The organism is Streptomyces sp. BHT-5-2, assembly GCF_019774615.1.
In the GTDB taxonomy this organism is placed as follows: Bacteria; Actinomycetota; Actinomycetes; order Streptomycetales; family Streptomycetaceae; genus Streptomyces.
The window spans coordinates 2,116,221-2,230,859 of the sequence record NZ_CP081496.1 but is presented as its reverse complement, the minus strand read 5'-3'; the positions used below and the strand labels follow the sequence as shown (position 1 = coordinate 2,230,859).

The following is a 114,639-nucleotide window of genomic DNA, read 5'->3' as shown; positions in this document are numbered from 1 at the left end:
CGGGCCAGACCGGCGTTGGAACAGCCGGCCTCCTGGATGAGCGCCTGCAGCCGTTCATTGGGCTGGCGCGCGACGAGTGGCCTGGCGGCCATGGTGTGTACCCCCTGTACTGCTGCTGCGCGTTCACCGGCGAACGCCGTCCCCGCGATCAATTCCCCGTACATATCCGGGATATCCGAGACATCCGGGATATGCATCGGTACGAACCGGGCGACGCGCTTCACAGCGGATGCCCGGGATACGCGCGATGTGCGCGTTGCCCGTGCGTCGTCGTGCGAAGCGCGGCATCCCGACGTCCGTGCCGCGAAGGGCTGATCCACGAGGAGGGGGCGCCCGGTGCCCGTGCACCGGTCACGGCGGGCGATGCAGCTCTCCCCTGCTGCACCGGCCGTCCGCCGGGCGGCCTCTCCGCCCGTCACGCAGGTGGCTACCCGCTTCCCGGGCCCCATCCGCACACGCGCCCCCACTGGTGCATCCATGCGCCCCACGTGCGGGAACGATGCGCCGGTGCTGTCACCCATTCGGCCGTAACCCTTGGTGACACGTGCAGTTGTCATCTGCGTGGAAGAGACCATCGGAGTCACAGGAGCCCCGCAGATCCCCAAACAGCGCGGCGAGCAACTCATCGAAACTGCGGTGCGTTATGCGGAGGAACGCCATTGGGAGGTGTTCCCCGGCGCATGGCTGGAGCACGACGGCGACCGGCCGCGCTGCTCGTGCAGCGCCGTCAACTGCCCCTCCCCCGGGGCCCATCCGACCGCGCCGGGCTGGGCCGGCACGGCCACCGGCAGCGCCACCGCCGTCCGCCGGATGTGGAGCAAGCACCCGCGGGCGTCGATCCTGCTGCCGACGGGCCGGGCGTTCGAGGCTCTGGACGTGCCCGAGATGGCGGGCTGCCTGGCGCTGGCCCGGATGGAGCGGCTCGGACTGACCCTCGGCCCGGTGACCCGCACGCCGGACCGTCGGATGCTCTTCCTCGTCCTCCCCGGCGCCTCCGCGAAGGTCCCGGACCTGGTGCGGAACCTCGGCTGGGCGCCGGCCGCGCTCGACCTGATCTGCCGCGGCGAGGGCGAGTACATCGCCGCGCCGCCGACCCGGGTCGGCTCGCACGGCGCGGTGCAGTGGGCGCGCCGCCCCACCGCCAGCAACCGCTGGCTGCCGGATGCGGAAGAGCTGATCAGCCCGCTGGCGTACGCCTGCGCACGCGACGCGGCGGCGCTCCGCGCCCGCTGACGCGGGCGACGGTCGGGATGTCAGTGCCTGCCCGTATCGTGGGGTGCCTGGACGGGGGCCGTGACCAGGCCCCTGCGGGGACGTCGAAGGGCAGGCCGTGGCCAACGAACCGGGGAAGAAGCAAGCGCGGGACGGGTCGGTCACGACCCCGGGCGGCGCCGTGGACGGGCCGCCCGCGGTCCGCATCGAGGGCCTGTGGAAGCGGTTCGGCGAGCAGACCGCCGTCCACGGCATCGATCTGACGCTGCCGGCGGGCCACTTCATCGGCCTGGTGGGGCCCAACGGCGCCGGCAAGACCACCACGCTCTCCATGGTGACGGGCCTGCTGCGGCCCGACTCCGGACTGGTCGAGATCGGCGGCCACGACGTCTGGCGCGACCCGGTGGCGGTCAAGTCCAAGATCGGCGTGCTGCCGGAGGGCCTGCGCCTCTTCGAGCGCCTCTCCGGGCGCGAACTCCTCGCCTACATAGGCAGGTTGCGCGGCCTTCCGGGCGCCGAGGTCGACAAACGGGCCGGCCAGCTGCTGGACGTGCTCGACCTCTCCGGCTCCCAGCACAAGCTCGTCGTGGACTACTCCACCGGTATGCGCAAGAAGATCGGGCTCGCCGCGGCCCTGCTGCACAACCCCGAAATACTCTTCCTGGACGAGCCCTTCGAGGGCGTCGACCCGGTGTCCGCGCAGACCATCCGCGGCGTCCTGGAGCGCTACACCTCCTCCGGCGCCACCGTGATCTTCTCCAGCCACGTCATGGAGCTGGTCGAGTCGCTCTGCGACTGGGTCGCGGTGATGGCCGCCGGCAAGATCCGCGCACAGGGCCCGCTGGCCGAGGTGCGCGGCGCCGCGCCCTCCCTCCAGGACGCCTTCCTCGAACTGGTCGGCGCCCGCGGCCGCGGCGCCGGGCAGAACCTCGACTGGCTGGGCGGCGGCGCCCGATGAGCACCCAAGCCACCGCCCCCTCGCCCCTCCCGGTCTTCATACGCCTCAAGCTGACCCTGCTGCGCAACGGCCTGCGCCAGTCGACCGGGCGAGCCGTCGCCTTCGCCTTCTCAGCCCTGGCCGGGCTGCTCCTCGCCGCCGTGGTCGTGCTCGGCCTGGTGGCGCTGCGCGGCAATCCGTACGCCGGGGTGCTCGCCGTCATCCTCACCGGGCTCCTCACCCTGGGGTGGGCGGTGATGCCGCTGTTCTTCCCCACCGGCGACGAGACCCTCGACCCGACCCGCCTGGTGATGCTGCCGCTGCGGCCCCGCCCGCTGATCGGCGCCCTGCTGGCGGCATCCCTGGTCGGCGTCGGCCCGCTCGTCACCCTCGCCCTGGCGACCGCCGCCGTGATCGCGGTCGCGGACGGGGCGCTCTCCGCGCTCGTCGGCGTCCTGGCCGTCGTCCTGGTGGTGCTGGTCTGCGTCACCCTGGCACGGGCCATCGCCACCGCCTCGACGCGGCTGCTGACCAGCCGCCGCGGCCGCGACCTCGCGGTGCTGGGCGGCCTGTTCGTCGCCTTCGGCGCCCAGGGCATCAACCTCGCCGTCCAGCGCCTGGGCCGCCCCGACGGCCTGGCCTTCCTGGAACCGCTGGGCGAAGTGCTGCGCTGGGTGCCGCCGGCCTCCGCCCTGAGCGCCGTCGACGACACGGCGCACGGTGCCTACGGCCGCGCCGCGGCCGGCCTGGCACTGACGGTGCTCGCCCTGGCCCTCCTCCTGTGGTGGTGGCAGCGCACCCTGACCACCCTGCTGACGTCGCCCGACGCCTCCACCCTCCAGGCCGTGGAGAAAGACAGCGCACGCCGGCCCGTCGGCGCCGAACGCGGGCTCGCGCGACTGCTGCCCGGCGGACGCACGGGCACCGTCATGCTGCGCACACTGCGCTACGCCTGGCGCGACCCGAAGTCCAAGATGTCCTGGGCCATGTCGCTCGGCTTCGGTCTGCTGATGCCGGTCGTCTACTCCACCCAGGGCAACCGCAGCGTCTACATCGCCTTGTGGGCTGCCGGGATGCTCGGGATGCAGATGTTCAACCAGTTCGGGCAGGACACCTCGGCGTTCTGGATGGTGGCCCAGACGGTAGCCACCGCGCGCGACGCCTACACGGAGCTGAAGGCACGCGCGCTGGCCGTGGCGCTGGTGGCCGTCCCGTACACCATGCTGGTCGGCGTCCTCGCCGCAGCCCTCATCGGCCCGTGGTCGGCCTTCCCGGAGGTCTACGGCCTCTCGTTGGCCCTGCTGGGCGCCCTGATGGCCACCGGCGCGATGGCCTCGGCGCTGGCCCCGTACTCCATCCCCTCGGAAGGCAACAAGAACGTCGCCGCCGGCCAGGGCTCGCTCGTATGGTCCAGCTTCCTGGCCGGAGTACTGGCCTCCGGCGCGCTGATCTCGCCCCTCCTCGGCCTGACCATCTGGCTCCATGTGGCGGACCTGCACGCCCTGTTGTGGATCCTGCTGCCGGCCGGCGCGCTGTACGGCCTGGGCGTCGCGGCACTGGGCCTCCGGATGGCGGCCCCGCGCGTGGTGTCACGACTGCCGGAGATTCTGGCGGCCGTGAGCAAGGGGTGACCTTCGCCCCCCATTACCTTCTTGGTGGCCCCGCAATGGGGCGCCCGGCCTTCGGAGTTGGCATGACTTTCTCCCCCTGTCGAACGTATGGCCTGGGGGGTGGTGTCACCGGCTCCGGAGGCATCGACAGACCGCTGATTAGGGGCATGACCACCGGCTTGTCCGCAGGTCGGGAGGCTCTTCGTAATGTGGATGTGGCGATCGGTGCCGTGGGACGGCCGGGCGGGAACGACCAGAGGACGCACGTGATCGACGTCAGTGAGATCGGCGCCTTCCTCGGCCTGGACGTCGGCAAGAGCGAACACCACGCCACCGCCGTCACTCCGGCCGGAAGGAAGGCCTTCGACAAGCGGCTGCCCAACAGCGAACCCAAGCTCCGCGACGTGTTCGCCAAGCTGAAAGCCAAGCACGGCACCGTGCTCGTGGTCGTCGACCAGCCCGCCTCCATCGGCGCCCTGCCGCTGGCCGTGGCCCGCGACATGGACTGCCCCGTGGCTTACCTGCCGGGCCTGACGATGCGGCGGATCGCCGACCTCTACCCCGGTGAAGCCAAAACCGACGCCCGCGACGCCTTCATCATCGCGGACGCGGCCCGGTCGATGCCGCACACTCTGCGGGCCGTCGAGCTTGCCGACGAGGCAGTAGCCGAGCTGGAAATGATCGTGGGTTTCGACGACGACCTGGCCGGCGAAGCCACCCGCATCAGCAACAGACTGCGGGGACTGCTGACACAGATCCACCCGTCGCTGGAACGGGTACTGGGACCGCGAATGCAGCACCCAGCCGTGCTCAAGCTGCTCGACCAGTGCGGTTCGCCGGCCCAGGTCCGCAAGGCCGGACGGCGTCGGCTGGTGAACCTGATCCGCCCAAAGGCACCACGGATGGCGGAACGGCTCGTCGATGACATCTTCACCGCCCTGGACGAGCAGACAGTGGTCGTGCCAGGCACGGCCGCGGCCGCATTGATCGTCCCCAGCCTCGCCAGCTCGCTCCAGTCGGTACTTGACCAGCGCAAACTCCTCGCCACAAGGATCGAGGAACTGCTGGAGGCTCACCCTCTTTCCAAGGTCCTGACGTCCATGCCGGGGATCGGCGTCAGGACCGGAGCACGCATCCTCATCGACATCGGCGACGCCAGCAGCTTCCCCAGCGCCGCCCACCTCGCCGCCTACGCCGGCCTCGCCCCGGCAACCCGCAGTTCCGGGTCCTCCATCCGCGGCGAACAGCCATCGCGCAGAGGAAACAAACAGCTCAAACGCGCCTTCTTCCTCTCCGCGTTCGCCGCCCTGGCCGACCCCGTCTCCAGGGCCTACTACGACAAGAAGATCGCCCAGGGAAAACACCACACCCAAGCCCTCCTCTGCCTCGCCAGACGACGAGCCGACGTGCTCTTCGCCATGCTCCGCGACGGCACCTTCTACCAACCCCAACCAGCCCCCACGGGTTGACGAAACCCATAGGGGCACCCCATTACCTTCTTGGTGGCCCCGCAATGGGGCGCCCGGCCTTCGGAGTTGGCATGACTTTCTCCCCCTGTCGAACGTATGGCCTGGGGGGTGGTGTCACCGGCTCCGGAGGCATCGACAGACCGCTGATTAGGGGCATGACCACCGGCTTGTCCGCAGGTCGGGAGGCTCTTCGTAATGTGGATGTGGCGATCGGTGCCGTGGGACGGCCGGGCGGGAACGACCAGAGGACGCACGTGATCGACGTCAGTGAGATCGGCGCCTTCCTCGGCCTGGACGTCGGCAAGAGCGAACACCACGCCACCGCCGTCACTCCGGCCGGAAGGAAGGCCTTCGACAAGCGGCTGCCCAACAGCGAACCCAAGCTCCGCGACGTGTTCGCCAAGCTGAAAGCCAAGCACGGCACCGTGCTCGTGGTCGTCGACCAGCCCGCCTCCATCGGCGCCCTGCCGCTGGCCGTGGCCCGCGACATGGACTGCCCCGTGGCTTACCTGCCGGGCCTGACGATGCGGCGGATCGCCGACCTCTACCCCGGTGAAGCCAAACCCGACGCCCGCGACGCCTTCATCATCGCGGACGCGGCCCGGTCGATGCCGCACACTCTGCGGGCCGTCGAGCTTGCCGACGAGGCAGTAGCCGAGCTGGAAATGATCGTGGGTTTCGACGACGACCTGGCCGGCGAAGCCACCCGCATCAGCAACAGACTGCGGGGACTGCTGACACAGATCCACCCGTCGCTGGAACGGGTACTGGGACCGCGAATGCAGCACCCAGCCGTGCTCAAGCTGCTCGACCAGTGCGGTTCGCCGGCCCAGGTCCGCAAGGCCGGACGGCGTCGGCTGGTGAACCTGATCCGCCCAAAGGCACCACGGATGGCGGAACGGCTCGTCGATGACATCTTCACCGCCCTGGACGAGCAGACAGTGGTCGTGCCAGGCACGGCCGCGGCCGCATTGATCGTCCCCAGCCTCGCCAGCTCGCTCCAGTCGGTACTTGACCAGCGCAAACTCCTCGCCACAAGGATCGAGGAACTGCTGGAGGCTCACCCTCTTTCCAAGGTCCTGACGTCCATGCCGGGGATCGGCGTCAGGACCGGAGCACGCATCCTCATCGACATCGGCGACGCCAGCAGCTTCCCCAGCGCCGCCCACCTCGCCGCCTACGCCGGCCTCGCCCCGGCAACCCGCAGTTCCGGGTCCTCCATCCGCGGCGAACAGCCATCGCGCAGAGGAAACAAACAGCTCAAACGCGCCTTCTTCCTCTCCGCGTTCGCCGCCCTGGCCGACCCCGTCTCCAGGGCCTACTACGACAAGAAGATCGCCCAGGGAAAACACCACACCCAAGCCCTCCTCTGCCTCGCCAGACGACGAGCCGACGTGCTCTTCGCCATGCTCCGCGACGGCACCTTCTACCAACCCCAACCAGCCCCCACGGGTTGACGAAACCCATAGGGGCACCCCCCCGCGTTCTGGCCCCTTTGGGGCCGTTGCCCCCACGTCGTCGGCTTTCCCGCCGTGGTGGTCTTCCGCCGACGGCGGAGGGGGGCGTGGGGCGGGGCCCGCCTCTGTGGGTGGTGGGTGGCGGGTGTGGGGCCGCAGGGGTGGGTGTTCGGACTGCTGCGCTTTACGTCCGAACACCCACCCCTGCGGCCCCACACCCTCCCGTCCGACGGCGGCGATCCCCGCCCCGGTGAGTGAAGGGGAGGTCAGGGGGGCTCGCGCATGAGCAGAGCTTCTGGTCTCGGGGCCACCACAACGGCCCCGTCTTTCCCCCACTCCCACCGGCCCACGCCACAGCCCCACCCCGCCACCCACGAACACAAACAGCGGCCCCGCCCAAGTTATCCACAGCCTTTCCCGCCGCACAGCCCACCGCTGTAGCGTCATCGCAACGACACGAACCAGGGGGGCGGTGGAAGCCGTGCAACGCACCGTAACGTCGCGGGCGACACGATGGTTGGCAGCACTGTTCGCCGCCGCCACCGCATTCCTCTCCGCCAGCGTGGCGCACGCCGCACCGACAGCACCGGCACCGGCCCCCGCCGCGGCGCGGCCAACCGCGGCCGCCGACGCCCAGGGCCAGTTCGCGTACCTCGCCGCACAACTCCGGCACAGCCCGGTCTACATCAGCGACGAACTGCCGCGCGCCGTGCCACGCTCCACCGCCCCCTTCTTCGCCGCGCAAGCCCGGCGGCTGCACGTTCCGGTGTACGTCGTCGTGCTGCCGTTCACCACCTCCGGTGGCCTGGATTCCGGGCTGCTCGCGGGGATCCACGACCACCTGGGGCGCAAGGGACTGTATGTCGCACTGTCCGAGATGGGCCTGTCGGACGTCCAGACATTCGGCGTGAGCGTGCCGGGGGCGGCGGACGCGAAGACCGCGACGACGTACGAGATGCCCCTGGACGCCACGCCCCGCGAAACCTTCCGGCACTTCGCCGACGTGCTCCTCTCCGGGCATGCGGATCAGCGCGCCGACCAGGCCCGCGCCCGTTACGGCGGTGCGTACAACTCCAATGAACCGCCCGCTCTGCACACCACGCAGACGGATCGGGAGGACCAGAGCTTTCTGACCGGTGTCACGGTCGTCGGAGTGCCGCTGACGGCGCTGCTGATCGCGAAGTACGCGGGAGCCAGGCGTCGTTCCCGACGCGGCCCGAGCGCCATGGGCACCGTGACCATCGGGGACGCCGGGAGCGTCGGCGGCGCCGCCCCCGCGTCCCCGGCCGGGCGCACGGCGGTGAGGAAGGGCACGTCGAAGAACGGCCGCACGAAGGCCGGCACGGCAAGGGCCGGCACGGCGAAGTCCGGCACTGCAAGAAGTCGCACCGGGAAGAACGACGGGCTCCGCCGGACCGTGACGTCGGCCAAGCCCGGCGGCGCAGCCGCCCCCGCTCGGCCGCGGCGGCAGTGGCCGCTGCTGGAGCTCGGTGCGCTGGCGCTCGCTGCGCTGCTCGCCCTCACCGCGTCGCGGGTCTTCGACGACACCACCACCGGCGACGGCTCGGTGCCGACGGCCGCCGATATGCGGGCCCGGGTCGATCGCGTCGCCGAGGGGCTCCGCCACGATCCGATCTACGTCGATCCGGAGATCGCGTCCCCTCTGGACGCCGCCCGGCACGCCGCGTTGCGCAAGCGGATCGGCACACTGTCCGTCCCGGTGCTGGTCGCCGCCGTGCCCACGTCGAGGGACGACGAGTCGCGGGGCGACGAGGACCTGCTGGCCGAGCAGTTGCACGACCGACTGCGCCGGGACGCCCTGTTCGTGCTCGCCGACCCGACGGGCGGCCGCATCGAGATCGTCAACTACGGCGCCCATGTGGACGCCTCCTACCTCTACGACCGCCCCAAGGACCTCTCCTACGCGGATCCCGCCACGGCCCCGCTCGGCCCCCGTCTGGACAGGCTGCTCAGCTATCTCTCCAAGGCGCCCGGGTCCGCGCAGGCCGGCCGGCCGTACGATCCGCCGCCCGCGCCGGACCCGGTGGCGCAGCAGAAGCTTCCCGGCCTGTTCTCCGGGGACTTCCGGGCCGGGCTGTTCATCGGCGGGCTGGCCGCCGTGCTGCTCTTCGGGCTGGTGGTGGCGGTCTGGGCGCTCGTCCGGTGGCTGGGTCGGGGGCGCGCCCGGGCCGTGGCCGCGGCGGCGGCGCCCGTGGAGCCCCGCCGCACGTGGCTGCGACGCACGGCGTGGGAGGAAGTGGACGCGCTCACCGCCGAGTTGGAGTCGGTGGCCGAACTGCCGGAGGAGGCCCGGCGCCGGGCGTGGGAGTGCCTGGACGCCGCCGCACTGCTGGTCGACGGCGACAGCGACGGCCGCATCGACGGCGACGCCACCGCCGCCGGCTTGGCCTGCGCGATCGTGCTGGCCCGGGCCGGCCGGGCCGCAGTCCGGGAGCCGTCCGCCGCGGCGTATGTCTGCCACCGCAATCCGCTGCACGGCACGGCCGACGGGCAGCGGTCGAAGCCGACCGCAGGCCGCCGCAAGGTGCCGATACGCCCGGTCTGCGCGGCCTGCCGGGAGAAGCCCGGCGAGGTGCTGCGGCTCTACGGTGCGGACGGTTCCGGGCGCCCGGGCAACCGCCCCTACCCGCTGCATCCCGGCCCCCTGGCGGCCCTCGCCAACGGCGCCGGTATAGATCAACTCACCCGCGAGGTACGGGAGTCCTTCGGTGTCAACTGACCTTCGCCACCGCCGTCCGCTGCGGTCCGCCCTCGCCGTCGGCGCGGCCTCCGCCGCACTGCTCTGCGCCGTCGCAGGGCCCGCCGCGGCCGCCGAGAGCCCGGGGCAGAAGATCGCGGACGCCCTGCGCAGCTCGCCGGTGTACGTCGATCCGTCCCTCTCCTCGGCGGTCGACGCGGACGACCAGCGCGCACTGGTGAGGCAGATCGCCCAGACGCGGCTGCCGATCCGGGTGGTGCTGGTCCCGCTGGTCGAGGGCGACAACTGGGGGGGGAAGCCGGAGCAGCTCGCCGAAGTGGTGCACGAGCGGACGGGCGGCGGCCCGGCCATCCTTATCACCCCCGGGGACCTCGCCGACGACATCGAGGCCAAGGAATGGCCCGCCCACGCCCACCAGGCCGAACACGCCGCCGCCTCGGTGTACTTCGACGACGCGCTGAAGGGCGCCGGGCTGACCAAGCGCATATCCCGGGCGATCGACATCATCAAGGCCGGCGACGGCGACCAGGTGTACGAGCGGCTCACCGCCCACCTCGACCCGTCGGGCGGCAGCAGCGCCCCCAGGAAGCCCGCGTCGGGGGCGTCCCCGGTCTCCCCGGTCGTCCGGGTCGTGGCGCTGGCCGCCGGGCCGGTGCTGTTGCTCGCCGCGGCCTGGCTGCTACTGCGGCGCCGCTCCCGGTTGCGCGACTTCGGAACGCCGTTCGCCATGCCCCGGTCCGTCTTCGCCGCCGCGCACCAGGCCGACGAGGAGGGGCTGCGCGAGCGGGCCGGCGAGGCGGTGGTGCGGCTCGGCGAGGAGGCCCGCGCCGCCGGCGGCGACCCGGCGGCCATCGAGCGCGCGCTGGACGCCTATGCCGCGGCCGGCACGGTGCTGGACCGCGCCCGCGGCATACCGGACCTGGCGGGCGTGTTCGCGCTGGTGGCCGAGGGGCGCGCGGCGCTCTCGCCGGCCCCCGGCACGCTGCCGCTGTGCTTCTTCCACCCGCTGCACGGCCCGGCCGGCCGCCGCATACCCTGGCGGCCGCTGGGCCGCCGGGAGCAGCTCCGGGTCGCCGCCTGCGACGCCTGCCTCCGTGCCGTCCGCACCCGCCGTGCGCCCGAGGTCCTCACCGACCGTCTGGAGGGCCGCCCGGTCCCGTACTTCGAGGTGCCGGCCGAGCGGAGCCTCTGGGCCGCCACCGGTTACGGCTCCCTGCTGGCCGGCGACTCGCTCGCCGCCCGGGTCCAACGCGGCGATTTCACCCGCACGTTGGCGTGAGCGCACAGCCCGGAGGACGCGTGGCACGGCGGGCCGCGCCGACGCGGGCACGGCACCCCGGCCGGCCCGCCCCGGTTATGCGAAAACCGGGTACAAGTTTTGTTCGGGGATTACCCTCGACTCCCAGCCGGAGCGCAATGCCGTTGAATTCACCCGCAATTGGACGCCGGGGGCGAGGGAATCCGCGAGCCTTTTTGCTGGAATTGCGGTGAATCGGCCGAGACGCTCCCGGACCGGCCCAACGGAAGGTGACCGGCACCTGCATTCCGCGTTTCGACACGGTGGAAAGCGCGCTCTTATGCTCCGCTCTCACGACCGTTCGCGCGCACGGGGCAACGGTGCCGTGCAACGGGGGAGAGCAAGGACCGGGAGAACGTTTTGCTGCACACCAAGGCCGCATGGCTGCGCGCCGCCGCGCCGGTCGCCGTCCTGGCGCTGGCGCTGACCGCCTGCGACGGGAGGAACCTGCCGGCTTCCGCCACCGGTTCCCGGGCGGACGTCGGGGAGAACTCCGCGCACACCGGGGCACCGGTGGGCGGAAAGCCGGCCGATGCGGCCGGCGACGGCGTGCTGAGGTCCGGCCAGAGCGGCACCGTGCAGTACAAGGAGGACTCCGGGAAGATCGCCTACGAGGTCCTCGCGCAGCAGGTCCATGTGGGCACCGAGGCCGACGCGCAGAAGATGGTCCAGGATCCCAAGGACGCCAACGGCCTGGTCGCGGCGACCGCCTATGTGAAGTTCACGAACAAGGGCCCCGTCGTCGTCAAGGGCCTGTCGAAGGTGGTCAACGGCACCGAGGTCTACGCCGACGGCCAGCGCGGCGGCCTGCTCACCGGCGCGCCGGAGGACCTCCCCGGCTGCGAGGACCCGGTCGACATCGACAACTGGCAGGTCGGCGAGAGCCATGTCATCTGCCGGACGTACATGATCCCCAAGGGCGCCCGGTCCCTGGAGATCCACTGGGCCGACGCGGGCACCACGAAGCCGCTGGTGTGGAAGTTCGACGGGACCGGGTGAGGTGGCGTCAACCCTCATAGGGGACGGCGCCGTTGCGGTGGCCGCGGCCCGTGCGCCGCGGCCGCTCACCTCCCGCCGCGGAGGCCGCGAAGGCTGTGGGCCGGCAGGGCGGCGGGCCCGACGGGCAAGCGGCCGACACCTCGTCGGGCCGCACGTCGGACCACAGGCCGGCGGGCCCCGGGTCGACGGCCGGTGAGCGGTGCGCAGGAGGCGGTGCGCCGTTGCGCGGACGCAGCGCCCCACGCCGCACGCGGCCCCGCCCCTGCCCTCCCCGCCCTTCAGGAACGCGCCGCCACCGCGCCGAGGAAGGACTCGATGACGCGGCACCAGGCGTCGGGCTGCTCCCAGGGCAGGAGATGGCCGGCGTCGGGGATCTCGGCGTAGCTGCCGCGGGGCAGGACGCGGACCATCTCCTGGGCCTCGGCGCGGCCGAGTTGGGCGTCCAGGCCGCGGACGACGAGGGTGGGGCAGGCGACCTGGGCGAGCTCCTCCCAGTGGGCGTCGTGCACCCAGGTCTCGCGGGCGCTGAGCATCTGGCGGCGGGAGAAGACCGGGCGCCAGCCGTCGGCGCGCTCGGCCATCACCTCGGCGAAGAACTCACCACGGGCCGGCCGGGGGCGCTCCAGCGTCGGATCCTCCTCGCCGAACCACTTGCGGACGTCGGCGAGGGTGGCGAACGGCACCGGCCAGGAGCGGAACCACTCCGCCCACTCGCGCTGCGAGGCCGCGCCCAGCGCCGAGGCGCGCATGTCGCAGATCACCAGCGCGCTGACCAGATCCGGGCGGCGGGCCGCCACCTGCCAGGCCGTCAGGGCGCCCATGGCATGGCCGACCAGGGCCGCCGGGGCCAGCTCCAGCTGCTCGACGGCGGCGATGGCGTCCTCGACGTACGCGGTGCGGTCGAGCGGGCCGTCGGCGGGCTTCTCGCTGCGGCCGTGGCCGCGCTGGTCGAGGGCGACCGGGCGGTGTGCGGCGCTCAACCGGCGGGCGGTGTCCGCCCAGTGGGAGGCGCGGCCCATCAGGCCGTGGAGCAGCAGCACACCGGGCCGCCGCCCGCTCTCCCCCAGGCCGCCACCGCTCTTGGGCGGGTCGGTGAATTCCCAGGCCGCGAGCCGCACGCCGCCGGACCCCGTCACATCGATACGCCGCACCATGTGCCCTGGCACCCCCAATCGTCCCCTGACCTGCCCCGCACACCCCAGACTATCGAACCTATATTCGAGTAGATCGCTGCCGCGCCCAACACCCCACTTTCGAGTGACCTTGCTGCGGGATTGGCCACGCCCACCACGGGGAGACATCTGCCGGGAGGCGGGCCCTACCGGGAAGGGGGCCCGTGGGGAACGACCCTGAGAGCTCGGGGCTCCGGGTCACGGTGGGGGGACATGGGGAGGCAGGGCCCCGGCAGCTCGCAGCGCCGGGGCCCTGACCGTCCTCGACCGCACTCAATGGACACATCCGGGCCCCCTCGGCCGTCAGCACAGCACGCCGGAGTGACGACGCATGGCCATGCGTCAGCGCCAGAGTGACACGAGCGCGGCCGATCCGCACGGACTCGCACAAGACCGTTCATCGCCGCGGAAGTTGACGAGCCCGCCGGCGTGCGCATCGGCGCAGCTCAGCGGGCTCATGGGCGGCAGCGGCGGGGAGGAGTGAGGGGCGTGCCCGGCGGCCGCCGCCGCGCGGGGCCTCCGGGCCGTGGGACGCTCAGCGCGCCGTGGTGCCGGGCTCAGCGCTTGGCGACGAAGACATGACTGGCGATCTCGGCGTCCAGCTCGGCGGCCTCGCCGCTGCTGCCGACCAGCACCCCTGCCGGGGACTCCGTCACGCTGACCACCGCGCCCGGCTGCACCCCGGCCCGCCGCAGCGTGTACATCAGCTGGGGGTCGGCCTGGATGGGCTCGCCGATCCGGCGCACCACGGCCGTCTTGCCGTCGGCGCCCGGGTCCAGATCCATCAGGCTCACCATGCCGGCGTCCAGGAACGGATCGACCTCGGCCTTCTCGCCCAGCTCCGCCAGGCCCGGGATGGGGTTGCCGTACGGGGACTCGGTGGGGTGGCGCAGCAGCTCCACGACGCGGCGCTCGACCGCCTCGCTCATCACGTGCTCCCAGCGGCACGCCTCGGCGTGCACCTGCTCCCACTCCAGACCGATGACGTCGACCAGCAGGCACTCGGCGAGGCGGTGCTTGCGCATCACCCGCGTCGCCAGCCGGCGGCCCTCCTCCGTCAGCTCCAGGTGCCGGTCGCCCGCGACCGTGAGCAGACCGTCCCGCTCCATGCGGGCCACGGTCTGGCTGACCGTCGGGCCGCTCTGTTCCAGCCGCTCCGCGATGCGGGCCCGCATGGGGACCACACCCTCCTCTTCCAGTTCGAGGATGGTGCGGAGATACATCTCCGTGGTGTCGATCAATCCGGACATGTGTGCCCCTCGATATGTCGTGCGGTGGCCCTGGATTCAATTCTGACGCATCCCACTGACAACGGTGCCTCCTCGTCCGCGCAGCGAAGGCTCCCCGACCGGTGCAACGGTGCGTTGTCCGGCGTATTGACAGCGCACTGGTCCAGACCGCAACGTGATCCGGGCCACTGATCCACGAGGCGACGACGGGGCGCCGACGCGCCGGTTCCGTCCGCCCCGGATCCCATCCAGACGCGACGAGAGGGGCCCGCGGCAATGGCTGAGAGCGACCGGAGCGAGGGGCTGGCCGGGCGGTACTTCGACGCCGCCATCGACCTGCTGCGCCAGGTCCGCGACGCGGAGGCGGACCGGATCGCGGCGGCCGGGCGGATGATCGCGGACACCGTGGAGGCGGGCGGCCGGGTCTTCTCCTTCGGGGCCGGGCACTCCTCGCTGCCCGCCCAGGACACCGTCTACCGCGCCGGCGGACTGGCGGTCATGAACCTCCTCGCCGTCCCCGGGGTCGTCGGTGTGGACGTCCGCCCGGCGACGCTCGGCAGCGCACTGGAGCGGGTCGACGGGCTGGCCGGGGCGGTGCTGGACACCAGTCCGCTGGAGCGCGGCGACGTCCTGGTGATCATCTCGCTCTCGGGGCGGAACGCGCTGCCGGTCGAGATGGCGATCAACGCTCGGGCCCTCGGCATCAAGGTCATCGGCCTGACGTCGGTGGCCTACGCGGACGCCACCAAGTCCCGGCACTCCTCGGGCAGCCACCTCAGGGACCACTGCGACATCGTCCTGGACAGCCGGATCCCGGTCGGCGACGCGGAGCTGACGCTGCCCGGCATCGAGGCGCCGTTCGCCCCCGCCTCCACGGTCGTCACCAGCGCGATCATGCAGGCCGTGGTGGCGACCGCGGCCGGTGCGCTCGCCGAGCGCGGGGTGCAGCCGCCGCTGCTGCGCTCGGGCAACGTGGACGGCGGCCACGAGTGGAACGACCGGGTGATGCGGGAGTACGCGGACCGGATCTTCTACCGGCACTGAGCGACCGGGGCGGCCCCCGGGCGCAGGCGGGCGGGGCGCCGGCCCGCCGGGCACCGGCGCCCCCGGCACGCTCACGCCTCCGCCGCCCCCGCGAGGTCGAGGGCGGCCGCGATCCGGGCGGCGACCTCCTCGGCGTAGTCGGCGTCCGCGCGGTCGAAGGGGCGGCGGGCGGGCGCCCGCAGGAAGGTGGCGACCCCGAGGGTGCGGCCCCGGCTGCGGAGCACCACGCACAGCCCGTGGACCGTGCCGTCCGGCCAGTTGCGGGCGGCCGCCCAGCCCTCGGCCGGGGCCGGGCCGGCGGTGGCCCGCACCGAGCCGCACCGCACATACGCCTGGAGCGCCGGATGGCCCTGGACGTAGGCCACCGGGATGCCGGTCGGCGGGACGGCCTCCGAGGGGCCGGGCGCGCCCGCCGGGGAGGCCAGCGCCCGCACCAGCCGCGGCGCCGCGGCACCGGGACCGCCTCCCTCGGCGGGCGGCGGCTCCGCGTCCCACGCCGCGTCCGCGTCCACCGCGCCGTACGGGGCCGGGGCCGGGGTGCGGGCGAGGTCCACCAGGGCGTGGTCGGCGAAGCCCGCCAGCGCGAAGTCCAGGTGGACGGCGGCGGCTTCGGCCGGGTCGGGGCACTCGGCGGCGGCCCGGCCCGCACGGTGCAGCTGGTGGGCGCGGAAACGCAGCAGGGAGCCGTCCTGTTCGGCCCGTTTGAGGTCGGTGACGTCCTGGAAGAGCCAGGCCACACCGAGCGGAACGGGCTCCTCCGCCAACGGCGAGGCCAGCCGGACGAACCCGCTGCGCCAGCACCGGCGCGGGAGTTCGGCCTCGCCGTCCCGCAGCGTCACCCACACCTCCGCGACGGCCGGCGGCGTGCCCTCGGCCAGGACGTGCTGGAAGGCGTTCTCCAGCTCCTCGACGCCCTGGGCCAGCACATCGCCCAGCGGCCGACCCAGCAGCGCCGTACGGCCCCTGCCGATGACACGGGCGGCATGCGCGTTGACGACCGCGGGGCGCAGGTCGGCGTCGATCAGCACCACGCCCCAGGTGGCGTCCTCGAAGAGCGCCTCGCTGAGCGCCACCGCCCGCTCCAGGTCGAGCTGGGTGTGCGACTCGCCGAAGGCGCAGTAGACCCCGGCGACCCGCCCGTCCGGGGCGCGCACGGCGGAGGACTGGGTGCGCACGAGGACGCGGTGGCCGTCCTTGGCCAGCAGGGCGAAGTCGTGCACCTGACGGCCCGGGGCGCGCATGGCGGCCGTCAGCGCGGACTGCACGCCGTCGGCGTCCTCCGCGCGGACCGCCCACCCCTTCAGGCCGGGGCGGCCGACCGCCTCCTCGGCGGTCCACCCGAGGATGCGCGCGGCCTCGTGGTTCCAGTGGGTGACCGTGCCGTCCGCGGCGAAGGCCATCAGCGCGGCGTCCATGCCGTCCAGGAGGGCGGCGAGCAGTCCGGAGTCGTCGGCGTCCGGGGGCCGGTCGGGCTCAGCGCCGGCGCCGGTCCGCAAGGACCCGGGGGCCGCCGGTCCGGACCCGTCCGCCGGGCCGGGCGGGCCGGCGGACGACGGCCGTTGCGACGACGAGGCCGACGAGGCAGAAGAAGCTGACGAGGCAGTCACTGGCACCCCTTACGAACGCGGCCGCACATGCTCCACGTGGGGTCATTCAACTGGAACGTGACGTGGGACACACCCCATTCGCGGAAATCGCCACCAGGGATTCCGGCCCCGGAAAAAACCGGTTGTGCGGCGCCGGGACAGTTCCTAACGTGTGGGGTACACGAGAAGGGAGGTGGTTCGGCAGATGATTTCGCACCGGACGCGTGAGGTGGCTGCGGGCTAGCAGCCCGACGCTTCACCGAAGTGCAGCGCCGGATCCGCGCATACTGCAGATGCGCAGCCGGCCCAATCCCAAGCAGTCACCCGACCCGCGGGCTGCCGGTTCGTCCGACCGGCCCTTCGCGCCACCGGCGCGGAGGAGAGAGCCCGCGGGTCGTCTGCGTCCAGGGCCGGGAACGGCCCCGCAGGCATCCCCCGTTACGGCGCGAGGCGCTCCACCCGCCACTGGCCGGCCTCCGGCGCACCCTCGCGGACGTACCGCAGCCGGTCGTGGAGGCGGTTCAGGCGGCCCTGCCAGAACTCGATGCTCTCGGGGGTGACGCGGTAGCCGCCCCAGTGCGGCGGCGCCGGAACCTGCTCGCCCTCCGGGTAGCGGGCCGCCAACTCCTCGTAGGCGCGCTCCAGTTCGTCGCGCGAGGCGATCGGCGCGGACTGCTCGCTGGCCCATGCCCCCAGTTGGGAGCCGTGCGGACGGGTGCGGAAGTAGGCGGCGGTCTCGTCCCGGCCGATGCGCTCGGCGGTGCCGATCACGACGATCTGGCGGGCCAGCGGATACCAGGGGAACAGCAGCGAGAGGTGCGGGTTCCCGGCCAGGTCGCGGCCCTTGCGGCTGGTGTAGTTGGTGAAGAAGACGAAGCCGCGCTCGTCGAATGCCTTCAGCAGCACGGTTCTTGAACTGGGCCGGCCGGCGGCGTCCGCCGTCGAGACGACCATGGCGTTCGGCTCGTGCAGACCGGCTGCCGCCGCGTCCTTGAACCAGCGTCCGAACTGGTCGTAGGGGCTCGCGGCGAGGTCGGACTCGGCGATTCCCTCGGCGCGGTAGTGCGCGCGCATGGACGAGGGGTCGGGGGTGTCGGCGGAGGGCATGTCGGCGGGATGCACGGCCTCATCTTGCAGCATCGGGCCCGCGCCGGGCAGCCCGATGGGTCGGAAGTCTGCCCCCGGTCGCCGGGCCGTAACCCTCCCGTTGGCAAATCGCCCAGTGTGCCGGATGTCACGCTTCCCCGCTGCTGATGAACCCGCCAAAATCATGGCCCGGCCCACTGTGGCCCTCGGACACCGGAAGCTATCGTGTCCGTCTTCAGGCCGCCGCGGGCAGCACACGTGGCGGCCCGCGCCCGTGGATCGACCACCCGTGGGCGGAACCGTCGCGTGGCCCCTGCCACGGCGGGGCATCACCGGGGTGACCGGTACGGACCGCGAGCTGCCCGGCGCAGCCGCGTAGCCGCACCGGCGCCGCAACTGACTCGACCGCACGGCAGCCGGTCACCGGCCGGCTGCCGTCCCCATCTTGAGGAGCCGCCTGATGTCCGACTTCGTTCCCGGGCTTGAGGGAGTCGTCGCGTTCGAGACGGAGATCGCCGAACCCGACAAGGAAGGCGGCGCGCTCCGCTACCGCGGGGTGGACATCGAGGATCTCGTCGGGCACGTCTCGTTCGAGAACGTCTGGGGGCTGCTGGTCGACGGGGCGTTCAAGCCGGGGCTGCCGCCCGCCGAGCCGTTCCCGATCCCCGTGCACTCGGGTGACATCCGCGTGGACGTGCAGTCCGCGCTGGCCATGCTGGCGCCCGTATGGGGCCTGAAACCGCTGCTCGACATCGACGAGCGGACCGCCCGCGACAACCTCGCCCGGGCCGCGGTGATGGCGCTGTCCTACGTCGCCCAGTCGGCGCGCGGGCAGGGCCTGCCGATGGTGCCGCAGAAGGAGATCGACAAGGCGGAGACGGTCGTGGAGCGCTTCATGAAGCGCTGGCGCGGGGAGCCCGACCCCAAGCACGTCAAGGCCGTCGACGCCTACTGGACCTCGGCCGCCGAGCACGGCATGAACGCCTCCACGTTCACCGCCCGGGTCGTCGCCTCGACCGGCGCGGACGTCGCCGCGGCGCTCTCCGGGGCGGTCGGCGCCATGTCCGGCCCGCTGCACGGCGGCGCACCGTCCCGCGTCCTCGGCATGATCGAGGAGATCGAGCGGACCGGCGACGCGTCCGCCTACGTCCGCCGGGCGCTGGACAACGGCGAGCGGCTGATGGGCTTCGGCCACCGCGTCTACCGCGCGGAGGACCCGCGGGCGCGGGTCCTGCGGCGCACCGCCAAGGAACTGGGCGCCCCGCGCTTCGAGGTCGCCGAGGCCCTGGAGAAGGCGGCCCTGGAGGAGCTCCACAACCGCCGCCCGGACCGCGTGCTGGCCACCAACGTGGAGTTCTGGGCGGCGATCGTCCTGGACTTCGCGGAGGTCCCGGCGCACATGTTCACGTCCATGTTCACCTGCGCCCGCACGGCGGGGTGGAGCGCGCACATCCTCGAACAGAAGCGGACCGGCCGCCTTGTGCGGCCGTCTGCGCGGTATGTCGGCCCCGGCGCGCGCAGCCCTCGGGATATTGCCGGCTACGACGGCATGGTTCGTCTGTAGGGCCCGGCCTACGTAGCCGGCGTGTCCGCTTGCAGGTTCGCCGCTTGCCTGTCGTGCCTGCGGCGCGGTGCCCGCCTGACGGCGGGATTGTGGTCCGCTGCGCGGGGCTGTTGGGTGCGGTGACGGGCCTGCGGGGGTGGTGTGTCGGACTGCTGCGCTTTACGTCCGACACACCACCCCCTCCGGCCCGTCCCCTCCCGTTGAGGGTCATAAAGACGGTGGGTGGGGGCCGGCCTCAGTGGTCCACCAACGGTCGCTTGTCGAGGGCTGACGGTCACTCGTTGAGGGACGGCCGCCCGTCAGTCCAGAGCCCGCAGGAGCCCAGCAACCGGAGCCCCGTCTACGGGTTTTCATGACCACCCACGGGAGGGGACGGGCCGGAGGGGCAGGGGGTGTGTCCGGACGTAAAGCGCAGCAGTCCGGACACACCCCCTGCCCCGGAGGCCCGTCACCGCACCCAACAGCCCCGCGCAGCGGACACGCAATGCGCCGCAGGCGCAAACGGCAAGCGGCGAACCCCGGCGGAAACGCCGGCAACGCACCCTACGGGCGCGAGCCCGCCAGCACGGTGTCGATGATCGCAGCCCATTGCGTGACAACCCCGACCCGTCGCGCCGAATCGTCCGTCAGGAGGTTCGCCAGGCCCAGGCCGCGGGCCATGTCCAGGAGGCCCTGGACCGTCTCCCGGACGCCGGGGACGGACTCGTCGGCGGCGAGCAGCGCGACGGCCGTGCGGTGCGCCTCACGGCCCACCCGGGCCTCCAGGGCGGTGACGCGTTCGCGGAGCTGCTCCTCGTCGGAGGCCGCCACCCACAGGTGGAGCGCGGCGCGGAAGAGGGGGCCGGTGTAGAGGCCGACCAGTTCCTCGACGATCCGCCGGGTGCGGGCCTGGGAGCCGGCCGGCGGCAGGTCGTGTGCCAGGGCGTCCCTCAGGGCGCCCTGGCGTTTCTCCGCTACGTGCTCGACGGCCGCGGTGAACAGGTCCTCGCGGGTGCGGAAGTGGTGCTGGGCGGCGCCCCGGGAGACGCCCGCCCGCTCGGCGACGACGGAGACCGTGCTGCCGGTCCAGCCGCGCTCCGCGAGGCAGGCGACGGCGGCCTCCAGCAGCCCGAGCCGGGTGGCCCGGCTGCGTTCCTGCTGGGGCTCCTTGGCTCCGCGGGCCGGGGTCAGCGCACCCATGCCGGGTCCCGTCGCTCCAGGAAGGCGGTCATGCCCTCGCGGGCCTCGGGGGAGGCGAAGAGCCGTGCGGACTGTTCGGCGAGCGCGTCGGTGTCGCGGTCGAAGGCGGCCAGCACGTCGGCGGTGACCAGTTTCTTGGACTCGGCGAGGCCCTGCGGGGAGCCCTTGCGGACCCCGTCGAGCAGCGGGGCGAGGCCGGTGTCGACGTCGTCGGCGGCGAGGGTGACGAGGCCGATCCGGGCCGCCTCGGCCGGGCCGAACCGCTCGCCGGTGAGGTAGTAGCGGGCGGCGGCCCGGGCGTCCAACCGGGGCAGCAGGGGTAGCGAGATCACTGCGGGGGCGAGGCCGAGCCGTGCCTCGGTGAAGGCGAAGGTGGCGTCCGGGCCCGCGACGGAGAGGTCGCAGGCGCCGAGCAGGCCGAGCCCGCCGGCGCGGACGTGGCCGGTGACCCGGGCGACGACCGGTTTGGGCAGCTCGACGAGGGCGCGCAGCAGCCGGGCGAGCCCCAGGGGGCCGTCCTTGGCGTCGCCCGCGGTGGCCTCGGAGAGGTCCGCGCCGGCGCAGAACGTGGTGCCGGTGTGGGCGAGCACCACGGCCCGGACGGTGTCGTCGGCGGCCGCGTCCGCGAGTGCCCGGTGCAGTGCGGCGACCAGGCGGGTGGAGAGCGCGTTGCGGTTGTGGGGGGAGTTGAGGGTGAGGGTGGTGATTCCGCGCTCGTGGGCGCGCTCCACGTCCGTCATGGGGCCGTCGAACTCCTTTCCGTTGCTGAAAGCGTCAGCAGCTATCGGCACTCCCGACCTTTCGGACGGGAAGGTCCGTGACATCACCGAAGCGAGCGGGCTTCGGCTTGACGACGGTCTCGCGGTCGTCGAACGCCGTCGCAGCGTCAGCCGGGCCGGTGTTCCCAGGTAACAGCCCAGTCGGATGCTGCGCGGGCAGCGCCGCAGTGCGACCACATGCGCGCCTCGACGACAGCGTTCGGATCGAGCGCGAACCGATACGCCTGGACGACGAAACCGGGCCGCGCACAGAACTTCTTCACCGCGCACTCCCTTCTCGCCGCCTTGGTGAACTGAGGTGAATCTACCGCCCGTTACTGAAACTCCGCTCCCACCGCCAGTGTGCTGCACGACTGCGAACAGGCCCCACCGGTACACGACCAGGAAGGTTGAGGCTCGTTGAGATACGCAGCAGTCGACGCCCCCTTCAGTACGACTTGGGCAGCCCCAGGGACTGGTGGGAGACGTAGTTGAGGATCATCTCCCGGCTGACGGGGGCGATCCGGGCCACCCGGGCGGCGGTGATCAGCGACGCCAGCCCGTATTCCCGGGTGAGGCCGTTGCCGCCCAGGGTGTGCACGGCCTGGTCGACGGTGTGCACCGCGGCCTCGGCCGCCGCGTACTTGGCCATGTTGGCGGCCTCGCCGGCGGCCACGTCGTCGCCGGCGTCGTAGAGCAGCGCGGCCTTGCGCATCATCAGGGCGGCCAGCTCCAGTTCGATGTGGCACTGGGCCAGCGGATGGGCGAGGGCCTGGTGGGCGCCGATCGGCTCCTTCCAGACCTGGCGGGTGCGGGCGTAGTCGACGGCCCTGGCCAGTGCGTAGCGGCCCATGCCGAGGGCGAACGCGGCGGTCATGATGCGTTCGGGGTTGAGGCCGGCGAAGAGCTGGAGCAGTCCGGCGTCCTCTTCGCCCACGAGCGCGTCGGCCGGCAGCCGCACCTCGTCCAGGGTCAGCTCGAACTGCTTCTCCGGGGCGGCCAGTTCCATCTGCACGGGGCTGCGGCCGAAGCCGGGGGTCTCGCGCGGGACGATGAACAGGCAGGGCTTGAGCTTGCCGGTACGCGCGTCCTCGGTGCGGCCGACGATCAGTGTCGCGTCGGCGATGTCCACTCCGGAGACGAAGATCTTCCGCCCGTTGAGGATCCAGTCCCCGCCCTCCCTGCGGGCGGTGGTGGTGATCCGGTGGGAGTTGGAGCCGGCGTCCGGTTCGGTGATGCCGAAGGCCATCTTGCGGCTGCCGTCGGCCAGTCCGGGCAGCCAGGCGCGCTTCTGCTGCTCGGTGCCGAAGCGGGCGACGACCGTGCCGCAGATCGCCGGCGAGACCACCAGCATCAACAGGGGGCAGCCGGCGGCGCCCAACTCCTCGAGGACGATGGCGAGTTCGGTGATGCCGGCGCCCCCGCCGCCGTACTCCTCGGGGAGGTTGACACCGAGGTAGCCGGCCTTGGCGGCCTCCTGCCACAGCGCGTCGGTGTGGGCGCCCTCGGCGACGACGGTGGTGAAGTACTCCCGGCCGTAGCGGCCGCCGAGCGCGGCGACGGCCGCACGCAGGGCGCGGTGCTCCTCGGACTCGATCACGGGGTTGCTCAGGGCGTTGCTCATGACGGCTCCCGGGGCGGTGAGTGAGTGCCTGCGGATGACGGATGGCGAGGACGGTCCGGTGCGGACGCCCGTGGTGCGGCCGGGCTCAGTCGGCGACGACGGCGAGCAGGGTGCCCACCTCGACCTGCCGGCCGGTCCGGACGGGGAGGGCGGTCAGGGTGCCGGCCGCCGGTGCGGTGATCCTGTGCTCCATCTTCATGGCCTCCAGCCACATCAGCGGCTGGCCGGCCGCCACGCGGTCGCCCTCGGCCAGCCCGTCCGCGATCCGGACGACCGTGCCGGGCATCGGGGCGAGCAGCGAACCGGGCTCGGTACGGGCGGTGGGGTCGGGAAACCGGGGCAGCGCGGTGAAGGTGCGGGCGCCCAGCGGCGAGTCGACGTGGACCCGGTCGCCGTGGCGGGCGACCGCGAACGTCCGCCGCAGCCCGTCGACGTCCAGCACCACCTCGTCGGCGGCCAGGGCGACCAGCCGGACGCCGGGGTAGTCCTCGGCCGTCAGGCCCTCCCGCCCGAGCCGGTAGCGGATCTCGTGGATGGTGTCCGCGCGGGCGTAGCGCTTGACCTGCGGGCCGGCCGGGACGTTGCGGAAGCCCCCGAAGCGGGAGCGGCCGGATGCGTCGGCGAGTGCGGCGGCCAGTGCGGACAGGGCGTCGCCGGCGGTCTCCGGCGCGGTGAGGGCGGCGAGGTTGCGGTCGTAGAAGCCGGTGTCGAGCCCGGTGGCGGTGGCGAACTCGGGGTGCCGCAGGGAGCGGACCAGCAGCTCGCGGTTGGTGACCAGGCCGTGGATCCGGGCCCGTTCCAGGGCGCCCGCCAGCTTGCGGACGGCCTCGGCGCGGGTCGGCGCCCAGGCGATCACCTTGGCCAGCATCGGGTCGTAGTGGACGGTGACGGTGTCGCCGTCGGTCACCCCGGAGTCCAGCCGGACGCCGTCCGGTACGGCGATGCGGTGCACGGTGCCGGTCTGCGGCTGCCAGCCGGCCGCCGGGTCCTCGGCGTAGAGCCGGGCCTCGATGGCGTGGCCGTGCGGTTCGGGCAGCGCGGCGGGCAGCGGGCGGCCCTCGGCGACGGCGATCTGGAGGGCCACCAGGTCGAGCCGGTAGATCTCCTCGGTGACCGGGTGCTCCACCTGGAGGCGGGTGTTCATCTCCAGGAAGTACCCGCGGCCGTCGGCCGACACCAGGAACTCGACGGTGCCCGCGCCCCGGTAGCCGATGGCCCGTGCGGCCTGGGCGGCGGCCCGGAGCAGGGTGTCCCGGAGCGCGTCGGGCAGCCCGGGTGCCGGGGCCTCCTCGACGACCTTCTGGTGGCGCCGCTGGAGCGAGCAGTCGCGGGTGCCGAGCGTCCAGACGTCGCCGTGGGCGTCGGCGAGGACCTGCACCTCGACATGGCGCCCGCCCTCCACATAGGGCTCGACGAACACCTCGCCGTCCCCGAACGCAGCCGCGGCCTCCGCCTGTGCCGCCACCAACTCTCCGTCCAGCAAGGCCAGTTCGCGAACGATCCGCATACCGCGCCCGCCGCCGCCGGCCGCCGCCTTCACCAGCAGCGGCAGGTCCCCGGCGGCGACCGCGGCCGGGTCGACCGGGGCCAGCAGCGGCACCCCGGCCGCCGCCATCAGTTCCTTGGCGCGGGTCTTGGAGGCCATCGCCTCGATGGCGGCCGGCGGCGGCCCGATCCACACGAGCCCCGCGTCCACCACCGCCGCGGCGAACGCCCCGCTCTCGGAGAGGAAGCCGTACCCCGGGTGGACCGCGTCCGCCCCGGCCGCCAGCGCCGCCTTCACCAGCAGCTCACCGCGCAGATAGGTGTCCGCGGGCGCCTCCCCCGGCAGCCGGACCGCGACGTCCGCCTCCCGTACGTGCGCGGCGCCGGCGTCCGCGTCGGAGTACACCGCGACGGTGGCGATGCCCAGTTCACGGCAGGTGCGGAAGATGCGGCGGGCGATCTCGCCGCGGTTGGCGACCAGCACCGAACGGATCTCCACGGGGCCCGCCGCCCCGGACGCGGCCGCGGCCGCGGAATCGCTGGTTGTCACAGGAATCCCCTCCCTCACATCCGGAAGACGCCGAAGCCGCCCCGCGCGCCCTCGACCGGCGCGGAGTGCACGGCGGACAGGCACAGCCCGAGGACGGTACGGGTGTCCCGCGGGTCGATGACGCCGTCGTCGTACAGCCGCCCGGACAGGAACATCGGCAGCGACTCGGCCTCGATCTGCCGCTCCACCATGGCGCGCAGCGCCGCGTCGCCGTCCTCGTCGTAGGGCCGGCCCTTCGCCTCGGCCGAGGCGCGGGCCACGATCGAGAGGACGCCGGCGAGCTGCTGCGGGCCCATCACCGCCGACTTGGCGCTCGGCCAGGCGAACAGGAACCGCGGGTCGTAGGCCCGTCCGCACATCCCGTAGTGCCCGGCCCCGTACGAGGCGCCCATCAGGACCGACAGATGCGGGACCCGCGAGTTGGACACCGCGTTGATCATCATCGCGCCGTGCTTGATGATGCCGCCCTGCTCGTACTCCCGGCCGACCATGTAGCCGGTGGTGTTGTGCAGGAAGAGCAGCGGGATGTCCCGCTGGTTGGCCAACTGGACGAACTGCGCGGCCTTCTGGGACTCCGCGCTGAACAGCACGCCCTGGGCGTTGGCGAGGATCCCGACCGGATAGCCGTGCAGCTCCGCCCACCCCGTCACCAGACTCGCCCCGTACAGCGGCTTGAACTCGTCGAAGTCCGAGCCGTCGACGATCCGGGCGATCACCTCGCGCGGGTCGAAGGGGGCCCGCAGGTCGCCGGGGACGATGCCGAGCAGCTCCTCCTCGTCGTACTCCGGCGGCGCGGCCGGGCCCGGATCGGCGTGCGCCTTGCGCCAGTTGAGGCGCGCCACCACCCGCCGCGCCTGCCGCAGCGCGTCCGGCTCGTCCACCGCGAAGTAGTCGGCCAGCCCCGACGTCCGGGCGTGCATCTCCGCCCCGCCCAGCGACTCGTCGTCGCTCTCCTCGCCGGTCGCCATCTTCACCAGCGGCGGCCCGCCGAGGAAGACCTTGGCCCGCTCCTTCACCATGATCACGTGGTCCGACATCCCGGGGACGTACGCGCCGCCGGCCGTGGAGTTGCCGAAGACCACCGCGACCGTCGGGATCCCGGCCGCCGAGAGCCGCGTCAGGTCCTTGAAGAGCGCCCCGCCGGGGATGAAGATCTCCTTCTGGCTCGGCAGGTCGGCGCCGCCGGACTCCACCAGGCTGACCACCGGCAGCCGGTTGGCGAGGGCGATCTCATCGGCCCGCAGCGCCTTCTTCAGCGTCCAGGGATTGCTCGCCCCGCCGCGCACCGTCGGGTCGTTGGCGGTGATCAGGCACTCCACGCCCTCGACCACCCCGATGCCGGTGACCAGCGACGCCCCCACCGCGTAGTCGCTGCCCCAGCCGGCGAGCGGCGACAGCTCCAGGAACGGCGTATCGGGGTCCAGCAGCAGCTCGATCCGCTCCCGGGCCGGCAGCTTGCCCCGCCCGCGGTGCCGGGCCACGTACTTCTCGCCCCCGCCGGCGAGCGCCCTGGCATGCTCGGCCGCCACCTCCCCGAGCTTCTCCAGCATCACCGCCCGCCGCTCGGCGTACTCGGCACCGGCCACGTCCAGCCCGCTCCGCAGGACGGTCATAGCAGCACCTCCGGTATCTCCATGTGACGGGAGCGCAGCCACTCCCCCAGTGCCTTGGCCTGCGGGTCGAACCGGGCCTGCGAGGCGACGCCCGCCCCTAACAGCCCCTCGACGGTGAAGTTCAGCGCCCGCAGATTCGGCAGCACCTCCCGCCGCACCGCCAATCCGGCTGTCTCCGGCAGGAGTTCGCGCAGCCGCTCGACGGTGAGGGCGTGCGCCAGCCAGCGCCAGCCGTCGGCCGTCCGGGCCCACACCCCGATGTTGGCCGAGCCGCCCTTGTCGCCGCTGCGCGCCCCGGCGACGCGTCCCAGCGGGGCCCACCGGACCGGCCCGTCCGGCAGCGGCTCCGGCAGCTCCCCCGCCACGGCGTCCGGCCCGTCCGCCGAGGCGGGCCCGGGCGCGACCGCCACCCGCGCCCCGTCCGGCAGCACCGCCACCTGCCGGACGTCCGCCGCCGGCACATACGCCGCCTCGAACACCCCGTACGGGGCGCCCTTGCCCGGCGGCGCCGTCACATGGAAGCCCGGGTAACTGGCCAGCGCCAGCTCGACCGCCGCCCCGCTCACCGCCCGCCCCACAGCCTCCGCTTCCGGGTCCCGCACCACCAGCCGCAGCAGCGCGCTCGCCTCCTCCTGCGCGCCCGCATCGGCGTGATCGGTGCGCGCCAGCGTCCAGGTCACCTCCCTCGGGCGGCACCCGGCCCGCTCCAGCGCCTCCGTCAACTGCCCGCGCACCAGCTCGGCCTTGGCCTCGATGTCGAGGCCGGTGAGCACGAACACCACCTCGTTGCGCCAGCCGCCCATCCGGGTCAGCCCGACCTTCAACGTCGCCGGCGGCGCCTCGCCCCGCACCCCCTCGATCCGCACCCGGTCCGGCCCGTCCGCCGCGAGCCGTACGGTGTCCAGCCGCGCCGTGACGTCCGGCCCCGGATAGCGCGCCCCGGCCGTCTCGTAGAGCAGCTGGGCCGTCACCGTCCCCACCGTCACCGCTCCCCCGGTCCCCGGATGCTTGGTGATCACCGCGCTGCCGTCCGCACGGACCTCGGCCAGCGGGAACCCCGGCCGCCGCACGTCGCCCAGCTCCTCGAAGAACGCGTAGTTCCCGCCCGTCGCCTGCGCCCCGCACTCCAGCACATGCCCCGCGACCACCGCCCCCGCCAGCCGGTCGTGGTCGTCCGCCGCCCAGCCGAAGTGCGCCGCGGCCGGCCCGCTGACCAGCGCCGCGTCCGTCACCCGCCCGGTGACCACGACATCCGCCCCCGCCCGCAGGCACGCCGCGATCCCCGCGCCCCCCAGATAGGCATTGGCGGTGAGCACGCCCTCGCCCCACCCCCGCCCCACCAGGTCGTCCCCCTCGACGTGCGCGACCCGCACCGGCACCCCGACCCGCTCGCTCAACTCCCTGACGGCGTCCGCGAGTCCGGCCGGATTCAGCCCGCCCGCATTAGTCACGATCTTCACGCCCCGCTCGACGGCGAGCCCGAGCCCCTCCTCCAACTGCCGCAGAAACGTCCTGGCGTACCCCAGCCGCGGGTCCTTCAGCCGGTCCCGCCCGAGGATCAGCATCGTCAGCTCGGCCAGGTAGTCCCCGGTCAGCACGTCCAGCGGCCCGCCGGTCAGCATCTCCCGCACGGCCTCGAACCGGTCGCCGTAGAAGCCGGACGCGTTCCCGATCCGTAACGGCGCCACGCTCCCCGGCCCCGTCACCGCCGCACCACCTCGCCCGGCGCCCGGCCCGGCCCCGCCGGCCCCGCGAAGGACTGCGCGATGCCCAACCACCGCTCGGCGTCCGCCCCCACCGCCACCAGCGAGACGTCGTCCCGGTGCGCCCGCTGCGTCACCAGCAGGCAGAAGTCCAGCGCCGGCCCGCTGACCCGCTGCGCCGCGTCCTCCGGCCCGAACACCCACGCCTCGCCGCCCGGCCCCGTCAACTCGACCCGGAACTCCTCCGCCGGCGGCGTCAGTCCGTGCACCGCATACGCGTAGCCCCTGGCCCGCACCCCGATCCGGGCCACATGCCGCAACCGGGCCGTCGGCACCCGCCGCACCCCCAGCGCGTCCGCCACGTCCTGCCCGTGCGCCCAGGTCTCCATCAGCCGCCCGGTGGCCATCGACGCCACGCTCATCGGCGGCCCGTACCACGGCAGTTTCTCCCCCCGGGGCCGTCCCGCCAGCACCTCCAGCAGCTCGGCCCGACCGGCCCGCCACCGCGCCAGCAGCTCGGCGGGGGCCAGCCGCGCGCCGCGCTCGGCCCCCTCGTCCACGAACGTCTCCGGCGCGGTGAGCGCCGCCTGCGCCTCCCGCGCGAACCCCTCGGGATCGACCGCGGACCGCACGGCCCGCTCGTCGGTCCACAACAGGTGCGCGATCTGGTGCGCGATGCTCCATCCGGCGGCCGGGGTCGCCCGCCCCCACTCCGCTTCGGGCAGCCCCGCCACCAGCCCGTCCACTTCCTCACCCTCGGCCCGCAGGTCCGCCAGGACCTCCCGAACCTCCCGCGGATCGGCCATCGCGCGCTCTCCTCATCCACGCCGGTGCGCTCATGTCCCTCACGGACAGGGCGCGTTGACATCTGCTGCGGTGATGCGAGAACCGAGGGTGGCAGCACCCCCGGAAACAATCAAGCATGCCTGCATGATTTTCTGCCATGGCGCGCCGCCGCATACACGACGCGCGAGTACCCCGCGTTACGGCCGCACAGGCCCCGACGCGGCGTAACGGACGAACGCGGCCCAGGCGGCGGGGGCGAGGGTGAGGCGGGGGCCGGGCTTGTCCTTGGAGTCGCGTATGAGGACGCGAGCGGTGGTCGGGCTGGTGGCGATCTCGACGCATTCGCCGCCGGCGGAACCGCTGTAGCTCGACTTGCGCCAGACCAGTTCGGTGCTCATAACTACCCCGCCAACTTCTCGATGAATTGCAGGGATTCCCTGGTGGACAGGGCCTGCGTACGGATCATGGCATAGCGCTGCACAAGTTCGGCGACCTTCTTCCGGTCGGAGACGAGCTGACTCCTGGCATGCCCTTCTACATAGCCCAGCGTGCGCGGGTCAGGCATGTCCAGCAAGACCAGCGCACCGTCGAGGCACGGATGCTCCTCGATGTTCGTCGGCATGACCTGGAGGGTTACGTTGCGCAGGTGTAGCCGCTCCAAGACCTCCGCCATCTGTTCCCGGTGGATTTCCCGGCCACCGATCGGGCGCTCCAAGGCACACTGCTCAACGACGAAATGGAGCGGCGGCCGATCTTCGCGGGTGAGCAACCCTTGACGCTCAAGCCTGCCGGAAACCAAGCGCTCCACCTCTTCGTCGGCATGGACAGGGACGTGCGATTCGATCACCGCACGCGCGTAGTCCTTCGTCTGCAACAGCCCCGGCACGACCAGCGTCTCGTACGAGCATCGACGTACGCACTTCCGCTCCAGCTTCGCGACATCGCGGAAGAACATCGGATACTGCGCCTCCTCCAGCAGCGGAATCGCCGCTTTCAGCACACCCCTCGCGCCCAGCAGTTCGTCCGCCCGCTCCACCGTGGCCGGTTCCGGGATGCGCTGGGCCAGCTCGTACGACTTGATCGTGTGGGACGCGTAACCGAGCTTCCTGCCAAGCTCCTCTCGGCTCAGCTCGGCGAGTTCCCGGAAGAGCTTGAGCTGCCCCCCGAAGACGCGCAGCGCCTTCGACGTCCCCTCCGCGCTACCGCCTGAATTCATCATGCTGCCGACCTCCTCGGATACCGCCGTCACCGCACGCCACTACGAACACTCTCCGTATGCGCGCCACTACTGGTCAGGCTAGGCAGGCCGCTCGACCATCGGAGTCATGAATCAGAAAAACCCCTCATCCGGGGACAGTGCTTTGGCCCAAGGGCAGCGGGCGGCAGAGGAGTTGGCGTCCGCACTGACCACCGCCGGATTCACCCTTCCCTCGCTCCGGGGCGACTATCCCGTCATGGATCGGGGCCGCGTCGAACTGGGCGGGATTTCCGCGTCCGAGGCGTCCCGGCTGGCGGCCTGGGTTCGCGAACGTACGGAGAATCAGCGGGGGCGGGAGCACGGCCGGTGAAGATCAGCCCGCGGCGCATGACGCTGTCCGTGTACCGGGTCTCGGCGGCCGGGGTGCGTACCCCGCTCCGTAGGGTCGTCGTGCGGACCGACGACCCACCGCGGTTCGTCGACGAGACGCCGGGGCGTTACCCGCCCTGCGAATGCCCCAGTTGCGCGCCCAAGACCTGACCCAAGACGTGACCCAAGACGTGAATCGGGACCAAAGTCCCTATGTGCCGGGGAAGATCGCCGATTGCATGGCTTCCCAAGGCATTTCCGCTCTTCCAACCCCCAACGGATTGGGTCCCCCATGAGCCATGTCTCCAGACGGCGTCTCCTCGCCGCCGTCCCCGTCGCCGGCCTCGCGGCGGCCGTCCCCGTTTCCCTCGCGACCGCGGGTGCCGCGGTCGCGGCACCCAGCCGTCCGAACGCCCCGCAGGCCGCCACTCCCCGCAAGGCGGCCGCCCGCTCGCTCCAGGAGATCACGGACGAGTGGGGGAAGTGGATGGCCCGGGAACGGTTCCCCGGTTCCAACGGCTGCCGCTTCACCGCCTCCACGGACTACGGGCAGCGCGGTGAGCTGGGCAGTTACCACAAGTACCAGGTGAGCACGGCGTACACCGGCATCACCTACGACCCCAAGGCCCCCTCGCCCATACCGGGCCAGGTCAGCTCCGTGACGACCAACTACCGCAACGGGTCGTCCGTCGAACAGACCGTCACGTACAAGCAGAGCAAGACGACCGAGCAGGACCTGCGGATCTCGGTGACCGAGTCGCTGAAGATCGGCGTATCGATGGAGGTCTCGGCCGAGATCCCGGCCGTGGCCAAGGTGTCGGAGACCACCTCCATCGAGACGAACCTCTCCTCTACGCAGGAGTACTCCCACAAGGAGACGCAGAACTGGAGCGTCGACCTCCCCCTGAAGATCCCGGCCAAGTCGGCGATCGAGGCGTCCCTCGTGATCGGCACCCAGAAGTACGACATCGACTGGACGGCCACGGTCGGCATGTCGGGAGCGGTGGCGATCTGGTTCAACGACAAGGTCGATCTCAACCACGACGGCGACTACCACTGGCTCTGGTTCGTCCCCATCGAGGAGGTGTTCCGCGACTGCCGCGCGCACTCGATCATCGACACCTCCGGCTACGAGATCACCGGTAGCGGCGTGGACGCCTTCGCCAGCGGGAAGTTCGGCGGCGGCCAGGGCGTGTCCGTCAACGTGAACGTGGTGCAGAAGGATCTCGACGGCCGCACGAAGCGGAGCGCCCCGCTGTCGATGCCCGTGCCGCTCACCCCGGACGGCAAGAAGGTCATCCGCTCCGGCCGCTGATCCCTCCCCGCACCGCCCCACTCGCGTCAGCCCCCACCCACCGTCTCCATGACCACCCACGGGAGGGGACGGGTCGGAGGGGCAGGGGGTGTGTCCGGACGTAAAGCGCAGCAGTCCGGACACACCCCCTGCCCCGGAGGCCCGTCACCGCACCCAACAGCCCCGCGCAGCGGACCGACAACGCGCAGCGGACCAACAACGCCCGCGAAGCGGGCCGGAAACGCCCCGCGCAGCGGACCGGCGCCGCCAGGCGCAAAAAGGCGAACCCCTACGGCGGGAGAGCCGACAACGTGGGAAGCGCCGACCAATCCTCACCGGCGAGAGCCACTGAGCACCGCCCCCGCGCTGGCCACCACCACCAGCCCGATCGCCAGCACCTCGACCCACCCCAACGCCTGCCCCAGCACCAGGAACCCGGCCGTGGCCGCCGCGGCCGGTTCCAGGCTCATCATCACCGCGAACCCCGAGGCCGGCAGCTTCCGCAGCGCCAGCAGCTCCAGCGTGTACGGCAGGACCGACGACATCAGCGCCACGGCGGCGCCCAGCCCCAGCGTCACCGGGTCCAGCAGCGCGGTGCCCGCGCTGAGCGCGCCCAGCGGCAGGCTCAGCACCGCCGCGACCGCCATCGCCAGCGCCAGCCCGTCCGCCTGTGGGAAGCGCTGCCCGGTGCGCGCCGACAGCAGGATGTACGCCGCCCACAACCCACCGGCGGCCAGCGCGCACCCGGCGCCGACGAGGTTCAGCCCGTCGAGCCCCTCGCGGCCCAGCAGCACCACACCTCCCAGGGCCAGCACTGCCCACAGCACGCTCAGCAGCCGCCGCGACGTCACCACGGAGAGGATCAGCGGTCCGAGGAATTCCAGGGTGACCGCGGCCCCGAGCGGAATCCGGTCGATCGCCTGGTAGAAGAGCGAGTTCATGCCGACGAGCGCGACGCCGAAGGCGACGACCGTGGCCCAGTCGCCCCGCGAGTGGCCCCGCACCTTCGGCCGGCAGGCGACGAGCAGCACCAGCGCCGCGACGACCAGCCGCAGCGTGACCACACCCAGCGCCCCGGCCCGCGGGAACAGCAGCACCGCCACCGACGCCCCGAACTGCAGCGAGACGACCCCGCCGACGACCAGCCCCACCGACACCAGCCGGCCCCGTGCCCGCGCCGCCGCCGTATCGCCCAGCCCGCGGGCCGCGGCCCACTCCTCCGCCGACAGCACCTCGCGCGAGGGCGGCACGGGCCCGGGTATCCCGGGCGCGACGGACGCGACGGACGGTGAAACAGGCCCGGCGGACGACGACGCGGACCCTACGGAAGAAGGAGACAGGGAAGGAGCAGAAGCAGACTCGGCGGACGACCCGGACGGCGCGGAGGAAGCATTCACGTCCCCACGCTACGACCCACGTTCGCGCACGTGAAATGCCATTTCGCCGGTTGTTATGCTCCGCACGCATGAGCCTCGAGCTGCGTCATCTCCGCTGCTTTCTCGCCATCGCCGACACCCTCAGCGTGACCCGCGCCGCCGAACGCCTCCACCTCACCCAGCCCGCCGTCTCCCGCACCCTCCGCCAGCTGGAGGCGGCGTTGGGCGTCCGCCTCGTCGAGCGCACCACCCACCACCTCGCCCTCACCCCGGACGGCCTCGCCTTCCGCGACCGGGCGGCACTGGCCGTCTCCGCCTTCGACCGCGCCCTGGCCTACGGCCGCCGCACCGGCTGGCCGCTCCGCCTGGGCCACGCCTGGTCGGCGGCCGGCGCGGAGACCACCACGCTGCTGCGCCGCTGGCACGAGGAACACCCTCAGACGCCGCTGGAACTCCTCCGGATCGACGACCGCACCGCCGGTCTCGCCCGCGGCGACGTGGACGCGGCCCTGCTCCGGGGCGAGGTCACCGCCCCCGGCCTGATCACCGAGGAGCTGACGACCGAGCCCCGGGTGGCCGGCCTCCCCTCCGACGACCCGCTGGCCGGCCGCACCGCCCTCTCCCTCGCCGACCTCGCCTCCCGCACCATCGCCCTGAACACGGTCTCCGGCACGACCGCCCTCGACCTCTGGCCGCCGGACGCCCGCCCCACGTCCACGATCACCATCGGCAACACCGACGACTGGATCGCCGCCATCACGGGCGGCCGCGCGGTGGGCGTCACCACCTCCGCCACCGCCGGCATGCACCCGCACCCCGCGATGGCCTACGTCCCGCTGACCGACGCCCCGGCCGTCCCCGTCGTCATCGCCTGGCGCGACGGCCCCGGCCACCCCCGCATCCCGGCCCTGGTGGCACTGGCCCGCGAGGTCCTGGCCTGAGCCACTCCCGACGGACCTCCGCGGCTCCCGGCGTCCGTCTTCCGGACGCCGACGTCTCCGTCGGCACCGGCGTCGGCACCCGAACACGGGAGACGACGAACGCGCCCCGTCAGTGCCCTCCCCCGGCGCCCTCCCTTCCCGGTGCCGTCCCCTCCGGCAGTGCCTCTGCCAGCACCTCCGCCAGGTGGCGGCCGCGGCGGCCGCCGAGTTGGGCGAGTTGGGTGCGGCAGGAGAAGCCGTCGGCGAGGATTTCGGCGTGCGGGGCGGCCCCGCGGACGGCGGGGAGGAGCTGGTCCTCGGCGCAGGCCGCCGAGACGTCGTAGTGGCCGCGTTCGAAGCCGAAGTTGCCGGCCAGACCGCAGCAGCCGCCGCTCAACGCCCCGGTGAGGCCGGCGCGTTCGCGAAGGCGGCGGTCGGCGGCGTCGCCGAGGACGGCGTGCTGGTGGCAGTGGGTCTGGCCGGCGACCGGGCGGTCGATCCGGGGCGGGGTCCAGTCGGGGGCCAGCTCCTCCAGTACCTCGGCGAAGGTGCGGACGGCGGCGGCGAGCCGGGCGGCCCGGGGATCGTCGGCGAGCAGCTCCGGCAGGTCCGTGCGGAGCGCCGCGGCGCAGCTCGGTTCGAGGACGACCAGGGGGCGGCCGGGGCGCACCAGGGGGCCGAGCACCTCCACGGTCCGGCGCATGACGGCCCGGGCCCGGGTGAGTTGGCCGGTGGAGACGTAGGTCAGGCCGCAGCAGAGGCCGGGGCGGTGGAGCCGGGGCAGCGGGAGCGAGGGGCGCGTCGCCAGGGGGGCGGTGGGTGGGAGCAGGGGCCGCAGCCCGGCGGCTTCCAGGACGCGGACGGCGGCGCGGCCCACCTCCGGGGAGAGGTGGTCGGTGAAGGTGTCGGGCCACAGGACGACCGTCCTGCCGCCGGTGGGGGCACCCGCCGTGGCGTGCCGGCGCCACCACCACCGGCGGAAGGTCACCCCCGCGAGCGCCGGGATCTCCCGCTCCGGGGCGATGCCGGCGAGCCGCTTGGCGGCCGCGGCCAGCGGGGTGCGGGCGAGGGCGTTGAGCACCGGTGCGGCGGGGGCCGCGGCGCGCAGCCACTGCGGCAGGCGGCCCATGGCGTAGTGGGCGGCGGGGCGGATCCGGCCCTCGTAGTGGTGGTGCAGGAACTCCGCCTTGTAGGTGGCCATGTCGACGCCCACGGGGCAGTCGCTGCGGCAGCCCTTGCAGGACAGGCAGAGGTCGAGGGCGTCGCGCACCTCCGGGGAGCGCCAGCCGTCGGTGACCACCTCGCCGGCCAGCATCTCGTGCAGCAGCCGGGCGCGGCCGCGGGTGGAGTGCTGCTCGTCGCCGGTGGCCCGGAAGGACGGGCACATGACGTCGGTCGACCCCGGACCGAGCTGCTCCGTACGGCACTTGGCGACGCCGACGCAGCGGCGGACGGCGGCGGAGAAGTCGCCGTCGTCGTGCGGATAGCCGAACTCCACCGGGACCGGGCCCTTGGGCAGCGGGGCGAAGCGGAGGTTGTCGTCGAGGCGGTCGGGGCGGACGAGGATGCCGGGGTTGAGGCCGGCGGCCGGATCCCAGAGGTCCTTGAACCGGCCGAAGAGGCCGACCAGTTCGTCGCCGTACATCGCGGGGAGGAGTTCGGCGCGGGCCTGGCCGTCACCGTGCTCGCCGGAGAGCGAGCCGCCGTGTGCCACCACCAGGGCGGCGAGGTCGGTGGAGAACTCCCGGAAGCGGCGGATGCCGGGCGGGGTGAGCAGGTCGAAGTCGATCCGGACGTGGATACAGCCGTCGCCGAAGTGGCCGTAGGGGGTGCCGCGCAGGCCGTGCTGGGCGAGCAGGGCGCGGAAGTCCCGCAGATACGGGCCGAGTCGGGCGGGCGGGACGGCGCAGTCCTCCCAGCCGGGCCATGCCTCACTGCCGTCGGGCAGGCGCGTCGCGGTGCCGGAGGCGTCCTCGCGGATCCGCCACAGGGCGCGCTGGCCGGCCGGGTCGGTGACGAGGGTGTGGCCGGTGGCACCGTCGGCCCGCGCCGCGCGGCACAGCTCCTCGGCCCGGGCGGCGGCCTCGGCGCGGCTCGCCCCGCCGGCCTCGACGAACAGCCAGGCGCCGCCGTCCGGCAGCCCGGTGGCGTCCTTGCCGACGAGGTCGGCGGCCATTCCCTCGACGGTCAGCGGGCGATACGGGAGAAGGGTGTGCGCGGCCTCGGCGGCGGCGCTCTCGTCGGGGTAGCCGAGGACGGCCAGCGCGCGGGCCGCGGGGGCCTCGACGAGCCGGACGGCGGCCTCGGTGACGACGCCGAGGGTGCCCTCGCTGCCGGTCAGGGCGCGGGCCAGGTCGGTGCCGACCTCGGGGAGCAGGGCATCCAGGGCGTAGCCGGAGATGCGGCGCGGGAGGCCGGCCGGATAGCCGGTGCGCAGCAGCGCCAACTCGCCGTCCACCAGGGCCTTGACGCCGTCGCGCAGGCGCGGTGGGAGGCCGGTGGGGCGGCCTTCGGGGTCGGTGCCGCGGCCGGCCCGGACCGCCTCGCCGCCGTAGGTGAGCACGTCCAGGGTGCGGACGTTGTCGGCGGTGGTGCCCCAGGCGACGGAGTGCGAGCCGCAGGAGTTGTTGCCGATCATGCCGCCGAGGGTGCAGCGGCTGTGGGTGGAGGGGTCGGGGCCGAAGGTCAGGCCGTGCGGGGCGGCGGCGGCCCGGAGGTCGTCGAGGACGACGCCGGGCTGGACGACGGCGGTGCGGGCCTCGGGGTCCAGTGCGACGATCCGGCGCATATGGCGGGTGAAGTCCAGGACGGCGCCGATGCCGGTGGACTGCCCGGCGATACTGGTGCCCCCGCCGCGCGGCACCACCGGGACGCCGCGGGCGCGGCAGATCCGCAGCGCCGCGGCGACGTCCTCGGCGTCCCAGGGCGCGACCACCACCTCCGGGACCCGCCGGTAGTTGGACGCGTCCATCGTCATCAGGGCGCGGTCCGCGGCGGCGGCCGAGACCTCGCCCCGTATGGCCGCGGCGAGTTCGCGGGCCAGGTCCCGGCGGGCGGTCGCCGCCCGGTCCGCCGCCCGACCGCTCGTGCCCGATCCGTCGCCGTTGTGCTTGTCCGTCTCCGTGCGATCAGCCATGCCCCCAGCCTGCCCCTGGAGGGAGGGGGCACGGCAAGGGCTGTGGACAACGGTGTGGCGGGAGTCCCGGGGCCCGACGACGGGGTCGGGCGCGGCGGCGGACGCCGCGGGTCTCACACCGCGTACGGATGGAAGCGGAAGACGTTCTCCGGGTCGTGGGCGGCCTTGAGGCCCGCCAGCCGGGACCGGACCGCCGCGCCGTGGGTGCTGCGGGCCACCTCGGCCGCGTCCGCCCGCCCCCGCTGCTCGCCGAGGAGGAAGTTGACGCTGCGGCCGAGCCGCCAGGGCGCAACGGCCGCCAGCACCTCGGCGTGTACGGCCCGTACGGTCGCCAGTTGGCCCTCGGGGTCGGTGTCGCCCAGTGGGGACAGCACCCGCAGTGCGAAGCGGGCCTCCCGGTGGCCCACCGCACCGGCCTCGCCGCCCACCGGGCCGGTCGCCAGCGCGCCGCCCAGGTGGTTCAGCTGCGCCACCACCATCACCGGGGCGGCCGGCCCGGCCAGCTTCGCCACCCGGTGCAGCGCCGCCGCGTCCAGGTCGCCGAGCAGCACGTTGTCGCCGTTGTACGCGTGCGGGTCGCTGGGGTCGCGGTGGATGGTGTGGGACTCCTCGTAGGGCATCTCGCGCAGGTCGTCGGAGACCGCCGGACCGACCGCGCGCAGTGGCGCCACCAGGCGCTCGCCGTCCTCGGCGCTGCCGGTGAACGCGATCCGGATCTGGAGGAGGTGGCGGCCGCGCAGCGGGGCCGGCAGCTGCGGCAGGTCCGGGTAGACGATCAGGCCGAGCGAGGAGGTCAGGGTGTCCGGGACGGTCCCGGTCCAGCGCAGGTAGGCGGCGAGCGCGTCGTCGATCTGCTCGGCGCCGAAGACCAGTTGGCCGCCGTAGAGCCGCGCGACCGGCACCAGCCCGAACTCCATGCCGGTGACCACCCCGAGGCCGTGTCCGCCGCCGAGCAGCCCCCAGAAGAGGTCGGGTTCGGTGTCGGCGGTGACCCGGACCCGGCGCGCGTCGGCGGTGACCAGGTCGATCGACCGGACGTGGTCGGCGGCGAAGCCGTAGGTGCGGGCCAGCACCCCGACGCCGCCGCCGAGGGTGTACGAGACCACGCCGACGCCCGGCGAGGAGCCGTTGAGCGGGGCGAGCCCGTGCGGCGCGGCGGCCGCGACGACCTGGGCCCAGACGGCGCCCGCGGCGACCCGGGCGGTGCCGGTCACCGGGTCCACGGCGACGTCCGTCATCCGCCGGGTGCTGATGAGCAGCCCGCCGTCGGTGGCGGTGGACAGCCCGTGCCCGGTGGCCTGGACGGCGACCGGCAGCCGCCGGGCGCGGGCGAAGCCGACCGCGGCGGCCACGTCGGCGGCGTCCACCGCGCCGACGATGACGGCGGGGCGGTGCCGGTGGCCGGCCTGGTATCCGGAGCGCTCGGCGTCGTACCCCTCGTCGCCGGGGCGGAAAACGGGGCCGCGGACCTGCCGTTCGAGGTCGGCGAGGGCGTCCGGGGCGGGCCGGGCGGGCACAGTGGCCGGGCGGTGCGAGGCAGTGGCGAGGGCGTCGGTCGTCGTCATGCAGCGCACTCTCCGGCAATAACCTGACACCGGCCGTCATATTTAGAACGCGGCCCGGGGGCGGGATATAAACCGGGGGGTGAAGGCCGACCGACTGCTCTCGATCCTGCTGCTGCTCCAGACCCGCGGCCGGGTCCCCGCGAGCGAACTGGCCGCCCGTCTGGAGGTCTCCACCCGCACCGTCTACCGCGACATCGAGGCGCTGTCGGCCTCCGGGGTGCCGGTGTACGCCGAGCGCGGCCGGCACGGCGGGATCGCGCTGCTGCCCGGTTACCGCACCGACGTCACCGGGCTGACCACCGACGAGGCCCGGGCGCTGTTCGTCCTGGCGGCGCAGGGCGCACACCGCGCGCTCGGCCTCGACGAGGCGCTGGGCTCGGCGCTGCGCAAGGTGATGGCGGCGCTGCCGGCCCCGCACCGCCCGCCTGCCGAACTCGTCGGCCGCCGCGTGCTGGTGGACCCCGACCGCTGGCTGAGCGGGCCCCGCCCGGCCGTCGACCTGGACGACCTGCAGACCGCCGTCTTCACCGACCGGCGGCTGCGCATCAGCTACCGGCACAGCGGCGAGCCCCGTCCGCGCACCTACACCGTCGACCCGTACGGGCTGGTCGCCAAGGCCGGCACCTGGTACCTGGTCGCCGACCGGCGCGGCCGGCCGCAGCTCTTCCGGGCCGACCGGGTGGCCTCGGCGACCGTCACCGACGCCCCGGTACGGCGGCGGCCGGACACGGAACTGGCGGACGTCTGGGCGCACTTGCGACAGCAGGTGGAGGAGCGGCCGGCGCCGGTGCGGGTGACCGCCCGGATCCGCCGGGAGCGGCTGGACATGGCGGTACGGATCCTGGGCACCGCGCTGACCGCACCGCCTCGTACGGAGGGCGGCGGGGAGCGCCGGGCGGACGGGACGGCCGCCGCCGGAGGCCCCTGCGACGGCCCCGGCGAAGACCCCGGCGACGGCTGGGCGTTGCTGGAGCTCGGGTACCCGGTGCTCTCCGCCGTCCGCCAGCTGCTCCAGTTCGGCGACTCCCTGGAGGTCCTGGACCCGCCCGAGGCGCGCCGCGTCCTGGCCGGCGCCGCGGCCGCGCTCACGGACCTCTACGCGGCGGACCGCCCCTGAGCCGGGTCCGCCGGGCCGGCCGCCCCCGTGACACCCCGCGTCCACACTCCGACCGGCCGTCATCTCACCGGCTGGACGCTCCGCCCGGCCCCCGCGCGACCCCTTAGGCTGCCCCCGTGGCTGATATCGAGATCCCCGCTGACATCAAGCCCGCCGACGGACGCTTCGGCGCGGGCCCCTCCAAGGTGCGGACGGAGGCGCTCGACGCGCTGGCCGCCACCGGTTCCTCGCTGCTCGGCACCTCGCACCGCCAGGCCCCGGTCAAGAACCTGGTCGGCAGGGTGCGGCAGGGCGTGCGCGACCTCTTCCAGCTCCCCGAGGGCTACGAGGTCGTCCTGGGCAACGGCGGTTCCACCGCGTTCTGGGACGTGGCGACGCACGGCCTGATCGAGAACAAGTCGCAGCACCTCTCCTTCGGCGAGTTCTCCTCGAAGTTCGCCAAGGCCGCCAAGCTGGCCCCCTGGCTGGCCGAGCCCACCGTCGTCGCCGCCGACCCGGGCACCCACCCCGAGCCGGTCGCCGAGGCGGGCGTGGACGTCTACGCCTTCACCCACAACGAGACCTCGACCGGTGTCATGGCCCCGATCCGGCGGGTGGCCGGCGCCGACGAGGGCGCGCTGGTGCTGGTCGACGCCACCTCCGGCGCCGGCGGCCTCCCGGTGGACATCACCGAGACCGATGTCTACTACTTCGCGCCGCAGAAGTCCTTCGCCTCGGACGGCGGCCTCTGGCTCGGCGTCTTCTCCCCGGCCGCCCTGGAGCGCGCCCGCAGGATCCACGCCTCCGGCCGGCACGTCCCGGAGTTCTTCTCGCTGCCCACCGCGATCGACAACTCCCTGAAGAACCAGACGTACAACACCCCCTCCCTCGCCACCCTCTTCCTGCTGAACGAGCAGCTGGAGTGGATCAACGGCCAGGGCGGCCTGGACTGGGCGGTCGGCCGCACCGCCACCTCCTCGCGCACCCTCTACGGCTGGGCCGAGGACTCCAAGCACGCCACCCCGTTCGTCACCGACCCCGCGAAGCGCTCGCAGGTCATCGGCACGATCGACTTCAACGACGACATCGACGCGGCGGCCATCGCCAGGACGCTGCGCGCCAACGGCATCGTCGACACCGAGCCCTACCGCAAGCTCGGCCGCAACCAGCTGCGGATCGCGATGTTCCCGGCCATCGACCCGGCGGACGTCGAGGCCCTGACGGCCTGCATCGACTACGTCGTCGAGCGCCTCTGACGGCGCCCCGCACCGGCCCGGGCGGGCCCCGGCGGACACGGCGCACGGCGCCCCCGCCGGGGCCCGCCCGCATGACGAATCGGGCGGGGTGTGCCTCCATGGAGGCATGAGGACCACCCCCAGCCCCGGTCTCGCCCCCTTCGAGAAGCAGACGACGATCCTGCTGACCACGTACAAGAGGGACGGCACCGGGGTCGGCACCCCGGTCAACGTCGCGGTGGACGGCGACCGCGCCTACTTCCGCACCGTCGGCAGCGCCGGCAAGGTCAAACGGATCCGGAACTTCCCCGAGGTGGAGTTCCGCGCCTCGACGTGGCGCGGGCGGCCCGTCGGACCGCCCGTCCGGGCCCGGGCCCGGCTGCTCGATGCGGACACCCGTGAATTCCGGCGCGCCGAGCGGTCGTTGACCCGCAAGTACCCGCTGATCCACGGACTGGTGGCGCCGCTCGTCCACCGGCTGCGCCGGGAGCGGACGCTCCACTACGAGCTGCGGCTCGTCGAGGACGCGCCCCCGCCGTAGCCGGGCGGCGTGGCCAGCGTCACGTACCCGTCGGTAGCGTTCTCGGACATCATGGCCGGATGAGGATCATGTGCGTCGGGGACTCGATGACGATCGGCAGCTCCGGCGACTTCACGTGGCGCTACCGGATGTGGCGGCACCTCACTGCCACCTACCCCGGCCCGTTCGCCCTCGTCGGCCCGCGCACCACCCTCCACGACCCGGCCACCGGCGCCGCGGACTCCTTCGCCTACGCCGATGCGGCCTTCCCCGAGAAGGCCCGCCACCACCTGGCCGGCTGGGGCGAGGGCTGGCTGCACATGGCGCCGCTGATAGAGGACGCGGTCCGCACGCACCGGGCCGACACCCTGCTGGTCTCCCTGGGCCTGATCGACCTCGGCTTCTACACCGACCCCGAGCAGACGGCGGAGAACGTCCGGCGCTTCGTGGCCGGCGCGCGGGCCGCCCGGCCGCGCGTCCGGGCGGTGCTGATGCCCGTGATAGCCAACATACGGGCCCTGGGCGACCCGGAGTTCGACGCCCAGTGCACCCGCTTCAACGAGCTGCTGGCCAAGGCGGTGGCCGACCTCTCCACGCCCGCCTCGCCGCTGCTGCTGGCCTCCGAGCCGGCCGGCTGGGACCTCGACCGGGCGACCTACGACGGCACCCACCCCTCGCCGCTCGGCGAGCACCTTCTGGCCGGGGCGTTCGCCGACGCACTGCACCAGGCGTGGGACGTCGGTGACCGCTACGCCCCCTGACCCCTTGCTTCGCGCCCGCTCCAAGGGCTTGGCTGGACGACCATGGAGTACACGCAGCTGGGACGCACCGGACTAAAGGTCAGCCGCCTCGTCCTCGGGACGATGAACTTCGGGCCGCAGACCGACGAGGCCGGCAGCCACCACATCATGGACGCCGCGCTGGACGCGGGCATCAACTTCTTCGACACCGCCAACGTCTACGGCTGGGGCGAGAACAAGGGCCGCACCGAGGAGATCATCGGCTCGTGGTTCGCCAAGGGCGGCGGCCGGCGGGAGAAGACCGTGCTGGCCACCAAGGTGTACGGGAACATGGCTCCGGACGGCACCCCGGCCTGGCCCAACCACGACCGGCTCTCCGCGCTCAGCATCCGCCGGGCGGTGGACGCCAGCCTCCGGCGGCTGGGCGCCGACCACATCGACCTCTACCAGTTCCACCACGTCGACCGGGCCACCCCCTGGGACGAGATCTGGCAGGCCGTCGACGTCCTCGTCCAGCAGGGGAAGATCCTCTACGTGGGGTCGTCGAACCACGCCGGCTGGCACCTCGCGCAGGCCAACGAGGCGGCCGCGCGCCGCGGTTCGTACGGCCTGGTCAGCGAGCAGTGCCTCTACAACCTCGCCGAGCGGCGGGCCGAGATGGAGGTCGTCCCGGCCGCCCGGGCCTACGGGCTGGGTGTCATCCCCTGGTCGCCGCTGCACGGCGGGCTGCTGGGCGGGGCGCTCCGCAAGGAGCGGGAGGGCGGCGGGGCGGGCCGCTCGACCTCCGGCCGGTCCGCGGCCGCCCTGGCCGACCCGGCGATCCGGGCGCAGATCCAGACCTACGAGGACCTGGTCGGCAAGCACGGCCTGGAGCCGGGCGAGGTGGCGCTGGCCTGGCTGCTCACCCGGCCCGGGGTGACCGGCCCGATCGTGGGCCCGCGCACCGCCGACCAGCTCGCCTCCGCACTGCGCGCGGTGGAGCTGGCGCTGCCGGCGGAGCTGCTGGCGGGCCTGGAGGAGGTCTTCCCGGGGCCGGGGCCGTCGCCGGAGGCGTTCGCCTGGTGAGACGCGGGGTCAGCGCAGCGCCGCCGCCACGACGACGACGATCAGCAGCACGGCGAGCAGCCCGGACATGATCCGGTTACGGGTCTTGGGATCCACCCTTTGAGCGTAACCGGGGCGGAACCGGGCGCCGCACCGGCCCGGCCCGCCACCGCGCCCGGGGCCGGGCTCAGCCGCCCAGCGGCCACCGCGCGACGGGCGCGTAGTGCGGCTGGGCGCCCGGGACGCCGGGCGCCGGCGGGTGGCTGCGCATCAGCGCCATCTCCTCGACCGTCCAGGGGCTGCCGGCGAAGTCGGCGAGGGCCGCCGCGTACGGCACGAGGTCGAGATGGCCGGTGCGGCTCCGGGCGAGGGTGAGGTGCGGGGTGTACGGGCGGTGCTCGCCCATCTTCAGGCCCATCCGGCGGCCGGCCGCCTCGGCGGCGTCCGCGAGGTGCCGCATCGCCGGCCGGTCGCCGTCCGCGCCGGCCCACACCACCCGGTCGCCGAACCGCCCGCCGCCGGCGATCCGCAGCTCGTAGGGGGCGTGCCGGCCGGCGGCGCGGGCCAATCGCTCGCGGAGTTCGGGCAGGTCCTCGTCGGGCACCTCGCCGTAGAAGGCGAGGGTGAAGTGCCAGCCGTCGTGGCCGGTCCAGCGCAGCCGGTCGGCGTCCGGCAGCTGCTTCAAGTGGCCCACCACCGAGGCGAGTTGACCGAGGGAGGAGTCCGGGGGCAGCACGGCGGCGAAGAGTCTCATGGGGCCAGTGTTGCCCCCGCCTCGCCGCCGTGCCCGGCGGACCGCGCGGTGTGCCTTACGCCGCGGCCGTCAGCTTCTGCCCCGGGGCCTCGTCGCCCACCCCGGCGGCGCGCATGCGCGGCACGAACGCCACATGCTGGTGGCCGCGCCGCAGGTCGATCTTGAGGCGGAGTCCGCCGGACCGGGCCAGGAACAGGCCGACCAGGGCCGCGGCCGCCATGGAGACCACCCCGCCGGCGAGGAAGCCGATCCGCGGGCCGTAGGTGTCGGTGACCCAGCCGACCAGCGGCGCGCCCAGTGGCGTCCCGCCCATGAAGACCATCATGAACAGGCTCATCACCCGGCCGCGCATGGCCGGGTCGGTGGCCATCTGGACGCTGGAGTTGGCGGTGACGTTGATCGTCAGGCCGACCAGGCCGATCGGGGCGAGCAGCGCCGCGAAGACCCAGAAGCCGGGCGCCAGCGCCGCGACGCACTCCAGCAGGCCGAAGACCAGCGCGGCGCCGACCAGCGCCCGCAGCCGGGAGCCGGAGCGGCGGGCCGCGAGCAGCGCGCCGATCAGCGAACCGGCCGCCATCAGCCCGTTGAACAGCGCGTAGGTGCCGGCGCCGGCGTGGAAGACCTTGTAGGTGAAGGCGGTCAGCCAGATCGGGAAGTTGAAGCCGAAGGTGCCGATGAAGCCGACCAGGACGATGGGCCAGATCAGTTCGGGGTGTTGGCGGACGTAGGCCAGGCCCTCCCGCAGCTGCCCCTTGCTGCGCGGGACGCGGTCCGCCTTGTGGAGCTCGGCGGTGCGCATCATCAGCAGGCCGGTGAGCGGGGCGAGGAACGACAGGCCGTTGAAGAGGAAGGCCCAGCCGCTGCCGAAGGCGGTGATCAGCACGCCGGCGACGGCCGGACCGATCAGCCGGGCGGACTGGAAGTTGGCGGAGTTCAGGCTGACGGCGTTGCGCAGGTCGCGCTGCCCGACCATCTCGGAGACGAACGCCTGCCGTGCCGGGTTGTCGACGACGGTGACCAGGCCGAGCAGGAAGGCACCGGCGTAGACGTGCCAGACCTGGACCTGGCCGCTGAGGGTGAGCCCGGCCAGCGCCAGGCCGGTCAGGCCCATCGCGGACTGGGTGCACAGCAGCAGCTTGCGCTTGGCGAAGCGGTCGGTGAGCACGCCGCCGTAGAGGCCGAAGAGGAGCATCGGCAGGAACTGCAGCGCGGTGGTGATGCCGACCGCGCCGGACGAGCCGGTGAGGCTGAGCACCAGCCAGTCCTGGGCGATGCGCTGCATCCAGGTGCCGGTGTTGGAGACCACCTGACCGCTGGCGAAGAGGCGGTAGTTGCGTATCCGGAGCGAGCTGAACATGCCCGTGCGGGCGGGCACGTCCGGTCCGGTGTCGCGGGTGGGGGTGTCGTCGGGGTTCGGTGCGGGGGCGGAGGGTGCTCCGGATCCCGTACTCAAAGTGGGTTCGCCTCCTTCAAGGCCGTGCGGCTACAGCTGTGCGAGTTTCTCCAGTACGGGCGCGGCGTCCCGCAGCTTGGCCCACTCGTCCGCGTCCAGCCCGGAGGCCAGCTCGGCGAGCCAGGCGTTGCGCCGGCGGCGGCTCTCCTCGAGCATCGCCTCGGCCTGTTCGGTCTGGGTGACCACCTTCTGGCGGCGGTCGTCGGGGTGCGCCTCCAGCCGGACCAGTCCCTTGGCCTCCAGCATCGCCACGATCCGGGTCATGGACGGCGGCTGGACGTGCTCCTTGCGGGCCAGCTCGCCGGGCGTGGCGCGGCCGCACCGGGCGAGGGTGCCGAGCACCGACATCTCGGTGGGGCTGAGCGACTCGTCGACCCGCTGGTGCTTCAGTCGGCGCGAGAGCCGCATCACGGCGGACCGCAGGGAATTCACGGCGTCAGCGTCGGCGCCGTTGGACAGTTCCGGCATGGTCTTTAGCATAGCTCATTAGCCTCTCTAAGGAAAGCGCCGGTCCGACCCCTCGCGAGCAGGAACCGGGTATCACCCATATGAGTGAGGACGTCGCGAAAAGCGACACACCTGACCATGCAGTGCGGGGACCGTGTCCGTATGGGATCGGGAGTGCTCAGCCTGCGCATGGACGGGGAGCTGCTGGAGCGCCTTCGGCAGCATGCCGCAAAACGCGGAATGAGCGTCCAGGACTATGTCGTCCGGACGCTCATCCGCGAGGACTTCGATGAACGGCTGTCGAGCTCGGTCGACGCGACCGAGCGGCTGCACGGCTGGGGCCCGGCGCCCAGGCCCTCGTGACGGGTCCCGCCCGTCACCCGACCTCCGCCCCCGGAAGACGGCGCTGCGCGCCGGCCCCCCTGTCGCCTACCTGACCCCGAGCAGCTGCTCGATCGGGTTGAGCAGGAAGTAGACGAGGAAGCAGACCCCGACCGCGTCCAGCAGCCAGGGGATCTCCTTGAAGCGGCCGGTCGCCGTCCGCAGCAGGATGAAGGCGAGCACGCCGATGCCGATGCCGTTGGTGATGCTGTAGGTGAACGGCATCGAGGCGATGGTCAGGAACGCCGGGACGGCGACGGTGAAGTCGCTCCAGTCGATGCCCCTGACGTTCGAGGCCATGATCAGGAAGCCGACGACCAGCAGCGCGGGCGTGGCGGCCTGCGACGGCACGACGGTGGCCAGCGGCGTGAAGATCAGGGCGAGCAGGAACAGCCCGCCGGTGACGAGGTTCGCCAGGCCCGTGCGGGCGCCCTCGCCGACGCCGGCGGTGGACTCCACGAAGCAGGTGTTGGCCGACGCCGAGCCGAAGCCGCCGCCGGCCACCGCGATGCCGTCCACCATCAGGATCCGGCCCATGTTCGGCAGGTTGCCGGTCTCGTTGTCCAGCAGCCCGGCCTCCTCGCCGACGCCGATGATGGTGCCCATCGCGTCGAAGAAGCCGGACAGCAGGACGGTGAAGACGAACAGGCAGCCGGTCAGCACGCCGACTTCCTTGAAGCCGCCGAAGAGGCTGATGTGCCCGATGAGTCCGAAGTCGGGTGCGCCGACGATCCGGTCCGGGACGTTGGGGACGGCCAGCCCCCAGGACGCGTCCGGGATGTGCGCCACCGCGTTGATGACGATCGCGACCACGGCCATGGTGACCATGCCGATCAGGATCGCGCCCTTGGTCTTCCGCACGGTCAGCACGAACATCAGCGCCAGGCCGAGCACGAACACCAGCACCGGCCAGCCCTTGAGCTGACCGCCCTGGCCCAGGCTCAGCGGGACGGTGGTGTGCGCGGCGTCCGGGTTGCGGCTGACGAATCCGGCGTCCACCAGGCCGACCAGCGAGATGAACAGGCCGATGCCGATCGCGATGGCCCGCCGCAGCCCGCCCGGGATGGCGTCCATCACCCGCTGCCGGAGCCCGGAGGCCACCAGGATCATCAGCACCAGACCGGCGAGCACCACCATGCCCATCGCGTCCGGCCAGCTCATCTTGGGTGCGAGCTGGAGCGAGACCACGGCGTTGATGCCGAGGCCGGCCGCGATGGCGATCGGGACGTTGCCCATCACGCCCATCAGGACGGTGCCCAGACCGGCCATCAGGGCGGTGGCGGTGACCAACTGGCCGTTGTCGAGATGGTGGCCGTATTTGTCGACGCCGGCACCGAGGATGATCGGGTTCAGCACGATGATGTAGGCCATCGCGAAGAACGTGGCCAGCCCGCCGCGCAGTTCACGACCGACCGTCGACCCCCGCTCGGAGATCTTGAAGAAACGGTCCAGACCGTTCCTGGGCGGCTGGGGGCCGGGACTCTTCACGGCGTCGGCCGTGGGGGTCGAGGGCGGCATGCAAGACCTCAGTCGTACGGGCCGGGGCAGGCGCGAGCCCGGGGGCCGGGGCGCGCACAGGCGGCGGGAGAGCAACCAATGAACCGGAACAGTCTGGAGGGATCAGATTGGAGGAAGCAACGATCTGAACCAGCCAGTTCCGGAAAGGTTCAGTATGAATAAACAATTCGTTGATCGCTATCTCCGCGCGTAGACCCGCTGTCCGGAGCCCGTGCGCACGCTCCCGGACCGGCCCGGGCCGGCGCCGCCCCCGGCCCCGTAAGCTGACCCCCATGTGGAAGAAGTCCGAACTGCGCGAGGCCCCGGCGCCCCTCGAAGGTCCCGTCGTCGGCACGATCACCGGCGGCACCGTCATCTGGTTCGTGCTCTTCCTCGCCCAGCTGCCCTTCTACGGCTGGTACGCCGACCACCGCCACACCTGGTTCCTGTGGACGTGCCTGGCCGGCGGCGGGCTCGGCCTCGTGGGCATCTGGTACGTGCGCAGGCGGGACGCCGCGATCAAGCGGGCCGCGGCCGCCGCGGACGCCGCCTGATCCACCGCGCCCCACCGACCCTCGGTCGGACGCCGTCCGCACGCCCAGGGTTGCCGCGAAACCGGACAGAAGACCCGGACCACTCCTGTCGACCGCCAGCGGGTGAAGCGGGCAATCCGCCCGTAACGTCTAGGGCATGACGGACCCGGCGCAGACCGAAGTCGAGCAACCGGAGCCCGGCGGCCGCCGGCCCGCCGTCCGCAGCGGCCGGGAGCCGGCACCGCGCGGACTGACCACCGCCGAGGTCGCCGAACGGGTGGCCAGGGGCGAGGTCAACGACGTCCCGGTGCGGTCCTCCCGCTCGACCGCGGACATCGTCCGCGGCAACGTCTTCACCCGCTTCAACGCCATCATCGGCGTCCTCTTCGTGATCATCCTGATCGTCGGGCCGCTCCAGGACGGCCTGTTCGGCTTCGTCATCATCGCCAACACCGGCATCGGCATCCTCCAGGAGCTGCGCGCCAAGAAGACCCTGGACGGCCTGGCCCTGATCGGCGAGGCCCGGCCGACGGTCCGCCGCGACGGGGCCGCCGTGGAGATCCCCACCTCCGAGGTGGTCCTCGACGACGTCATCGAACTCGGCCCGGGCGGCAAGGTGATCGTCGACGGCGAGGTGCTGGAGAGCGACGGTCTGGAGATCGACGAGTCGCTGCTGACCGGCGAGGCGGACCCGGTGGTGAAGAAGCCGGGCGATCCGGTGATGTCCGGCAGCTTCGTCGTCGCCGGCGGCGGCGCGTTCACCGCGACCAAGGTGGGGCGGGCGGCGTACGCGGCACAGCTCGCCGAGGAGGCCAGCCGGTTCACCCTGGTCCACTCCGAACTGCGCACCGGCATCAGCCGGATCCTCAAGTACGTGACGTGGATGATGATCCCGACCGCGCTCGGCCTGATCCTCAGCCACCTGCTGACGCTGGGGCTGCCGGCCGACGCCGCGGTCCGCCGGATGGTCGCCGGGATCGTGCCGATGATCCCCGAGGGGCTGGTGCTGCTGACCTCGGTCGCCTTCGCCATCGGCGTGGTGCGGCTCGGCCGCAGGCAGTGCCTGGTGCAGGAGTTGCCGGCCATCGAGGGCCTGGCCCGGGTGGACGTGGTCTGCCTGGACAAGACCGGCACCCTCACCGAGGGCGGCATGGACGTCGGCGAGGTGCGGCCGCTGGACGGCCAGGACCCCGACCGCGTCCGGCGGGTGCTCGGCGCCTTCGGCGCGTCCGACCCGCGCCCCAACGCCTCCCTCCAGGCCGTCGTCGACGCCTGCCCGGCGCCCGACTCCTGGCGGTGCACCGGCACCCTCCCGTTCTCCTCGGCCCGGAAGTACAGCGGCGCCGCCTTCGAGGAGCCCGGCGGGGAGCGCTCGTCCTGGCTGCTCGGCGCGCCGGACGTGCTGCTGCCCGGCGGTGACCCGCTGCTGCCGGAGATCGACCGGCTCAACGCCCAGGGCCTGCGCGTCCTGCTGCTGGCCCGCGCCGCCCGCCCGCTGGACCACCCCGACGTCGCCCGCGAGGGGCGGCCGACCGCCCTGGTCGTCCTGGAGCAGCGGCTGCGCCCGGACGCCCCCGACACCCTGCGCTACTTCGCCGAGCAGGGCGTCCAGGCCAAGGTGATCTCCGGTGACAACGCGGTGTCGGTGGGGGCGGTCGCCGGCAAACTGGGGCTGCCCGGCGCCGACGCGCCGGTGGACGCCCGGCAGCTGCCGCACGACGACCCGGAGGCGCTGGCGACGGCCCTGGAGGAGGGCGCCGTCTTCGGCCGGGTCACGCCGCAGCAGAAGCGGGACATGGTCGGCGCGCTACAGTCCCGCGGCCACCATGTGGCGATGACCGGCGACGGCGTCAACGACGTGCTGGCCCTCAAGGACGCCGACATCGGCGTGGCCATGGGCTCCGGCTCCGAGGCGACCCGGGCGGTGGCCCAGATCGTGCTGCTGAACAACAGCTTCGCCACCCTGCCGTCGGTGGTCGCCGAGGGCCGCCGCGTGATCGGCAACATCACCCGGGTCGCCACCCTCTTCCTCACCAAGACCGTCTACTCGGTGCTGCTGGCCATCCTGGTGGCCTGCTGCCAGATCCCGTACCCGTATCTGCCCCGGCATCTGACGCTGCTGTCGACGCTGACCATCGGCGTGCCCGCCTTCTTCCTGGCGCTGGCGCCCAACAAGGAGCGCGCCCGTCCGCACTTCGTCCGCCGGGTGATGCGCTACGCCGTCCCCTCCGGCCTGATCACCGGCCTCGCGGCCTTCGCCACCTACCTGTTGGCCCGCATCCACTACACCGGCCCGGACTCCCTCGCGGCCCAGACCAGCGCCGCCACCCTGACCCTCTTCCTCACCGCCCTGTACGTGCTGGCGATCATCGCCCGCCCGTACACCTGGTGGCGGATCGGGCTGGTGCTGCTGATGGGGCTGGGGTTCCTGATCGTGCTGGTGACGCCGTGGCTCCAGACCTTCTTCGAACTGCGGCTGGTGGGGACGACGATGCCGTGGGCGGCGGTGGCGATCGCCGCGGTGGCGGCGCTGCTGCTGGAGGTCGCCTGGCGGTGGGTGGGGCGGCGCTTCCCGGCATGAGCCCGGGGCACCGCCCGCACACGGCGGCGGCCGCCGGACACCACCGTCCGACGGCCGCCGCGCCGCTCCCGTCACACCCCTACGGGCCCCGGGCTCAGTCGAACCAGCGCGCCCGGGCCAGCTCGTCGCGCCGCTCCGGGTCCTCCAGCAGCGCCGCGACCTCGAAGCGGCGGGGCCACTGGCCGGCCGCCCAGGCCAGGCCGGCCGCCACGCCCTCCAGCGTCGCGGCGTGCAGGGTGCCGTCCGGCGTCCACCGCCAGTCGAGTTCGACGCCGTCCTCGGTGCCCTCGGGGCCGTCCACGAGCAGTTCCTCGTGCTCGACGTACGTGTCCGGGGTGTCCGGGCCGAGCAGGGCGCGGACCGCGTCCGGGACGTCGTGGGCGGTGCCGTCCGAGCGGACCTCCGCGGCGACCGCCTCGCTCAGCCGCCGCACCTGGAACAGCTCGGCCAGCTCCGCGGCGCGGGCCGGCCGCACCGGCAGCAGCGCCCGGCCGCCCGCCAGCGGCATCAGATCCGGTGCGTCCGCGACCAGCGCGTCCGCCGCGTCCACCACCCGGATCATGCCCACCCGTCGCCCGCCACCACCCTCCATCGGAAGCCCTTCGGGCCCCACAACGACCGCCCGCAGCTCGTCGGGCAGCGTCACCCGGTCCGGGTCGAGGTCCGTCAGCAGGCCGTAGAGCGCGTGGAGTTGGGCGATCCCGACGTGGTGGTCGGGGTCGGCGAGGCGGGCCAGCAGCTCGGCCGCGCCGCCCGGCTCCTCCAGCAGTGCGTCCACCGAGGTGCGGACGCCGAGGGCGCGCAGCACCTGGGCGTCGACCCGGCCCGCGTCCGCCGCCTCGTACAGCCCGGCCAGCAGCGGGTCGCCGCCCGCGGCGCGCAGCCCGGCGGGGCGGCGCCCGTCCAGCACCGGGTGGCCGCGCAGCCACCACGCGGTGTACGGCCGCACCGACTCGGTGGTGCCGTCCGGCAGCAGCACCCGCACCGGCGCGGTCAGGGCGTCCCGCAGCGGCGGCTCGGAGAGCATCTCCAGCACCCTCGGCCAGGCACCGTCGGCCACCAGGTCGAGGTCGCGGACGGCGACGAGTTCGGTGACGACCGGGGGGACCGGGGTGTCGGGGAGGGTGTCGAGGATGTCCTCGCACCAGACGTCGACGGCGTCCAGCAGCCCGGCGTCGTCCGGCTCGGGGAAGTCGCCGTCCCGCGGCTCCAGTTCGTCCGGGTCGAGCACCACGTCGTTGGCCCGGACCAGGGCGAAGGTGGCCAGCACCCCCACCGCGGTGAGCGGCTGCTCACCCCACCGATCGGCCAACTCGGCGTCGCAGGCGGCGAGTTCGCCCTCCCGGATCACCTGCTCGAAGTCGCTGCCGGGGAATACCAGTTCGCCCGCCGGCGCGAGTTCGCCGTCCTCGTCGGGCAGCGCCAGTGCGGCCAGCCAGGGTTCGTCGCCGGGTGCCAGCTCGGCGTCCCGGACCAGCCCGAGGACCGCCTCGGCCAGCTCCTCGGCGCCCAGCGGCACCCCGGCGCCCGGCGCCAGCTCGTCCTCGAAGACGTCGTAGGCGTCCTCGTCGGCGTCCAGCGAGTGGGCGACCGCAGCGCGTACCTGAGGGGTCGTCAGTACGGCGCGGGGTGCGGCCGGGGTGGCCCCGAGCTTCTCCAGGAGCGGGTGCACCGCGTCCGGGTGGGCGACCTTGAGCCCGAGCCGGGTGAGGGTGCGGTGCCGGTCGGCGGACTCGCCGTCGGCGTCCGCGCCGCCGGGCAGCGGCAGCAGTACCTGGCGCGGCCCGATGGCGGTCCGCCCGCCGTCCGCCAGCGGCACCGGAAGGCCGCTGAGCCGGTCCGGGTCGGTGCCGGCCAGCGCGTCGTAGAGCCGCCGCCACCACTCCGGCGCGCGCTCCACGCCCGCCAGCCGGTCGATCATCTCGGTGAGCGGCACCCGCGCCACGCCCAACGCCCGCAGTTCCGGGCGCCGTTCGAGGCCGGCCGGCAGCAGGCTGGGGAACAGCTCGGCCAGTACGCCGACGGTCGCCGCGCCGGCGCCCTCCAGCAACTCGGCGTCCACCGGTCGCAGGACGTACCGCTCACGGCCCTCGCCGTCGTCCCACGTCTCGTCCTCCGCCGCCCGGCCGTCCTCCGCACCGCCGTCCGCGCCGTCGCCGGACGCGGCCCGCGCCGCGCTCGGCAGGAACCGCACCCGTGGCAGCAACTCCACCACCTGGCGCCGGAGTTCACCGTCCAGCCAGCCCTTGCCAAGCGGCCCCGGGACGAGGTCCAGAGTGCCGGTCGCCACCGGCTGCCAGTCGCCGAGCAGCCCCGCGTACGCGGCGGCCGCCCGGCCCACCAGGAAGTCCGCGAGCGGGCCGGGCGCGACATGGCGCCGGGTCGGCTCCAGCGGGAACGAGGCGATCAGCAGCGCGGGCAGCCCCAGCGGTTCGTCGGTCGGGGTCGGCGCGTGCAGCGCCGGTACGGTGCCCGGCCGCGCCGGCGCACCGGCCTCGTCCACCGGCACCGCCCAGGTCACCGACCAGAACGGCCGCAGCCGCTCCTCGACCGGCCGGTCCGCCAGCAGCGCCCGGTCCAGCGGACCGCCGTCGGTCACCACCCGCCACCGGGTGGCCCCCCGCTCGCTGTCCTCGATCAGGACGTACGCGTCGCCCGCACCGTCCTGACGACGCGTCAGTACCCGGCGGCCCTCCGGTGTCTCCACCACGACCTCGGCCAGCCCCGGCAGGGTCAGCAGCAGCGCCGCGTCGATCCCGGCCAGCAGCCGCTCGGCGAGGTCCTGTGCGGCGCCGTCGCGCAGCGGCAGCATCACCGCGGTGTCGTAGCCGTCCGGCGCGGTGCCCTCCGCGGGCAACGGCAGCCGCAGCAGCGGGACGTGGCCCTCGCGGCGGCGCAGCTCACCGCCCAGGCCGGGGCTGTGCGCGGCCACCGCCTCGGTCAGCTCCCGGGCCTCGGCCAGCGACCAGCGGACGCCGCCGGTGCGGCCCACCAGCGCCGGTTCGTCGCTGACCGCCAGCACCGCGGCGAACCCGACGCCGAACCGGCCGACCGCGCCGGCCGCCACGCTCGGTTCCCGTTTGGCGGAGGCACGGAGGGTCGACAGCGACTCCACGCCGGTGGCGTCCACCGGGGCACCGGTGTTGGAGGCGACGAGCACCGCGGGCGCGCCGCCGTCGGCGGCGTGCAGGGTCAGCCGCAGCCGGCCCGGGACGCCGGCGCGGGCCGCCGCGTCCGCCGCGTTCTGCGCCAGTTCCACGGCGAGCCGGTCGCGGTAGCCGCCGAGCGCGAGGTCCTCCTCGGCGTTGGCGTCCTCCCGAAACCGGGCCGGCGAGGCGGCCCAGGCGTCGAGCACACCGCGCCGCAACCGGGCCGTACCGAACGGGTCGGCGCCCTCGTCCGCGCCCCGCACCCACGGCATTCCTGCCACGTTTCTCGTCTCCCTCGTCAGAACGTTCTGTCCCGACGGTACCCCCACGTTGGCGGCTTTCCCGCCGTGGTGGATTTCCGCCTGCGGCGGAGGGGTCCGTGTGGGGCGGGGCCCGCCTCTGTTGTGTGGTGGGTGACGGGTGCGGGGCCTCCGGGGTGGGTGTTCGGACTGCTGCGCTTTACGTCCGAACACCCACCCCTGCGGCCACACACCCTCCCGTCCGACGGCGGCGATCCCCGCCCCTGGAGGGTGAAGGAGAGGTCAGGGGTGCTCGCGCATGAGCAGAGCTTCTGGTCTCGGGGCCACCACGACGGCCCCGTCTTTCCCCCCACCCCACCGGGCGGGAGCCCCTTACCTACGGGAGGGTGCCTGTGGGGTGGGCCGTAGGGGGTGGGTTGTCGGACGTAAAGCGCAGCAGTCCGACAACCCACCCCCGGAGGACCACCCCACAGGCACCCGCACCCACCACCAAACGGGGGCACCCCGCCCGACCAGAACCCCTAGCTGTGACCCAGCTCCTCGGCAGGGCCGCCGTCCTCGACGGAGCCCCCGTCCGCCGCGGGACGGATCGAGACCGCCTCGACCACGGTCTCGTCGAGTACCGGCTCGGGCGGCCGAGGAGGCTTCGGCATGACGGCGGCCTCCGAGTGGGCCCCACAGCCGTAGGAGAGCGAGACGACGCGGCCGTCGGCCGGCGAGAACTCGTTGGCGCAGACACCGAACGCCTGCCGCAGGGAACCGGCGATCGGCGTGAGGAAGCCGCAGCTCACACAAGTGGCGGGGGCCGCCTGGGCCATCGGGGTCTTGGGGCCGAAGGCGTCTTCCCAGCGGTCGGCGGCGGCGTGCAGGCCGTAGCGGGACAGGACCCGGGCGCGGGCCATGCCCAGCTCCTCGGCGACCGCGGCGAGGCCGCCGCGGGCGGGCGCCGGCTGGGCCGCGGGCGAGCCGGGGACGACGACCGCCTCCTCGGTGTCGGCGACGTCGGCGGCCATGCCCTCGGCCACCGGGGAGTTCGGCAGCGGGGTGTCCTCACCGCTGAAGCCGGGCTCCAGCCGCAGGTCGTCGGCCTCGGTGGGCAGCAGGTCGCCGGGGCCCATGTCGCCGGGGCGCAACCGCTCGCTCCAGGGCACCCACTCGGGGGCCATCAGGGCGTCGGGGCCGGGCAGCAGGACCGACTCGTCGAGGGTGACGACCTTGGCGCGGGAGGCGCGGGCGACGGTGACGGCCCAGCGCCAGCCGCGGTAGCCCGGTTCCCTGCAGTCGAAGAGGTGGGTGACGACGCGGTCCGCCTCGGCGACGGCATCGATGTGCTCGCCGACCATGCCGGGCGTGGCGACCTCTTCGGCCGCCGCGCGGGCGAGGTCGATGGCCTCGGCGCACAGGCGGTCGGGGGTACGGCTTCGCATCGCAGCACTCACAAGAATCGATTCTCTCTTCCACGCCGTCTCACGAGCGCGCCAGCCGGGGCTGTCCTGGTCCTGTCCGGACGACCGGCGGGGGCCGGGGCGGGCGGAGCGGACCTGGGGACCGCGTCGACGTCCGCGCCCGGCTGGTTCGTTCGGTCGAGCGCACCTCTTACGTCCTATTCTGCGCGATCGCAGGGAAATGAGGTACGCGGCCGAAACAGACCGCCGGTGGCGCTCTGGACACGCTACCCCTTCAACGCTGCACGACCCCTCGGCGGGAGCAGCAAATCTCCCCGACCGTGACCGGGTGGGTATGCCGCGGTGCCCGCCGGGCGGCCGATGCGCCCCGCCCGGAGCCGGGGAGAAAACACCCTCTTCGGGGCGAGTTGGGGCAGTATGACCGGGTGGGTGGCGTCAGCAAGTCGAAGGCTCGCCGGGCGGGCCGGGCGGCCGGGCGCGCGTTGCACCGGCCGCTGGCCGGCGCGGCCCGGGGGCTGCGGCGCGCCACCCATGCGCAGGGCGCGGGCGAATCGGGACTGGCGCAGCTGATCGAGCTGCACGCGGTGAACTCCGCGGGCGACATGATGATCACGGTCGCGCTGGCCTCGACGGTGTTCTTCTCGGTGCCCACGCACGAGGCACGGGGCCGGGTGGCGCTGTATCTGGCGGTCACCATGGCGCCGTTCGCGTTGCTGGCGCCGGTGGTGGGGCCGCTGCTGGACCGGTTGCCGCACGGCCGCCGGGCGGCGATGGCCGGCTCGATGCTGGCCCGCGCCGTGCTGGCGCTGACGATGTCCGAGGCGGTGGCCGGCGGCGGACTGGAGCTGTATCCGGCCGCGCTCGGCGTGCTGGTGTCCTCGAAGGCGTACGGGGTGGTGCGCAGCGCCGTGGTGCCGCGGCTGCTGCCACCGCGCATCTCGCTGGTGAAGGCCAACTCCCGGGTGACGCTGGCCGGGCTGCTGGCCACCGGGGTGGCGGCACCGTTGGGCGCCGGGCTGCATCTGATCGGGCCGGCCTGGCCGCTGTACGGGGCCTGCGGGGTGTTCGGGGCCGGAACATTCCTGTCGTTCTCGCTGCCGCACGCGGTGGATTCGGGCAAGGGCGAGGCCCGGGCGCGGCTGGCGTCCCGGGACGGCACGGTGCACGGCGCGGCGCCGGGGCGGCGGCCGGGACTGCGGACGGTGGGCCCGTCCGTGCTGCACGGCCTCCAGGCCAACGCCGCGCTGCGCTCGCTCTCCGGTTTCCTCACCCTCTTCCTGGCGTTCCTGCTGCGCGAGCACCCGTTGGGCGGGCTGGGGCCGGCGGTGTCGCTGGGGCTGGTCGCGGTGGCGGCCGGGGCCGGGAACGCGCTGGGCACGGCGACCGGCGCCTGGCTGAAGGCGCGCGGCCCGGAGCAGATCGTCGCGGCGGTGCTGGGGCTGGCGCTGGGCGCCACGGTGCTGGCGGCGCTGTTCTACGAGGTGCTGGCGGTCGTGGTGGTGACCGCGGCGGCGGCCACCGCCGGACTGTGCCAGGCGCTGGGGAAGCTGTCGCTGGACGCGATGATCCAGCGGGACGTGCCGGAGGCGGTGCGGACCTCGGCGTTCGCCCGCTCCGAGACGGTGCTCCAGCTGGCCTGGGTGGTGGGCGGGGCGCTCGGGATCGCACTGCCGCTGATCGGCACGCTGGGCATGGCGGTGGCCGCCGGCCTGGTGGCGGTGGGTGTCGCGGTGACCGTGCGGGGGCTGCTCGGCGCGGCCCGGCGGGGCGGCCGGCCGGCGCCGCGGGTGGTGTGAGGCGCCCCGACGCGGCCCCCGACGCGGCCCGGCACAGCCCCTGATGCGGCCCCGTGCGGCACTCCCCCGAGCGGCGCGCCGCACCCGGGCGTGGCGTGCGCCGGAGCGCCCGATAGCCTGCCCCGTATGACCGCTGCGTTGATCTCCCGGGGCAAGGGCCGCCGCGCCGCCGCTGCCCTCGGTGCCGTGACCCTGGGCCTGCTCACCCTCTCCGCCTGCCAGCAGCCGACCTCGCTGGCGACCGTGACCGTCGGCTCGGACACGGTGACGGCCGAGGTGACCCCCGGATGCGACGGCAACGGCAAGTCCCTCGACAAGAAGACCGTGCAGGAGTGCATCTCCAAGAAGGGCGGCAAGACGATCACCGTCCGCCCTGGCGAGCGGATCCGCGTGGGCGTCGACCCGAAGGTGGCCAAGGCCGGCTGGTTCGCCGTCGGCGGCGGCCCGGTGATGGCCGCCCCCAGCACCGACACCTACCGCACCTTCAGCACCGACGAGCTGTTCAAGGCCGTGAACCCGGCGACCGGGCAGAGCGAGTCGCTGCGCGACGTCACCCTGATGATCGCCGAGGCCGGCAGCTCCGAGGGCGCCGGCCCGACGGCCCTGTGGCACTTCGACCTCAAGCTGAAGGACTGAGCGCGCTGAGCGCGGCGGCCCGGGACCGGCGGCGCGCGGCGGACGGCCTCTGATGCGGACGCTGGTCGTCACCGCGGTGGCCGCCGAGCGCGACGCGGTGTGCGCGGCCGCCGGCGGCCACACCGCCCGGCCGCTGCCCGGCGGCTACACGCTGCCCGGCGGCTACGCGCTGCACCGCGCGCCCGACGGGTCGCCGGCCCCGGACGTGCTGGCCGCCGGCGTCGGCCCGGCCGCCGCGGCCGCCGGCACCGCCACCGCGCTCACCGCCGCCGACCTGACCGGCGCCCCCTACGACCTGGTGGTCTCGGCCGGCATCGGCGGCGGGTTTTCCCCTTCCGCGCCGCTGGGTTCGGTGGTCGTCGCGGACGCGATCGTCGCCGCCGACCTGGGGGCGGAGACCCCCGACGGCTTCGTCCCGGTCACCGAACTCGGCTTCGGGACCACGGCGCACCTTCCCGACCCGGCGCTGGTCGCGGCCCTCGTACGGGCCACCGGCGGGGCGGCCGGGCCGGTCGTCACGGTCTCCACGGTGACCGGCAGCGCGGCCCGCGCCGCCGAGCTGGCGCGCCGTCACCCCGGCGTGCTGGCCGAGGCGATGGAGGGTTTCGGCGTCGCCGAGGCGGCCGCCGCGCACCGCCTGCCCGTCCTGGAGATCCGCACGATCTCCAACGCGGTGGGCCCCCGGGACCGCGCCGCCTGGCGGATCGGCCCCGCCCTCGCCGCGCTGACCGACGCCTTCCGCATGTTCCCCGGAGCCCTGGCGGACCTCCCCGTGGCGACGACGCTCCCCGGGGCTCCGACCACACCGCCCGACATTCCCCGGAGGACCCCGTGACCCGGCCGCTGTCCATCGCCTACTCCCCGTGCCCGAACGACACCTTCGTCTTCGACGCCCTGGTGCACGGCCGGGTCCCGGACGCGCCGGAGCTGGCGGTCACCCTCGCCGACATCGACGTCACCAACGGCCTGGCCGAACGCGGCGAGCTGGACGTGCTGAAGGTGTCGTACGCGGTGCTGCCGTGGGTGCTGGAGGAGTACACGCTGCTGCCCTGCGGCGGGGCGCTCGGGCGCGGCTGCGGCCCGCTGGTGCTGACCCGCGGACCGGGTGCGGCGGCGGACCTGGCGGGGAAGACGGTCGCGGTGCCCAGCGAGCGGTCCACCGCGTACCTGCTGTTCCGGCTGTGGGTGGCGGACCAGGTGCCGGGCGGCGTCGGCGAGGTCGTGGTGCTGCCGTTCCACGAGATCATGCCGGCGGTGCGGGACGGCAAGGTCGACGCGGGCCTGGTCATCCACGAGGCCCGCTTCACGTACCAGGACTACGGGCTGCACTCCCTGGCGGACATGGGCGAGCACTGGGAGCTGACCACCGGGCTGCCGATCCCGCTGGGGGCGATCATCGCCAAGCGGTCGCTGGGCGAGCCGGTGCTGCGCCGCCTGGCGGAGTCGATCCGCACCTCGGTCCGGATGGCCTGGGACGACCCGGAGGCGTCCCGGCCGTACGTCCTGGAGCATGCCCAGGAGTTGGACCCGAAGGTGACCGACCAGCACATCGGGCTGTACGTCACGGAGTTCACCGCCGACCTCGGCGAGGACGGCTACGCCGCGGTGCGCGGGCTGCTCACCCGCGCCGCGGCCGAGGGGCTGGTGCCGCCCCTCGGCCGCGATGCGCTGGCGTTCCTCTGACGGATCCGGTGCGACCGCCCGCCGCTCCCGAGGGGGCGCGGGCGGGGCCGGCTTCAGACGTCGAGCTGGTCGGCGACCGCCCGCAGCATGCCGGCGATCTTGGCGCCGTGCGCCTTGTCGGGGTAGCGTCCGCGCTCCAGCTGCTGGGTGACGTTCTCCAGCAGGGTGGTGAGGTCCTGGACGATCGAGGCGAGTTCGTCGGGCTTGCGGCGCTGGGCCGCGGCAACCGAGGGGGCCGGATCGAGGAGGATGACGCTCAGTGCCTGGTCACCGCGCTGGCCTGCGACGACACCGAACTCGACGCGCTGGCCGGGCTTGAGCGCGTCCACGTCGTCGGGCAGTACCGACGAATGTACGAAGACGTCACCGCCGTCGTCGCGGGAGAGAAAGCCGAAGCCCTTCTCGCTGTTGAACCACTTGACCTTGCCGGTAGGCACGTCTGTCCTCGTCCTCGTACTCGTCGGGAATGCTGACTGGTCGGCCGCGGGTACGTGGGGAGCCGCGGCGCTCGGTGAAAAGGGGTCTGGATAACAGTGCAGCGGGCCACCGAGCCCGCCTCCCCCAAGGCTAATGGTCCGGGGCCCGGTGACAAGACGTCGCCGGGGGGATCCTCTGCGCTTCCGGCCCGGACTTACCCTGGTCAGGTGTCTGATGAAACGCCCCAGGCCGGGGATCTGCTGGTCCGAATCGGCGCGATCGTGTTCCTAGTTGGCGCACTGGCCACTCTCGTCACGGTGCTACCGCTGTTCCTCGGTACGAAGCCGCTGCCGTGGGAGTTCTACTGGGTGTCCATGCTGATGGGCGCCGGTTTCCTGATCGCGGGCGGCGGAGTGCTGCGTTCCGTGGCGGCCCAGCGCCGTCAGGCGGAGGCGGCGTCCCCGTCCGGGCCGCCCGGCGTGTAACGATCCGGATTCGCTGCGTAACGATCCAGCCACGCCGGGAAGGCCGTCAGGTCGTCGAGCACCACCTGGGCGCCGGCGGCCCGCAGTTCGTCGGCGTCGCACGGGCCGGTGGCGACCGCGACGGACAGCGCCGCCGCCGTCCGGGCGCCGCGCACGTCGCCGGTGTGGTCGCCGACGTAGACCCGTGCGCCGTGCTCGCGCAGCGCCACGGCCTTGGCCTCCGCCCACAGCGAGCCGACCACCGCGTCCGCGGCGATGCCCAGGTGGGTCAGGTGCAGCTTGGCGTTGGGCTCGAACTTGGCGGTGACGACGACCGCCCGGCCGCCGGCCGCGTGCACCGCCTCGATCGCCTCCCGGGCGCCCGGCATCGCCGGGGTGCCGGCGACGGCGTGCGCGGGGTACAGCTCCCGGTAGAGGGCGCTGACCTCCGCCACCCGCTCCGCGGGGAACCACCGGCGGATCTCCTCCTCCAGCGGCGGCCCGAGCCGCGTCACCGCGGCGTCGGCGTCGACGTACGTCCCGGTGCGGGCGGCGAGCGCCTCGTAGGCGGCCTTGATGCCGGGACGGGAGTCGATCAGCGTCATGTCGAGGTCGAACCCGACGGTCAGGGGGTGCGCAGCCATGCCTGCCATTGTGCCTGCGGCTGCCGCGCACGCTGATCGGGCTGCCGGTGGGTGTGCTGACCGCCGCGGTCGGCGCCCCGTATCCGATCTGGCTGATCATCAGGGGCCACCGGTCCGGTGGCCGGACCACAGGAGGAAACGCGTGACCGGTACCGGCACCCCGCGGCCCGCGGCCGAGACGGAAACCGCCGCCGCCCAGGAGACCGCCGCCCGTCTGGCGGCCCGCGATCTGACCCTCTCCTACGAGGAGCGCACGGTCGTCGAGGGCCTGGACCTGGACGTGCCCGACGGCGCCGTCACCGTCGTCGTCGGCCCCAACGCGTGCGGCAAGTCGACGCTGCTGCGCGCCCTGGGACGGCTGCTGCGGCCGCGGCGGGGCGTCGTCCTGCTGGACGGGACGGACCTGGCCCGGATCCCCACCCGGAAGATCGCCCGGTCGCTCGGTCTGCTGCCGCAGACGCCGGTCGCACCGGAGGCGATCACCGTCGCCGACCTGGTGGCCCGCGGCCGCCAGCCGCACCAGCGCTGGTGGCAGCAGTGGTCGGCGGAGGACGAGCGGGCGGTCGCCGAGGCGATGGCGCGCACGGACGTGACGGCACTGGCGGACCGCCCGGTCGACGAGCTCTCCGGCGGCCAGCGCCAGCGGGTCTGGATCGCCATGGCACTGGCCCAGGAGACCGACCTGCTGCTCCTGGACGAGCCGACCACCTATCTGGACATCGCCCACCAGGTGGAGGTGCTGGACCTGGTGCGGCAGCTCAACCACGAGCGCGGCCGGACCGTCGTCGCCGTCCTGCACGACCTCAACCAGGCCGCCCGCTACGCCGACCACCTGGTGGCCATGAAGGCCGGCCGGATCGTCGCCCAGGGCCGGCCGGGGGAGGTCGTCACCGCCGACCTGGTCCGGGAGGTCTTCGGGCTGAACGCGGTGGTCGTACCGGACCCGGTGACCGGCTCGCCCCTGGTGGTGCCGGGCCGTCCCTGGGAAAGGGAACCTCGGCACTGACGTCCGCCCCCGGGGCCCCGGCCCCGCCGAACACCCAGCCGCCGAGCCGAAAGGGCGGTCCCCTCTCACCCCATCGTCCGCTCCCGCCCCACCGTCCGCCGCATCCGCCACAGCAGGAACAGTGCCGAGGCGACCGCCGCCACGCGCACCACGCCCGGGAGGCCGGCGAGCAGTTCCGTACCGAGGTGGCCCGGCGGGACCGGGGCGCCCCAGCGGCCGTCGTTGCGGCCCCAGACCCAGACCAGCAGGCCGCCCACGACGATGCCGGGCACGCCGAGCGCCGCGAACTTGGCCTCGGTGCGGCTGAGCCGGCGCGAGACGTAGGCCAGCCCCCAGCCGCCGGCCAGCGCCAGCCAGGAGCCGGCCGCCGCACCCGCCACCAGCAGCAGCACCGCCAGCGTCGGCACCGGGCTGAGCCACGCCCGCAGCGGCACCGCCGCCGGGGCGGCAGCGGTCTCCTGAGCGCCCTCCCCGTCGACCACGGGCCCGGACCCGGCCGTCGCCTCGGGCCGCCGCCCGAGCGTCCGCCGTACGAGGGCCGGCAGCACCCGCCGCCCCTTCCGCGACGACGCGGCGCCCGCCCCGCCGGGCTCGTCACCCGCGCCGTTCCCGGTCTTCCCGGTCTTCTCCGCCCGCTCGGCGTCCTCTTCCGGGTGGTGCCAGACCTCGGGGATCTCGATGCCGCCGACGAAGCCGGGGACGTCGTCCTCCGCCCCCGTGGGGCCGGCCTGGATCCGCCACCAGTCCGGCGGTTCCTCCCCGTCCCCCAGTTCGTCGGCGCCGGCCAGATGGGGCGGTGCGGCGGCGGGCGAGGGATCCGGGGCGGGCGGGCGGCCGCCGCGCTTCTTGAGGAGGCCCGGCCGGCGGCCGTCCTCCTCCGCCGCGTCCCGGTCGCGCGGCGGCGGCACCTTCCCGATCAGCCCGCCGAACCTCTCCCGCGCGCCGGGCCACTGCGCGGGCCGGGCCGGCTCCGCGGGCGCGGCCACCGGCCGGGCCGGCCCCGCCGCCGGCCCGCCGGGCACGCCCTCCGCGTCGGCCGCGGCCTTCACCACCGCCTCCGGCGTCCCCAGCCGGGCCAGCATCCGCTTCACCCCGGGCACCGAATCGGCCTTCTGGTCCGCCTTGCGCGCGTCGATCTCGGCCCGCAGCGAGGCCACCAGCCGCATCCGGGCGCCGGACGGCAGCCCGCGCTGCTGCGCCAGGTCGCCCACCCGGCTCAGATAGTCAAAGACGAGCTGCTCGCTCTCGATCCCCACGAAATCCCCTGCGGCATGCGCTGGTTGCTGCCCCGACGGTACCGCGCGGGTCCGCCGCGCCACCGCTGCCGCCCGCGACGGGGCGCGCGCACGCCCGCCCGGACACCCCCGGGGCCGCGGTCACCTCCTCCCGCCGCCTCCGCCGCCCGGCTAACGTAGGACGAATGACCACCGCTACTCCCCGCACCCTCGCCGAGGAGCTCAGGAACCGTTCCGACCGCGGGCTCACCGGCCTGCTGCGGACCCGGCCCGACCTGCTCAACCCGGTGCCGGGCGACCTGACGCAGCTGGCCACCCGGGCCGGGACCCGGGCGTCGGTGGTCCGCGCGGTGGAGCGGCTGGACACCTTCGCCCTGCAGACCGCCGAGGCGCTGGCGGTCGCCCCCGACCCCTGCCCGTACGGGATGCTGGCGGCGCTGATGACCGGGGACGCCGGGAACGCAGCGGTCGCCGCCGCGCTGCCCGGGGCGGTCGCCGTACTGCGCGCCCAGGCCCTGGTGTGGGGCCCGGACGACCGGCTGCGGCTGGTGCGCACCGCCCGGGAACTCCTCACCCCGAGCGCCGCCCGCCCCTCCCCGACCGGTCTGGGCCCGACCGTCGCCGAGGCCACCGCCGGGATGTCGCCGGGCCGGCTCCAGGAGATCCTGGCCGCGGCCGGGCTGCCCGCCACCCATGACCCGGTGTCCGCGGTCGCCGCCCTGACCGCGCTGTTCGCCGACCGCTCCCGGATGGCCGCGCTGCTGGAGAGCGCGCCCGCCGAGGCCGCCGCCGTCCTGGACAAGCTGCTGTGGGGCCCGCCGTACGGGGCGGTCACCGACCGTCCGGCCGCGCATCTGCGCTGGCTGCTGGACCGCGGGCTGCTGCTCCCGGCGGGCGCCCGCAATGTCGTACTGCCCCGGGAGGCCGCGCTGCATCTGCGCGCCGGCCGTGCGCACCGCGCCCCCGAGCCGGCGCCGCCCGCCCTGGCTCCGACCACCGCCCGCGATCCCCAGCTTGTGGACAAAGCCGCCGCGGGCCAGGCGTTCACCGCGCTGGCCACCGTCGAGGAACTGCTCAAGGAGTGGGACCTCGGCGGCCCGCCCGTCCTGCGCGCCGGCGGCCTCAGCATCCGCGACCTCAAGCGGACCGCGGTCGCCCTGGACACCACCGAACCGCTCGCCGCCTTCTGGCTCGAACTCGCCTACGCCGCCGGCCTGATCGCCTCCGACGGCGAGGCCGACGAGCGCTACGCCGCCACCCCGGCCGCCGAGGACTGGCTCCAGCTCCCCGACCACGAGCGCTGGGCGGCCCTGGTCGCCGCCTGGCTGCCCGCCACCCGCACCCCCGGAGTGGTCGGCACCGCCGACCCCAAGGGCCGTGCGCTGGCCGCCCTCGGCCCGCACCTGGACCGTTCCCCGGCCCCCGAGGTCCGCCACCGCGTCCTGACCCTGCTGGCCACGCTCCCGCCCGGCACCTCCGTCCCGGAGCCGGCCCTGCTCGCCCGGCTGCGCTGGGAACGCCCCCTACGGGCCGCCGCCCCGGCCGGCCGGTCCCCGGCGTCCCCCTCCCCCGTCCCCTCCTCTTCCCCGGCCGATGACCCGGACGCCCCCACGGCGACCGACGACCTCCGCTCCCGGCTCGCCCAATGGACCCTCGCCGAGGCCGAGTTGCTGGGCGTGACCGGCCGCGCCGCCCTCGCCGCCCACGGCCGCGCCCTGATCGGCACGGACCCGAACGCCGCCCCTCCGAGCACGGCCCCCGCCCCGGAAGCCCCCGGCCCCACTCCCCTCACCCCGGCCGAGGCCACCGCCTCCGCCGCCCGGGCCGCCGCCCTGCTCGCCCCGCTGCTGCCCGAACCCCTCGACCACGTCCTGCTCCAGGCCGACCTGACCGCCGTCGCCCCCGGCCCGCTGCGCCGCCCGCTCGCCGAGGCGCTCGACGTGCTGGCCGACGTCGAGTCCAAGGGCGGCGCCACCGTCTACCGCTTCACCCCCGCCTCGGTGCGCCGCGCCCTGGACGCCGGCCGGTCCGCCGCCGAGCTCCAGGAGTTCCTGACCACCCACTCCCGCACCCCGGTGCCGCAGCCGCTGGCCTACCTCGTCGACGACGTGGCCCGTAAACACGGCCGGTTGCGGATCGGCGCGGCCACCGCCTACGTCCGCTGCGACGACGACGCGCTGCTCTCCGAGATCCTCGCCGACCGCCGCGCCGCCGCCCTGCGACTGCGCCGGCTGGCCCCGACGGTGCTCGCCGCCCAGTCCTCCCCGGACCAACTCCTCGACGGGCTGCGGGCGATGGGCTACGCCCCGGCCGCCGAGTCCGCCGCCGGCGACGTCCTGGTGGCCCGCGCCGACTCCTACCGCACCGCGCCCCGCACCGCCCCGACCCCGGTGCCGGACGGCCCGCCGCCGCCCGACCGCACCCTCCTGGAGGCGGCGGTCCGCGCCATCCGCGCCGGCGACCTCGCCGCCACCGCCGAACGCAAACCGGCCGCCACGCCCGCCCGCCCCTCGACGCCGGCACTGCGTGCCGACAGCCCGGCCCCGGGCGCGCTGCCCCGGACCACCTCCGCCGAGACCCTGGCCACCATGCAGGCCGCGGTCCTCACCGGCTCCCCCGTCTGGATCGGCTACGTCAACGCGGACGGCGCCGCCAGCCAGCGCGTGATCGCCCCCGTACGCGTCGAGGGCGGCTACGTCACCGCCTACGACCACACCTCCGACGAGGTCCGCACCTACCCCCTGCACCGCATCACCGGCGTCGCCGAACTCGCCGACGACGCGGTCTGACCCGCCCTCGCGGACGGCCCCGGATCCCGCCCCCACCGGCGACCGGACCGGCCCACCGGCGCGATGCGGCACACCGGACGTTTGGCACATCCGGCCGTCACGACGGCCCACGGCCCACCGGTTCGGCACCGCAGAGCGACAGGCGAGGCCCGTGAACGGACCCCTTGTACCGCGGTGGTCGCCTCCTGACCCCGGCGCCAGGACCGCGTCAGGGAGCCGGTCTCCCCCTGGTCACCCGGGCTTCCCCGCCGGGGTGTTCACCTCGCGGAAGGCGTGCCAGGCCGCGTCCGCGAGGTGGGAGGCCAGTGGGTGGGTGCCGTGCACGGGGAAGGCCAGGTGGGTGCGGACCAGTGGGGCATCCCGCAGCGGGACGAGGCGGACACCCGGGTGGGTGTAGCGACGCGCGGCCGAGGCGGGGGCGGTTCCGAACCCGGCCCCGGCCGCGACCTTCTCCAGCCACTCGTCGAAGTTCCGGCACTCGGCGCCGACTTCCGGACGGGTGCCGTCGGGCCACATCCAGGGGAAGGTCGTGCCGCTCACGACGTTCACCACCAGCGGCCACCGCGCCAACTCCGCCCACCGCACCTCCGGCCGCCGGGCCAGCGGCGAGGCCGTGGGCACCGCGGCGATGCGTTCCTCCTCATACAGCTGTACGCAGCGCACGCCCCTGGCCTGTATCTCGCCGCGCAGCAGCGCGACATCGACGTCCCCGGTGTCCAGCCCGGCCATCGCGGTGTCCCGGCGCACCAGCTCCACCTCCGAGGCGTTCTCCTTGCCGAAGCGGACGGCGAGCGTCGAGAGGAGCTCGGGCAGCCCCCAGGCGAATCCGATGCGCAGGGCCTGGCCCCCGCGGATGTCGGCGAGGGTCGAGTCGAGTTGCCGAATGATCGGCATGAGCGACTCGCGCAGGCGGCTGCCCTTGGGGGTGAGTGCGATATGGCGGGTGGTGCGGTCGAAGAGGCGCACCCCGAGGGACTCCTCCAAGGCGCGGATGCTGCGGGTGAGTGTCGGCTGAGCGAGGTGAAGCCGTTTGCTGGCGGCGGTGAAACTGCGTGCCTCCGCCACGGCAAGGAAGTTGCGGAGATGACGAAGATCGACGTTCATACGGCCAGAGCATAGGCGAGACGGAAAAGCTATTTCCTTGATCCAGATCACCCTGCATAGGCTCGAGGAGTGCCGCCCGCCGGGTGTGCCCGCGGCTCGCGGCGCCGACGGGATGCCGTCGTAATTCGCTTGCGCGTAACGGGGGTTGAAAGTGCCGAGCTCGCCATGCTCGCTTCACGTGTTCTTGACGGGGTGATTCCGCACAGGGCGGCCCGTATGCCCGCCCGGGGCTGATCGGCAGGAGCCGGGCTTCGTTCTCACCACATCCGCCGCCGGAATTCCGGCCTGGCCCTGGGTGTTGCGGCCTGGCATGAACTACCAATTTTTTACTGATCGTTGAGTTTAAGAGAGGTATTGACGTGCCCGAAGTCGAGACACGGAATGGCCCCATCGAGTACACCTTCCTCGACGGTGATCCGGAGGCGGCTCCGCTGGTCTTTGTGCACGGCGGCACCGGTGCCATCGCCACCTGGAACCGGTTTCCCCGGCTCCTCGCCGCGCGGACCGGGCGTCGCGCGCTGCTCTTCTCCCGCCACGGCAACGGTTTCTCCGGGCCGGCGAAGCTGCCGCGCACCCCCCGCTACATGCACGAGGAGGGGCAGGAGAAGCTGCCCGAGCTGCTGGACCTGCTCGGAGTGGAACGGCCCGTGCTCGTCGGGCACAGCGACGGCGGCTCGATGTCCCTGCTGTACGCCTCCGTCCGGCCGGTCGAGGCGGTGGTCGCGCTCGGCCCGCACCTGTACTGCGAGGAGTCCACCCTGCGGGGCGTCCGGGCAGCCCGTGAATCCTTCGACTCCGGCGGGGCGTTCGCCAAGCGGGTGGCGATGATGCACGCCGACCCGAAGACGGTCGTGGAGGGGTGGAGCGATGTCTGGCTGTCACCCGCGTTCCGCACCTGGAGCATCGAGGGCGACCTCGACGTCACCGCGCCCGTTCTGCTGATCCAGGGCGACCAGGACGAGTACGGCACGCTCGGGCAGCTCGATGCCGCCGAGCGGGCGCTGTCCGGACCGGTCCGGCGCGAGGTGATCGAAGGCGGCGGCCACTACCAGCACATGGCCGACGATCCGGAGCGCGTCGTGGCGGCCATCAGTTCCTTCCTCACCGAGTTCGTGCCCGGCCACCGCGCCCCGGAGGCACACGTATGAGCCCGGCGGAACCCCTGCGCCCGCACCCCGCAGGCCCCCTCACCGCCCCGGACGGCGGACGGTTCCCGGGCTCCGCGGACGACGTCAGACTGGACGGCCTCCTGGCCCGGGCCGCCGCGCTGCACCCCGAACGGCCGGCCCTGGCCGCCGCGGGCGAGAGCTGGACCTACGCCGAAGTGGAGCGCGGCGTCGGGACGCTGGCCGGGCAGCTCACCGCGGCGGGGGTGGTCCCGGGCGATCGGGTCGGCGTGTACGCCCCCAAGTCAGCCGCTGCCGTACTGGCCATCTACGCCGCGCTGCGGGCCGGGGCGGTGGTGGCCCCCCTCGATCCCGCGGACCCCCCGGCCCGCACGGCACGGATGGCCCGCGCCGCCGGGCTCTCGGTGCTCCTGACCCCGGACCGCAGCCTGCCCGCCGGCCGAAGCGCCGCCGCCGAGGCCGCCGAAGGGGCCGAGACCACAGAGGGCACCCTCGACCACGGGCTCAACTGGCTCCGCCTGAGGGGCGGGGCGGACCGCCCGGCTCCGCTGCCCGCGCCCACGGACCGGGGCGGCTACATCCTGTTCACCTCCGGCAGCACCGGCTGGCCCAAGGGAGTCCTGCTCTCGCACGCCAACGTCGCCCACTTCGCGTTGTGGGCCGCGGCGGAGCTGGGGCTCCGTGAGACCGACCGGGTGGGCTCGCAGGCATCCCTCACCTTCGACCTCACCACCTTCGACCTGTTCAGCACCGCCTCGGCCGGTGCCTGTGCGGTCCTGATGCCGGACCTGCTGCGCGCCTTCCCGCGCGATGTGGTCGGCTGGCTGCGGGAGCACCGGATCACCGTCTTCTACGCCGTGCCCTCCCTCTATCACGGGATGCTCCAGCGGGGCGGAATGGCCGAGGAGGGCCTGCCGCCCTCCCTGCGCGCGGCCGCCTTCGCCGGCGAGCCGTTCGTCCCCCAACTCCTGGAGAGATACCTGGCTTTGGCGGGGGAGCGGATACCCTTCTACAACCTCTACGGGCCCACTGAGACCAACGTGTGCACGTATCTGCGGGTGCCCCCCGACTGGCGGGCCGGCCAGGAGCTGAGCGTCGGCCGCGCCATCGCGGGCGACGTGGTCGAGGTGCTGGACGAGGACGGCCGGCCGACCGACGGCGAGGGCGAGATCCACGTCGCCGGGCCCACCGTCTTCCAGGGCTATCTGCAGCAGGGCGAACTGCGTGACCCCACCCGCACCGTTCCCTTCCGCGACGGCACGGTGCGCCGTGCCTACGCCACCGGGGATCTGGGCCGCATCGACGACCAGGGCCGCGTACTGCTGCGGGGGCGGCGCGACTCCCAGGTCAAGCGGCGCGGTCACCGCATCGACCTGCTCGACGTGGAAAGCGCCGTCCTGGACCTGCCCCAGGTCGCGACCGCCGCGGTCGTTGCCAAGGAGGGCGCCCACCGCGGCGAGATCTGGGCGTACGTCCAGAGCAGAGGAGCGGCCCTCACGGCCAGGGCACTGCTGACCGAGCTGCGCGCGGCGCTGCCCCAGCGGATGCTCCCGGACCGGGTGATCCCCGTGGCCGCGCTGCCGCTCACCGCCCGCGGCAAGGTCGACCGTCTCGCGCTGAGCACCCAGGCGCCGGACCTGCCGCACACCGACCGGACCATCGACCAGCAGGCCGGTCGGACCACCGACCGGACCACCGACCGGACCACTGACACCGAGGAGATATCCGCGTGAACAGCGTCGAAGACCTCTGCACCCTGATCAGCAGCAAGATCACCTGGGGGCGCGGCGAGGACCCGCAGCAGCTGACCGCCGACACCCCGCTGCTGGAGATGGGCCTGCTCGACTCGCTGGCCATCATGGAGATCGTCAGCGCGCTGGACAAGGAACACGGCCTCGCCCTGCCCGACGGCGAGGTCGTGGCCGCCAACTTCCGCACCCCCAAGGCACTGTGGACGCTCATCGAGAACCTCCCCGCCGGAGCCGCGAAGTGACCTCACCCGTCGACCGCCTGCTGCGCGGCGGCGAACAGGAGGCCGAGGCGCTCGTCGACGCCTGTCGGGAGCAGGCCGAGCCGCTCGCCGAACAGCTGCGGGGGAAGGACTTCCGCACGCAGTGGGAGGCGATGGCCGACCTCGGCGTGCTGCGGCTGGCCGAGGACGGCGGTGCGCGCCCCGGACCGGTGACCCGCTCCCTGGCCATGATCGAGGGCATCGGGCTGGCCGGCGTCGACCCGGGCGTGTGCTACGCCCTGGCATCCCAGGTGTTCGGCATGGAGTTCCCGCTCCGTGCCGCACTGCCCGGGCCCGCCTGGGAGGCGATCGCGCACATCCAGGACGGGCGGGCGCTGCTGTGCCACGCGCTGACCGAGCGCGGCGGCGGAAGCGACCCACTGTCGATGGAGACCCGCGCCCGGCGGGAGGGCGACGGCCATGTGCTGGACGGCGCCAAGACGTTCATCACCGCCGCGCCGGTCGCCGACCACGCGATCGTCTTCGCCCGTACCGCCGAGGGCCGCCACCCCTTCGCCCTCTCCGCCTTCCTGTTCCCGCTCGACCTGCCGGGAGTCACCCGCAGCGAGCCGTTCGCCAAGACCGCCCTGCCCCAAGTTCCCATGGGGGAGCTGGTCTTCGAGGCCGCACGGCTGCCGGCCGGCTCGCTGATCGGCGAGGAGGGCTCGGGGCTGGCCCTGATGGCCTCCACCACCGCCTGGGAGCGCGCCGTGCTGCTCGGCTACGCCCTCGGCCCGATGCGCCGCACCCTGCGCCGCATCGTGGCGTGGGCCGGCGAGCGCGAGCACTTCGGCCGCCGTATGGGAGCCAGTCACCAGGTCGCCTCCCGCGTCAGCGAGATGGCGCTGGCGCTGCACCGCTCCCGGGTGCAGGTGTACGCGCTGGCCGCCCGCCTGGACGCCGGCACACCCGCCCGGCAGCTGGCGGCCGAGGCGGCCCTCACCAAGATCTCGGTATCCGAGGACTACGTCCGGTTCACCGAGCACGCCACCGCGCTCTCCGGCGTGAGGGCCTTCATCGCCGACTCCGACCTCCCGGCCGACCTGCACAGCCCGATGGCCGCGCTGACCTACGCGGGCACCAACGACCTGCTGCGCGTGGGCGTGGCCCGCCAGTTCGGCCTCCCGGTCGAGAACTGACCCCGAAGGACACCGATGACGCTGCCAACACACGTGGACGATCTCCTCAAGCTCGCCGTGGAGACCGGCGAGACCCTCGCGCCGCTGGCCGCCGAGGTGGACGCCGGCCGCTCGAACGGCCACGAGGCGTACCGCATCGTGCGCGAGGCCGGCCTGCTCGGCCTGCTCATCCCCCGCGAGGCCGGCGGCGCCGGCCTCAGCTTCGGCACCTACACACGCGTCCTGGAGCAGCTGGGCATCCGCAACGGTGCCGCGGCCCTGGGCTTCAACATGCACAACGTGGTCATCGGCGCCCTCGCCGACACCGCGGGGACGCCGCTGTCCCCGGCCGCGGAGTCCTTCCGCTCCTGGGTCTTCGACGAGGTCGTCAGCCACCGCAGGATGTTCGCCTCCGCCGTCTCGGAGGCCGGCAACGGCGCCAAGCTGCGCGGCATGAGTACCACCTACCGGCTCAGCGAGGACCGCGAGCACTACGTCCTGAACGGCGAGAAGTCCTTCGTCTCGCTCGCCGGGGCCGCCGACTACTACGTCGTGGCGGCCCGCGCCGAGGGCGGCGAGAGCAGCGAGGTCTCGCACTTCGTCGTCGCCGCCGACGACCCGGGCGTCAGCTTCGGCCAGGTCCACCGCATGGCCGCGATGAACGGCACCAGTACCGCCGGGATGACGCTGGACGCGGTGACCGTCCCCCGCTCCCGCCTCTACCTCAGCGTCGAGGGCATGTCGCTGTTCAAGCTCGTCCGCGAACCACACTGGATGACCGCCGGGTACACCGGCGCCTACCTGGGCATCGCCGAGGCCATCTACCGCTTCACCGTGGACCACGTCACCTCCTCGCCGCGGCGCGCCGAGGACCCCGTCATCCAGCACGACCTGGGGCGGATGTCGGCCCGGCTGCGGGCGGCCCGCGCGCTGGTGCACGAGGCCGGCGACCTCATCGACGGCGAGCGCGGCAGTGTGGAGGCCAACGCCATGGTGCACGCCGCGAAGTACGTGGTCAGCGAGGTGGGACCCGAGCTGGGACGGGATGCGGTGCGGGTGTGCGGCTCGGCGGCGGTCAGCGGCAGGGCCCCGCTGGAGCGGCTGATCCGTGAGGCGTCGTTCTCGTCGGTGATGCCCGCCAAGCCGCACGACTGTCTGGAGTACCTCGGCAAGGCCGCGGTCGGGGTCAACCTGCGCGACGCGCGGACCTTCTCATGGTGACGCCGGTGACCTCGGTGGCCTCGACCCCGTCCACGATGCCACCGGCCCCGTCGCCCGCGCGCGAGGAAGAGGGGATCGGCCCCGAGGCGTTCCGCGCGCTGATGGGATCGCACGCCGGTGCCGTGGCCGTGATCACCACTGCCGACGAACGGGGGAACCCCTACGGCTTCACCTGCACCGCGCTGTGCTCGCTCTCCCTGGACCCGCCACTGCTGCTGGTCTGCGTCTCGAACACGGGCCACACGCTGCCGGTGCTGGTCGAGCGCGGCGAGTTCGTGGTCAACCTCCTGCACGGCCGGGGCCGCCGGGCCGCCGAGGCGTTCGCCGGCCCCACGGCGGAACGCTTCTCGTCGGTGCCCTGGGAGGCGGCCCCCGACAGCGGGCTGCCCCTGCTGCGGGAGGACTCCCACACACTGGCCCGCTGCCGCGTGGACAGGTTGCACCCGGCCGGGGACCACACCATCGTCATCGGCGAGGTGGTGTGGACCGACGCCTCCGAGGAGACCGGCCCGGGGCCGCTGCTGTACGGCAGGCGCCGCTACGTGGCCTGGCCCGACTGAGCGGGCGGAGCCCGGCCGGTCCGTCTCCCGGCGTCAAAAACCCCGCGGCGCGCGAGCCACACACGGTCAGGGAGCCGGCGGGCGTGGGGAGTCCCCGCCCCCGGTGAGCCTGCGCACGGCCGCCTCGGCGTCCCGGTCATCGGGCAGATAGCACAGGAAGTGATGACCGGGCTCGTCGAGGGCGGCCAACTTCACGTAGCGCAACCGCAGTTCCCCCACCCCTGGGTGCCTGAAGTGGCGCACCGCGGGCTGGTAGGCCGCCGTCTCCCGCCGGCCGTACCAGTTGGCCGCGTCCGGGTCCTTGGTGACCTCGGCGACGATCTCGGCGTACCGCCGGTCCTCGGGGTGGTGGGCCGCGTGCGCGTGGAACTGTCCCAGCAGGGAGCGCGCCTCGGACTCCCAGTTGGCGATCAGGGCACGGGCGGGCGCCCAACGGAACACCAGCCACGGAAGGTTGCGCTGTTTGGGAGGCAGCCGCGCGGGGTCGGTCAGCAGCGCCGCGTAACCGGCGTTCCAGGCGAGCAGGTCCCAGTGCGGGTCGATGACCGCGGCCGGGTTCGGCGAGACCGACTCCACCAGCGACAGCAGGTTGCGCGAGACCCACCCCGGCGACCCTCCGCCCGGTGCCGGATCGTCGACGAACGACAGGACGTGCGCGGTGTCGGCCTCGTTGAGCCGCAGGGCCCGCGCCACCGACCGCAGCACCTGCGCGGAGGTGCGCACCCGCCCCTGTTCCAGCCAGGCGTACCAGGAGGCGCTGATGCCGGCCAGTTCGGCCACCTCGCCGCGGCGCAGCCCCGGGGTGCGCCGTCGCGGCGCCACCGGCAGGTCCAGTTCGGCGGGGGTGAGGCGTTCCCGGCGCGAGCGGAGGAACGCGCCGAGCTCCCTGCGCAGCGCCTGCGCCCGGCTTCCCTCACCGGACAGCCGCTCCACCCCGGTCATTCGGCTTTCCCTTCCCCGTCCTCGTAGCGCCGTGGTGTCCGCCCGACCGCGCACCGCAGAGTGTGAGCGATCGTAATCGCCTGAGGCGACCTGCCGGACAGCCGAGGTGGTGATCTTGACGGAGCCCGGGGACGGCCCGGGCCCGGAAAGGAGAGACCCGCCCGTGTCCACCGTCCCGACCGCCGCACCCCCCGACACCAGCGCCCTGTCCGGCCGTTCCCTCTGGCTGCTGCGCTCAGCCGGGTTCGTCAGCAACTTCGACCGCTTCTGCATCACGCCCATGCTGGTGCTCATCGCCGTCCGGCTCGGCGTCAGCATGGCCACGGCAGTGCTCACGGCCAGCGTCTACTTCCTGTGCTACGGCCTGACGCAGCCGCTGTGGGGGCTGGCCAGCGACCGGTTGGGCCGGGTGCGAGTGATGCGGCTCTCGCTCATGGCCGGTGCGCTCGCCTCGCTGCTGTCCACCCTCGCCCCCGGCATCACGGTCCTGATCGCGGCCCGCGCCCTCGCCGGGGCCTGCTACGCCGCCTGCGTACCGGCGTCGCTGAGCTATGTCGGCGACGTGGTGCCCGCCGAGGTCCGCCAACGCCCGCTCAGCGACCTGATGACCGCCATCTCCCTGGGGACGGCGCTGGGCACCGTGGTGGCCGGGGTGCTGGCGAACTACGCCGGCTGGCGCACGGTGTTCCTGCTGCCGGGCCTGATCGCCGCCTGCCTCGCCTGGGCGCTGCGGCGCCTGGCCGAGCCGGAACGGGAGCCCGCCGGTTCCCTCCTGGCACCGTTCCGTGTCGTGCTGGGCTCGCGCTGGATGTGGTACCTCATGGCCGTCGCCGTGGTCGAGGGAGCCGTACTGCTGGGCTTCCTGACGTACCTGGCCCCCGCACTGGAGGCCCGGGGCGTGCCGACCGCCCTGGCCGGGGCCACCTCCGCACTGTACGGTGCCGGGGCCATGGGGTTCGCTCAGGTGGTCAAGAGGCTTGTGGGGCGGTGGAGTCCGGCCGTGCTGATCCTGGTGGGCGGGGCGCAGGCGGCCGCGGCCTACGCCGTCGCGGCGGCGAGCCGGTCCCTGCCGGCGCTGGCGGTCACCGCGCTGCTGCTGGGCGCCAGTTGGTCGTTCATGCACACCACGCTGCAGTCGTGGGCGACCGTGCTCGTCCCGGCGGCCAGGGCCACCAGCGTCGCGATGTTCGGCGTCAGCCTCTACGGCGGCAGCGCGCTCGCCAGCGGCATGACGGCCGCCGCGGCCGCCGGCCACCAGTACGGCCGGCTCTTCCTGATCGCCGCGCTGCTGACCGTTCCACTGACCCTCGCGGCCGTCGTGGGCCGCGCCCGCTACCGCTGAGCGCGCACCGGCCTCAGGAGGCGGCGGCGCCGACGACACCCGTGTTCTGGCCGGCCGACACGTACCACTGCCCGTCCTTTCTGACCAGCACCCAGGTGCCCACGTTCTCCCGCCGGTGCTGCGCCATGGCGACGGGCTGCCGGAAGAAGACCACCGCGACGTCGGGGCTGGGAAAGGTGATGGACTCGATCTCGTACCAGGTCTCGATGCCGTCCGCGTGCCCGCCGAAACGCTCCCGGTGATACGCGTGCAGCGCCTCCCAGCCCACGAACCGTGTGCCGTCCACCGCCGTGAACACGACGTCCTCGGTGAAGCGCCGGTCGAACCGCACGGCGTTCTGCTCGGTGAAGGCCGACTCCAGCTCCTGGAAGAGCGCCGTGATGCGGCGTGCGTCGTCGGACTGGAAGGCCGCAGTGTCTGGCTGGACGGTCATGTTGCGCTCCTTCGATGGGGATTCGTGCTCCTCGGACGGGTCCGTTCCGTTCCTCCTCCCGATCACGCTAAGACGACAGGTGTGTGCACGTGCAAGTGGCTATCGAGGGCAAACGTCAACTGTCGGCCACGACCGGCGCATTGCCACTGGCGGCGCGGGCGCCCACGGGCGCCGGACCGTGTGCGGAACGGGTCCAACGCCCGCCGCCCGCACGCTCGGGAGGGCGCTGCGCCGTCCGGCCCCGCCAGGACGATCACGGGTTTTCGCCCCGAACGTCCGCCGTCGGACGCCGGCGTTGATGGCGAGAACTGTGCAGTGCGCACCGTCACACTGCGCCGGATCCGCTCAGGCGGGCCGCGATGTCGGAGTCGTACCGTGAGGAGAATCCTTACGGCATAAGGCTGTTGGACGGTTCCCGGTCCGGGGAACCTGGTGAACAAGGAACGAAGGAACGTCAGTGAAGATTCTGGTGACCGGTGCGACGGGTAACGTCGGCCGTCTCGTGACCGAAGGACTCCTCGACGCGGGTGTGGACGTCCGGGCCCTGACCCGGAATCCGGCCGCGGCCGGCCTGCCCGCCGGGGCGGAGGTCGTCGCCGGCGACCTCTCCGAACCCGACACGCTCCGGAAGGCGTTGGACGGCGTTGAACGGATGTATCTGTTTCCCATCCCCCAGGCCGTCCGCGAGGTGGTCGGCGCCGCCGAGCGGGCCGGGGTGCGGCGTGTCGTCACACTGTCCTCGGGCGCCGTGACCGCCGGGTTCGACACCACCCACCACCTGCCGGTGGAACAGGCCGTCGAGGCGTCCGGCATGGAGTGGACCCATGTGCGCCCGGGCGAGTTCGCGACGAACAAGGTGGCCCTCTGGGGGCCGTCCATCCGCGAGGAACGGGTGGTGCGCCACCCGAACCTCGACGTGGTCTGGTTCCCCGTGCACGAGCGGGACATCGCCGATGTGGCCGTCCTCGCGCTGCTCGGGGACGGCCACCACGGCGCGGCCTACACGGTCAACGGGCCGCCGGTCAGCCTGCGCGACCAGGTGCGGGCCATCGCCGAGGCCCTCGGGGAGGAGATCCGCTGCGAGCGGGTCACTCCGGAGGAGGCCCGGGAGCGGTATGTGCGCCAGGGTGGGTTCGCCGCGGTGGCCGCGGACTTCCTGCTCGGTTTCGTGGATCACGCGGGAAACCCCGCGGACCCGCACGCGCCGGCCGCGTTCGACGCCTCCGCGCTGGGCCCGCAGCCCACCGTGCGGGAAGTCACCGGCGCCGCGCCGCGGACCTTCGCCCAGTGGGCCCGTGACCACGTCGCCGACTTCCGCTGAGCGCACGGTGACGGCGGCCGGGCGTCCGTGCCGGGGGCCGGCTCCACGCGGCTTCCGGCACCGGCGCCCGGCCGCATCGGCGGGCGCGAGACGAGCGGGAGACCGTCCGTGCGGAGGATCGGCTTGCCGTCCTCGATCACCTGGCCCGGCAGCTGCGGGTTGGTGAGCAGGCTCTTGAGCGTGGTCGGGTACCACTGCTTGGAATTGCTGATGCTGCCGGTGGACCGGCGCGAGGAGTGTCCTGGAGACGGGACGCGTGCGAGGCGGTCGATCTTGCAGAAGGCGAGGACGTCGAAGTCGGACGGGCGGGCCGGGATCCGCTGGAGGCCGGGACGGTCCGGTCCGCGGGAACAGCCGGATGCGTCGATGTCTTCCTCTACTGCGACGACCTTCCGGCCGCGCGCCTCGCACAGCGCCTCGCAGGCCGCGCGCTGGCGCTCTGCCGAAGTGCTTTCCCCGGTTTCGCGCGATAGGCGAACATAGAGAGCGGCGCGCATTCCCGGCGCGTCGGCCGAGACGCCCTTGCGGCGTCGGGCACGGGGCATGGCCCGCACCTGAGCAGGAACGGTGTCTGTCACCTGAGCGATCCCATCCACGGAGGTATGTGTGTCCTGCTTGATCGTCCAGAGCGACAAGACGCTGCTGCTGGAGGTGGACCACGAGCTGGCGGATGCCTGCCGGCGGGCCATCGCGCCGTTCGCGGAGCTGGAGCGGGCGCCGGAGCACATCCACACCTACCGGGTGACGCCGCTGGGGCTGTGGAACGCGCGGGCCGCCGGGCACGACGCCGAGCAGGTCGTGGACGCGCTGGTGCAGTACTCGCGGTATCCGGTTCCGCACGCGCTGCTCGTCGACGTCGCCGAGACCATGTCGCGCTACGGGCGGCTGACGCTCACCAAGCACCCCGCGCACGGCCTGGTGCTGTCCACCACCGACCGTCCCGTGCTGGAGGAGATCCTCCGCTCGAAGAAGGTGCAGCCGCTGGTCGGCGCACGGATCGACCCGGACAGCGTGGTGGTGCACCCCTCCGAGCGCGGGCAGATCAAGCAGACGCTGCTGAAGCTGGGCTGGCCGGCCGAGGACCTGGCCGGCTACGTGGACGGCGAGGCGCATCCGATCGAGCTGGCGGAGGACGGCTGGGCGCTGCGCCCGTACCAGGCGCAGGCCGTGGAGGGCTTCTGGCACGGCGGCTCGGGCGTCGTGGTGCTGCCGTGCGGCGCCGGCAAGACGCTGGTCGGCGCGGGCGCCATGGCGCGGGCCAAGGCGACCACGCTGATCCTGGTCACCAACACCGTCTCGGCCCGGCAGTGGAAGCACGAGCTGGTGAAGCGGACGTCGCTGACCGAGGACGAGGTCGGCGAGTACAGCGGGACGAGGAAGGAGATCCGGCCGGTCACCATCGCCACGTACCAGGTGCTGACGACGAAGCGGAAGGGCGTCTACCCGCACCTGGAGCTGTTCGACTCCCGGGACTGGGGCCTGATCGTCTACGACGAGGTGCATCTGCTGCCCGCGCCGGTGTTCAAGTTCACCGCCGATCTGCAGGCCCGGCGGCGACTGGGGCTGACCGCGACGCTGGTGCGCGAGGACGGGCGGGAGTCGGACGTCTTCTCGCTGATCGGGCCCAAGCGGTTCGACGCCCCGTGGAAGGAGATCGAGGCGCAGGGGTACATCGCGCCGGCGGACTGCGTCGAAGTGCGAGTGGACCTCACCGACGCCGAGCGGCTGGCGTACGCCACGGCCGAGGCGGAGGAGAAGTACCGCTTCTGCGCGACCACGGACAGCAAGCAGCGGGTGACCGAGGCGCTGGTGCGCCGGCACGCGGGCGAGCAGACGCTGGTCATCGGCCAGTACATCGACCAGCTGGACGAGTTGGGCGAGCATCTGGACGCGCCGGTGATCAAGGGCGAGACCAGCAACGCGCAGCGCGAGAAGCTCTTCGACGCCTTCCGGGAGGGCGAGATCTCGGTGCTGGTGGTCTCCAAGGTCGCGAACTTCTCCATCGACCTGCCGGAGGCCACGGTCGCGATCCAGGTGTCCGGCACCTTCGGCTCACGCCAGGAGGAGGCGCAGCGGCTGGGCCGGGTCCTGCGGCCCAAGGCGGACGGTCACGAGGCCCGCTTCTACTCCGTCGTCGCCCGCGACACCATCGACCAGGACTTCGCCGCGCACCGGCAGCGCTTCCTGGCCGAACAGGGCTACGCCTACCGGATCATGGACGCCCGCGACCTGCAGACGGCGGACGGCGACGGCGTCGCGGCCGGGGAGGACGATCCCGCTCCGGCGTGATGCCGGGCGGTGTGCTGCCGGGCCGCGCGCTGCCGGCGCGGACCGTGGTGGTCGTCAGCCCGTCGTGGCCCGGGCGGGCCGGCGGGCGCCGGCGCGGGGCGAGGGGACCTGAGCGGCCCGTCGGCCGCCGGGTGCTCCCGGGCGGTCCGGTGTCTGGCGCGTCCACCAGGCCAGCGCGGCCAGCAGGGCGAGGCCGAGCACCGGGTAGGGAGCGGCGAGCAGCTGCTGCCACCAGGAGAAGTGCAGGGCCAGGGTGCCCTTGTGGTGGAGGGCCCACATCGAGCGGGCGGTGAAGGCGACCGTGACGGCGGCCACCAGCGCCCGGCGCCAGGCGTCCCGCCGGGCGTGCGCGGTCAGCGCCGCCAGCAGGGGTATGCACCAGACCCAGTGGTGCGACCAGCTGATCGGCGAGACCAGCAGTGCGGTGACGGCGGTGGCCAGCACGCCCCAGAGGTCCAGGCCGCGGCGGACGAAGGCCCGGCGGGCGACCCACAGCCCGGCCGCGCCGGTGACCGCGGCCGCCGCCAGCCACCACAGCCCCGGCTCCTTGGTGTGCAGGAGGCGGGCGAGCAGGCCCTGCAGCGACTGGTTGTCGACGATCCACACCTTGCCGACCCGCTGCGTCTCGAACATCCGCCGCGTCCAGAAATCCACGCTGGCCCCGGGCAGCACCAGCGCGCCGAGCAGCACCGACACCGCGAATCCGGCGAGGGCGGTGAACGCGGCCTTCACCCGCCCGGTGACCAGCAGATACACCGCGAAGATCGCCGGGGTCAGCTTGATGCCCGCGGCGAGGCCGGTGGCGAAGCCCTTGAGGCGGGCGCCGTCCGGACGCCCGAGGTCCCACAGGACCAGGCAGGCCAGGGCGAGGTTGATCTGCCCGAAGACCACGGTCTGGAAGACCGGTTCGAGCCAGAGGCCCAGCGCGGTGGTGGCGAGGAGGAGCGGGGCGGAGTACGCGGCCCGGCGGAGGCCGGCGGCCTTGCAGGAGAGGTGGATCAGCAGCGCCAGGAGGGCCGCGTTGACCAGCACGCAGGTGATCTTGAGGGTGGTGAGCGAGACCCAGGTGGTGGGGACGAACAGCAGGGCGGCGAACGGCGGATAGGTCGCCGGGAGCGCCCACTTGGTGACCGTGAAGCCGTAGAGATCGCCGCCGGTCGCGGCGGCCTGGCCCTCGGCGCGGTACACCTCTATGTCGGACATCGGGAGCTGCACGGCCAGCGAGAGCGCGTAGAGCCCGGCGAAGGACAGCCCGAGCAGGACCACCCCCATCGCCAGCCGGCCGGGGCCCGCGATGCTCTGCGGCCAGGTGCGTCTCTCTGTCCACGTCCCCTCGGCGGCAGACACTCGTTGACCCCTCCTCGTCGCCCTGAGCGCGCTCTTTGCGGCGACGCTAGTAGATCGAGACCGCCCGTCCGTAACACTTTCCGGTCAACCGGATGTCCATGCGTAATCGGCCGTCATCAGCCGCCATCGGCCGTCATCAGCCCTCAAGCGCACGAAAGGGACGTATCCCGCCCGACCGTACAGGGCGTACGATCCCGCCGCGCCTGCGGCGTCGCGCGGCGGTGCGTGCGGGGAGGGCGGGGAGGGCGGGCCGTGCCCGGTGGGCGTCCGTGGTGCGGGGGCCGGTCGCATCCGCTCACCCCTGCTCACCCCCCGGCGTACTCGCCCATCACCACCACGCTGAACGCGGCGGCGGCGAAGACCTTCACCGCGCGGAGGGCGCCGCCCAGCGGGCGGCGGTGCTCGCGGGCGTCCGCCGGGCCGGCGGTGGGCGCCCTGTCGGGGGCCGCGGCGGCCGCGGCCTGGCGGCGGGGGACGGCGTGGACGGGGACCGAGGACATCGTTGCGCTGCTCATGCCTCCATCATCGATTTCGGGCGGGCCGCGCACATCGGCCCACGGTGCCATCTCCCGGCGCCCCGGCATCGGCCTCCGGGCCCATGCCGACCCCTACGGGAGACCTACGGAACTCCGGGACCGTCCCTCCCGGGTGCAGGTGCCTCCCGGGCACAGCGGCCTCCCCCGTGCCCGGGAGGCGCGCGGAAATCCGTTGGCGCACCGGATAGCTGCTGACTACAATCGCGCGTCTGCCTGCCTCCCGTCAGGGGAGCGCCGCCGTCCGGTCGGAAACCGGTCGGCCCTTCGCACCACGCCGCCGCACGCCGTCGCGCCGTCCACGCCGCACGCCGCGCGCCGCGGGCACGTACCGAAGAACGACCCGTCACCGGAGGCAAGCCGTGCTCTCGCACGCCCACCCGTCACCCGACCACCTGGACTCCGCCGCCCAGGACTCCGCCGACCCGCTCCAGCGGGAGCGCGCCCATCTCGCCGCCTCCCGCGCCGCGCTGCGCGCGATGCGCGAGGACGCCCAGGCCCTGAACATCAAGGACGTCACGGCGAACTGGGTCAACGCCGAGGTCCTCCAGGGCGAGATCGACGCCCGCATCAAGGCCCTCGCGGACCTCTCCGGCACCCCGCTCTTCTTCGGCCGGCTCGACTACCTCCACGCCCCCGGCCTCGACCTCGACGAGGGAGCATCCGACGGGGCAGCGCGGGGAGTCTCCGACGATGGTGGGCGACGGACGGGCGAGAACTTCTACGTCGGCCGCCGCCACGTCCACGACGCCGACGGCGACCCCATGGTCATCGACTGGCGCGCCCCCGTCTCCCAGCCGTTCTACCGGGCCTCCAAGAAGGACCCGATGGACCTGAAGCTGCGCCGCCGCTTCGGCTACACCGGTGGCGAGCTGACCGCCTACGAGGACGAGCACCTCACCGACCCGGCCGAGGCCGAGACCACCAGCGCCCTCCTCCAGGCGGAGATCGAGCGCCCGCGCGTCGGCCCGATGCGGGACATCGTCGCCACCATCCAGCCCGAGCAGGACGAGATCGTCCGGGCCGGCATCGGCGGCACGGTCTGCGTCCAGGGCGCGCCCGGTACGGGCAAGACCGCGGTGGGCCTGCACCGGGTCGCGTATCTGCTCTACGCCCACCGGGAGCGGCTGGCCCGCTCCGGCACCCTGGTCATCGGCCCGAACCGCTCCTTCCTCCAGTACATCGAGCAGGTGCTGCCCGCCCTGGGGGAGTTGGAGGTCAAGCAGGCCACCATCGACGACCTGGTGGGCCATGTCGAGGTGCGCGGCACGGACGACGCGGCCGCGGCGACGGTCAAGGGCGACGCGCGACTGGCCGAGGTGCTGCGCCGGGCGGTCCGCTCGCACGTCACGCCGCCGCAGGAGCCCTGTGTGGTGGTCCGCGGCTCCCGCCGCTGGCGCGTCCCGGCATACGAACTCCAGGAGATCGTCGCGGAGTTGCAGGCCCGCGGCATCCGCTACGGCGCGGCCCGCGAGGCGCTGCCGCAGCGGATCGCGCACGCGGTCCTGGTGCGGATGGAGCAGGCGGGCGAGGCGCCCGACGACCGGGTGCAGGACGCGGTGGCCCGCAACGCCGCGGTGAAGGCGGCGGTGAAGGCGATCTGGCCGCCGGTCGATCCGGCGAAGCTGGTGCTGCGGCTGCTGAGCGACGCCGACTTCCTCGCCGAGCACGCGGCGGGGATCCTCACCGACGAGGAGCAGAAGGCGATCCTGTGGCCGCAGCCCGGATCGGGAAAGAAGGCACCGCGCAGTGTGCGCAGCGCCAAGTGGTCCTCGGCGGACGCGGTGTTGGTCGACGAGGCGACGGACCTGGTGACCCGTACGCACTCGCTGGGCCATGTGGTGCTGGACGAGGCGCAGGACCTGTCGCCCATGCAGTACCGCGCGGTGGGCCGCCGCTGCAGCACCGGCTCGGCGACGATCCTGGGCGACATCGCCCAGGGGACCACGCCATGGGCGACCGACACCTGGGAGCAGGCGCTGGCCCATCTGGGCAAGCCCGGTTCGGCCGTGGAGGAGCTGACCCAGGGTTTCCGTGTGCCGCGCGAGGTCATCGCCTATGCGTCCCGTCTGCTGCCGGCGATCGCTCCCGACCTGACGGAGGCCACGTCCATCCGCGAGTCGGCGGGCGACTTCGAGATCCGGGCGGTGCGGCCCGCCGACCTGGCCACGACGGTCCTCGCGGCCTGCCGCGACGCGCTGGCCAAGGAGGGCTCGATCGGCCTGATCGCCGCGGACGCCCGGATTCCGTTGCTGCGCACGGCACTTGAGGGGGCCGGTATCACCTGCCTGCCCCCGGGCGCGGAGACCTCGGCCGACGCCCGGCTGACGCTGGTGCCGGCCACGCTGGCCAAGGGCCTGGAGTACGACCACGTGGTGCTGGACGAGCCGGCGGCGATCGTCGACGGCGAACCGGACGAACGGACCGGCCTGCGCCGCCTGTACGTGTGCCTGACCCGGCCGGTCTCGGGCCTGACGATCGTGCACGCGGCACCGCTGCCGGAACAGCTGGGGGACGGCTGACGGCGAACGGGCGGGGCGCGCCGGACGGGAGCGGTGCGGGGGCGCACGCCGTGCCGGCGCCGCCCCCGCCCACTGCTTCCGTCCTCCTCGACTCCCGTCCTCAGGACAGGGTCTGACCCGGCAGCACCTGAAGGCCGGTCTGCTCGCGCGGGGCGAACGGCGCCTGCCGGCCGCCGGTGCCGCGGTAGGCGTACGTGGTGCCGTCCCAGGTGGTGGCCAGGAGGTCGGCCCGGCCGTCGCCGTCGGCGTCGCCGATGCCGGTCAGCTGGGTGTAGCCGCCCCACCCTGCGCCGATCCTGACCCGGCCCTCGAAGGTGCCGTCACCCTTGCCGGGATACAGCCACAGCACCCCGTCGCCGTCGCGGGCCACCACGTCCCCCGCCGGTCCGCCGGCCACGTCGCCGACCGAGACGATCCGGTCGTAGACGTTCCAGCCGCCGCCGATCCGCACCCGGGGGGCGAACGGCGCCCGCCAGTCGCCGGTGCCCTTGTAGAGCCAGAGCACTCCGGCGGCATCACGGGCCAGCAGGTCGCCGCGGCCGTCGCCGTCGAGGTCACCGCCGCCGGTGAGCTGGGTGTAGCCGCCCCAGCCGGCGCCGATCCTGATCCGGCCGTCGAAGGTGCCGTCGCCCTTGCCCAGATACAGCCACAGCACCCCGGACCGGTCCCGGGCGACCACGTCGCCGTGCACCGCGCCCGCGACGTTCCCGACGGCCGTGACCTGGTCGTAGATGTCCCAGCCGCCGCCGATCCGGGCCGCGTCCCGGCCCTTGAGCCGCGCCGTTCCGGGATCGGTGTAGGTGTCCTCGCGCTCCAGGTCTCCCGAGCCGTTGCGCAGCAGCAGGTCCGGTGTGCCGTTGTCGGTGTAGTCGTGCGGGGCGGGCGGGCGCGCGACCGTGAAGGAGCCCTTGGTTTCGAGGACCGGGCCGATGCCGTTGCGCGGCTTGGCCGTCAGCGTCCAGGTGTAGCCGCCGTTGGGGGCGGCCAGGTCGGGGGCGTAGGAGGGGCCGAGCAGGCCGTCCCAGTCCAGGTCCACCCAAGTGGGGCCCGGCTCCTCCCACTTGGCGGGGTCGATCCGGAGGTCGAACGTCCGCTGGGCGCCGGAGGCGGTGTGGCGCAGGGTGACGGACACCTCGGCGTTGCCGTGCGACAGCTGCCAGCGCGGCCGCCAGTGGCCCTTGAGCGGCTCGGCCGCGGCCGGGACCTCGCTGCCGACGAGGGCGAGCCCCGTCCGCTCGCCGGTGCTCGCCACCAGCGTGGCGACGGGTGCGCCGTCGGCCCCGGGGGCGACGCGGTAGAGCCCCTCCCCGCTCTCCACCGTGCCGCCCATCACCAGCAGGGCGCCGTCGGGGGTGGGGGCCAGGGAGGAGGCGTGCTCCAGCACCTTGCGGGCGGTGCCGCCGCCGATCGGCACGGCCTGGAGGGAAGCCCGGCCGCTGTCGCTCCCCTCGTTGGCCCGCCAGGCGTTCCCGTACAGCGCCCAGTCGCCGGCCAGGCCCACGAGGGGCGTGCTGACGCCGTGGAGGTCCGTGCTCCACCGCCGCTGGTCGCCGCCGAGCTCCTTGGTGCGCAGCGAGGTGGTGGCGTCGCCCATGAACAGGCCGCCGGCGAGCGCCATATGACGGCTTGTCACCGCGGCGACGGTCGGGAAGCCGCCCACCATGCCGCGGCCGGTGACGACCTTGGCGGAGGCCAGGTCGGCGACGGTGTACTCCTCCATGCCGTGGTCGTCGACGCCGTCCGGGGTGGCCGAGTACCGCAGTACGACGGAGTCGCCGAAGCCGGACGCCACGTCGACGTCCCGTGTGCCGTCGGGCAGGCCGGTGATCTCCCGGTCGGTGACCGCGCCGCCCGCGGCCTCCAGGACGTGCGCCCGCACGGTGCCCTTGGCGCCCCGCTGGTAGGCGAGGACCCGCGAGCCGACGGTGCCCAGGTAGTGGTAGCCGTACGCGGTGAGGTCGACCAGGGTGGACGTCCCGCCGGCCATGTCCCGCAGGGTGATCCTGCCGGAGGCGCCCATCACCGGGTCGTCCCCGAGGGCCACGACGTCGGAGGCGGTGCCGTGCGTGGTGTCGTAGGAGGTCCGGGGGTCGTCCTGGGCGAGCTTCGTCGTGACGCCGTCGGCGTAGCGCGTCCACAGCACCTGGTGCCGGGGGTCGACGGAGAGGAAGCCGGTCCGGCCGGCGCTGACGATCTCCGAGCCGGCGGCGATCTTCAGCACCTGGGCGGGGGTCGTGGTGGCCGCCGCGGCGGCGGGGCCGGCGACGGCGGCGACGGCGGGCACGACGAGCGGACCGGCGGTGACCGCCAGGGCCAGTGCGACGGCTCCGGTCAGGAGCCGGCGCGAACGGCCGGACGGCCCCGGGGTGCGAGGCCGTCGGGCTATGGCGGATCGGGTCATCTGCCCTCCTGGCGATGATGCGTGATGCGGGCCGGAGGGCGGCCGGAGGGTAACGCGTCCCCCGGGCCGACGAATTGGTCCCCCCATGCCGATTCACGCAAATACTACCAACGGGTAGGTCCGGCGCGCTTTCCCTTTTTTCCGCACTTCCCCGGGCTTTGCCGCACCATCTCGCGCTTTGCGCCAGACCCCCGCCTGCCCCCTGCCAGACCTTGCTAGACCCCCGCCGCCACCGGCGCATCCAGCGCCGCCCGCCACTCGCGCACCGCCGCCGCGTCCACCGGCGCGCTCCACCCGCCGGGCCGGGCCGCGCCCCCGATGTGGAACGCGTCCAGCCCGGCCGCCCGCAGCTCCGGCAGGTGCGCGAGGGTGAGCCCGCCGCCCACCAGGATCCGCGGCGCGTACCCGGGTTCGTCCGCCGCCGTGCGTGCCTGCTCGGCGACGAGCGTCGCCAGGCCCGCGCCGACCCCGTCCGCGGCACCGGCGGTCAGATAGGTGTCGAGGCCGGCCGTGCCCGCGGAGCCCGCCAGTTCCCTGCGGAGGGCGTCCCGGTCGGCGGCCCGGTCGATGGCCCGGTGGAACGTCCACCGGCACCCGTCGAGCACCTCGGCCAGCGTCGTGACGGCGGCGAGGTCCGGCCGTCCCTCCGGTGTCAGGAAGCCCAGGACGAACTCCTCGGCACCCTCCGCGCGCAGCGCCCCGGCCGCCGCGCACAGCGCGTCCACGTCCGCCGCGTCCCCCGCCGCGAAGCCGTCGGAGGCGCGCAGCATCACCCGCAGCGGGATGCCGACGGCCGCCCGGACCGCGGCGAACGTGGCGCGCGGCGGGGTCAGCCCGTCCGCCGCCATGTCCGCGACCAGTTCCAGGCGGTCGGCACCGCCGGCCTGCGCGGCGACCGCGTCCTCGGGACCGAGCGCGATCACCTCCAGGAGCGCGCGCTGATTCATACGACCCAACCTTCCGCTGACGAACGACGTGGCCCAGGTGCGCGGGGCGGGCGGCCGGTACGGCACCGGGCGCTCGCGCCGCGGCCCGCCGTCCCGCCCCGCACCCCACACAGGTCTAGTCCAATACCCAGCCTAAGCGCTCCCCGACCACCGCAGCCGCACCCCGCCCGCGACGCGACCGAAATCCACCCCCGCCGCCCTCGCCGCCGCCACCCCGAAACCACCTCAGGACGCGCGTGTGGATCAGCCCTCACATGGGTAACACGCCTTTTCCGTAAGGGTGTTGCACCAGCACACCGCACACCCGTGGCGTCGAGCGCGGAGAGTCCGGATGTCCGACCTTGCAACCGTATCCACTGAAATAGCCCCGTATCTCGCTCTGGCGGCCAACAGCCTGGGCACCTCCGTCCTCGCCGCGGCCCAGGACCGGATCGCCGACCGCACCGTGGCCGCCGGCGAGGGCTTCTTCCGCCGCCTGCTGCACCGCCGCGGCGACGCCCCGGCCACCCTCGGCGACGGCACCGCCCGGCCGCTCCTGGACACCGACCGCGCCGACACCCTCGACCGGCTGCTGGCCACCCTCGACGACCACGACCGCCGCACCCTCGCCGACGCCCTGGCCGCCTGGCTGGCCTCCCCCGCCGCCGACCGCGACGCCGCCGGCTTCCGCCACCACGTCACCCGCGCCGCCACCGGCCCCCGGACCGTCCACCACCACGTCACCGCGACCGGCGACCACTCCCTCGCCGCCGGCGAGATCCACGGCACCATCACCATGGGAGGCACCCCCCGCCCCCGGGACGACGCATGACCCCCCGGAGACCGCCCCGGCCCGAGCCGGCGCGCCTCCACGACACGGCGCACATCCGCAACGACGCCACCGCCCACGGCGACCACTCCATCGCCGCCGGCACCATCCGGAACGTCTTCATCCGCTGGGCTCTGCACCCCAGCGCCCGGTGGCTGCCCCTGCTCCTGGCCTGCGCCGCCCTCGTCGTCGCCGGCACCACCTGGCCGGACGGCCCCGTGTCCCAGTACCTCCTGTGGGGCGCGCTGGTCGCCGTCTCCCTCGGCACCGCCACCGCCCGCGTCCTCGTCCAGCGCCCCCGCGACGCCCGGATCGTGGCCACCCTCTCCCTCGCCTCCCTCCTGGCCACCGTCGGCGGCTGGCTGGCCTTCCGGGACGTCGTCACCCACGGCGAGATCGACGCCGCCGGCAAGATCACCGCAGCGGCACGGGACCTGCCCGACGGCGCCCGCTTCACCCTGACCCTGGCCGTCGCCCCGGGGGAGGCCCGCGACGCCCTCCGCCTCACCCTGGCCGTCGACGACCACGACCCCACCGCCCCCACCTGCCGTCCGAACTCCGCCGTCGCCCTCACCGCACCGCCCACCGGCCACGCGGCCACCCCGGACTCCGTCCACGACGGCGGCAGTTTCGACATCCCCCTGGACCCGCAGGCCCGCACCGTCCGCATCGGCCTCACCCTCCACACCGACAGCGGCTGCCGCATGGACATCAGGACGACCGGAGCCACCCTCCACGACACCTGACCCGCCCACGCGCGGCGGAGGAACCCACCCGCCCCGCAGCCGGCGAAGAAGAAGCACGAGAAAACGGGGACCCATGACCACACGCCTCACCGGAATCGCGGCCTTACTCGCCCTCGCCGCACTCACCGCGACCGCCTGCGGAACGAACCCGCCCCCGTCCCTCTTCGCCAAAGGGCAGGTCTCCGTCGGCGTGAAAAGCGACCAGCCCGGCACCAGCTATCTCGACAGCTACGACTTCAGCGGCTTCGACATCACCGTCGCCCGGCAACTCCTCAAGAGGCTCCACGCCGAACCGAACTTCACCGCCGTACCCTCCGAACGCCGCACCACCGCCGTCACCGAAGGACGCCAGGACCTGGTCGTCGCGACCTTCTCCATCACCGACCAGCGCAGCCGGGACGTCGACTTCGTCGGCCCCTACGCCACCACCCCGCAGGGCGTCATGGTCCGCAGGGACGACCACCGCATCAGGACCCTCGCCGACCTCCGCGGCAAATCCGTCTGCGCCTGGTCCGGCACCACCTCGGGCGTCGCACTGCAGAAGATCCCCGGCCTCGTCTTCTCCGGGAAGAACACCGCCGACGGCTGCGTCAGCGCCCTGGAGAACCACGAAGTCGACGCGGTCTCCACCGACACCGTGATCCTCTACGGCTTCGCCCAGAGCAAGCAGTACCCGAATCTGAAGGTCGTCCCCGGCATCGACATCGATTCCACCAACCGCTACGGAATCGCCATGCAGAAAGGCCACCGCGAAGACTGCCGCAAACTCCGCGACGCACTGCGCGACTACCTCAACAGCAGCGACTGGAAACGGGACTTCACCACCGAACTCCCCGCCGTCCCGCAAGCCGACGCCCACTGGGAGGCGCACTACAAACCCAGCGCGGACGACCTCGACAAATACTCCTGCCGCGACAAGTCGGCCCCCTGACCCTGCACAATGACGCCCATGAGCGACTCCCGCCCCGACCTGGCCGCCCGCTGGGCCGCCACCGTGGCCCGGGCCCGCGGCACCCAGGAAGGCCCCGGCCAGGAAGGCCCCGCCCCCGCCCCGTACGCGGACAACCTCCTCCGCCGCTGGGCCGAGCCGCAGCGCCGCTACCACACCACCGACCACCTCACCGCCGTCCTCGACCGGATCGACGAACTCGCCGCGCACGCCGAGGATCTGCCGGCCGTCCAACTGGCCGCGTGGTTCCACGACGCCGTCTACCGGCCCGACCGCTCCGAGAACGAGGAACGCAGCGCCGCCCTCGCCGAACGCGCCCTCCCCGAACTGGGCGTCCCAAAGGCCCGCACCGCCGAGGTCGCCCGCCTCGTCCGCCTCACCGTCACCCACGACCCGGCCCCCGACGACCGCGACGGCGCCGTCCTGTGCGACGCCGACCTGGCCGTCCTGGCCGGCACCCCCGACGCCTACGCCGCCTACGCCGCCGCGGTCCGCGCCGAGTACGGCTTCGTCCCCGACCCGGACTTCCGGGCCGGCCGCGCCGCCGTCCTCCGCCAACTCCTCGCGCTCCCCCGCCTGTTCAGGACACCGACCGGCCACGACCGCTGGGAGGCACCGGCCCGCCACAACCTCGCCACGGAACTCGCCCTCCTGGAGAGCGGCGGCGGGCCCGCCCGACCGGCCGGAGACGGCGGCTGACCTGGGACGGCGACCGAACGGGGACGGCGACCGACCCGCTGCCCGGCCGCCCGGTCCAGCGCACCGTCCGACCGGCCCCGCCGGCCCCGCCGGCCCCCGGGCGCGACCCCCACGTGGCGAACGCCACCCCGCCGACCGGGAATGTCAGCACCCATCCCCCGGTTGGCACCTGTCATGCCAGCACCATCCGCCCCCCGTCCCCGCGCCCGCCTCCCACTCGCCGTCTACGTCCTCGGGCTCTCCGTATTCGCCCTGGGCACCAGCGAGTTCATGCTCTCCGGCATCCTCCAACCGCTCGCCCGCGACCTCGGGGTCTCCATCCCGCAGGCCGGTCTGCTGGTCTCCGCCTTCGCCATCGGCATGGTGGTCGGCGCCCCCGTACTGGCCGCCGCGACGCTCCGCCTCCCCCGCCGCACCACCCTCATCGCCCTGCTCGCGATCTTCGGCCTCGGCCAGGCCGCCGGCGCCCTGGCACCCTCCTACGCCGTCCTCTTCGCCTCCCGGGTGATCAGCGCCCTGGCCTGCGCCGGCTTCTGGGCGGTGGGCGCGGCCGTGGCCGTCTCGCTCGTCCCGGTCACCGCCCGGGCCCGCGCCATGGCCGTCATGGTCGGCGGACTGAGCATCGCCAACATCGCCGGTGTCCCCGCCGGCGCCCTGCTCGGCCAGCACGCCGGCTGGCGCGCCGCCTTCTGGGCGGTGGCCGGCCTCTCCGTCATCGGCCTCGTCGGCGTCATCGCCCTCGTCCCGCGCACCAAGGTGCCCACCGGCGACGACCGCCCCCAGCTCCGCCGCGAGCTGACCATCTACCGGGACAAGCAGGTCTGGCTGGCACTGATCGCCACCGCCATGAACGGCGCCGCGGTCTTCGCCCTCTTCTCCTACCTCTCCCCGCTGCTGACCGACACCGCCGGCCTCGCCGAGAGCTGGGTCCCGACGGTGCTCGCGCTCTTCGGCGTCGGCGCGCTGATCGGCACGTTCGTCGGCGGCCGGATCGCCGACGCGCACCCCTTCGGCACCCTCTTCGGCGGCATCTCGGCCTCCACCGCCGTCCTCGCCGTCCTGGCGCTGACCGCGCACAGCCCGGTCGCCGCCGTCGCCCTCTCCCTCATGCTCGGCGTCACCGCCTTCACCACGGCCCCGGCACTCAACGCCCGCATGTTCAACGTGGCGAACGCCGCCCCGACCCTCGCCGGCGCCACCACCACGGCCGCCTTCAACATCGGCAACACCCTCGGCCCCTGGCTCGGCGGCCTGACCATCAGCGCCGGCTGGGGCTACCCCGCCGTCGCCTGGACCGGCGCGGCCCTCGCCGCCGTCGCCGTCCTCACCACCGCCCTCGCCTTCCGCCTCCAGCGCGCCTCGGCCCGCTCCCGCGTCGTCGCGTCCTCGGCCCCGGCCCCCGACGCCGCGTCCGGCACGGAGTCCGCCGCCCGCTCCCCGGAGGCCGCCGAACGCCACTGAGACCGCGGAACACCCTCAAGGGCGGCGAACGCTCCTGAGGGCGGCGCATGCAACCGTCCGGCATCCACGAACGTCGTTCGAACATGCGCCCACTCCGAAGAGCCCTCGCCCCCGCCGTCGCCGTACTGGCCGCGCTGCTCACGCTCACCACCGCCGGCGCCCCCGGACGGACCGACGGCGGGGGCGCCGCCCGGAAGCTCCTGGGCGGCCCCGGTGACCTGTTGGTCGGCGCGGTCCTGAAGTTCGACGGCGGCCGGATCGACGGCCGGAAGTTCGACCGGCCGACCCCCACCGAGGAGACCTGGCACCTCAGGAACTGGGTGGAGTTCCACCGCGACGGCACCGTGTCGGGGACCTACGGCTGCGCTCCCGTCCAACTGACGGCGGACGTCCGGGCCAACGACCTCACACTCGGCAAGGACGGGCCCGACGCCAGGACCGACGGCTGCCCGCAGGACGTCGCGGCCTTCGAGAAGCAGGTCAGCAGGCTCTTCACCGGACACCTCACGCTGTCCGAGCAGAAACGCGGCCCCGACGACGGGGCCAGGATCGTCAACCTGAAGAACGACCGCGGCGACTACGTCACCCTCAGCCAGACCCGCCCCGCACAGGGCTTCTTCGGCACGCAGTGGGACTTCTACTTCGCCCAGTACGACGACGGCGGCCAGTACGGAGGCCCGGAACACGGCAAGATCTCCTGGATCTTCCACGAGGACGGCACGATGACCGGCAAGCTCCCCTGCAACGACTTCACCGCCCGGGCCCACTTCACCGGCGACGTGGTCACGGCCTCCGCCCCGACCCTGACGACCCACCGGAAGTGCTCCGAGGGCCGCACCAGGGAAGAGGAGTCCTGGCTCGACCCGCTGCCCCCGTCCACGTACGGAGTGTCCGAGGACGGATCCCTGCTGACGCTCCGCCCCGAGGACCCCAGCGGCCCCGAACCGGGCCGCAAGCTGGAGGACAACTTCAAGCGCGCGGGGAGCAAGTAGAACGCCGGGGCGACCGGGGCGGGGCCCCCACCCCCCACCCCCTCGCCCCTCACCGCCCCTTCGGCCGCCGCAGCCCCGCCTCCGTGAGCCGGCGCACCAGCTCCTTGGAACCGACCGCCACCGCTCCCGCCCGCACGGCATCGTCATACCGCTCGGACGGCAAGTCGTAGTGGTCGCGCTCGAAGGCCCGTCGAGGCGCACCGAGCGCGGCCGCGAAACGGTGCAGCTCGTCGAACGACCGGTCGCTCACCAGGTGCGACCACATACGACCGTGCCCCGGCCATATGGGCGGGTCGATGTAGATCGCCACCTCAACCCTCCGCCGGCGCGCGCAGCCGCCCGACCGGGGCGACGGCGACCGCCGTCTTCGGACACACCCAGTGCGGATCCGGGCCCAACTCCGGCTCCACATCGAGCGCATGGGGATCCCCGGACTCCGTGCACACCGGGCACAGCGGCCAACGGCCGTACCGCTCCAGCAGCGCGTCCTGGACGTCCTGCGCTATCAGCCCCGCGACGAACGAGGCACCCTCAGGCCACTGCTCCACCCACCATCGGCGATGCGTGACCGCATCCTCGACGAGCGAGACGATCTCGGCGTCCGCTACGTCATCCGCCATCAGGTCGGCGAGCACCAGCGCTCGCGCGGCGTGCAATGCCTGTTCCAGCTCCATGACCTCATTCTCGCGCGCAGCCGCCGACCGGCCGACTTATCCACAGGCGGACCGGCGCACGATCCGCGTCGCCCCTCCGTCCGTCCACCTGTCCACAGGCTTCACGGAGGGTATTGACGCCTCCCGGCCCCGAAAATATCTTTCAGCCATGAATAGCGGAGTGAAGGAAACTTTCACCAGTCCCGGACAGACCACTCCTCCAACAGCGCCACCGGCCCCACCGCCACCCGCGGCCCTGGCCGCCAAGGTCCGCACGCTCGCACCGACGATGACCCGCTCCATGCAGCGAGTCGCCGAGACCGTCGCCGGCGATCCGGCCGGCTGCGCCGCCCTCACCGTCACCGGCCTGGCCGAGCGCACCGGCACCAGCGAGGCCACCGTCGTCCGCACCTCCCGCCTCCTGGGCTATCCCGGCTATCGCGACCTGCGCCTCGCCCTCGCCGCCCTCGCCGCACAGCAGGAGGCCGGCACCGCCCCCGCCGTCACGGCGGACATAGCGGTCGACGACACCCTCGTCGACGTGGTCGCCAAGCTCGCGCAGGAAGAGCAGCAGTGCCTCGCCGACACCGCCGCCGCGCTGGACGTCACCCAGCTCGAAGCCTCCGTCGCCGCCCTCGCCTCCGCCCGCCGCATCGACGTCTACGGCATAGGAGCCTCCAACCTCGTCGCCCAGGACCTGGTCCAGAAGCTGCTGCGCATCGGCCTGATCGCCCACGCCCACTCCGACCCGCACCTCGCCGTCACCAACGCCGTCCAGATGCGGGCACGCGACGTGGCCATCGCGATCACCCACTCCGGCCGCACGACGGACGTCATAGAGCCACTGCGCGTCGCCTTCGACCACGGCGCGACAACGATCGCCATCACCGGCCGCCCCGACGGCGAGATCGCCGCCTACGCCGACCACGTCCTGACGACCTCCACGGCCCGCGAGAGCGAGCTGCGCCCCGCGGCCATGTCTTCCCGCACCAGCCAGCTCCTTGTCGTCGACTGCCTCTTCATAGGCGTCGCCCAACGCACCTACGAAACCGCCGCCCCCGCCCTCTCCGCCTCCTACGAAGCCCTCGCCCACCGCCACAACCCCCGCCACTGACCCCCGCCGACCTGCACGCCCCAGCCGCGGACAGCCGTACACCGGCACGGCACGGGTGGGCCCGGCAGCACCCCTACCGGCGACCAGCCCACAACGCCCCCGCCACCTCGCCCCACTCCGCCCCAAGGAGCCCCGCCCATGCCGCCCACCGACCCCAACTACTCAACCCTCCGCACCCAGTTGGCAACCCTCACCACGGAGGAGTTCCGTCCCGACCTCGCCGACATCGACCGCCGCTCCACCCTCGACATCGCCCGCCTGATGAACGACGAGGACACCACCGTCCCCGCCGCCGTCGCCGAACGCCTCCCCGAGATCGCCGCCGCCATCGACGCCATCGCCGCCCGCATGGCCCGCGGCGGCCGCCTGATCTACGCCGGCGCCGGTACGGCCGGCCGCCTCGGCGTCCTCGACGCCAGCGAATGCCCGCCCACCTTCAACACCGCCCCCGCGGAGATCGTCGGCCTGATCGCCGGCGGCCCGTCCGCAATGGTCACCGCCGTCGAGGGCGCCGAGGACAGCAAGGAACTGGCCGCCGCCGACCTCACCGCCCTCGCCATCGCCGACCGCGACACCGTCGTCGGCATCTCCGCCTCCGGCCGCACCCCCTACGCCGTCGGTGCCGTCGAGCACGCCCGCGCCATCGGCGCCCTCACCATCGGCCTGTCCTGCAACACCGACTCCGCCCTCGCCGCGGCCGCCGAGCACGGCATCGAGATCGTCGTCGGCCCCGAGCTGATCACCGGCTCCACCCGCCTCAAGGCCGGCACCGCCCAGAAGCTCGTCCTCAACATGCTCTCGACGATCACCATGATCCGCCTCGGCAAGACCTACGGGAACCTGATGGTCGACGTCCGCGCCTCCAACGACAAGCTGCGCGCCCGCTCGCGCCGCATCGTCGCACTCGCCACCGGAGCCACCGACCTGGAGATCGAGGCCGCCCTCACCGAGACCGACGGCGAGGTGAAGAACGCCATCCTCGTCCTGCTCGGCGGTGTCGACGCCCACGAAGCCGCCCGCCTCCTCAACACCACCAAGGGCCACCTCCGCACCGCCCTCCAATCCACCCCCACCCAAACCCCCTGACCCCTGTCCCCTGTCCCCTGTCCCCTGTCCCCTGTCCCCTGTCCCAACCAACGCCGCCGTTCCCCACCCCGCCCCTACAGCAAGGCGCCCCACATGCCCGAAGACAAAAACCGCGCCACCGCCGCCGCCCTCCTCCCCCTCGTCGGCGGCGCCGCCAACATCACCTCCGTCGCCCACTGCATGACCCGCCTCCGCCTGGGCATCAAGGACCGCTCCCTGGTCCAGGACGACGCCCTGAAAGCACTCCCCGCCGTCCTGGGAGTGGTCGACGACGACACCTACCAAATCGTGCTCGGCCCCGGCACCGTCGCCCGAGTAACCCCCGAGTTCACCCACCTACTGACCCAGGCCGACACCACCACCCCCAACGAGTCCCCCCAACTCCAAACCCCCCATTCCAGTGACGTCCCACAGAAACAAATCACTCTCCGTAACCGTTGCCGTAACAAGGAAAAAGGCGGCGCCCCCAAGGCCCCCGCAAACGCCACCCCCACCCACCCCCACAACCCACCCCCCACCGACACCACCCCCCAAACCGCCCCCACCACCCCAACCACCAACACCACCCCACCCACCGACCACACCGCCCCAACCACCAACAGCACCTCCCTGCCCCCCACCCCTACCCCCACCACCGCCCCCGACCTGGCCGCCCAAGGCGCCGCCCTCAAGGCCCGCCAGAAGGCCCGCAACGCCACCCCCGTCAAGCTCTTCCTCCGCCGCATCGCCAACATCTTCGTGCCCCTCATCCCCTCCCTGATCGGCTGCGGCATCATCGCCGGCCTCAACGGCCTGCTCACCAACGCCGGTTGGCTCCCGACCCTGGTCCCGGCCCTGACGGCCATCGCCTCCGGCTTCATGTCCCTGATCGCGGTCTTCGTCGGCTACAACACCGCGAAGGAATTCGGCGGCACCCCCGTCCTCGGCGGCGCCGTCGCCGCGGTGATCGTGTTCCCCGGCATCGCCAACGTCACCGCCTTCGGCCAGAAGCTCGCACCCGGCCAGGGCGGCGTCCTCGGCGCCCTCGCCGCCGCTCTCCTCGCCGCCCACCTCGAGAAGCAGCTCCGCAGACGCGTCCCCGAGGCCCTCGACGTCCTCCTCACCCCCACCCTCACCGTCCTCCTCACCGGCCTGGTCACCGTCTTCGGCCTGATGTACGCCGCAGGTGAGGTCTCGCAAGCCATCGGCACCGGCGCCGACTGGCTGCTTGCCCACGGTGGCGCACTCGCCGGTTTTCTCCTCGGCGGGCTCTTCCTCCCGCTCGTCATGCTGGGCCTCCACCAGGCCCTCATCCCCATCCACACCACCCTGATCCAGCAGCAGGGCTACACAACACTCCTGCCGATCCTCGCCATGGCCGGTGCCGGCCAGGTGGGCGCCGCCCTCGCCCTCTACGCACGCCTCCGTCGCAACCACTCGATCCGCACGACGATCCGCTCCGCCCTCCCCGCGGGTTTCCTGGGCGTCGGCGAACCCCTGATCTACGGCGTCTCGCTCCCCCTCGGCCGCCCCTTCGTCACCGCCTGCGTCGGCGGCGCGTTCGGCGGCGGCTTCGTGGGCCTTCTCAACCAACTCGGCGACACCGTCGGCTCCACCGCCATCGGCCCCTCCGGCCTGGCCCTCTTCCCCCTGGTCAAGGGCAACCAGGCGCTCGGCACGACGGTCGCCGTCTACGCCCTCGGCCTCCTCGTCGGCTACGCGGTCGGCTTCGTCGCCACCTATTTCTTCGGCCTCAGCAAGCAGCAGCGTTCGGCTCTCGACTCGGGCCTCGACGCGGCCGCCGAAGCACCGCGCCCAGAAGCCGATGCGGCCACCCCCGACAGCCCCCGGCGAACGGACCCGGACGCGCGCAACCCCGCGCTCGAAGGCGTCGGGTAATCGCCCCAAAGCCCCACGGGGCTCCCGGCCGGGCCGCCGCCGGGCCAAGCCCGTCTGACACTGTCCGCGGGCGGTTGCGCGCCGCGGGAGCCGTAGGGGCCGTAGGGCGGCACCGTAGGGCCGTAGGGCAGCACCGCAGGGGCCGTAGGGCAACGGCCGCAGGGGCGGGCTGGGGCAGCCGTGGCAGGCGGATTGGTTGGCCAGAGACGCGCCTCCCGGCCACGTCCTCGCCGCGTTGAGCGGACCCTTCTTGACCGTCCGCGTTGAGCGGACCCTTCTTGGCCGCGTTGAGCTGACGCCGGTCTTGGCCGTGTTGAGTCGACCGCGTCTCGGTCGAGTTGAGCGTCGGGGTGCTCGGCCAGGGGCCAGGATCGGATCGCGCTGGACCCGGCAGATGGGATCGCCCTGGCCCGGGTGGCGGCGGAACGGTCATGTCCGGTCCGTCACGCGCCCGACCGCCGTGCTCCGCAACGGCTCGCTCCGGGACGCCGTTCTGCGGACCTGTTCACTCCGGGCCGGCCGGGCCCGCCGGTTCACTCCGGGCCGGCCGGGCCCAACCCCGTTGCTCCCGAAGTACCCGGCTCCTGGATGCCCGTTCCGGGAACACCCGGCCCGGGAGCGCCTGGCTCCCGGGCTTCCTGCACCGCGTTCGCCGCGCCCCGGGCGCCCGGCCCCGGAGCGCCCGGCCCCCGGGCCCCCAGCCCAGGGCCACAGGGCTCCCCGGCCTCTGCCTCGGGCCCGCCCGGGCCCTGGCCGACAGCCTCAGATGCGGTCGTCTCGGGAACGCCCACCTGCGGAACGCCCGCCTCTGGAGCGCCCAGTTCGGAAGTGCCCGGCCCTACAGCCGCCAGGCTCGGCGCCCCTTGCTCCACGGCCCCCCGCCCTGCACCGTCCGGCTCTGGAGCGGAGGCTTCCGGAACGGGTGCCACCGGAACAGGCGCAGGCCCGTTCTCACGTCCGGTAGTTGATGCGGTCTCAGGACGGGCAGGTGTGTCGTCCTCGTCGCCTGCAGGTGCCGTGTTCTTGTCGTTCGCAGGCGATGCGTGCTCGTCGCTCGCAGGCGATGCGTTCTCGTCGTTCGCGGGCGGGGCGTGCTCGTGGCCTGGGGGTGTGTTGTGGCAGGCGCGCCGGAGGCCCTCCACGTAGCGGGCCCAGGGGCCGTCCCAGTGGCCTGCCCAGCGGCGACGGCGACGTGCCGAGCGGCCGAGTGCCCCGGCCAGCAGGAGGAACCACACGCCGACGAGGGCCAGGTGGACGCGCTGGGGGACGCCGTGCCAGCCGGGGTGACCGACGAGCGGGCCGACGGTGAGGATCGCGGCGGGCATGGAGACGGCCAGGACACGCGGACCCCAGCGGCGGACCACCGGCATCGGGGGACGCTGCACGGCGGCGGCACGGCTGAGGCAGGCCATCGAGGCGAAGAGGAAGAAGTGGGCGAAGGCGCTGGTGGCGGTGTGCCAGGGGTGGACGGCCAGACAACCGGGTTCCACGGAGGGGGCGCAGGCCATGGGGAGCAGTACGTCGGCCAGTGAGGACAGTCCGAGGCCGACCAGCGCGAGCCATCCTGTGCGGGCCCAACGGCCGTGGCCGGACGGTGTGCTGCGGGCGAGCAGGGCACCGGTGATGACGAGGAGCGCGCAGCCGGCTTCCAGGGCGCCGAAGAGGTGGCGCAGCGGCTGGTCGGCGGCGTAGAGCTCGCTCACGTAGGAGTGGCGGGGGTCCAGGCCGGTGTGGAGGACGAATTCCAGCGGCCACCAGTTGTAGAGCAGGGCGGCGACGGCGAAGAGGACGGCCGCCGCCGCCTCCCGGCCGGCGTAGCGGGTGGTGGGGGCGACCACTGGCTCGTAGACGGTGCGGGCACCGGTCCTCGTGTGGTTCGGGACGTTCGGCACGGGCGGGTCCTGTTCCGGGTGGGGTCGGGGGCCAGATCCGAGGTTCTCCCCGCCGGGGCCCCCTATGTTGGCGCGCCGGTCGGAGGCGCGCCGGGCAGCCACTCGACAGGGCGAACCGATCCCCCGATTGCCGGAACCGCCCGGGGGACACCGGGGCAGCACTGCGGACGCCAACGAGGACGCGGGAACGGACCATCCACCCGTGCCATGCACCCGCGCCATGGGGCGATTCATGGGTCCGTTCATGGGCCGGTCCATGAACCCAGCCGGAGCCCGGCCAGGACCCGACCAGGACCGGCCAAGGGCCGAACCAGGACCCGACCAGGAGCCGAACCACGCACGACACCGGCGACGTGCAGGGCGCACGCAGGACGCACGGACAGTTGTGCAAGGACCGCGGCGTGAGGACGGCAGCGTGGGGGCGGCGACGTGAGGCCACCGCCATCACATCCGCCCCACGCCCCGCACCCCGAGAACGCCGCCGGGGCGGTACCCCCCTGGGAGAGAGGGGTACCGCCCCGGCGAACGGAACGGACGTTGATCTACCGGCGGACGGGGCCGCGGTGGATCAGAAGTCCATGTCACCGCCCGGCATGCCGCCCGGAGCGGCCGCGGCGGCCTTCTCCGGCTTGTCGGCGATGACGGCCTCGGTGGTGAGGAAGAGCGCCGCGATGGAGGCGGCGTTCTGCAGCGCGGAGCGCGTCACCTTGGCCGGGTCGATGATGCCCTCGGCGATCATGTCGACGTAGTCGCCGGTGGCGGCGTTCAGGCCGTGACCCGGGGTCAGGTTGCGCACCTTCTCCACGATGACGCCGCCCTCGAGGCCGGCGTTCACGGAGATCTGCTTGAGCGGGGCCTCCAGGGCCAGCTTCACGGCGGCGGCACCGGTGGCCTCGTCGCCGTCCAGCTCCAGCTTCTCGAAGACCGAGGAAGCCTGCAGCAGGGCCACGCCACCGCCGGCGACGATGCCCTCCTCGACGGCCGCCTTGGCGTTGCGGACGGCGTCCTCGATGCGGTGCTTGCGCTCCTTGAGCTCGACCTCGGTCGCGGCACCGGCCTTGATGACGGCCACGCCGCCGGCCAGCTTCGCCAGGCGCTCCTGGAGCTTCTCGCGGTCGTAGTCCGAGTCGCTGTTCTCGATCTCGGCGCGGATCTGGTTGACCCGGCCCTGGACCTGGTCGCTGTCGCCGGCACCGTCGACGATGGTGGTCTCGTCCTTGGTGATGACGACCTTGCGGGCGCGGCCGAGCAGGTCGAGACCGGCGTTCTCCAGCTTGAGGCCGACCTCCTCGGAGATGACGGTGCCACCGGTGAGGATGGCGATGTCGCCGAGCATGGCCTTGCGGCGGTCACCGAAGCCCGGGGCCTTGACGGCGACGGACTTGAAGGTGCCGCGGATCTTGTTGACGACGAGGGTCGACAGGGCCTCGCCCTCGACGTCCTCGGCGATGATCAGCAGCGGCTTGCCGGACTGCATGACCTTCTCGAGGAGGGGCAGCAGGTCCTTCACGTTGCTGATCTTGGAGTTGACGATGAGGATGTAGGGGTCCTCGAGCGCCGCCTCCATGCGCTCCATGTCGGTCGCGAAGTACGCCGAGATGTAGCCCTTGTCGAAGCGCATACCCTCGGTGAGCTCCAGCTCCAGACCGAAGGTCTGGGACTCCTCGACGGTGATGACGCCTTCCTTGCCGACCTTGTCCATGGCCTCGGCGATGAGCTCGCCGATCTGCGGGTCGGCGGCGGAGATGGACGCGGTGGAGGCGATCTGCTCCTTGGTCTCGATCTCCTTGGCCTGGTCGAGCAGGGCGCCGGAGACGGCCTCGACGGCCTTCTCGATGCCGCGCTTGAGGGCCATCGGGTTGGCGCCGGCGGCGACGTTGCGCAGGCCCTCGCGGACCAGCGCCTGGGCGAGGACGGTCGCGGTCGTCGTGCCGTCACCGGCGACGTCGTCCGTCTTCTTCGCGACCTCCTTGACCAGCTCGGCGCCGATCTTCTCGTACGGGTCCTCCAGCTCGATCTCCTTGGCGATGGAGACACCATCGTTGGTGATCGTGGGGGCGCCCCACTTCTTCTCAAGGACGACGTTGCGGCCCTTGGGGCCGAGGGTGACCTTGACGGCGTCGGCGAGCTGGTTCATACCGCGCTCAAGGCCGCGCCGCGCCTCCTCGTCGAACGCGATGATCTTGGCCATGTGAAGTGGTCCCTCCGGACTGATGGGGGTACCCCCTGCCCGAACAGTGTTGCGAGCCTGGGGGAGGAAGCTCGGGACCGCGCTGGCGCCCGCGACGGACGGCCCACATGCCCTGTGGTTCCTTGCCCCACCTGGCGTGCCGGCCTCACCGACCCGGTCCACATTCAGCACTCTCACTGGGAGAGTGCTAACGCAATGATTAGCACTCGCACCAGGCGAGTGCAAGCGGCTTCGGGGATGTCTCCCGGTGGGGTGCGGTCGGTTGCGGGCCGGCGGACGGGCGTGACGGCGGGCGGTCGCCGGCCCGGGAGGCGGTCGTCCCACGCCTCGTGCGCGCCCGGCACGCCCGCGTGCGCCCGCGCATGGGGCGCGGTCGGCGCGCAGCGGATGGATGCCGCGGACGGCACCCTGCGGGTGGCACCCCGCGCGCCCGCACGGCACGGCGGAACGGTTGCTGCGCGGAGCAGCACGGCGCGGAGCAGTACGGCGGGGGCAGTACGGCGGGGGCAGTACGGCGCGGAGCAGCGCGACCCGAAGAAGCACGGAACGGCGCAGCAGGCCCCGGCCCAGGAGACGCACGCCCCGGCCCCGGGGAAGCACAGGACCAGGGCGAAGGACAGCGCACTACGGCGCGGGGCGGAACAGCACTCCACCGCCACCGCTCCCCCACGACAGAAGGCCCGCAGCCCCGTTCACCGGGGTTGCGGGCCTTCTGCCGACGATGCAGTCGGCCGCCGCCTCAGGCGGTGACCCGGACCATGTCCGCCTGTGGCCCCTTCTGGCCCTGCGAGATCTCGAACTCGACCCGCTGACCCTCCTCAAGGGTGCGGTAACCGTCCATCTGGATCGCGCTGTAGTGGACGAATACATCCGCACCACCGTCGACCGCGATGAAGCCGTACCCCTTCTCCGCGTTGAACCACTTGACGGTGCCCTGAGCCATGCCTAACTCCCCTATTACTGGCCCTTGCGCAGGACCGCACTTCGCGGACCCGGGTCAGACCTCACCCCCCGGGAATGCCCGTGGGGTGTGCGCCGGAACGCGTCGACCGCCGCTGAATGTATCTGGACCAATGCCCAGCGCAACAGGTCAATCGGACGAGAATTCTGGCGCCGGGGAAACGGCCGTATACGCTCAAATGGCGTTATTGCAGCCTGATTCGGGCCGGGAATATGCCGCACAACCGACAAAACGCGCACACAACTTGCGCACAAGTCACCGCGATCTCATATGCGTTCGGCATGCACGCGGGGATAACCGGAGGGGGATCGCCTCAATGGTATCCCCTTTCACCACACGGAATTGCCCCGTCCGTTTAGGTCGGACGGGGCAAATTCCAGTCAGTGCAGAGAAGAGTTGGCGCAAATGCGATCCGTTTCGTTCCGTGTCGATCCGTGTCGTTCCGCGCCGTGCACCCTCGGGCGGGTCAGCAGCCGCCGGCGACCGCCGGGATGATGGAGACGCCCGCCCCGTCCGGGGTCGGCGTCTGCAGGCCCTGCTCGAAGCGGACGTCGTCGTCGTTGACGTAGACGTTCACGAAGCGGCGCAGCTTGCCGGCGTCGTCGAGCACGCGGGCGGCGATGCCCTGGTGGTTCTGCTCCAGGTCGGCGATCACCTCGGAGAGGGTCGCGCCCTCGGCGGTGACCTCGGCCTCGCCGCCGGTGTACGTGCGCAGGATGGTGGGGATGCGGACCTTGACGCTCATGGTTGATGCCTTCCGGGGCTACGGGAGTGGGAGTCGGGGGCGGGCGGGGCCCGGCTCAGCCGGCCAGGCCGGCCGCGCGGAACGCGTCCAGGTCCGGCCGGATGGTGGCGGTGGGCCCGGAGGCGACGGCGTCGAGGGTCTTCAGGCCGTCGCCGGTGTTCAGCACCACGGTGGTCAACGACGGGTCCAGGACGCCGTTCTCGATGAGCTTCCTGGTGACGCCGACGGTCACGCCGCCCGCGGTCTCCGCGAAGATCCCCTCGGTGCGGGCCAGCAGCTTGATCGCGTCCACGACCTGCGGGTCGGTGACGTCCTCGACGGCACCGCCGGTGCGGCGCGCGATGTCGAGCACGTACGGGCCGTCCGCGGGGTTGCCGATCGCCAGGGACTTGGCGATGGTGTTCGGCTTCTGCGGCCGGACGACCTCGTGGCCGGCCTTGAAGGCCGCGGAGACCGGGGAGCAGCCCTCGGCCTGGGCACCGAAGATCCGGTACGGGCGGTCCTCGACGAGGCCGAGGGCGATCAGCTCCTTCAACCCCTTGTCGATCTTGGTGAGCTGGGAGCCGGAGGCGACCGGGATGACGATCTGGTCCGGCAGCCGCCAGCCCAGTTGCTCGCAGATCTCATACGCCAGCGTCTTGGAGCCCTCGCCGTAGTAGGGGCGGAGGTTGACGTTGACGAAGCCCCAGCCCTCGCCGAGCGGGTCGCCGATGAGCTCGGAGCAGAAGCGGTTGACGTCGTCGTAGTTGCCGTCGATGGCGACGAGGTCGCCGCCGTAGACCGCGGCCATCACGACCTTGCCGGGCTCCAGATCGTGCGGGATGAAGACGCAGGACTTGAAGCCCGCGCGGCGCGCCGCGGCGCCGACCGCGCCGGCCAGGTTGCCGGTCGAGGAGCAGGAGAGGGTGGTGAAGCCGAAGGCGCGGGCGGCCTCGACGGCGATCGCGACGACCCGGTCCTTGAAGGAGTGGGTGGGGTTGCCGGAGTCGTCCTTGACGTACAGGCCGCCGGTGACGCCGAGCTCGGCGGCGAGCCGGTCGGCCTTGACGAGCTTGGTGCAGCCGGGGTTGAGGTTGGGCTTGTCGGCCACGTCGGCGGGGACGGGCAGCAGCGGGGCGTAGCGCCAGATGTTGTCGGGGCCGGCCTCGATCCGCTTGCGCAGGCCCTCGGGGTCGCCGGTGGGGAGGTCGTAGGCGATTTCCAGCGGGCCGAAACACTCCTGGCAGGCGAAGATCGGGCCGAGCGGGAAGCGCTCGCCGCATTCGCGGCAGGAGAGTGCGACGGCGGGACCGAGTGCGACGGAAGCGGTGGGTTCGGTTGCTTGCACAGCCATGGAGGCGAGGCCCTTTCTCCTCATCTTCCTCACGACGCATCTCGCCGTGAGACGGATTTGGCACCTTCCCTAGCCGAGAGCCTCGCGCGCGCCGGGTGTCGGCTGCGGAGATCGGCTGGAGGGTTGCCGGGGCTTCAACGGGCCGTGTCCCTCTGCCCCTCTGGATGAGCGGTATGGCGCTGGGCGGACCCAGGCGTTTGTCGCGTGGCGACCCCGACATGCGGCGGTCGTCCGCGTTGTTCAAGACTGTAACCGAAGGCACTCGCCGTTGAGATAGTCGTCCGGTCCGCGAGATGGATCACATAACGGGCTTCCGTTCGGGGGCCGCCGAGGAGAGTCGTAGACGTGCTGGAAGAAGTGGAGCGCTGGCTGGCCGGCCGCTCCTGGTCCGCCGCGGACCGCCCCCTGGAGCAGTTGCTGGAGGCCAAGCGCCAGACGGGGCGGACGGTCAGTGTGGTGCTGCCGGCGCTCGACGAGGAGGCGACGGTCGGCACGATCGTCGCGGCGATCCGCGCCGGTCTGATGACCCCGGAGGTGCCGCTGGTCGACGAGCTGGTGGTGCTGGACTCGGGCTCGACCGACCGGACGGCGGAGGTCGCCGCGGCGGCCGGCGCCCGGGTGGTCCACCGGGACAGCGTGCTGCCGCGGATTCCGGCGCTGCCCGGCAAGGGCGAGGTGTTGTGGCGGTCGCTGCTGGTGACCGAGGGCGACATCGTCTGCTTCGTCGACGCCGATCTGCGGGAGTTCTCCACCGCGTTCGTCTCGGGGATCGTCGGGCCGCTGCTGACCGATCCGGAGATCCAGTTCGTCAAGGCGATGTACGACCGGCCGCTGGACACCGGGGAGGGCCGGGCGCCGGCGGCGGGCCAGGGCGGCAGGGTGACCGAGCTGGTCGCCCGGCCGCTGCTCAATCTGCACTGGCCGCAGTTGGCCGGGTTCGTACAGCCGCTGGGCGGGGAGTACGCGGCGCGCCGTTCGTTGCTGGAGCGGCTGCCGTTCCCGGTGGGCTACGGGGTGGAGCTGGGGCTGCTGGTGGACTCCCTGCACACGGTCGGGCTGGATGCCCTCGCGCAGGTGGACGTGGGGGTGCGCAGGCACCGGCACCAGGGCGACCAGGCGCTCGGCCGGATGGCCGCCGCCATCTACCGCACCGCCCAACTCCGGCTGGCGCGCGGCCACTTGGTCCGTCCCCGGCTGACGCAGTTCGAGCGCGGCGAGAACGGTTTTGCGCCGCGGACGACGGAGGTGGACACCGAGGAGCGGCCGCCGATGGCCGAAATCCCCGAGTACGCGGAGCGCCGGGCGGCCTAGGCGAGAGGCGCGATCCGTACGTTTGCGCGGATCGGTGACGGGTTAATGTCGCGACATGGTCTCCGAGCGCAGTGCGGTCCAGCCAGGTGCCGAGGTCCTCGTCGCGTCGAACCGCGGGCCCGTTTCGTATGCCCTGGGGGCGGGCGGGGGGCTGACCGCCAAGCGGGGCGGCGGGGGGCTGGTGTCGGGACTGTCGGCGATCGGGCCGGAGACAGACGCGGTGTGGGTGTGTTCCGCGCTGGGGGACGGTGACCGGGAGGCGGTGCGGCGGACCGGCGGCGGGCTGGATGTCGCGGACACCGGTGGACAGCGTGTCCGGATGCTGGACATCCCGGGGGAGGTGCACGCCGCGGCCTACAACGGCGTCGCCAACTCGGTGCTGTGGTTCGTCCACCACATGCTCTACCAGACGCCGCTGGAGCCGGTGTTCGACGTGGATTTCCGGGGGCAGTGGGCCGCGTACGAGGCGTACAACGCGGCGTTCGCGACGGCGCTGGCGGACGCCGCGGGCCCGGGTGCGGCGGTGCTGGTGCAGGACTACCACCTGGCGCTGGTGCCGGGGCTGCTGCGCGAGCTGCGGCCGGACGTCCGGATCGCGCACTTCTCGCACACCCCGTGGGCACCGCCGGAGTACTTCGCGATGCTGCCCGACGACGTCCGGCGGCAACTGCTGCTGGGCATCCTGGGCGCCGACCGGGCGAACTTCCTGACCGAGCGGTGGGCGCGGGCGTTCACGGCGTGCTGCGCGGCGACGCTGGGGCCGGACTGCACGGTGCAGCGGCCGCGGCACGAGCCGCCCGTCGTGATCGCGGCGGCGCCCGGCCGGGAGGCGCACCGGACCCGGATCGGGGTCCACGGGCTGGGGGCGGACGCGGAGTTCCTGCGGGAGCGGTCGCGGCGGCCGGACGTGGCGGAGCGGATGGCTGCGCTGCGCGAGCAGATCGGCGGGGCCGACCGGAAGACGATCGTCCGGGTGGATCGCACGGAGCTGTCCAAGAACATCGTGCGCGGGCTGCTGGCCTTCCGGCGGCTGCTGGCGGACCGGCCGGAGTGGCGCGAGCGGGTGGTGCACCTGGCGTTCGCCTACCCCTCGCGGCAGGACCTGGCGGTCTACCGCGACTACACCGCGCAGGTCGGCAGCCTCGCCGAGGAGATCAACGCGGAGTACGGGACGGCCGCCTGGCAGCCGGTGCTGCTGCACGTCGAGGACGACTTCGCGCGGTCGCTGGCGGCGTACCGGCTGGCCGACGTGGCGCTGGTCAACCCGATCCGGGACGGTATGAACCTCGTCGCGAAGGAGGTCCCGGTGGTCTCCGACGCGGGGTGTGCGCTGGTCCTCTCCCGGGAGGCCGGCGCCTGGGAGGAGCTGGGCACGGACGCGCTGACGGTCAACCCCTACGACGTGGCGCAGACGGCCGAGGCGCTGCACACCGCGCTGGTCATGCCGGAGGAGGAGCGGGCCGCGCGCACCGGCCGGCTGGCCGCGGCGGCGACCGCGCTGCCGCCCGCGCGGTGGTTCCTGGAGCAGCTGCGGGCGCTGGCGGAGTGACCGGCCCGGGCGGGTGCCCCGCCGGTTGATCGTCCGCGGGCGGGGCTAGCGTGGTGGATCGTGACACTGACAACGCTTGCTTCGCCGGTGGCCGCTTCGGCGCTGCCGGAGCTGACCGCCGGGCGGCTGCTCGGCAGCTGGCGGCCGGACCCGTACGCGCTCGTGCTGATCCTCGTGCTTGCCGGCCTCTACGCCTGGGGTGTGGTGCGGCTGGTGCGGCGCGGGGAGCGCTGGCCGGTGGCCCGGGTGGTGGCGTTCGCCGGGTTGGGCCTGGGCTCGATCGCGGTGGCGACGATGTCGGGGCTGGCGGTCTACGACCATGAGCTGTTCTGGCCGGCAGCGGTGCAGAACATCGTGCTGGATCTCGTGGCGCCGCTGGGGCTGGCGCTGGGCGATCCGCTGTCGCTGGTGCTGCGGGCGCTGCCGCAGGAGCGGCCGGCGGCCCGTCGGCTGCGTGCGGCGGTCTCCGGCCGGCTGGTCCGTTTCCTGACGTTCCCGCTGGTCAGCACGGTTCTGGTGCTCTCCTCCGAGCTGGCGATCTACTTCACGCCGTACTTTCCGACGGCGCTGCGGCACGGTCCGCTGCACGAGTTGATGTATCTGCAACTGCTCGTCACCGGGAGCCTGTTCGTGCTGCCGATGCTCACCCGGGAGGAGCTGCTGCCGTCGTGGTGCAGCCATCCGGTGCGGGCGCTGCTGGTGCTGGTGGACGGGCTGGTGGACGCGGTGCCCGGGGTGGTGGTGATGACCAGCGGGACGATGATCGCGGGCGGCTGGTACGCGTCGCAGCACCGGCCGTGGGATCCGAGTCCGCAGCAGGACCAGATGATCGGCGGCGGGTTGATGCTGACCATCGCCGAGCTGGTCGGGCTGCCGTTCCTGATCGCGGTGTTCGCGGAGTGGGTGCGCGAGGAGCGGCGGCGGACGCGGGTGCTGGACGCCCGGCTGGACCGGGAGCTGGCGGTGGCCGCGCCCACGGCGGCGGCCCCGGCGGCGGACGTGGCGACGCCCGCGGCGACGGGCCCGGCGGCGGGCGAAGCGGCCGTTCCGCAGCCGGAGTTGATGCGGCCGTGGTGGGAGACCGACCGGGGCGAGGTCGGCGAACGGTTCCGGCGGGGGCGGTAGGGCCATCGCGCCGTCCGCCCCCGGAGGTTCCCCCGTGCCTCCGTGCCGCGGCTGCGGCGGGCCGGAGTGGGGTAGTCCTTATCCCATGGCAATCAACTCACGGGCACGCTCCGCACGGTGGGCCGCGATCGCGGCCGCCACCGTCCTGGCGGCCACGGTCGCCGGATGTTCGTCCGGCAAGAGCGGCACCGACCCGAAGGGCGGCTCCTCGGCGTCCGGGTCGGCATCCGGGTCCCCCTCCGCGCCGTCCGGGTCGATACCCGTCGGCGCCGGGCCGCAGTCGGCGTACACGGTGCAGAAGCAACCCGCCCCCGGCTCCTGCCACTTCCGCTACACCGCCGACAAGCAGCCGCTGCCCGACCCCAAGTGCACCCCCGGGGCCACCAACCCCAAGGTCACCCCGCAGACGCTGAAGACCACGATCTGCCGGAGCGGCTACACCAAGGACATCCGGCCGCCGGTGAGCATCACCGGCCGCGAGAAGACCGCCAACGCCAAGTCCTACGGCTACACGAGCTCGTTGCACGACGCCGAGTACGACCACCTCATCAGCCTCCAGCTGGGCGGCGACCCCAACGACCCGCGCAACCTCTGGGTCGAGCCGCCGTCCCCCGGACACAAGCCGGGCGCCGGGCCCAACAACCCCAAGGACGGCGTGGAGAACAAGCTCAAGGCCGCCATCTGCTCCGGCAAGGCCGATCTGGGCAAGGCGCAGCAGGCCATCGCGCACGACTGGACGACGGCGCTGTCCTCCCTGGGCCTCAAGGAGTAGCCGAACCCTCCCCGTCGGCGCCCTCGATGCGGTCGGCGAGGGCGCCGAGCAGGGCCACCACGCCCTTCGGGCCGTCGACGACCAGGTCGGCGCGGTCGGCCAGTTCGGTGACCTCGCTGCTGCCGCTGCACACCAGGACGCCGCCGGTCGCCTCCGAGCGCAGCTTCTCGACGGCGGCGAAGGCGGCGAGGTCGCCGAGGTCGTCGCCGGCGTAGAGGACGACGGCGGCGCCGGTCTCCTCGACCCACTGGGCGAGCGCGACGCCCTTGTCCATGCCGGGCGGGCGCAGCTCCAGCACCAGCCGGCCCGGTTCGACGATCAGGCCGTGGCGTTCGGCGAGCGCGGTGAGCGGTTCCCGGAGCTGCTCGAAGGCGCGCTGGGGGTCGGCGGCGCGGCGGGTGTGGACGGCGATGGCGCGGCCGCCCTTGCGTTCGACGGCGGTCTCGACCCAGGTGCCGTGCCAGACGCCGGAGCGGTCCAGTACGCCGGGGAGTTCGGCCTGTACGGCGGCGATGCCGGGGTGCGGGGCGGGGGCGTGCAGGGCGCCGGTGGCGGCGTCCCAGCGCTCGGCGCCGTAGTGGCCGAGGACGGCGAGGTGGGTGAGGCCGGGGAGTTTGTCGAGGCCGCCGAGGCGGACCGCGACGCCGGCCGGGCGGCCGGTGATCACCGCGAGCGCGCGGAGGTGGGGGGCGAGCCGGGCGAGGGCCTCGGGGGCGCCGGGGTGGGCGCGGGCCTTGGCCGGGTCGGGGACGATGTCGGCGAGCGTGCCGTCGAAGTCGAGGGCGACGACGGCGCGTTCGGGGTGGGCCAGCAGTGCGGCGAGGCCCGCGCGGCCGGCGGGGGTGCCCGGGAGCGGGACGGCTTGCGACGCCGGCACGGGGTCCGGGTCCGGTGCCGGTTCGGGAGGTGGCGCGGCGTTCGGGGTGCCCATGACGCCGACCTTACCGGCGGGGCATGGGCGCATGCCGGGTGTACGGGGGCATCGGGGCGGCGGTCGGCGCGCGGCGCCGGGGACGACAGGGGGGCGAGCCCTGTGGCGGTCCGGCCGGGCTCAGCGGCGGGCCCGCCGCGCTTCCCGTACGCGGCGCAGGCGGTTGACCGTCACGGGGTCGTGGGCGAGGGCGCGGGGGTCGTCGAGCAGGGCGTTGAGGAGCTGGTAGTAGCGGGTCGGGGAGATGCCGAGCTGTTCGCGGATGGCGCGTTCCTTGGCGCCGGGGCCGGGCCAGGAGCGGCGTTCGACGGCGAGCACCGCCTCGTCGCGGGCGGAGAGTGCGCGCTCGGTGCCGTCACTGGTGTCGTCACCGGTGCCGCCTGTCATGCCACTCCGCCGTCCGTCGTCACGCTCCCACGATAAGCCCACTGCGGAGGCGGGCCCGGGGGTGGTCCTCCGGGCCCGCTGCCTGCGCTGTTCCGGCACCGTCCGGTGCTGCTCGGCGCTACTCGGCGCTGTTGTCGGCGGTCTCCGCGGTGTTCTGGATGTCGGTGAGGGTCGCGGAGGGGTTGCCCTGGGGGCCGACGGCGGCGCCCATCCGGGACTTGATGGTCTTGGAGACCAGCGGCCAGGACGTCTTGTCGGCCGGGTAGAAGTGGGCGTTGGGCAGCTGGTTGAGGAAGCCGTGCAGCTTGCCGAAGCGGTCGTCGGCGAGCATCGCCTGGGAGGCGGAGGTGGTGACCGGCAGCAGGTTGTAGTCGGCGGAGAACTTCAGGACGTTCTTCTGGCTGTAGACGAAGTCGAGGAACTTGCCGACCTGGGCGCGGTGGCCGTTCTGCTTGAACGCCATCATCCAGTCGGCGACGCCCATGGTGGCCTTGGCCTTGCCGTTGGTGCCGGGGAGTTCGACGGTGCCGTAGTCGATGCCCTTGGCCTCGGCCTGCTTCATCAGGGTGGGGTGGCCGTTGAGCATGCCGACGTCGCCGGCGGCGAAGCCGGCGAAGGCGTCCCCGCGGTCGAGCTTGGCGGGGTCGCCGCCGGTCAGGCCCTTGCCGACGAGGTCCTTCTGGAGCCACTCGAACGCCTTGACGTTCTCGGGCGAGTTGATGGTGTATTTGCCGATCTGGTCGGTGTAGTCACCGCCGCCGGCCAGCATCCACTCCAGCGTCTCGGCCTGGGTCTCCTCGGGACCGAGCGGCAGCGCGAAGGGGATCTTCACGCCGTGTGCCTTGAGGGCCTGGGCGTCGCTGACGATGTCGTTCCAGTTCTGCGGCGGGGCGGTGATGCCGGCGGCGGTGAACAGCTTCTTGTTGTAGAAGAGGCGCCGGGTGCTGGCCCCGAAGGGCATGCCGTACTGCCTGCGCTCGTATTCGCCGGCCTGCGCGAGGGAGGGGGTGAAGTCGGCCTGGACGGGGATGGAGAGCAGGTCGTCGGCGCTGTAGAGCTTGCCGCGGGCGGCGTAGTCGGCGTAGGCGCCGATCTGCGCCATGTCGGGGGCCTTGCCGGCGTCGACCAGTTCCTCGACCTTCTTGTCGACGTCGGTCCAGCTGTAGACCTTGACGTCGACCTTGATGCCGGGGTTCTGCTCCTCGAAGGCGCGGACCAGGTCGTCCCAGTAGCGCTGGGAGCTGTTGGCCTTGCTGTCGCCGTAGTCGGCGGCGATCAGTGACAGGGTGACGCCGCCGCCCCCGCTGCCGCTGCCGCAGCCGGTGAGAGTCAGTGTCATGGCGGCGGCCAGTCCCGCCGCCAGGCTCACGTACCGCCGTCGCACCGCTGTTACCGCCCCTTTGTCCCGAAAATTCCGTGCTTGCGGGTGTTCCCACCGTCGTCTCGGGGATCACCCTCGATCGACACAGAACAGCGCATCCGCCACTGTCCCCCACAAGGTCTACACCACCCTCCCCCCACCTTCCCTATCGGGCCGCCGCTCGCGCAGGTCAGAGGCGGTGAAGAGGAGTGCACAAGGAAGGCTACCGGCGCGTACGCACCGCTCGCCGCCGGCGATCGGGGTAGACCTGTCCGCACGTGGCGATCAGCACGGTGAGTGGACTAGACCTTTATTGTCCGGTCGCGCGACACTGTCCCCCGTGAGACACGTCATCGCCCTCGATGTGGGCGGCACCGGCATGAAGGCCGCCCTCGCCGGGGCGGACGGCACCCTCCTGTACGAGGCGCGGCGCCCCACCGGGCGCGACCGCGGCCCCGAGGCGGTGATCGAGACGATCCTCGGCTTCGCCGCCGAGCTGCGCGACCTCGGCCGGGAGCGGTTCGGCGGCACCGCGCTGGCCGCCGGCCTCGCCGTCCCCGGCATCGTCGACGAGGCCACCGGCACCGCCGTCTACGCCGCCAACCTCGGCTGGCGCGACGTCCCCCTGCGGGCCCTGCTCTCGGAGCGGCTCGGCGGGGTGCCGGTCGCGCTCGGCCACGACGTGCGCACCGGCGGCCTGGCCGAGGGCCGGATCGGCGCCGGCCGGGACACCGACCGCTTCCTCTTCGTGCCGTTGGGCACCGGGATCGCCGGCGCCATCGGCATCGGCGGCCGCATCGAGGCCGGCGCCCACGGGAGCGCCGGCGAGATCGGCCACATCGTCGTCCGGCCCGGCGGCCCGGCCTGCGGCTGCGGCCAGCGCGGCTGCCTGGAGACGGTCGCCTCGGCCGCGGCGGTGGGCCGCGACTGGGCCGCGGCCTGCGGCGATCCGCGGGCCGGCGCCGCCGACTGCGCCAAGGCCGTGGCATCCGGCGACCCGCGCGCCCGGGAGGTCTGGCAGGGCGCCGTGGACGCGCTCGCCGACGGCCTGGTCACCGGGCTCACCCTGCTCGACCCGCGCACGCTGATCATCGGCGGCGGGCTCGCGGAGGCCGGCGACACGCTGTTCGCGCCGCTGCGGGCCGCGGTCGCGGCGCGCGTCACCTTCCAGCAGCTCCCCTCGATCGTCCCGGCGGCCCTCGGGGACGCCGCCGGCTGCCTGGGCGCAGGACTGCTCGCCTGGGATCTTCTCGCAACGGAGGTAACCGCCTGATGGCACACCAACAGTCCGCGGGACGGCCCTCGGACGCCCGGCGCACCGTCCTGGCCGGCGCCCGGATCGCCCGGCCCTCCGGCGTCGCCGACCACGGCCTGATCACCGTCGAGGGCACCCGGATCGCCGCGGTCCACAGCCGGGACAAGGACCGCGGCCGGACACCGGACGCCACCGAGGCCGGCGACCAGCACGACCCCGCGGCGACCGTCGTCGACCTCGCCGGGCACCTGATCGTCCCCGGCTTCGTCGACATGCACGTCCACGGCGGGGGCGGCGGCTCCTTCTCGTCCGCCGACCCCGAGGAGTGCCTGAAGGTCGTCGACACCCACCGCCGGCACGGCACCACCTCGATGGTGGCCTCCACCGTCACCGGCGACCTGGCCGACCTGGTCCGACAGGCCGCGGTCCTGGCGGAGTTGGTGCAGCAGGGCGAGCTGACCGGCATCCACTTCGAGGGCCCGTTCATCTCCCCGCAGCGCTGCGGCGCCCACCAGCCCGG

General features: G+C 73.4%; 98 protein-coding genes, 1 pseudogene and 1 riboswitch (2 of these 100 running past the window's edge). Of the genes and pseudogenes, 54 read left to right on the top strand and 45 right to left on the bottom strand.

Translation table 11 applies throughout. The annotated features are described in order from the left end of the window. Positions 1 to 92 carry the beginning of a transcriptional regulator gene (locus tag K2224_RS09920; RefSeq protein ID WP_221906212.1) on the bottom strand. Its footprint begins 1,300 nt before the window's first position, so 92 of the gene's 1,392 nt are visible here — the first part of the coding sequence; its start codon is at positions 90 to 92; the stop codon falls past the left edge of the window. A 469-nt stretch (positions 93 to 561) separates the two neighbouring features. Here K2224_RS09920 and K2224_RS09915 point away from each other — a divergent pair, with 469 nt between their 5' ends. The 8 genes from K2224_RS09915 (at position 562) to K2224_RS09880 (ending at position 11,700) form a co-directional block, all read left to right on the top strand. Continuing rightward, on the top strand, positions 562 to 1,233 hold the full coding sequence (locus tag K2224_RS09915) for a bifunctional DNA primase/polymerase (protein WP_221906211.1): 672 nt from the start codon (positions 562 to 564) through the stop codon (positions 1,231 to 1,233). Positions 1,234 to 1,330: 97 nt separating this feature from the next. Next, complete coding sequence (locus tag K2224_RS09910; protein WP_221906210.1) at positions 1,331 to 2,170, top strand: ABC transporter ATP-binding protein; 840 nt, start codon at positions 1,331 to 1,333, stop codon at positions 2,168 to 2,170. Then, the gene (locus K2224_RS09905; protein WP_221906209.1) at positions 2,167 to 3,780 is read left to right on the top strand and encodes a transporter; all 1,614 of its coding nucleotides are present in this window, start codon (positions 2,167 to 2,169) and stop codon (positions 3,778 to 3,780) included. Before K2224_RS09910 ends, K2224_RS09905 begins: the two co-directional genes overlap by 4 nt. Positions 3,781 to 4,025: 245 nt before the next feature. Then, positions 4,026 to 5,228, top strand: a complete 1,203-nt coding sequence (locus tag K2224_RS09900; RefSeq protein ID WP_221909414.1) for an IS110 family transposase — start codon at positions 4,026 to 4,028, stop codon at positions 5,226 to 5,228. A 254-nt stretch (positions 5,229 to 5,482) separates the two neighbouring features. Then, complete coding sequence (locus K2224_RS09895) at positions 5,483 to 6,685, top strand: IS110 family transposase (RefSeq protein ID WP_221909547.1); 1,203 nt, start codon at positions 5,483 to 5,485, stop codon at positions 6,683 to 6,685. 517 nt (positions 6,686 to 7,202) lie between these two features. Next, entirely contained in the window at positions 7,203 to 9,425 is a 2,223-nt protein-coding gene (locus tag K2224_RS09890) for a hypothetical protein (RefSeq protein ID WP_260692451.1), read from the top strand. Further along, a complete protein-coding gene (locus K2224_RS09885; RefSeq protein ID WP_221906207.1) occupies positions 9,415 to 10,683 on the top strand; it encodes a hypothetical protein in 1,269 nt (422 codons plus the stop codon). Before K2224_RS09890 ends, K2224_RS09885 begins: the two co-directional genes overlap by 11 nt. Positions 10,684 to 11,061: 378 nt before the next feature. After that, positions 11,062 to 11,700 (top strand): hypothetical protein, encoded by a 639-nt coding sequence (locus tag K2224_RS09880; RefSeq protein ID WP_221906206.1) that lies wholly within the window; start codon positions 11,062 to 11,064, stop codon positions 11,698 to 11,700. A 278-nt stretch (positions 11,701 to 11,978) separates the two neighbouring features. Here the strand turns inward: K2224_RS09880 and K2224_RS09875 are convergent, their stop codons facing one another. Beyond that, positions 11,979 to 12,854 carry an alpha/beta fold hydrolase gene (locus tag K2224_RS09875; protein ID WP_221906205.1) on the bottom strand — a complete coding sequence of 292 codons (876 nt, stop codon included), beginning with the start codon at positions 12,852 to 12,854 and terminating at the stop codon, positions 11,979 to 11,981. A 575-nt stretch (positions 12,855 to 13,429) separates the two neighbouring features. Next, positions 13,430 to 14,122, bottom strand: coding sequence for a metal-dependent transcriptional regulator (locus K2224_RS09870; RefSeq protein ID WP_221906204.1), 693 nt, complete (start codon positions 14,120 to 14,122; stop codon positions 13,430 to 13,432). Between the two features lie 255 nt (positions 14,123 to 14,377). Between K2224_RS09870 and K2224_RS09865 the strand changes: the two genes are divergently transcribed. Next, on the top strand, positions 14,378 to 15,145 hold the full coding sequence (locus K2224_RS09865) for an SIS domain-containing protein (protein WP_221906203.1): 768 nt from the start codon (positions 14,378 to 14,380) through the stop codon (positions 15,143 to 15,145). 71 nt (positions 15,146 to 15,216) lie between these two features. Here K2224_RS09865 and K2224_RS09860 read toward each other — a convergent pair whose 3' ends face one another. Beyond that, the gene (locus K2224_RS09860; protein WP_399019997.1) at positions 15,217 to 16,560 is read right to left on the bottom strand and encodes a PAS domain-containing protein; all 1,344 of its coding nucleotides are present in this window, start codon (positions 16,558 to 16,560) and stop codon (positions 15,217 to 15,219) included. Between the two features lie 609 nt (positions 16,561 to 17,169). Beyond that, complete coding sequence (pdxH, locus tag K2224_RS09855; RefSeq protein WP_221909546.1) at positions 17,170 to 17,805, bottom strand: pyridoxamine 5'-phosphate oxidase; 636 nt, start codon at positions 17,803 to 17,805, stop codon at positions 17,170 to 17,172. Between the two features lie 472 nt (positions 17,806 to 18,277). On the opposite strand from pdxH, the gene K2224_RS09850 reads away from it, so the two are divergent. Next, positions 18,278 to 19,381 carry a citrate synthase 2 gene (locus tag K2224_RS09850; protein ID WP_221906201.1) on the top strand — a complete coding sequence of 368 codons (1,104 nt, stop codon included), beginning with the start codon at positions 18,278 to 18,280 and terminating at the stop codon, positions 19,379 to 19,381. A 543-nt stretch (positions 19,382 to 19,924) separates the two neighbouring features. On the opposite strand, the gene K2224_RS09845 is transcribed toward K2224_RS09850, so the two are convergent. The 10 genes from K2224_RS09845 to K2224_RS09800 form a co-directional block, all read right to left on the bottom strand. Then, a complete protein-coding gene (locus K2224_RS09845; protein ID WP_221906200.1) occupies positions 19,925 to 20,560 on the bottom strand; it encodes a TetR/AcrR family transcriptional regulator in 636 nt (211 codons plus the stop codon). Continuing rightward, positions 20,548 to 21,300: an enoyl-CoA hydratase family protein gene (locus K2224_RS09840; protein WP_221906199.1), complete on the bottom strand. Its 753-nt coding sequence runs from the start codon at positions 21,298 to 21,300 to the stop codon at positions 20,548 to 20,550. The genes K2224_RS09845 and K2224_RS09840 overlap by 13 nt, the downstream gene beginning before the upstream one ends. Before the next feature lie 146 nt (positions 21,301 to 21,446). Further along, entirely contained in the window at positions 21,447 to 21,602 is a 156-nt protein-coding gene (locus tag K2224_RS09835) for a hypothetical protein (protein WP_221909971.1), read from the bottom strand. A 164-nt stretch (positions 21,603 to 21,766) separates the two neighbouring features. Beyond that, complete coding sequence (locus K2224_RS09830) at positions 21,767 to 22,942, bottom strand: acyl-CoA dehydrogenase family protein (RefSeq protein ID WP_221906198.1); 1,176 nt, start codon at positions 22,940 to 22,942, stop codon at positions 21,767 to 21,769. An 85-nt stretch (positions 22,943 to 23,027) separates the two neighbouring features. Then, entirely contained in the window at positions 23,028 to 24,977 is a 1,950-nt protein-coding gene (locus tag K2224_RS09825) for a biotin carboxylase N-terminal domain-containing protein (protein ID WP_260692450.1), read from the bottom strand. A gap of 14 nt (positions 24,978 to 24,991) precedes the next feature. Next, positions 24,992 to 26,590 (bottom strand): acyl-CoA carboxylase subunit beta, encoded by a 1,599-nt coding sequence (locus K2224_RS09820; protein ID WP_221906197.1) that lies wholly within the window; start codon positions 26,588 to 26,590, stop codon positions 24,992 to 24,994. Then, the gene (locus K2224_RS09815) at positions 26,587 to 28,296 is read right to left on the bottom strand and encodes an acyclic terpene utilization AtuA family protein (protein WP_221906196.1); all 1,710 of its coding nucleotides are present in this window, start codon (positions 28,294 to 28,296) and stop codon (positions 26,587 to 26,589) included. Before K2224_RS09815 ends, K2224_RS09820 begins: the two co-directional genes overlap by 4 nt. Further along, the gene (locus K2224_RS09810) at positions 28,293 to 29,099 is read right to left on the bottom strand and encodes a TIGR03084 family metal-binding protein (RefSeq protein ID WP_221906195.1); all 807 of its coding nucleotides are present in this window, start codon (positions 29,097 to 29,099) and stop codon (positions 28,293 to 28,295) included. Before K2224_RS09810 ends, K2224_RS09815 begins: the two co-directional genes overlap by 4 nt. A gap of 177 nt (positions 29,100 to 29,276) precedes the next feature. Continuing rightward, positions 29,277 to 29,477 carry a DUF397 domain-containing protein gene (locus tag K2224_RS09805; RefSeq protein ID WP_221906194.1) on the bottom strand — a complete coding sequence of 67 codons (201 nt, stop codon included), beginning with the start codon at positions 29,475 to 29,477 and terminating at the stop codon, positions 29,277 to 29,279. 2 nt (positions 29,478 to 29,479) lie between these two features. Further along, a complete protein-coding gene (locus K2224_RS09800) occupies positions 29,480 to 30,298 on the bottom strand; it encodes a helix-turn-helix transcriptional regulator (RefSeq protein WP_221906193.1) in 819 nt (272 codons plus the stop codon). 106 nt (positions 30,299 to 30,404) lie between these two features. On the opposite strand from K2224_RS09800, the gene K2224_RS09795 reads away from it, so the two are divergent. The 3 genes from K2224_RS09795 (at position 30,405) to K2224_RS09785 (ending at position 31,961) form a co-directional block, all read left to right on the top strand. Continuing rightward, a complete protein-coding gene (locus K2224_RS09795) occupies positions 30,405 to 30,647 on the top strand; it encodes a hypothetical protein (protein WP_221906192.1) in 243 nt (80 codons plus the stop codon). 17 nt (positions 30,648 to 30,664) lie between these two features. Further along, a complete protein-coding gene (locus K2224_RS09790; RefSeq protein ID WP_221906191.1) occupies positions 30,665 to 30,817 on the top strand; it encodes a hypothetical protein in 153 nt (50 codons plus the stop codon). Positions 30,818 to 30,938: 121 nt separating this feature from the next. Continuing rightward, complete coding sequence (locus K2224_RS09785) at positions 30,939 to 31,961, top strand: ETX/MTX2 family pore-forming toxin (protein ID WP_221906190.1); 1,023 nt, start codon at positions 30,939 to 30,941, stop codon at positions 31,959 to 31,961. Positions 31,962 to 32,272: 311 nt separating this feature from the next. Here K2224_RS09785 and K2224_RS09780 read toward each other — a convergent pair whose 3' ends face one another. Beyond that, positions 32,273 to 33,190, bottom strand: a complete 918-nt coding sequence (locus K2224_RS09780; protein ID WP_398204723.1) for an EamA family transporter — start codon at positions 33,188 to 33,190, stop codon at positions 32,273 to 32,275. Positions 33,191 to 33,405: 215 nt separating this feature from the next. On the opposite strand from K2224_RS09780, the gene K2224_RS09775 reads away from it, so the two are divergent. Then, a complete protein-coding gene (locus K2224_RS09775; protein WP_221906189.1) occupies positions 33,406 to 34,257 on the top strand; it encodes a LysR family transcriptional regulator in 852 nt (283 codons plus the stop codon). Positions 34,258 to 34,366: 109 nt separating this feature from the next. Here K2224_RS09775 and K2224_RS09770 read toward each other — a convergent pair whose 3' ends face one another. Both K2224_RS09770 and K2224_RS09765 read right to left on the bottom strand, forming a co-directional pair. Further along, positions 34,367 to 37,372 (bottom strand): FAD-binding and (Fe-S)-binding domain-containing protein, encoded by a 3,006-nt coding sequence (locus K2224_RS09770; RefSeq protein ID WP_260692448.1) that lies wholly within the window; start codon positions 37,370 to 37,372, stop codon positions 34,367 to 34,369. Positions 37,373 to 37,485: 113 nt separating this feature from the next. Beyond that, positions 37,486 to 38,937: an FAD-binding oxidoreductase gene (locus K2224_RS09765; RefSeq protein WP_221906188.1), complete on the bottom strand. Its 1,452-nt coding sequence runs from the start codon at positions 38,935 to 38,937 to the stop codon at positions 37,486 to 37,488. Positions 38,938 to 39,016: 79 nt separating this feature from the next. Here K2224_RS09765 and K2224_RS09760 point away from each other — a divergent pair, with 79 nt between their 5' ends. The 5 genes from K2224_RS09760 (at position 39,017) to K2224_RS09740 (ending at position 43,593) form a co-directional block, all read left to right on the top strand. Next, positions 39,017 to 40,054, top strand: a complete 1,038-nt coding sequence (locus K2224_RS09760; RefSeq protein ID WP_221906187.1) for a YafY family protein — start codon at positions 39,017 to 39,019, stop codon at positions 40,052 to 40,054. A 116-nt stretch (positions 40,055 to 40,170) separates the two neighbouring features. Further along, positions 40,171 to 41,289, top strand: coding sequence for a phosphoserine transaminase (gene serC, locus K2224_RS09755; protein ID WP_221906186.1), 1,119 nt, complete (start codon positions 40,171 to 40,173; stop codon positions 41,287 to 41,289). Positions 41,290 to 41,395: 106 nt separating this feature from the next. After that, positions 41,396 to 41,809: a PPOX class F420-dependent oxidoreductase gene (locus K2224_RS09750; protein WP_221906185.1), complete on the top strand. Its 414-nt coding sequence runs from the start codon at positions 41,396 to 41,398 to the stop codon at positions 41,807 to 41,809. 68 nt (positions 41,810 to 41,877) lie between these two features. Next, positions 41,878 to 42,549 (top strand): GDSL-type esterase/lipase family protein, encoded by a 672-nt coding sequence (locus tag K2224_RS09745; RefSeq protein WP_221909542.1) that lies wholly within the window; start codon positions 41,878 to 41,880, stop codon positions 42,547 to 42,549. A gap of 42 nt (positions 42,550 to 42,591) precedes the next feature. Then, positions 42,592 to 43,593, top strand: a complete 1,002-nt coding sequence (locus K2224_RS09740; RefSeq protein WP_221906184.1) for an aldo/keto reductase — start codon at positions 42,592 to 42,594, stop codon at positions 43,591 to 43,593. Positions 43,594 to 43,759: 166 nt separating this feature from the next. Here K2224_RS09740 and thpR read toward each other — a convergent pair whose 3' ends face one another. Genes thpR through K2224_RS09725 form a run of 3 tightly spaced genes read right to left on the bottom strand, consistent with a single transcriptional unit; the run spans position 43,760 to position 46,247 of the window. Beyond that, positions 43,760 to 44,326, bottom strand: a complete 567-nt coding sequence (thpR, locus tag K2224_RS09735; protein WP_221906183.1) for an RNA 2',3'-cyclic phosphodiesterase — start codon at positions 44,324 to 44,326, stop codon at positions 43,760 to 43,762. A gap of 55 nt (positions 44,327 to 44,381) precedes the next feature. Next, positions 44,382 to 45,779, bottom strand: coding sequence for an MFS transporter (locus K2224_RS09730; RefSeq protein ID WP_221906182.1), 1,398 nt, complete (start codon positions 45,777 to 45,779; stop codon positions 44,382 to 44,384). Between the two features lie 30 nt (positions 45,780 to 45,809). Next, positions 45,810 to 46,247: a MarR family winged helix-turn-helix transcriptional regulator gene (locus K2224_RS09725; protein WP_221906181.1), complete on the bottom strand. Its 438-nt coding sequence runs from the start codon at positions 46,245 to 46,247 to the stop codon at positions 45,810 to 45,812. Positions 46,248 to 46,388: 141 nt separating this feature from the next. On the opposite strand from K2224_RS09725, the gene K2224_RS09720 reads away from it, so the two are divergent. Next, complete coding sequence (locus K2224_RS09720) at positions 46,389 to 46,589, top strand: BrnA antitoxin family protein (protein WP_221906180.1); 201 nt, start codon at positions 46,389 to 46,391, stop codon at positions 46,587 to 46,589. 66 nt (positions 46,590 to 46,655) lie between these two features. Here K2224_RS09720 and K2224_RS09715 read toward each other — a convergent pair whose 3' ends face one another. Continuing rightward, complete coding sequence (locus K2224_RS09715) at positions 46,656 to 48,125, bottom strand: NCS2 family permease (RefSeq protein WP_221906179.1); 1,470 nt, start codon at positions 48,123 to 48,125, stop codon at positions 46,656 to 46,658. 272 nt (positions 48,126 to 48,397) lie between these two features. Between K2224_RS09715 and K2224_RS09710 the strand changes: the two genes are divergently transcribed. Together K2224_RS09710 and K2224_RS09705 are read left to right on the top strand one after the other, a co-directional pair. After that, positions 48,398 to 48,658 (top strand): DUF2530 domain-containing protein, encoded by a 261-nt coding sequence (locus K2224_RS09710; protein ID WP_221906178.1) that lies wholly within the window; start codon positions 48,398 to 48,400, stop codon positions 48,656 to 48,658. 136 nt (positions 48,659 to 48,794) lie between these two features. Then, a complete protein-coding gene (locus K2224_RS09705) occupies positions 48,795 to 51,218 on the top strand; it encodes a cation-translocating P-type ATPase (protein ID WP_221906177.1) in 2,424 nt (807 codons plus the stop codon). 94 nt (positions 51,219 to 51,312) lie between these two features. On the opposite strand, the gene K2224_RS09700 is transcribed toward K2224_RS09705, so the two are convergent. Next, on the bottom strand, positions 51,313 to 54,639 hold the full coding sequence (locus tag K2224_RS09700) for a sacsin N-terminal ATP-binding-like domain-containing protein (RefSeq protein ID WP_221909541.1): 3,327 nt from the start codon (positions 54,637 to 54,639) through the stop codon (positions 51,313 to 51,315). 509 nt (positions 54,640 to 55,148) lie between these two features. Then, complete coding sequence (locus K2224_RS09695) at positions 55,149 to 56,054, bottom strand: DUF3027 domain-containing protein (RefSeq protein WP_221906176.1); 906 nt, start codon at positions 56,052 to 56,054, stop codon at positions 55,149 to 55,151. Positions 56,055 to 56,458: 404 nt separating this feature from the next. Between K2224_RS09695 and K2224_RS09690 the strand changes: the two genes are divergently transcribed. The 4 genes from K2224_RS09690 to K2224_RS09675 all read left to right on the top strand — a co-directional run bounded on the left by K2224_RS09690 (position 56,459) and on the right by K2224_RS09675 (position 60,148). Then, positions 56,459 to 57,829 (top strand): MFS transporter, encoded by a 1,371-nt coding sequence (locus tag K2224_RS09690; protein ID WP_260692446.1) that lies wholly within the window; start codon positions 56,459 to 56,461, stop codon positions 57,827 to 57,829. 126 nt (positions 57,830 to 57,955) lie between these two features. Further along, entirely contained in the window at positions 57,956 to 58,465 is a 510-nt protein-coding gene (locus K2224_RS09685; RefSeq protein ID WP_221906175.1) for a hypothetical protein, read from the top strand. Between the two features lie 52 nt (positions 58,466 to 58,517). After that, complete coding sequence (locus K2224_RS09680) at positions 58,518 to 59,300, top strand: futalosine hydrolase (protein ID WP_221906174.1); 783 nt, start codon at positions 58,518 to 58,520, stop codon at positions 59,298 to 59,300. Further along, entirely contained in the window at positions 59,297 to 60,148 is an 852-nt protein-coding gene (locus tag K2224_RS09675; RefSeq protein WP_221906173.1) for a 1,4-dihydroxy-6-naphthoate synthase, read from the top strand. The genes K2224_RS09680 and K2224_RS09675 overlap by 4 nt, the downstream gene beginning before the upstream one ends. A gap of 53 nt (positions 60,149 to 60,201) precedes the next feature. Here K2224_RS09675 and K2224_RS41335 read toward each other — a convergent pair whose 3' ends face one another. Further along, positions 60,202 to 60,585, bottom strand: coding sequence for a cold-shock protein (locus K2224_RS41335; protein ID WP_018540341.1), 384 nt, complete (start codon positions 60,583 to 60,585; stop codon positions 60,202 to 60,204). A gap of 207 nt (positions 60,586 to 60,792) precedes the next feature. On the opposite strand from K2224_RS41335, the gene K2224_RS09665 reads away from it, so the two are divergent. Beyond that, positions 60,793 to 61,050 carry a hypothetical protein gene (locus K2224_RS09665; RefSeq protein WP_221906172.1) on the top strand — a complete coding sequence of 86 codons (258 nt, stop codon included), beginning with the start codon at positions 60,793 to 60,795 and terminating at the stop codon, positions 61,048 to 61,050. On the opposite strand, the gene K2224_RS09660 is transcribed toward K2224_RS09665, so the two are convergent. Beyond that, a complete protein-coding gene (locus tag K2224_RS09660; protein WP_221906171.1) occupies positions 61,008 to 61,673 on the bottom strand; it encodes an HAD family hydrolase in 666 nt (221 codons plus the stop codon). The genes K2224_RS09665 and K2224_RS09660 overlap by 43 nt on opposite strands. A gap of 214 nt (positions 61,674 to 61,887) precedes the next feature. On the opposite strand from K2224_RS09660, the gene K2224_RS09655 reads away from it, so the two are divergent. Further along, positions 61,888 to 62,679 carry an ABC transporter ATP-binding protein gene (locus K2224_RS09655; RefSeq protein WP_221909539.1) on the top strand — a complete coding sequence of 264 codons (792 nt, stop codon included), beginning with the start codon at positions 61,888 to 61,890 and terminating at the stop codon, positions 62,677 to 62,679. 65 nt (positions 62,680 to 62,744) lie between these two features. Here the strand turns inward: K2224_RS09655 and K2224_RS09650 are convergent, their stop codons facing one another. Then, a complete protein-coding gene (locus tag K2224_RS09650) occupies positions 62,745 to 63,935 on the bottom strand; it encodes a hypothetical protein (protein WP_221906170.1) in 1,191 nt (396 codons plus the stop codon). Between the two features lie 164 nt (positions 63,936 to 64,099). On the opposite strand from K2224_RS09650, the gene K2224_RS09645 reads away from it, so the two are divergent. Then, positions 64,100 to 66,703 (top strand): helicase C-terminal domain-containing protein, encoded by a 2,604-nt coding sequence (locus K2224_RS09645; protein ID WP_221906169.1) that lies wholly within the window; start codon positions 64,100 to 64,102, stop codon positions 66,701 to 66,703. A 231-nt stretch (positions 66,704 to 66,934) separates the two neighbouring features. On the opposite strand, the gene K2224_RS09640 is transcribed toward K2224_RS09645, so the two are convergent. Further along, the gene (locus K2224_RS09640; RefSeq protein WP_221906168.1) at positions 66,935 to 67,807 is read right to left on the bottom strand and encodes a LysR family transcriptional regulator; all 873 of its coding nucleotides are present in this window, start codon (positions 67,805 to 67,807) and stop codon (positions 66,935 to 66,937) included. 359 nt (positions 67,808 to 68,166) lie between these two features. Between K2224_RS09640 and K2224_RS09635 the strand changes: the two genes are divergently transcribed. From K2224_RS09635 to K2224_RS09610, 6 genes are read left to right on the top strand one after another with little or no spacing between them, the layout of a single operon-like run. Next, a complete protein-coding gene (locus K2224_RS09635) occupies positions 68,167 to 68,955 on the top strand; it encodes an alpha/beta fold hydrolase (protein ID WP_221906167.1) in 789 nt (262 codons plus the stop codon). Continuing rightward, positions 68,952 to 70,667, top strand: coding sequence for an amino acid adenylation domain-containing protein (locus K2224_RS09630; RefSeq protein WP_221906166.1), 1,716 nt, complete (start codon positions 68,952 to 68,954; stop codon positions 70,665 to 70,667). Before K2224_RS09635 ends, K2224_RS09630 begins: the two co-directional genes overlap by 4 nt. After that, positions 70,664 to 70,927: an acyl carrier protein gene (locus K2224_RS09625; protein ID WP_053926308.1), complete on the top strand. Its 264-nt coding sequence runs from the start codon at positions 70,664 to 70,666 to the stop codon at positions 70,925 to 70,927. The genes K2224_RS09630 and K2224_RS09625 overlap by 4 nt, the downstream gene beginning before the upstream one ends. Beyond that, a complete protein-coding gene (locus K2224_RS09620; protein ID WP_221906165.1) occupies positions 70,924 to 72,084 on the top strand; it encodes an acyl-CoA dehydrogenase family protein in 1,161 nt (386 codons plus the stop codon). The genes K2224_RS09625 and K2224_RS09620 overlap by 4 nt, the downstream gene beginning before the upstream one ends. Positions 72,085 to 72,099: 15 nt before the next feature. Continuing rightward, entirely contained in the window at positions 72,100 to 73,284 is a 1,185-nt protein-coding gene (locus K2224_RS09615) for an acyl-CoA dehydrogenase family protein (RefSeq protein WP_221906164.1), read from the top strand. Beyond that, entirely contained in the window at positions 73,278 to 73,844 is a 567-nt protein-coding gene (locus K2224_RS09610; RefSeq protein WP_221906163.1) for a flavin reductase family protein, read from the top strand. Before K2224_RS09615 ends, K2224_RS09610 begins: the two co-directional genes overlap by 7 nt. Positions 73,845 to 73,910: 66 nt before the next feature. Here the strand turns inward: K2224_RS09610 and K2224_RS09605 are convergent, their stop codons facing one another. After that, positions 73,911 to 74,786 carry a helix-turn-helix domain-containing protein gene (locus K2224_RS09605; RefSeq protein ID WP_221906162.1) on the bottom strand — a complete coding sequence of 292 codons (876 nt, stop codon included), beginning with the start codon at positions 74,784 to 74,786 and terminating at the stop codon, positions 73,911 to 73,913. Positions 74,787 to 74,949: 163 nt separating this feature from the next. Between K2224_RS09605 and K2224_RS09600 the strand changes: the two genes are divergently transcribed. Then, complete coding sequence (locus K2224_RS09600) at positions 74,950 to 76,128, top strand: MFS transporter (RefSeq protein WP_260692440.1); 1,179 nt, start codon at positions 74,950 to 74,952, stop codon at positions 76,126 to 76,128. 13 nt (positions 76,129 to 76,141) lie between these two features. Here K2224_RS09600 and K2224_RS09595 read toward each other — a convergent pair whose 3' ends face one another. Then, complete coding sequence (locus tag K2224_RS09595; RefSeq protein WP_221906161.1) at positions 76,142 to 76,561, bottom strand: SgcJ/EcaC family oxidoreductase; 420 nt, start codon at positions 76,559 to 76,561, stop codon at positions 76,142 to 76,144. A gap of 457 nt (positions 76,562 to 77,018) precedes the next feature. Here K2224_RS09595 and K2224_RS09590 point away from each other — a divergent pair, with 457 nt between their 5' ends. After that, positions 77,019 to 77,882: an SDR family oxidoreductase gene (locus tag K2224_RS09590; protein WP_221906160.1), complete on the top strand. Its 864-nt coding sequence runs from the start codon at positions 77,019 to 77,021 to the stop codon at positions 77,880 to 77,882. 266 nt (positions 77,883 to 78,148) lie between these two features. On the opposite strand, the pseudogene K2224_RS41575 reads toward K2224_RS09590, so the two are convergent. Beyond that, positions 78,149 to 78,379: pseudogene (locus K2224_RS41575) on the bottom strand (recombinase family protein); the annotation flags it as partial. A 109-nt stretch (positions 78,380 to 78,488) separates the two neighbouring features. Here K2224_RS41575 and K2224_RS09585 point away from each other — a divergent pair. Then, positions 78,489 to 80,171 (top strand): DNA repair helicase XPB, encoded by a 1,683-nt coding sequence (locus K2224_RS09585; protein ID WP_221906159.1) that lies wholly within the window; start codon positions 78,489 to 78,491, stop codon positions 80,169 to 80,171. A 54-nt stretch (positions 80,172 to 80,225) separates the two neighbouring features. Here the strand turns inward: K2224_RS09585 and K2224_RS09580 are convergent, their stop codons facing one another. Together K2224_RS09580 and K2224_RS09575 are read right to left on the bottom strand one after the other, a co-directional pair. Beyond that, positions 80,226 to 81,518 carry a glycosyltransferase 87 family protein gene (locus K2224_RS09580; protein ID WP_221906158.1) on the bottom strand — a complete coding sequence of 431 codons (1,293 nt, stop codon included), beginning with the start codon at positions 81,516 to 81,518 and terminating at the stop codon, positions 80,226 to 80,228. Between the two features lie 305 nt (positions 81,519 to 81,823). After that, positions 81,824 to 82,033: a hypothetical protein gene (locus tag K2224_RS09575; RefSeq protein WP_260692437.1), complete on the bottom strand. Its 210-nt coding sequence runs from the start codon at positions 82,031 to 82,033 to the stop codon at positions 81,824 to 81,826. Between the two features lie 380 nt (positions 82,034 to 82,413). Here K2224_RS09575 and K2224_RS09570 point away from each other — a divergent pair, with 380 nt between their 5' ends. Next, positions 82,414 to 84,573 carry an AAA family ATPase gene (locus K2224_RS09570; protein WP_221906157.1) on the top strand — a complete coding sequence of 720 codons (2,160 nt, stop codon included), beginning with the start codon at positions 82,414 to 82,416 and terminating at the stop codon, positions 84,571 to 84,573. A 100-nt stretch (positions 84,574 to 84,673) separates the two neighbouring features. Here the strand turns inward: K2224_RS09570 and K2224_RS09565 are convergent, their stop codons facing one another. Both K2224_RS09565 and K2224_RS09560 read right to left on the bottom strand, forming a co-directional pair. Then, on the bottom strand, positions 84,674 to 86,974 hold the full coding sequence (locus K2224_RS09565; RefSeq protein WP_221906156.1) for a VCBS repeat-containing protein: 2,301 nt from the start codon (positions 86,972 to 86,974) through the stop codon (positions 84,674 to 84,676). Between the two features lie 215 nt (positions 86,975 to 87,189). Further along, positions 87,190 to 87,921 (bottom strand): copper homeostasis protein CutC, encoded by a 732-nt coding sequence (locus tag K2224_RS09560; protein ID WP_221906155.1) that lies wholly within the window; start codon positions 87,919 to 87,921, stop codon positions 87,190 to 87,192. A 331-nt stretch (positions 87,922 to 88,252) separates the two neighbouring features. Here K2224_RS09560 and K2224_RS09555 point away from each other — a divergent pair, with 331 nt between their 5' ends. From K2224_RS09555 to K2224_RS09530, 6 genes are all read left to right on the top strand, one after another. Next, positions 88,253 to 88,732 carry a hypothetical protein gene (locus tag K2224_RS09555; RefSeq protein WP_221906154.1) on the top strand — a complete coding sequence of 160 codons (480 nt, stop codon included), beginning with the start codon at positions 88,253 to 88,255 and terminating at the stop codon, positions 88,730 to 88,732. Next, complete coding sequence (locus tag K2224_RS09550) at positions 88,729 to 89,475, top strand: hypothetical protein (RefSeq protein WP_221906153.1); 747 nt, start codon at positions 88,729 to 88,731, stop codon at positions 89,473 to 89,475. The genes K2224_RS09555 and K2224_RS09550 overlap by 4 nt, the downstream gene beginning before the upstream one ends. 73 nt (positions 89,476 to 89,548) lie before the next feature. Then, on the top strand, positions 89,549 to 90,406 hold the full coding sequence (locus K2224_RS09545; RefSeq protein WP_221906152.1) for a transporter substrate-binding domain-containing protein: 858 nt from the start codon (positions 89,549 to 89,551) through the stop codon (positions 90,404 to 90,406). Positions 90,407 to 90,424: 18 nt separating this feature from the next. Further along, positions 90,425 to 91,123, top strand: coding sequence for a hypothetical protein (locus tag K2224_RS09540; protein WP_221906151.1), 699 nt, complete (start codon positions 90,425 to 90,427; stop codon positions 91,121 to 91,123). A gap of 174 nt (positions 91,124 to 91,297) precedes the next feature. Next, positions 91,298 to 92,584, top strand: coding sequence for a Cmx/CmrA family chloramphenicol efflux MFS transporter (locus tag K2224_RS09535; RefSeq protein WP_221906150.1), 1,287 nt, complete (start codon positions 91,298 to 91,300; stop codon positions 92,582 to 92,584). 83 nt (positions 92,585 to 92,667) lie between these two features. Next, positions 92,668 to 93,576: an META domain-containing protein gene (locus K2224_RS09530; RefSeq protein ID WP_221906149.1), complete on the top strand. Its 909-nt coding sequence runs from the start codon at positions 92,668 to 92,670 to the stop codon at positions 93,574 to 93,576. A 49-nt stretch (positions 93,577 to 93,625) separates the two neighbouring features. On the opposite strand, the gene K2224_RS09525 is transcribed toward K2224_RS09530, so the two are convergent. Then, on the bottom strand, positions 93,626 to 93,886 hold the full coding sequence (locus tag K2224_RS09525) for a DUF4031 domain-containing protein (protein WP_221906148.1): 261 nt from the start codon (positions 93,884 to 93,886) through the stop codon (positions 93,626 to 93,628). A 1-nt stretch (position 93,887) separates the two neighbouring features. Then, positions 93,888 to 94,250, bottom strand: coding sequence for a hypothetical protein (locus K2224_RS09520; protein ID WP_221906147.1), 363 nt, complete (start codon positions 94,248 to 94,250; stop codon positions 93,888 to 93,890). Positions 94,251 to 94,398: 148 nt separating this feature from the next. Between K2224_RS09520 and K2224_RS09515 the strand changes: the two genes are divergently transcribed. The 3 genes from K2224_RS09515 (at position 94,399) to K2224_RS09505 (ending at position 98,307) form a co-directional block, all read left to right on the top strand. Beyond that, on the top strand, positions 94,399 to 95,343 hold the full coding sequence (locus K2224_RS09515; RefSeq protein ID WP_221906146.1) for a MurR/RpiR family transcriptional regulator: 945 nt from the start codon (positions 94,399 to 94,401) through the stop codon (positions 95,341 to 95,343). Between the two features lie 138 nt (positions 95,344 to 95,481). After that, entirely contained in the window at positions 95,482 to 96,429 is a 948-nt protein-coding gene (gene murQ / locus K2224_RS09510) for an N-acetylmuramic acid 6-phosphate etherase (RefSeq protein ID WP_221906145.1), read from the top strand. A gap of 93 nt (positions 96,430 to 96,522) precedes the next feature. Further along, positions 96,523 to 98,307 carry a PTS transporter subunit EIIC gene (locus tag K2224_RS09505; protein WP_221906144.1) on the top strand — a complete coding sequence of 595 codons (1,785 nt, stop codon included), beginning with the start codon at positions 96,523 to 96,525 and terminating at the stop codon, positions 98,305 to 98,307. 533 nt (positions 98,308 to 98,840) lie between these two features. Here the strand turns inward: K2224_RS09505 and K2224_RS41330 are convergent. The 5 genes from K2224_RS41330 to thrC all read right to left on the bottom strand — a co-directional run bounded on the left by K2224_RS41330 (position 98,841) and on the right by thrC (position 105,429). Next, a complete protein-coding gene (locus K2224_RS41330; protein WP_313904766.1) occupies positions 98,841 to 100,199 on the bottom strand; it encodes a DUF998 domain-containing protein in 1,359 nt (452 codons plus the stop codon). Positions 100,200 to 100,767: 568 nt separating this feature from the next. Continuing rightward, positions 100,768 to 102,390, bottom strand: a complete 1,623-nt coding sequence (gene groL / locus K2224_RS09495; RefSeq protein WP_221906143.1) for a chaperonin GroEL — start codon at positions 102,388 to 102,390, stop codon at positions 100,768 to 100,770. 739 nt (positions 102,391 to 103,129) lie between these two features. Then, the gene (locus K2224_RS09490) at positions 103,130 to 103,333 is read right to left on the bottom strand and encodes a cold-shock protein (protein WP_004986573.1); all 204 of its coding nucleotides are present in this window, start codon (positions 103,331 to 103,333) and stop codon (positions 103,130 to 103,132) included. A gap of 484 nt (positions 103,334 to 103,817) precedes the next feature. Further along, positions 103,818 to 104,096 carry a MoaD/ThiS family protein gene (locus K2224_RS09485; RefSeq protein ID WP_221906142.1) on the bottom strand — a complete coding sequence of 93 codons (279 nt, stop codon included), beginning with the start codon at positions 104,094 to 104,096 and terminating at the stop codon, positions 103,818 to 103,820. 55 nt (positions 104,097 to 104,151) lie between these two features. Next, positions 104,152 to 105,429, bottom strand: coding sequence for a threonine synthase (thrC, locus tag K2224_RS09480; protein ID WP_221906141.1), 1,278 nt, complete (start codon positions 105,427 to 105,429; stop codon positions 104,152 to 104,154). A gap of 17 nt (positions 105,430 to 105,446) precedes the next feature. Next, positions 105,447 to 105,600, bottom strand: a riboswitch (SAM riboswitch). Between the two features lie 174 nt (positions 105,601 to 105,774). On the opposite strand from thrC, the gene K2224_RS09475 reads away from it, so the two are divergent. The 4 genes from K2224_RS09475 to K2224_RS09460 all read left to right on the top strand — a co-directional run bounded on the left by K2224_RS09475 (position 105,775) and on the right by K2224_RS09460 (position 110,186). After that, the gene (locus tag K2224_RS09475; protein ID WP_221906140.1) at positions 105,775 to 106,740 is read left to right on the top strand and encodes a glucosyl-3-phosphoglycerate synthase; all 966 of its coding nucleotides are present in this window, start codon (positions 105,775 to 105,777) and stop codon (positions 106,738 to 106,740) included. Positions 106,741 to 106,795: 55 nt separating this feature from the next. Next, entirely contained in the window at positions 106,796 to 108,289 is a 1,494-nt protein-coding gene (locus tag K2224_RS09470; protein ID WP_221906139.1) for a trehalose-6-phosphate synthase, read from the top strand. Between the two features lie 60 nt (positions 108,290 to 108,349). Beyond that, the gene (locus K2224_RS09465) at positions 108,350 to 109,414 is read left to right on the top strand and encodes a cytochrome c oxidase assembly protein (RefSeq protein ID WP_399018129.1); all 1,065 of its coding nucleotides are present in this window, start codon (positions 108,350 to 108,352) and stop codon (positions 109,412 to 109,414) included. A gap of 85 nt (positions 109,415 to 109,499) precedes the next feature. Beyond that, positions 109,500 to 110,186: a hypothetical protein gene (locus K2224_RS09460; protein ID WP_221906138.1), complete on the top strand. Its 687-nt coding sequence runs from the start codon at positions 109,500 to 109,502 to the stop codon at positions 110,184 to 110,186. Here the strand turns inward: K2224_RS09460 and otsB are convergent. From otsB to K2224_RS09445, 3 genes are all read right to left on the bottom strand, one after another. Beyond that, the gene (otsB, locus tag K2224_RS09455) at positions 110,176 to 111,117 is read right to left on the bottom strand and encodes a trehalose-phosphatase (RefSeq protein WP_221906137.1); all 942 of its coding nucleotides are present in this window, start codon (positions 111,115 to 111,117) and stop codon (positions 110,176 to 110,178) included. The genes K2224_RS09460 and otsB overlap by 11 nt on opposite strands. A 120-nt stretch (positions 111,118 to 111,237) precedes the next feature. Beyond that, positions 111,238 to 111,504 carry a DUF3263 domain-containing protein gene (locus K2224_RS09450; protein WP_221906136.1) on the bottom strand — a complete coding sequence of 89 codons (267 nt, stop codon included), beginning with the start codon at positions 111,502 to 111,504 and terminating at the stop codon, positions 111,238 to 111,240. Between the two features lie 118 nt (positions 111,505 to 111,622). Next, positions 111,623 to 112,843, bottom strand: a complete 1,221-nt coding sequence (locus tag K2224_RS09445) for an extracellular solute-binding protein (RefSeq protein WP_260692430.1) — start codon at positions 112,841 to 112,843, stop codon at positions 111,623 to 111,625. A gap of 361 nt (positions 112,844 to 113,204) precedes the next feature. Here K2224_RS09445 and K2224_RS09440 point away from each other — a divergent pair, with 361 nt between their 5' ends. Together K2224_RS09440 and nagA are read left to right on the top strand one after the other, a co-directional pair. After that, the gene (locus K2224_RS09440; RefSeq protein WP_221906134.1) at positions 113,205 to 114,137 is read left to right on the top strand and encodes an ROK family protein; all 933 of its coding nucleotides are present in this window, start codon (positions 113,205 to 113,207) and stop codon (positions 114,135 to 114,137) included. Next, positions 114,137 to 114,639, top strand: partial view of an N-acetylglucosamine-6-phosphate deacetylase gene (gene nagA, locus K2224_RS09435; protein ID WP_221906133.1) — the 5' portion only. It continues 742 nt past the right edge of the window; only the first 503 of its 1,245 coding nucleotides appear in the window; the start codon lies at positions 114,137 to 114,139; the stop codon falls past the right edge of the window. Before K2224_RS09440 ends, nagA begins: the two co-directional genes overlap by 1 nt.

What these genes read in the sequence shown, in the direction of transcription:
- K2224_RS09615 (WP_221906164.1), top strand. Translation starts at nt 72,100, where the DNA reads ATGACGCTGCCAACACACGTGGACGATCTCCTCAAGCTCGCCGTGGAG.
- K2224_RS09515 (WP_221906146.1), top strand. Translation starts at nt 94,399, where the DNA reads ATGAATAGCGGAGTGAAGGAAACTTTCACCAGTCCCGGACAGACCACT.
- K2224_RS09790 (WP_221906191.1), top strand. Translation starts at nt 30,665, where the DNA reads ATGACGCTGTCCGTGTACCGGGTCTCGGCGGCCGGGGTGCGTACCCCG.
- K2224_RS09645 (WP_221906169.1), top strand. Translation starts at nt 64,100, where the DNA reads ATGACCACCGCTACTCCCCGCACCCTCGCCGAGGAGCTCAGGAACCGT.
- thrC (WP_221906141.1), bottom strand. Translation starts at nt 105,429, where the DNA reads ATGGCTGTGCAAGCAACCGAACCCACCGCTTCCGTCGCACTCGGTCCC.
- K2224_RS09540 (WP_221906151.1), top strand. Translation starts at nt 90,425, where the DNA reads ATGAGCGACTCCCGCCCCGACCTGGCCGCCCGCTGGGCCGCCACCGTG.
- K2224_RS09530 (WP_221906149.1), top strand. Translation starts at nt 92,668, where the DNA reads ATGCGCCCACTCCGAAGAGCCCTCGCCCCCGCCGTCGCCGTACTGGCC.
- K2224_RS09555 (WP_221906154.1), top strand. Translation starts at nt 88,253, where the DNA reads ATGTCCGACCTTGCAACCGTATCCACTGAAATAGCCCCGTATCTCGCT.
- K2224_RS09720 (WP_221906180.1), top strand. Translation starts at nt 46,389, where the DNA reads ATGGGATCGGGAGTGCTCAGCCTGCGCATGGACGGGGAGCTGCTGGAG.
- K2224_RS09810 (WP_221906195.1), bottom strand. Translation starts at nt 29,099, where the DNA reads ATGGCCGATCCGCGGGAGGTTCGGGAGGTCCTGGCGGACCTGCGGGCC.
- K2224_RS09470 (WP_221906139.1), top strand. Translation starts at nt 106,796, where the DNA reads ATGGTCTCCGAGCGCAGTGCGGTCCAGCCAGGTGCCGAGGTCCTCGTC.
- K2224_RS09710 (WP_221906178.1), top strand. Translation starts at nt 48,398, where the DNA reads ATGTGGAAGAAGTCCGAACTGCGCGAGGCCCCGGCGCCCCTCGAAGGT.
- K2224_RS09575 (WP_260692437.1), bottom strand. Translation starts at nt 82,033, where the DNA reads ATGAGCAGCGCAACGATGTCCTCGGTCCCCGTCCACGCCGTCCCCCGC.
- K2224_RS09785 (WP_221906190.1), top strand. Translation starts at nt 30,939, where the DNA reads ATGAGCCATGTCTCCAGACGGCGTCTCCTCGCCGCCGTCCCCGTCGCC.
- K2224_RS09795 (WP_221906192.1), top strand. Translation starts at nt 30,405, where the DNA reads ATGAATCAGAAAAACCCCTCATCCGGGGACAGTGCTTTGGCCCAAGGG.
- K2224_RS09505 (WP_221906144.1), top strand. Translation starts at nt 96,523, where the DNA reads ATGCCCGAAGACAAAAACCGCGCCACCGCCGCCGCCCTCCTCCCCCTC.
- K2224_RS09770 (WP_260692448.1), bottom strand. Translation starts at nt 37,372, where the DNA reads ATGGCTGATCGCACGGAGACGGACAAGCACAACGGCGACGGATCGGGC.
- K2224_RS09445 (WP_260692430.1), bottom strand. Translation starts at nt 112,843, where the DNA reads ATGACACTGACTCTCACCGGCTGCGGCAGCGGCAGCGGGGGCGGCGGC.
- K2224_RS09460 (WP_221906138.1), top strand. Translation starts at nt 109,500, where the DNA reads ATGGCAATCAACTCACGGGCACGCTCCGCACGGTGGGCCGCGATCGCG.
- K2224_RS09840 (WP_221906199.1), bottom strand. Translation starts at nt 21,300, where the DNA reads ATGACGGACGTGGAGCGCGCCCACGAGCGCGGAATCACCACCCTCACC.
- K2224_RS09870 (WP_221906204.1), bottom strand. Translation starts at nt 14,122, where the DNA reads ATGTCCGGATTGATCGACACCACGGAGATGTATCTCCGCACCATCCTC.
- K2224_RS09545 (WP_221906152.1), top strand. Translation starts at nt 89,549, where the DNA reads ATGACCACACGCCTCACCGGAATCGCGGCCTTACTCGCCCTCGCCGCA.
- K2224_RS09565 (WP_221906156.1), bottom strand. Translation starts at nt 86,974, where the DNA reads ATGACCCGATCCGCCATAGCCCGACGGCCTCGCACCCCGGGGCCGTCC.
- K2224_RS09725 (WP_221906181.1), bottom strand. Translation starts at nt 46,247, where the DNA reads ATGCCGGAACTGTCCAACGGCGCCGACGCTGACGCCGTGAATTCCCTG.
- K2224_RS09765 (WP_221906188.1), bottom strand. Translation starts at nt 38,937, where the DNA reads ATGACGACGACCGACGCCCTCGCCACTGCCTCGCACCGCCCGGCCACT.
- K2224_RS09680 (WP_221906174.1), top strand. Translation starts at nt 58,518, where the DNA reads ATGCGGACGCTGGTCGTCACCGCGGTGGCCGCCGAGCGCGACGCGGTG.
- K2224_RS09820 (WP_221906197.1), bottom strand. Translation starts at nt 26,590, where the DNA reads ATGACCGTCCTGCGGAGCGGGCTGGACGTGGCCGGTGCCGAGTACGCC.
- K2224_RS09865 (WP_221906203.1), top strand. Translation starts at nt 14,378, where the DNA reads ATGGCTGAGAGCGACCGGAGCGAGGGGCTGGCCGGGCGGTACTTCGAC.
- K2224_RS09550 (WP_221906153.1), top strand. Translation starts at nt 88,729, where the DNA reads ATGACCCCCCGGAGACCGCCCCGGCCCGAGCCGGCGCGCCTCCACGAC.
- K2224_RS09740 (WP_221906184.1), top strand. Translation starts at nt 42,592, where the DNA reads ATGGAGTACACGCAGCTGGGACGCACCGGACTAAAGGTCAGCCGCCTC.
- K2224_RS09860 (WP_399019997.1), bottom strand. Translation starts at nt 16,560, where the DNA reads ATGGACGCCGCGCTGATGGCCTTCGCCGCGGACGGCACGGTCACCCAC.
- K2224_RS09775 (WP_221906189.1), top strand. Translation starts at nt 33,406, where the DNA reads ATGAGCCTCGAGCTGCGTCATCTCCGCTGCTTTCTCGCCATCGCCGAC.
- K2224_RS09490 (WP_004986573.1), bottom strand. Translation starts at nt 103,333, where the DNA reads ATGGCTCAGGGCACCGTCAAGTGGTTCAACGCGGAGAAGGGGTACGGC.
- K2224_RS09535 (WP_221906150.1), top strand. Translation starts at nt 91,298, where the DNA reads ATGCCAGCACCATCCGCCCCCCGTCCCCGCGCCCGCCTCCCACTCGCC.
- K2224_RS09715 (WP_221906179.1), bottom strand. Translation starts at nt 48,125, where the DNA reads ATGCCGCCCTCGACCCCCACGGCCGACGCCGTGAAGAGTCCCGGCCCC.
- thpR (WP_221906183.1), bottom strand. Translation starts at nt 44,326, where the DNA reads ATGAGACTCTTCGCCGCCGTGCTGCCCCCGGACTCCTCCCTCGGTCAA.
- K2224_RS09830 (WP_221906198.1), bottom strand. Translation starts at nt 22,942, where the DNA reads ATGAGCAACGCCCTGAGCAACCCCGTGATCGAGTCCGAGGAGCACCGC.
- K2224_RS09450 (WP_221906136.1), bottom strand. Translation starts at nt 111,504, where the DNA reads ATGACAGGCGGCACCGGTGACGACACCAGTGACGGCACCGAGCGCGCA.
- K2224_RS09640 (WP_221906168.1), bottom strand. Translation starts at nt 67,807, where the DNA reads ATGAACGTCGATCTTCGTCATCTCCGCAACTTCCTTGCCGTGGCGGAG.
- K2224_RS09520 (WP_221906147.1), bottom strand. Translation starts at nt 94,250, where the DNA reads ATGGAGCTGGAACAGGCATTGCACGCCGCGCGAGCGCTGGTGCTCGCC.
- K2224_RS09605 (WP_221906162.1), bottom strand. Translation starts at nt 74,786, where the DNA reads ATGACCGGGGTGGAGCGGCTGTCCGGTGAGGGAAGCCGGGCGCAGGCG.
- K2224_RS09845 (WP_221906200.1), bottom strand. Translation starts at nt 20,560, where the DNA reads ATGGGTGCGCTGACCCCGGCCCGCGGAGCCAAGGAGCCCCAGCAGGAA.
- K2224_RS09610 (WP_221906163.1), top strand. Translation starts at nt 73,278, where the DNA reads ATGGTGACGCCGGTGACCTCGGTGGCCTCGACCCCGTCCACGATGCCA.
- K2224_RS09560 (WP_221906155.1), bottom strand. Translation starts at nt 87,921, where the DNA reads ATGAATCAGCGCGCGCTCCTGGAGGTGATCGCGCTCGGTCCCGAGGAC.
- K2224_RS09485 (WP_221906142.1), bottom strand. Translation starts at nt 104,096, where the DNA reads ATGAGCGTCAAGGTCCGCATCCCCACCATCCTGCGCACGTACACCGGC.
- K2224_RS09660 (WP_221906171.1), bottom strand. Translation starts at nt 61,673, where the DNA reads ATGGCTGCGCACCCCCTGACCGTCGGGTTCGACCTCGACATGACGCTG.
- groL (WP_221906143.1), bottom strand. Translation starts at nt 102,390, where the DNA reads ATGGCCAAGATCATCGCGTTCGACGAGGAGGCGCGGCGCGGCCTTGAG.
- K2224_RS09685 (WP_221906175.1), top strand. Translation starts at nt 57,956, where the DNA reads ATGACCGCTGCGTTGATCTCCCGGGGCAAGGGCCGCCGCGCCGCCGCT.
- K2224_RS09745 (WP_221909542.1), top strand. Translation starts at nt 41,878, where the DNA reads ATGTGCGTCGGGGACTCGATGACGATCGGCAGCTCCGGCGACTTCACG.
- K2224_RS09700 (WP_221909541.1), bottom strand. Translation starts at nt 54,639, where the DNA reads ATGCCGTGGGTGCGGGGCGCGGACGAGGGCGCCGACCCGTTCGGTACG.
- K2224_RS09905 (WP_221906209.1), top strand. Translation starts at nt 2,167, where the DNA reads ATGAGCACCCAAGCCACCGCCCCCTCGCCCCTCCCGGTCTTCATACGC.
- K2224_RS09630 (WP_221906166.1), top strand. Translation starts at nt 68,952, where the DNA reads ATGAGCCCGGCGGAACCCCTGCGCCCGCACCCCGCAGGCCCCCTCACC.
- K2224_RS09595 (WP_221906161.1), bottom strand. Translation starts at nt 76,561, where the DNA reads ATGACCGTCCAGCCAGACACTGCGGCCTTCCAGTCCGACGACGCACGC.
- K2224_RS09695 (WP_221906176.1), bottom strand. Translation starts at nt 56,054, where the DNA reads ATGCGAAGCCGTACCCCCGACCGCCTGTGCGCCGAGGCCATCGACCTC.
- K2224_RS09805 (WP_221906194.1), bottom strand. Translation starts at nt 29,477, where the DNA reads ATGAGCACCGAACTGGTCTGGCGCAAGTCGAGCTACAGCGGTTCCGCC.
- otsB (WP_221906137.1), bottom strand. Translation starts at nt 111,117, where the DNA reads ATGGGCACCCCGAACGCCGCGCCACCTCCCGAACCGGCACCGGACCCG.
- K2224_RS09875 (WP_221906205.1), bottom strand. Translation starts at nt 12,854, where the DNA reads ATGGTGCGGCGTATCGATGTGACGGGGTCCGGCGGCGTGCGGCTCGCG.
- murQ (WP_221906145.1), top strand. Translation starts at nt 95,482, where the DNA reads ATGCCGCCCACCGACCCCAACTACTCAACCCTCCGCACCCAGTTGGCA.
- K2224_RS09800 (WP_221906193.1), bottom strand. Translation starts at nt 30,298, where the DNA reads ATGATGAATTCAGGCGGTAGCGCGGAGGGGACGTCGAAGGCGCTGCGC.
- K2224_RS09705 (WP_221906177.1), top strand. Translation starts at nt 48,795, where the DNA reads ATGACGGACCCGGCGCAGACCGAAGTCGAGCAACCGGAGCCCGGCGGC.
- pdxH (WP_221909546.1), bottom strand. Translation starts at nt 17,805, where the DNA reads ATGCGCGCGCACTACCGCGCCGAGGGAATCGCCGAGTCCGACCTCGCC.
- K2224_RS09750 (WP_221906185.1), top strand. Translation starts at nt 41,396, where the DNA reads ATGAGGACCACCCCCAGCCCCGGTCTCGCCCCCTTCGAGAAGCAGACG.
- K2224_RS09850 (WP_221906201.1), top strand. Translation starts at nt 18,278, where the DNA reads ATGTCCGACTTCGTTCCCGGGCTTGAGGGAGTCGTCGCGTTCGAGACG.